At 67.7% G+C, this 114,006-nt stretch carries 100 protein-coding genes and 1 pseudogene (2 of these 101 running past the window's edge); 45 read left to right on the forward strand and 56 right to left on the reverse strand.

Features of this window, described 5'->3' with window-relative positions; genetic code table 11:
• From kynA to GV832_RS02135, 8 genes are all read right to left on the reverse strand, one after another.
• A protein-coding gene (gene kynA / locus GV832_RS02100; RefSeq protein WP_168773172.1) for a tryptophan 2,3-dioxygenase crosses the window boundary here: on the reverse strand, positions 1–811 show its 5' portion. Its footprint begins 62 nt before the window's first position; only the first 811 of its 873 coding nucleotides appear in the window; it begins with the start codon at positions 809–811; its stop codon lies off the left edge, out of view.
• 180 nt (positions 812–991) lie between these two features.
• On the reverse strand, positions 992–1,405 hold the full coding sequence (locus tag GV832_RS02105; RefSeq protein ID WP_168773173.1) for a RidA family protein: 414 nt from the start codon (positions 1,403–1,405) through the stop codon (positions 992–994).
• Entirely contained in the window at positions 1,395–1,796 is a 402-nt protein-coding gene (locus tag GV832_RS02110) for an acyl-CoA thioesterase (protein WP_168773174.1), read from the reverse strand. Before GV832_RS02110 ends, GV832_RS02105 begins: the two co-directional genes overlap by 11 nt.
• Complete coding sequence (locus tag GV832_RS02115) at positions 1,793–2,911, reverse strand: acyl-CoA dehydrogenase family protein (RefSeq protein WP_168773175.1); 1,119 nt, start codon at positions 2,909–2,911, stop codon at positions 1,793–1,795. Before GV832_RS02115 ends, GV832_RS02110 begins: the two co-directional genes overlap by 4 nt.
• Before the next feature lie 59 nt (positions 2,912–2,970).
• Positions 2,971–3,768, reverse strand: coding sequence for an enoyl-CoA hydratase family protein (locus tag GV832_RS02120; RefSeq protein WP_227754201.1), 798 nt, complete (start codon positions 3,766–3,768; stop codon positions 2,971–2,973).
• Positions 3,769–3,773: 5 nt separating this feature from the next.
• A complete protein-coding gene (locus GV832_RS02125; protein ID WP_168773177.1) occupies positions 3,774–4,205 on the reverse strand; it encodes a MarR family winged helix-turn-helix transcriptional regulator in 432 nt (143 codons plus the stop codon).
• Positions 4,202–4,930, reverse strand: coding sequence for an SDR family NAD(P)-dependent oxidoreductase (locus tag GV832_RS02130; protein ID WP_168773178.1), 729 nt, complete (start codon positions 4,928–4,930; stop codon positions 4,202–4,204). Before GV832_RS02130 ends, GV832_RS02125 begins: the two co-directional genes overlap by 4 nt.
• Positions 4,927–7,206 (reverse strand): bifunctional salicylyl-CoA 5-hydroxylase/oxidoreductase, encoded by a 2,280-nt coding sequence (locus tag GV832_RS02135; protein WP_168773179.1) that lies wholly within the window; start codon positions 7,204–7,206, stop codon positions 4,927–4,929. Before GV832_RS02135 ends, GV832_RS02130 begins: the two co-directional genes overlap by 4 nt.
• 104 nt (positions 7,207–7,310) lie before the next feature.
• Here GV832_RS02135 and GV832_RS02140 point away from each other — a divergent pair, with 104 nt between their 5' ends.
• Positions 7,311–8,057 (forward strand): enoyl-CoA hydratase-related protein, encoded by a 747-nt coding sequence (locus tag GV832_RS02140; RefSeq protein ID WP_168773180.1) that lies wholly within the window; start codon positions 7,311–7,313, stop codon positions 8,055–8,057.
• A complete protein-coding gene (locus tag GV832_RS02145) occupies positions 8,054–9,154 on the forward strand; it encodes a 3-hydroxyacyl-CoA dehydrogenase (RefSeq protein WP_168773181.1) in 1,101 nt (366 codons plus the stop codon). The genes GV832_RS02140 and GV832_RS02145 overlap by 4 nt, the downstream gene beginning before the upstream one ends.
• Here GV832_RS02145 and GV832_RS02150 read toward each other — a convergent pair.
• Positions 9,127–10,095: an AraC family transcriptional regulator gene (locus GV832_RS02150; RefSeq protein WP_168773182.1), complete on the reverse strand. Its 969-nt coding sequence runs from the start codon at positions 10,093–10,095 to the stop codon at positions 9,127–9,129. The two genes, GV832_RS02145 and GV832_RS02150, sit on opposite strands and share 28 nt — an antisense overlap.
• Before the next feature lie 156 nt (positions 10,096–10,251).
• Between GV832_RS02150 and GV832_RS02155 the strand changes: the two genes are divergently transcribed.
• Positions 10,252–11,010 (forward strand): SDR family oxidoreductase, encoded by a 759-nt coding sequence (locus GV832_RS02155; RefSeq protein WP_168773183.1) that lies wholly within the window; start codon positions 10,252–10,254, stop codon positions 11,008–11,010.
• Between the two features lie 7 nt (positions 11,011–11,017).
• Positions 11,018–12,508 carry a flavin-containing monooxygenase gene (locus GV832_RS02160; protein ID WP_168773184.1) on the forward strand — a complete coding sequence of 497 codons (1,491 nt, stop codon included), beginning with the start codon at positions 11,018–11,020 and terminating at the stop codon, positions 12,506–12,508.
• A 28-nt stretch (positions 12,509–12,536) separates the two neighbouring features.
• Here the strand turns inward: GV832_RS02160 and GV832_RS02165 are convergent, their stop codons facing one another.
• Genes GV832_RS02165 through GV832_RS02185 form a run of 5 tightly spaced genes read right to left on the reverse strand, consistent with a single transcriptional unit; the run spans position 12,537 to position 19,031 of the window.
• Entirely contained in the window at positions 12,537–14,024 is a 1,488-nt protein-coding gene (locus GV832_RS02165) for an indolepyruvate oxidoreductase subunit beta family protein (RefSeq protein ID WP_168773185.1), read from the reverse strand.
• Positions 14,021–16,168: a thiamine pyrophosphate-dependent enzyme gene (locus GV832_RS02170; RefSeq protein ID WP_168773186.1), complete on the reverse strand. Its 2,148-nt coding sequence runs from the start codon at positions 16,166–16,168 to the stop codon at positions 14,021–14,023. Before GV832_RS02170 ends, GV832_RS02165 begins: the two co-directional genes overlap by 4 nt.
• 1 nt (position 16,169) lies before the next feature.
• On the reverse strand, positions 16,170–16,649 hold the full coding sequence (locus tag GV832_RS02175) for a MarR family winged helix-turn-helix transcriptional regulator (protein ID WP_168773187.1): 480 nt from the start codon (positions 16,647–16,649) through the stop codon (positions 16,170–16,172).
• Entirely contained in the window at positions 16,646–18,199 is a 1,554-nt protein-coding gene (locus tag GV832_RS02180; protein ID WP_168773188.1) for a phytoene desaturase family protein, read from the reverse strand. Before GV832_RS02180 ends, GV832_RS02175 begins: the two co-directional genes overlap by 4 nt.
• Before the next feature lie 43 nt (positions 18,200–18,242).
• Positions 18,243–19,031 (reverse strand): cyclase family protein, encoded by a 789-nt coding sequence (locus GV832_RS02185; protein ID WP_168773189.1) that lies wholly within the window; start codon positions 19,029–19,031, stop codon positions 18,243–18,245.
• A gap of 128 nt (positions 19,032–19,159) precedes the next feature.
• On the opposite strand from GV832_RS02185, the gene GV832_RS02190 reads away from it, so the two are divergent.
• From GV832_RS02190 to GV832_RS02215, 6 genes are all read left to right on the forward strand, one after another.
• Entirely contained in the window at positions 19,160–20,716 is a 1,557-nt protein-coding gene (locus GV832_RS02190) for a phytoene desaturase family protein (RefSeq protein WP_168773190.1), read from the forward strand.
• A gap of 32 nt (positions 20,717–20,748) precedes the next feature.
• Positions 20,749–22,272 carry an ABC transporter substrate-binding protein gene (locus tag GV832_RS02195; protein ID WP_168773191.1) on the forward strand — a complete coding sequence of 508 codons (1,524 nt, stop codon included), beginning with the start codon at positions 20,749–20,751 and terminating at the stop codon, positions 22,270–22,272.
• Positions 22,273–22,392: 120 nt separating this feature from the next.
• A complete protein-coding gene (locus GV832_RS02200) occupies positions 22,393–23,403 on the forward strand; it encodes an ABC transporter permease (RefSeq protein WP_168773192.1) in 1,011 nt (336 codons plus the stop codon).
• On the forward strand, positions 23,396–24,247 hold the full coding sequence (locus GV832_RS02205; RefSeq protein WP_168773193.1) for an ABC transporter permease: 852 nt from the start codon (positions 23,396–23,398) through the stop codon (positions 24,245–24,247). The genes GV832_RS02200 and GV832_RS02205 overlap by 8 nt, the downstream gene beginning before the upstream one ends.
• The gene (locus GV832_RS02210; RefSeq protein ID WP_168773194.1) at positions 24,244–25,110 is read left to right on the forward strand and encodes an ABC transporter ATP-binding protein; all 867 of its coding nucleotides are present in this window, start codon (positions 24,244–24,246) and stop codon (positions 25,108–25,110) included. The genes GV832_RS02205 and GV832_RS02210 overlap by 4 nt, the downstream gene beginning before the upstream one ends.
• Complete coding sequence (locus tag GV832_RS02215) at positions 25,103–25,903, forward strand: ATP-binding cassette domain-containing protein (RefSeq protein ID WP_168773195.1); 801 nt, start codon at positions 25,103–25,105, stop codon at positions 25,901–25,903. The genes GV832_RS02210 and GV832_RS02215 overlap by 8 nt, the downstream gene beginning before the upstream one ends.
• Before the next feature lie 43 nt (positions 25,904–25,946).
• Here GV832_RS02215 and GV832_RS02220 read toward each other — a convergent pair whose 3' ends face one another.
• On the reverse strand, positions 25,947–27,362 hold the full coding sequence (locus GV832_RS02220) for an amidohydrolase (RefSeq protein WP_227754187.1): 1,416 nt from the start codon (positions 27,360–27,362) through the stop codon (positions 25,947–25,949).
• A gap of 193 nt (positions 27,363–27,555) precedes the next feature.
• Between GV832_RS02220 and GV832_RS02225 the strand changes: the two genes are divergently transcribed.
• The 5 genes from GV832_RS02225 to GV832_RS02245 are packed head-to-tail and all read left to right on the forward strand — an operon-like array spanning position 27,556 to position 37,369.
• On the forward strand, positions 27,556–31,149 hold the full coding sequence (locus tag GV832_RS02225) for a DUF4132 domain-containing protein (RefSeq protein ID WP_168773196.1): 3,594 nt from the start codon (positions 27,556–27,558) through the stop codon (positions 31,147–31,149).
• The gene (locus GV832_RS02230; protein ID WP_168773197.1) at positions 31,149–32,231 is read left to right on the forward strand and encodes an ATP-binding protein; all 1,083 of its coding nucleotides are present in this window, start codon (positions 31,149–31,151) and stop codon (positions 32,229–32,231) included. The genes GV832_RS02225 and GV832_RS02230 overlap by 1 nt, the downstream gene beginning before the upstream one ends.
• On the forward strand, positions 32,224–34,515 hold the full coding sequence (locus GV832_RS02235) for a DUF5682 family protein (RefSeq protein ID WP_168773198.1): 2,292 nt from the start codon (positions 32,224–32,226) through the stop codon (positions 34,513–34,515). The genes GV832_RS02230 and GV832_RS02235 overlap by 8 nt, the downstream gene beginning before the upstream one ends.
• Positions 34,515–35,609: a VWA domain-containing protein gene (locus tag GV832_RS02240; protein ID WP_168773199.1), complete on the forward strand. Its 1,095-nt coding sequence runs from the start codon at positions 34,515–34,517 to the stop codon at positions 35,607–35,609. The genes GV832_RS02235 and GV832_RS02240 overlap by 1 nt, the downstream gene beginning before the upstream one ends.
• Entirely contained in the window at positions 35,606–37,369 is a 1,764-nt protein-coding gene (locus GV832_RS02245; protein WP_168773200.1) for an SWIM zinc finger family protein, read from the forward strand. Before GV832_RS02240 ends, GV832_RS02245 begins: the two co-directional genes overlap by 4 nt.
• 222 nt (positions 37,370–37,591) lie before the next feature.
• Here the strand turns inward: GV832_RS02245 and GV832_RS02250 are convergent, their stop codons facing one another.
• The 15 genes from GV832_RS02250 to bchF form a co-directional block, all read right to left on the reverse strand.
• Entirely contained in the window at positions 37,592–38,026 is a 435-nt protein-coding gene (locus GV832_RS02250; protein WP_168773201.1) for a c-type cytochrome, read from the reverse strand.
• An 83-nt stretch (positions 38,027–38,109) separates the two neighbouring features.
• A complete protein-coding gene (gene hemA / locus GV832_RS02255; protein WP_168773202.1) occupies positions 38,110–39,321 on the reverse strand; it encodes a 5-aminolevulinate synthase in 1,212 nt (403 codons plus the stop codon).
• Between the two features lie 3 nt (positions 39,322–39,324).
• Positions 39,325–40,122, reverse strand: a complete 798-nt coding sequence (puhE, locus tag GV832_RS02260; RefSeq protein ID WP_168773203.1) for a putative photosynthetic complex assembly protein PuhE — start codon at positions 40,120–40,122, stop codon at positions 39,325–39,327.
• Between the two features lie 121 nt (positions 40,123–40,243).
• On the reverse strand, positions 40,244–41,296 hold the full coding sequence (gene acsF, locus GV832_RS02265; protein ID WP_168773459.1) for a magnesium-protoporphyrin IX monomethyl ester (oxidative) cyclase: 1,053 nt from the start codon (positions 41,294–41,296) through the stop codon (positions 40,244–40,246).
• Between the two features lie 38 nt (positions 41,297–41,334).
• Positions 41,335–41,631: a hypothetical protein gene (locus GV832_RS02270; protein WP_168773204.1), complete on the reverse strand. Its 297-nt coding sequence runs from the start codon at positions 41,629–41,631 to the stop codon at positions 41,335–41,337.
• An 11-nt stretch (positions 41,632–41,642) separates the two neighbouring features.
• On the reverse strand, positions 41,643–42,101 hold the full coding sequence (puhC, locus tag GV832_RS02275) for a photosynthetic complex assembly protein PuhC (protein WP_168773205.1): 459 nt from the start codon (positions 42,099–42,101) through the stop codon (positions 41,643–41,645).
• 3 nt (positions 42,102–42,104) lie between these two features.
• Positions 42,105–42,719, reverse strand: a complete 615-nt coding sequence (gene puhB, locus GV832_RS02280) for a photosynthetic complex putative assembly protein PuhB (protein WP_168773206.1) — start codon at positions 42,717–42,719, stop codon at positions 42,105–42,107.
• 71 nt (positions 42,720–42,790) lie between these two features.
• Positions 42,791–43,561, reverse strand: a complete 771-nt coding sequence (gene puhA, locus GV832_RS02285; RefSeq protein WP_168773207.1) for a photosynthetic reaction center subunit H — start codon at positions 43,559–43,561, stop codon at positions 42,791–42,793.
• A 15-nt stretch (positions 43,562–43,576) separates the two neighbouring features.
• A complete protein-coding gene (locus GV832_RS02290; protein ID WP_168773208.1) occupies positions 43,577–44,983 on the reverse strand; it encodes a PucC family protein in 1,407 nt (468 codons plus the stop codon).
• Positions 44,980–45,642, reverse strand: coding sequence for a magnesium protoporphyrin IX methyltransferase (gene bchM, locus GV832_RS02295; protein ID WP_168773209.1), 663 nt, complete (start codon positions 45,640–45,642; stop codon positions 44,980–44,982). The genes GV832_RS02290 and bchM overlap by 4 nt, the downstream gene beginning before the upstream one ends.
• A complete protein-coding gene (bchL, locus tag GV832_RS02300; RefSeq protein WP_168773210.1) occupies positions 45,642–46,529 on the reverse strand; it encodes a ferredoxin:protochlorophyllide reductase (ATP-dependent) iron-sulfur ATP-binding protein in 888 nt (295 codons plus the stop codon). Before bchL ends, bchM begins: the two co-directional genes overlap by 1 nt.
• Positions 46,530–46,539: 10 nt before the next feature.
• On the reverse strand, positions 46,540–50,106 hold the full coding sequence (locus GV832_RS02305; RefSeq protein WP_168773211.1) for a magnesium chelatase subunit H: 3,567 nt from the start codon (positions 50,104–50,106) through the stop codon (positions 46,540–46,542).
• The gene (gene bchB, locus GV832_RS02310) at positions 50,096–51,640 is read right to left on the reverse strand and encodes a ferredoxin:protochlorophyllide reductase (ATP-dependent) subunit B (protein ID WP_168773212.1); all 1,545 of its coding nucleotides are present in this window, start codon (positions 51,638–51,640) and stop codon (positions 50,096–50,098) included. The genes GV832_RS02305 and bchB overlap by 11 nt, the downstream gene beginning before the upstream one ends.
• Positions 51,637–52,905 carry a ferredoxin:protochlorophyllide reductase (ATP-dependent) subunit N gene (locus tag GV832_RS02315; protein WP_168773213.1) on the reverse strand — a complete coding sequence of 423 codons (1,269 nt, stop codon included), beginning with the start codon at positions 52,903–52,905 and terminating at the stop codon, positions 51,637–51,639. The genes bchB and GV832_RS02315 overlap by 4 nt, the downstream gene beginning before the upstream one ends.
• Positions 52,902–53,396 carry a 2-vinyl bacteriochlorophyllide hydratase gene (bchF, locus tag GV832_RS02320; protein WP_168773214.1) on the reverse strand — a complete coding sequence of 165 codons (495 nt, stop codon included), beginning with the start codon at positions 53,394–53,396 and terminating at the stop codon, positions 52,902–52,904. The genes GV832_RS02315 and bchF overlap by 4 nt, the downstream gene beginning before the upstream one ends.
• A gap of 445 nt (positions 53,397–53,841) precedes the next feature.
• Here bchF and GV832_RS02325 point away from each other — a divergent pair, with 445 nt between their 5' ends.
• From GV832_RS02325 to bchJ, 8 genes are all read left to right on the forward strand, one after another.
• Complete coding sequence (locus tag GV832_RS02325) at positions 53,842–54,495, forward strand: cobalamin B12-binding domain-containing protein (protein WP_168773215.1); 654 nt, start codon at positions 53,842–53,844, stop codon at positions 54,493–54,495.
• 73 nt (positions 54,496–54,568) lie between these two features.
• Entirely contained in the window at positions 54,569–55,954 is a 1,386-nt protein-coding gene (ppsR, locus tag GV832_RS02330) for a transcriptional regulator PpsR (protein WP_168773216.1), read from the forward strand.
• Positions 55,955–56,061: 107 nt separating this feature from the next.
• Complete coding sequence (chlG, locus tag GV832_RS02335) at positions 56,062–56,946, forward strand: chlorophyll synthase ChlG (protein WP_168773217.1); 885 nt, start codon at positions 56,062–56,064, stop codon at positions 56,944–56,946.
• Complete coding sequence (locus GV832_RS02340; RefSeq protein ID WP_168773218.1) at positions 56,943–58,220, forward strand: BCD family MFS transporter; 1,278 nt, start codon at positions 56,943–56,945, stop codon at positions 58,218–58,220. Before chlG ends, GV832_RS02340 begins: the two co-directional genes overlap by 4 nt.
• A 1-nt stretch (position 58,221) precedes the next feature.
• On the forward strand, positions 58,222–59,406 hold the full coding sequence (locus GV832_RS02345) for a geranylgeranyl diphosphate reductase (protein WP_168773219.1): 1,185 nt from the start codon (positions 58,222–58,224) through the stop codon (positions 59,404–59,406).
• Positions 59,403–59,933 carry an isopentenyl-diphosphate delta-isomerase gene (gene idi, locus GV832_RS02350; protein ID WP_168773220.1) on the forward strand — a complete coding sequence of 177 codons (531 nt, stop codon included), beginning with the start codon at positions 59,403–59,405 and terminating at the stop codon, positions 59,931–59,933. Before GV832_RS02345 ends, idi begins: the two co-directional genes overlap by 4 nt.
• A 100-nt stretch (positions 59,934–60,033) precedes the next feature.
• Positions 60,034–61,656: a magnesium-protoporphyrin IX monomethyl ester anaerobic oxidative cyclase gene (gene bchE / locus GV832_RS02355; protein ID WP_168773221.1), complete on the forward strand. Its 1,623-nt coding sequence runs from the start codon at positions 60,034–60,036 to the stop codon at positions 61,654–61,656.
• Complete coding sequence (gene bchJ / locus GV832_RS02360; RefSeq protein ID WP_168773222.1) at positions 61,657–62,205, forward strand: bacteriochlorophyll 4-vinyl reductase; 549 nt, start codon at positions 61,657–61,659, stop codon at positions 62,203–62,205.
• Here bchJ and GV832_RS02365 read toward each other — a convergent pair.
• The 14 genes and pseudogenes from GV832_RS02365 to GV832_RS02430 all read right to left on the reverse strand — a co-directional run bounded on the left by GV832_RS02365 (position 62,180) and on the right by GV832_RS02430 (position 74,863).
• Positions 62,180–62,758 (reverse strand): hypothetical protein, encoded by a 579-nt coding sequence (locus GV832_RS02365; protein WP_168773223.1) that lies wholly within the window; start codon positions 62,756–62,758, stop codon positions 62,180–62,182. The genes bchJ and GV832_RS02365 overlap by 26 nt on opposite strands.
• Positions 62,759–62,867: 109 nt before the next feature.
• Positions 62,868–64,775 carry a 1-deoxy-D-xylulose-5-phosphate synthase gene (dxs, locus tag GV832_RS02370; protein ID WP_168773224.1) on the reverse strand — a complete coding sequence of 636 codons (1,908 nt, stop codon included), beginning with the start codon at positions 64,773–64,775 and terminating at the stop codon, positions 62,868–62,870.
• A 160-nt stretch (positions 64,776–64,935) separates the two neighbouring features.
• Positions 64,936–65,154 carry an RC-LH1 core complex protein PufX gene (gene pufX / locus GV832_RS02375; RefSeq protein WP_168773225.1) on the reverse strand — a complete coding sequence of 73 codons (219 nt, stop codon included), beginning with the start codon at positions 65,152–65,154 and terminating at the stop codon, positions 64,936–64,938.
• Between the two features lie 10 nt (positions 65,155–65,164).
• Positions 65,165–66,085: a photosynthetic reaction center subunit M gene (gene pufM, locus GV832_RS02380; RefSeq protein WP_168773226.1), complete on the reverse strand. Its 921-nt coding sequence runs from the start codon at positions 66,083–66,085 to the stop codon at positions 65,165–65,167.
• Positions 66,078–66,926 carry a photosynthetic reaction center subunit L gene (pufL, locus tag GV832_RS02385; RefSeq protein WP_168773227.1) on the reverse strand — a complete coding sequence of 283 codons (849 nt, stop codon included), beginning with the start codon at positions 66,924–66,926 and terminating at the stop codon, positions 66,078–66,080. The genes pufM and pufL overlap by 8 nt, the downstream gene beginning before the upstream one ends.
• A gap of 62 nt (positions 66,927–66,988) precedes the next feature.
• The gene (pufA, locus tag GV832_RS02390; RefSeq protein ID WP_168773228.1) at positions 66,989–67,174 is read right to left on the reverse strand and encodes a light-harvesting antenna LH1, alpha subunit; all 186 of its coding nucleotides are present in this window, start codon (positions 67,172–67,174) and stop codon (positions 66,989–66,991) included.
• Positions 67,175–67,187: 13 nt separating this feature from the next.
• Complete coding sequence (gene pufB, locus GV832_RS02395) at positions 67,188–67,337, reverse strand: light-harvesting antenna LH1, beta subunit (RefSeq protein WP_168773229.1); 150 nt, start codon at positions 67,335–67,337, stop codon at positions 67,188–67,190.
• Between the two features lie 172 nt (positions 67,338–67,509).
• Positions 67,510–67,719 (reverse strand): cytochrome PufQ, encoded by a 210-nt coding sequence (gene pufQ / locus GV832_RS02400; RefSeq protein WP_168773230.1) that lies wholly within the window; start codon positions 67,717–67,719, stop codon positions 67,510–67,512.
• Positions 67,720–67,805: 86 nt separating this feature from the next.
• Positions 67,806–69,254, reverse strand: a pseudogene (gene bchZ / locus GV832_RS02405) (chlorophyllide a reductase subunit Z); the annotation flags it as partial.
• A 97-nt stretch (positions 69,255–69,351) separates the two neighbouring features.
• The gene (bchY, locus tag GV832_RS02410; protein ID WP_168773232.1) at positions 69,352–70,821 is read right to left on the reverse strand and encodes a chlorophyllide a reductase subunit Y; all 1,470 of its coding nucleotides are present in this window, start codon (positions 70,819–70,821) and stop codon (positions 69,352–69,354) included.
• Positions 70,822–70,875: 54 nt separating this feature from the next.
• Positions 70,876–71,877, reverse strand: coding sequence for a chlorophyllide a reductase iron protein subunit X (locus tag GV832_RS02415; RefSeq protein WP_168773233.1), 1,002 nt, complete (start codon positions 71,875–71,877; stop codon positions 70,876–70,878).
• Complete coding sequence (bchC, locus tag GV832_RS02420) at positions 71,874–72,812, reverse strand: chlorophyll synthesis pathway protein BchC (RefSeq protein WP_168773234.1); 939 nt, start codon at positions 72,810–72,812, stop codon at positions 71,874–71,876. The genes GV832_RS02415 and bchC overlap by 4 nt, the downstream gene beginning before the upstream one ends.
• A gap of 101 nt (positions 72,813–72,913) precedes the next feature.
• Positions 72,914–74,005, reverse strand: a complete 1,092-nt coding sequence (locus GV832_RS02425) for a methyltransferase (protein ID WP_168773235.1) — start codon at positions 74,003–74,005, stop codon at positions 72,914–72,916.
• Complete coding sequence (locus GV832_RS02430) at positions 74,006–74,863, reverse strand: polyprenyl synthetase family protein (RefSeq protein ID WP_168773236.1); 858 nt, start codon at positions 74,861–74,863, stop codon at positions 74,006–74,008.
• Positions 74,864–74,966: 103 nt separating this feature from the next.
• On the opposite strand from GV832_RS02430, the gene crtD reads away from it, so the two are divergent.
• Together crtD and crtC are read left to right on the forward strand one after the other, a co-directional pair.
• A complete protein-coding gene (crtD, locus tag GV832_RS02435; protein WP_168773237.1) occupies positions 74,967–76,514 on the forward strand; it encodes a 1-hydroxycarotenoid 3,4-desaturase CrtD in 1,548 nt (515 codons plus the stop codon).
• A complete protein-coding gene (gene crtC / locus GV832_RS02440; RefSeq protein WP_168773238.1) occupies positions 76,511–77,338 on the forward strand; it encodes a carotenoid 1,2-hydratase in 828 nt (275 codons plus the stop codon). The genes crtD and crtC overlap by 4 nt, the downstream gene beginning before the upstream one ends.
• On the opposite strand, the gene tspO is transcribed toward crtC, so the two are convergent.
• From tspO to GV832_RS02455, 3 genes are read right to left on the reverse strand one after another with little or no spacing between them, the layout of a single operon-like run.
• Positions 77,339–77,806, reverse strand: a complete 468-nt coding sequence (tspO, locus tag GV832_RS02445) for a tryptophan-rich sensory protein TspO (protein WP_168773239.1) — start codon at positions 77,804–77,806, stop codon at positions 77,339–77,341.
• A gap of 55 nt (positions 77,807–77,861) precedes the next feature.
• Positions 77,862–78,866, reverse strand: coding sequence for a 15-cis-phytoene synthase (gene crtB / locus GV832_RS02450; protein ID WP_168773240.1), 1,005 nt, complete (start codon positions 78,864–78,866; stop codon positions 77,862–77,864).
• A complete protein-coding gene (locus tag GV832_RS02455; protein ID WP_168773241.1) occupies positions 78,863–80,404 on the reverse strand; it encodes a phytoene desaturase in 1,542 nt (513 codons plus the stop codon). The genes crtB and GV832_RS02455 overlap by 4 nt, the downstream gene beginning before the upstream one ends.
• Positions 80,405–80,597: 193 nt before the next feature.
• Between GV832_RS02455 and crtA the strand changes: the two genes are divergently transcribed.
• From crtA to GV832_RS02490, 7 genes are read left to right on the forward strand one after another with little or no spacing between them, the layout of a single operon-like run.
• Entirely contained in the window at positions 80,598–81,290 is a 693-nt protein-coding gene (gene crtA, locus GV832_RS02460) for a spheroidene monooxygenase (protein ID WP_354001917.1), read from the forward strand.
• Positions 81,287–82,327 carry a magnesium chelatase ATPase subunit I gene (gene bchI / locus GV832_RS02465; RefSeq protein ID WP_168773242.1) on the forward strand — a complete coding sequence of 347 codons (1,041 nt, stop codon included), beginning with the start codon at positions 81,287–81,289 and terminating at the stop codon, positions 82,325–82,327. Before crtA ends, bchI begins: the two co-directional genes overlap by 4 nt.
• Positions 82,324–83,961, forward strand: coding sequence for a magnesium chelatase subunit D (locus GV832_RS02470; protein WP_168773243.1), 1,638 nt, complete (start codon positions 82,324–82,326; stop codon positions 83,959–83,961). The genes bchI and GV832_RS02470 overlap by 4 nt, the downstream gene beginning before the upstream one ends.
• The gene (gene bchO, locus GV832_RS02475; RefSeq protein WP_168773244.1) at positions 83,961–84,818 is read left to right on the forward strand and encodes an alpha/beta fold hydrolase BchO; all 858 of its coding nucleotides are present in this window, start codon (positions 83,961–83,963) and stop codon (positions 84,816–84,818) included. The genes GV832_RS02470 and bchO overlap by 1 nt, the downstream gene beginning before the upstream one ends.
• A gap of 43 nt (positions 84,819–84,861) precedes the next feature.
• Positions 84,862–86,022: an FAD-binding domain-containing protein gene (locus GV832_RS02480; RefSeq protein WP_227754190.1), complete on the forward strand. Its 1,161-nt coding sequence runs from the start codon at positions 84,862–84,864 to the stop codon at positions 86,020–86,022.
• Positions 86,015–86,359 (forward strand): thiol-disulfide oxidoreductase DCC family protein, encoded by a 345-nt coding sequence (locus GV832_RS02485; RefSeq protein ID WP_168773245.1) that lies wholly within the window; start codon positions 86,015–86,017, stop codon positions 86,357–86,359. Before GV832_RS02480 ends, GV832_RS02485 begins: the two co-directional genes overlap by 8 nt.
• Positions 86,356–87,660 carry an ABC1 kinase family protein gene (locus tag GV832_RS02490; protein WP_168773246.1) on the forward strand — a complete coding sequence of 435 codons (1,305 nt, stop codon included), beginning with the start codon at positions 86,356–86,358 and terminating at the stop codon, positions 87,658–87,660. The genes GV832_RS02485 and GV832_RS02490 overlap by 4 nt, the downstream gene beginning before the upstream one ends.
• On the opposite strand, the gene GV832_RS02495 is transcribed toward GV832_RS02490, so the two are convergent.
• Positions 87,650–88,471 carry an SDR family NAD(P)-dependent oxidoreductase gene (locus tag GV832_RS02495; RefSeq protein ID WP_168773247.1) on the reverse strand — a complete coding sequence of 274 codons (822 nt, stop codon included), beginning with the start codon at positions 88,469–88,471 and terminating at the stop codon, positions 87,650–87,652. The genes GV832_RS02490 and GV832_RS02495 overlap by 11 nt on opposite strands.
• Positions 88,472–88,482: 11 nt before the next feature.
• Complete coding sequence (locus tag GV832_RS02500) at positions 88,483–89,451, reverse strand: aldo/keto reductase (RefSeq protein WP_168773248.1); 969 nt, start codon at positions 89,449–89,451, stop codon at positions 88,483–88,485.
• Positions 89,452–89,631: 180 nt separating this feature from the next.
• Between GV832_RS02500 and ppk2 the strand changes: the two genes are divergently transcribed.
• From ppk2 to GV832_RS02520, 4 genes are all read left to right on the forward strand, one after another.
• Entirely contained in the window at positions 89,632–90,549 is a 918-nt protein-coding gene (ppk2, locus tag GV832_RS02505; RefSeq protein WP_168773249.1) for a polyphosphate kinase 2, read from the forward strand.
• Between the two features lie 102 nt (positions 90,550–90,651).
• Positions 90,652–91,431, forward strand: a complete 780-nt coding sequence (locus tag GV832_RS02510) for a hypothetical protein (RefSeq protein WP_168773250.1) — start codon at positions 90,652–90,654, stop codon at positions 91,429–91,431.
• 57 nt (positions 91,432–91,488) lie between these two features.
• The gene (locus tag GV832_RS02515) at positions 91,489–92,688 is read left to right on the forward strand and encodes a hypothetical protein (RefSeq protein WP_168773251.1); all 1,200 of its coding nucleotides are present in this window, start codon (positions 91,489–91,491) and stop codon (positions 92,686–92,688) included.
• 90 nt (positions 92,689–92,778) lie between these two features.
• Positions 92,779–93,882, forward strand: coding sequence for an aminomethyl transferase family protein (locus GV832_RS02520; RefSeq protein WP_168773252.1), 1,104 nt, complete (start codon positions 92,779–92,781; stop codon positions 93,880–93,882).
• A gap of 2 nt (positions 93,883–93,884) precedes the next feature.
• Here the strand turns inward: GV832_RS02520 and copM are convergent, their stop codons facing one another.
• Complete coding sequence (copM, locus tag GV832_RS02525) at positions 93,885–94,271, reverse strand: CopM family metallochaperone (RefSeq protein ID WP_168773253.1); 387 nt, start codon at positions 94,269–94,271, stop codon at positions 93,885–93,887.
• Between the two features lie 38 nt (positions 94,272–94,309).
• Entirely contained in the window at positions 94,310–94,498 is a 189-nt protein-coding gene (locus tag GV832_RS02530; protein ID WP_168773254.1) for a heavy-metal-associated domain-containing protein, read from the reverse strand.
• A 159-nt stretch (positions 94,499–94,657) separates the two neighbouring features.
• On the opposite strand from GV832_RS02530, the gene GV832_RS02535 reads away from it, so the two are divergent.
• The 4 genes from GV832_RS02535 (at position 94,658) to GV832_RS02550 (ending at position 101,089) form a co-directional block, all read left to right on the forward strand.
• Positions 94,658–97,102: a heavy metal translocating P-type ATPase gene (locus tag GV832_RS02535; RefSeq protein ID WP_168773255.1), complete on the forward strand. Its 2,445-nt coding sequence runs from the start codon at positions 94,658–94,660 to the stop codon at positions 97,100–97,102.
• Positions 97,099–97,494 carry a Cu(I)-responsive transcriptional regulator gene (gene cueR, locus GV832_RS02540; RefSeq protein ID WP_168773256.1) on the forward strand — a complete coding sequence of 132 codons (396 nt, stop codon included), beginning with the start codon at positions 97,099–97,101 and terminating at the stop codon, positions 97,492–97,494. The genes GV832_RS02535 and cueR overlap by 4 nt, the downstream gene beginning before the upstream one ends.
• A gap of 205 nt (positions 97,495–97,699) precedes the next feature.
• Entirely contained in the window at positions 97,700–100,126 is a 2,427-nt protein-coding gene (locus GV832_RS02545; protein ID WP_168773257.1) for a putative bifunctional diguanylate cyclase/phosphodiesterase, read from the forward strand.
• Between the two features lie 9 nt (positions 100,127–100,135).
• Complete coding sequence (locus tag GV832_RS02550; RefSeq protein WP_168773258.1) at positions 100,136–101,089, forward strand: NAD(P)H-binding protein; 954 nt, start codon at positions 100,136–100,138, stop codon at positions 101,087–101,089.
• Positions 101,090–101,092: 3 nt separating this feature from the next.
• On the opposite strand, the gene GV832_RS02555 is transcribed toward GV832_RS02550, so the two are convergent.
• Positions 101,093–101,968: a TolB family protein gene (locus GV832_RS02555; protein WP_168773259.1), complete on the reverse strand. Its 876-nt coding sequence runs from the start codon at positions 101,966–101,968 to the stop codon at positions 101,093–101,095.
• A gap of 119 nt (positions 101,969–102,087) precedes the next feature.
• Between GV832_RS02555 and GV832_RS02560 the strand changes: the two genes are divergently transcribed.
• The 3 genes from GV832_RS02560 (at position 102,088) to GV832_RS02570 (ending at position 107,366) form a co-directional block, all read left to right on the forward strand.
• On the forward strand, positions 102,088–103,107 hold the full coding sequence (locus GV832_RS02560; protein ID WP_168773260.1) for a zinc-dependent alcohol dehydrogenase: 1,020 nt from the start codon (positions 102,088–102,090) through the stop codon (positions 103,105–103,107).
• Positions 103,104–103,973 (forward strand): sugar phosphate isomerase/epimerase family protein, encoded by an 870-nt coding sequence (locus tag GV832_RS02565; protein WP_168773261.1) that lies wholly within the window; start codon positions 103,104–103,106, stop codon positions 103,971–103,973. Before GV832_RS02560 ends, GV832_RS02565 begins: the two co-directional genes overlap by 4 nt.
• Positions 103,974–104,138: 165 nt before the next feature.
• Positions 104,139–107,366, forward strand: coding sequence for a TM0106 family RecB-like putative nuclease (locus GV832_RS02570; protein WP_168773262.1), 3,228 nt, complete (start codon positions 104,139–104,141; stop codon positions 107,364–107,366).
• Here GV832_RS02570 and GV832_RS22280 read toward each other — a convergent pair.
• The 3 genes from GV832_RS22280 to GV832_RS02585 are packed head-to-tail and all read right to left on the reverse strand — an operon-like array spanning position 107,356 to position 110,981.
• Complete coding sequence (locus GV832_RS22280; protein WP_168773263.1) at positions 107,356–108,804, reverse strand: calcium-binding protein; 1,449 nt, start codon at positions 108,802–108,804, stop codon at positions 107,356–107,358. The genes GV832_RS02570 and GV832_RS22280 overlap by 11 nt on opposite strands.
• 39 nt (positions 108,805–108,843) lie before the next feature.
• The gene (locus tag GV832_RS02580) at positions 108,844–109,536 is read right to left on the reverse strand and encodes a response regulator (RefSeq protein WP_168773264.1); all 693 of its coding nucleotides are present in this window, start codon (positions 109,534–109,536) and stop codon (positions 108,844–108,846) included.
• Positions 109,533–110,981, reverse strand: coding sequence for a DUF4118 domain-containing protein (locus tag GV832_RS02585; RefSeq protein ID WP_168773265.1), 1,449 nt, complete (start codon positions 110,979–110,981; stop codon positions 109,533–109,535). The genes GV832_RS02580 and GV832_RS02585 overlap by 4 nt, the downstream gene beginning before the upstream one ends.
• 146 nt (positions 110,982–111,127) lie before the next feature.
• Between GV832_RS02585 and GV832_RS02590 the strand changes: the two genes are divergently transcribed.
• Positions 111,128–113,005, forward strand: coding sequence for a potassium transporter Kup (locus GV832_RS02590; protein WP_168773266.1), 1,878 nt, complete (start codon positions 111,128–111,130; stop codon positions 113,003–113,005).
• A gap of 9 nt (positions 113,006–113,014) precedes the next feature.
• On the opposite strand, the gene GV832_RS02595 is transcribed toward GV832_RS02590, so the two are convergent.
• On the reverse strand, positions 113,015–113,659 hold the full coding sequence (locus GV832_RS02595) for a GntR family transcriptional regulator (protein ID WP_168773267.1): 645 nt from the start codon (positions 113,657–113,659) through the stop codon (positions 113,015–113,017).
• Between the two features lie 127 nt (positions 113,660–113,786).
• On the opposite strand from GV832_RS02595, the gene GV832_RS02600 reads away from it, so the two are divergent.
• Positions 113,787–114,006 carry the 5' portion of a cupin domain-containing protein gene (locus tag GV832_RS02600; protein ID WP_168773268.1) on the forward strand. It continues 902 nt past the right edge of the window, so 220 of the gene's 1,122 nt are visible here — the first part of the coding sequence; it begins with the start codon at positions 113,787–113,789; its stop codon lies off the right edge, out of view.

The raw sequence follows: 114,006 nt of genomic DNA on the forward strand, positions 1-114,006 counted from the left end.
GATAGCTGATCCCCGCCGTCCCCCCGGTGCCGCGCTTGAAGCCGATGACGCGTTCGACCGTCGTGACGTGGTTGAAGCGCCAGCGGCGGAAATAGTCCTCGAAGTCGACCAGCTTTTCGGCCAGCTCATAGGCCTCCCAATGCGCCGAGGGGTCGCGGTAGACCTGCGCCCAGGCCTCTGTCACCCCCTCGTTCACCGTCCAGGGCTCGGAGACATCGCGGGTCAGGACCTCCGGGGGCACCGGCAATCCGAGCCGGGCCAGGCGCCGCAGCGCCTCGTCGTAAAGCGAGGGTCGCGCCAGTTCCGCCGTGAGCCGTTCCATCAGGTCGGGCCGGTGTTCATGCGGCCGCAGCATGGCCTTGTTGCGGTTGCCGACCGCATATTCGATCAGCCGGTATTGCCAGGACTGAAAGCCGGAACTTTGCCCGAGGTCATCGCGGAAGGCGGTGTATTCCGAGGGCGTCATGGTGCGCAGAACGTCCCAGGCGGAATTGAGCTGTTCGAAGATCCGCGCCACCCGGGCCAGCATTTTGCTGGCCTCGGCCGTATGGTCGCCCGCAATCGCCTGACGCGCCGCCGACAGCTCATAAAGCGCCAGCTTCATCCACAGCTCCGATGTCTGGTGCTGGATGATGAAGAGCATCTCGTCATGGGCCGTGCTCAGCGGGTGCTGGGCCGAGAGGATCGCATCGATGCCCAGGTAATCGCCATAGGACATGCGCGCCTTGAAATCCATCTGCGCGCCCTCTTTCGAAGGGTCATAGGCCTTGCCGGGATCATGGGCCGGGCACCCCGTGGTCTTGTCTGTCATGATCGTGCTTTCTCTGAAAGGGGAAGGGTTTCAGGAAAGCGCGCCCTTTTGACTGAGCACCGAGGCCATGCCGATCTTGCGCCAATCGGCGATCCAGCCCGAGGGGCGGCAGTCACTGGGCAGGGTCGTCAGCGTCATGTGACCTCGCTTTTGCGCAGGATACCCCGTCCGGGGAAGATTTCAAACCGGGATGACGGCAGTGGCCTCGATCTCGACCTTGGCGCGGTCTTCGACCAGCGCCACGACCTGCACCAGGGCCATGGCGGGGAAATGCTTGCCGATGGTGGCACGATAGGCGCGGCCAAGCTCTTTCAGCGACCCAAGGTATTCCTTCTTGTCCGTCACATACCAGGTCAGCCGCACCAGATGTTCCGGCTTGGCCCCCGCACAGGCCAGGACCTCGACGATCGACCGCAGGGCCTGTTCGACCTGGCCGACGAAATCGTCGGTCTCGAAGACCTGGTCCGCGTTCCAGCCGATGATCCCGCCGGTAAAGACCATGCGACCAGAGGCCGCCACGCCGTTCGAATAGCCCAGGGCCGGTTTCCAGTGCGCGGGATGAAGGAACTCCAGTCTTGCGGCGTCAGGTTGCATCGGGGGTCTCCAGGTGGGCGGCCAAGGCGGCGCGCAGGGGGGCGGTCCAGGGCGCGGGTTTCAGGTTGGGCGCGTAGACAAGCGTCAGACGGATGGTCAGCCGACCCGGAACCTCGGCGCGGAAGGTCACCGAGGAGCCGCCGATGCGCTCGACCACCAGAACCCAGGTCAAAAGCTCGCCCAGCCGCGAGGGCGCCTTGAACTCCGCCTCCAGGCGCACGGTCGGCACCCCGGTGTTCTCGGCCATCATCGCCTCGTAAGGCAGGCCCAGCTCGTCGCGGAAGAAGTTCTCGCACAGCGAGTTGGTCATCTCGAAGTAACGCGGGTAAAAGACGATCCCCGCCGGATCGCAGTGGTTGAACTCGACGCGGATCTGACGGCGATAGGTCATAGGCTCCTCGCAATGACGATGCGCTGCACGTCCGAGGCGCCCTCATAGATGCGCAGCGCCCGGATTTCGCGGTAAAGACCCTCGACGACGGAGCCATGGCGCACGCCCTCGCCGCCATGAAGCTGAACGGCCATGTCGATGACCTCCTGGGCCGCTTCGGTGGCGTAAAGCTTGGCCATGGCGGCCTCGCGGGTGACCCGCGCCGCGCCCTGATCCTTGACCCATGCCGCGCGGTAGACGAGCAGGGCCGCGGCATCCACTTTAAGCGCCATATCCGCCATGTGCCCCTGGACCATCTGCATCTCGGCCAAGGCCAGGCCCTGGATCTTCCGCGACCGGACACGGTGCAAGGTCTCGTCCAGCGCCCGCCGCGCCATGCCCAGGGCCGCCGCCCCAACGGTCGACCGGAAGACATCCAGCACCGACATGGCGATCTTGAACCCCGCCCCCGCCTCGCCGATCAGCGCATCTTCTGGAAGCGTCACCCCCTCCAGCGCCAAAGTCGCCAGGGGATGCGGCGCGATGACCTCCTGCCGCTCCACGACCCGCAGTCCCGCCACATCGGCAGGCATCAGAAAGGCCGAGAGCCCACGCGCCCCCGGCGCCTCGCCGGTCCGGGCAAAAATCACATAGACATCGGCGATCCCGCCGTTCGAGATCCAGGTCTTGACCCCATCGAGCCTCCAGCCCCCCGGCACCCGGACCGCCGTGGTCGAGGTCGCGGCCACATCCGACCCCGAGCCCGGCTCGGTCAAAGCAAAGGCCGAGATCGCCTCTCCGGAGGTCGTCTTCCCCAGCCATTCCCGCTGCGACGCCGTCCCGAACAGCGAAACCGCCCCCATCCCAAGCCCCTGCATGGCAAAGGCGAAATCGGCCAGCGCATCGTGCCGCGCCAGGGTCTCGCGGATCAGGCAGAGCGTCCGCACATCCAGGCTCCCGCCCGAATGTCTGAGCCAGCCCCCCGCGCCCAAGGCCGCCACCAGACCCCGGCACGCCGCATCGACATCGCCATGATCCACCGGCAGATGAGCGCCACACCAGTCCTCCAGCGCCGCCGCCATCTCCCGATGCCGCGCCTCGAAGAAGGGCCAATCCAGGTAAGTTCGATCGCTCATCGTTTCATCTTTTCATAAATATCCCACGGGGGTCCGGGGGTGTGAAACCCCCGGGCAGCTCAGTCGCCCGCGAAAACCGGAGTCTCCTTGGCGACAAAGGCGTGATAGGCCCGCTCGAAATCCTTGGTCTGCATGCAGATCGCCTGGGCCTGGGCCTCGGCCTCGATGGCCTGTTCCAGCCCCATGTTCCATTCCTGGTTCAACTGGGTCTTGGTGATGCCATGGGCAAAGACCGGGCCGGAGGCCAGTTGAGCGGCCAGCGCCAAGGCCGCGGCCTCGGCATCCTCGGTGACCGAGTTCCAGAAGCCCCATCTTTCGCCCTCTTCGGCCCGCATCACCCGGCCGGTATACAGAAGCTCCGCCGCCCGCCCCTGGCCCACGATCCTGGGCAGCATGGCGCAGGCCCCCATGTCGCAGCCCGCGAGCCCCACACGGGTAAACAGGAAGGCGCATTTGGCCGAAGGTGCCGCCACCCGCAGGTCCGACGCCATGGCCATGATCGCCCCCGCCCCCACGCAAATCCCCTCGACCGAGGCCACGATGGGCTTGCCACAGCCGATCATCGCCTTGACGAGATCCCCGGTCATCCGGGTAAAGGCCAGAAGCTCCTTCATCTCCATGCCGACCAGCGGCCCGATGATGTCATGCACATCCCCGCCCGAGCAGAAATTCCCGCCGTTCGAGGCCAGGACCACCACATCGACATCCGTCGCATAGACCAGGTTGCGGAAGGTGTCGCGCAACTCGGCGTAGCTTTCGAAGGTCAGGGGGTTCTTGCGTTCCGGCCGGTTCAGGCGGATCACCGCGACCCTTCCCTTCATCTCCCACAGGAAATGCTGCGGTTTCAGTCCTGCCATTTCCATCACGACCCCACCCGTTTCAAGATATCCGTCATCGCGTCCAGATCGGCCTCCGAGAGGCCAGCAAAGACCCGCGCCACTTCCGCCTCATGCTCCGCCGCCAGCCCCTCGAACTGCGCGAAGCCCTCGGGCGTCAGCGCCACGAAGACCGTCCGTCGGTCGGTCTCGGAGGGCGTGCGGCGCACCAGGCCATCAGCCTCCAGCCGGTCCACCACCGTCGTCGCATTGCCGTTGGACACCAAAAGCATGCGGGAAAGCTCCGACATCGTCACCCCCTCGCGCTTGCGGTAAAGCGCGGCCATGACGTCAAAGCGCGGCAGGGTGGTCGCATGTTTCACCCGCAGGAATTCGCGCAGTTCACCCTCCGCTGCCCTTGTCACGCCCAGGAGCCTGATCCACATCTTCAACCGGCGCTTCGAGAGGGGATCGCTCATACTTCGCCCCCCGCGATCGGAAGTCCCACCCCATTCACCCCATCGGCCTGACACAGGTAAAGCGCCGCCGAGGTCACCTCGTCGGGGCGGTAAAGCCGGTTCTGGGGGGAGAGGCCCTCCAGGGCGGCGCGGGCCTCGGCCTCGCTGCGCCCGGTCTTTTCCATGATGACCTTGATCGAATGGGCGGTCATGTCGGTATCCAGGAACCCCGGGCAGATTGCATTGACGGTGACCGGGGTCCTCGCCACCTCCAGCGCGAGCGAGCGCACCAGCCCCATCACCCCGTGCTTCGCCGCCGCATAGGGCGCGACCTTGGCGTAGCCCTTGAGCCCGGCGGTGGAGCAAATCGCGATCAAACGCCCCCAGCCGTCGAATTGCCTGAGGCCCTCGCGAAAGGTCAGGAAGACGCCGGTCAGGTTGACGGAGAGCATGGCGTTCCATTGCTCCAGCGTCGTGCGCGACAGGGGCGCCGAATCCGCCTGGCCCGCATTGGCGATCACCACATCGCAGCGGCCAGCTTGCGCGAACAGCGCCTGGACCGAGGCCTCATCCGTCACATCGCAGGCCAGGGCGCGGATCGCGGGATGCTGCGCAGCAACGCCCTCCAGCGCCGAGAGCCTGCGGCCGCAGATCACGACCTCCGCCCCCTGGGCCGCGAAGCCCAGGGCGAGGTCGGCCCCTGCGCCCGAGCCGCCACCCGTCACAAGAACCCGCTTGCCAATCATACCCTTATCGCCTCGACCTGTTTTTGCATCAGCCGCCGCGCCTGGTCGCGGCCCGCGAGATAGGGCAGCGGCCAACCGGCATCTTGGCCGACCGCAAGGCCCGCGTGAAGGGTCCAATAGGGGTCGGTCAGATGCGGACGGGCGAGGCACACAAGGTCGGCGCGTCCGGCCAGGAGGATCTGGTTCACCTGCTCGGCCTCGGTGATATTGCCGACCGCCATGGTCGCCAGCCCCGCCTCGTTGCGGATGCGATCCGAGAAGGGGGTCTGGAACATCCGGCCATAGATCGGACGCGCCTCTGTCGTGGTCTGGCCCGCCGAGACGTCGATGATATCGGCGCCAGCGGCGGCGAAGAGACGGGCGATCTCCACCGCCTCGGAAGGGGTCACGCCACCCTCGACCCAGTCATGGGCGCTGATGCGCACCGACATGGGCTTGGCCCCCGGCCATTCGGCGCGCATGGCCGCAAAGACCTCCAAGGGGAAGCGCATGCGGTTTTCCAGGGACCCGCCGTATTCGTCCGTCCGCTGGTTCGAGACCGGCGAGATGAAGCTGCTGATCAGGTAGCCATGGGCGGCATGCAGCTCGATCATGTCAAAGCCGCAGGTCCGCGCCATCTCGGTGGCCTTGGTGAACTGGATCACCACTTTGTCCATATCGGCGCGGTCCATCTCTTTCGGGACCTGGTTCGCAGGCCCCCAGGGGATCGCCGAGGCGGAGATCAGCGGCCAGTTGCCCCGCGGCAAAGGCGCGTCGCCCTCCTCCCAGCCCACCTGGGTCGAGCCCTTGCGGCCCGCATGCCCGATCTGGCAGCAGATCTTGGCATCGGTCTCGGCATGGATGAAATCGACGATGCGCTTCCAACCGGCCTCGTGCTTGGGGGTATAGAGCCCCGGGCAGCCGGGGGTGATGCGGCCCTGGGCCGACACACAGGTCATCTCGGTATAGACGAGCCCGGCGCCGCCCTTGGCGCGCTCGGCATAGTGGACCAGGTGCCAGTCGCCCGGCGTGCCATCCACCGCCATGTACTGCGCCATGGGCGAGACCACGATGCGGTTCTTCAAGGCCATGTCCCGCAGGCGGAAGGGGGCGAACATGGGCTTTTGCCCGGGCTGGCCGCCCGCCTGTTCCTGGAACCAATCCTCCGTCTGGGCGAGCCATTTCGGATCGCGCAGGCGCAGGTTCTCATGCCCGATGCGCTGGCTGCGCGTCAGCAGGGAATAGGCGAATTGCTGGGGGGGGAGGTCGAGGTAACGCTCGACCTCCTCGAACCACTCCAGCGAATTGCGGGCGGCGCTCTGCAGGCGCAGAACCTCGACCCGGCGCTCGGCCTGGTAGCGCTCGAAGGCCGCCTGCATATTGGGTTCGGAATGCAGGTATTCGGCCAGGGCAATCGCGGAGTCGAAGGCCAGCCTGGACCCCGAGCCGATCGAGAAATGACCGGTCGCCGCCGCATCCCCCATCAGGACGACGTTCTCGTGATACCACTGGCCGCAGATCACGCGGGGGAACTGCATCCAGACCGCCGATCCGCGCAGATGGGCCGCGTTGGACATCAGCTCATGCCCGCCGAGATGCGCGGCGAAGATCTTGCGGCAGGTCTCGACGGTTTCCTCCTTGGACATGGCCTCGAAGCCCCAGGCGTCCCAAGTGTCGGGCAGGCATTCGACGATGAAAGTCGCGGTATTGGCGTCGAACTGGTAGACATGGGCCCAGACCCAGCCATGTTCGGTCTTCTCGAAGATGAAGGTGAAGGCGTCGTCGAACTTGGCATGCGTCCCCAGCCAGACGAACTTGCACTTGCGCAGGTCGATATCGGGCTGGAAGACGTCCGCATATTCGCGGCGCACGGCGGAGTTGATGCCGTCGGTCGCCACCACAAGATCATAGTCGCGGCGATAGTCCTCGGCCGATTTGAACTCGGTCTCGAAGCGCATATCGACGCCGAGTTCCCGCGCGCGGGCCTGCAACAGGATCAGCATCTGCTTGCGCCCGATCCCGGCAAAGCCATGCCCGCCCGAGACCGTGCGCACCCCGTCATGCACCACCGCGATATCGTCCCAATAGGCGAAGTGGTCGCGGATCGCCTGGGCCGAGACCGGGTCGTTTTTCGTCATCCGGCTCAGCGCGTCATCGGACAGCACCACGCCCCAGCCGAAAGTGTCATTGGCCCGGTTGCGCTCCAGCACCGTCACCTCATGCGCCGGATCGCGCAGCTTCATCGAGATGGCAAAGTAAAGTCCGGCAGGACCGCCGCCGAGGCAAAGAATCTTCATGAGCCGCTCTCCTTCGATTGGGGTCAGGCTCTCACCCCCGCAAAACAATTTCAAGCTTGAAATTTCAGACTTGAAAAATTTTGCGGATGGGGGATGATCGGACCATGGACCTGATCATCACAAAACATGACGGCTGGACGGCGCTGACCTTGAACCGCCCGGCGCAGAAAAACGCCCTGAACACCGCGCTCTTGGCGGCGGTGGCGGGGGAGTTGGGGCGGCTGGCCATGGACCCGGCCTGCCGGGCGGTGGTGCTGGCGGGCGCGGAGGGGAACTTCGCGGCCGGGGCGGATATCGGGGAGATCGCGGACAAGGGCTCGGCCGAGGGCGCCACGGACCCCCGAAAGGCGCATTGGGCGGCGATCAGGGCCTTTCCGAAACCGCTGATCGCGGCGGTCGAGGGCTTTGCCCTGGGGGGCGGCTTCGAGCTGGCCTTGATGGCAGATCTGATGGTCCTGGGGCCTTCCGCGCGGCTGGGGTTGCCCGAGACCAACCTGGGGCTGATCCCCGGGGCGGGGGGCGGGCAGCGGTTGATGGCTCTGGCCGGGCGGGCGCGGGCGACGCGGATGGTCCTGACCGGAGAGATCATCGATGCCGAGACCGCCTTGGCCTGGGGCATCGCGGCTTACCGCGCCGAGGACGCCCTGGCCTTTGCGGGCGACCTCGCGGCGCGGCTCGCACGGCGCGCCCCCCTGGCGCTGATGGCGGCCAAGCGGGCCCTGGTGGCGGAACGGGGCCTCGCGCTGGACCTCGAGCGCGAGGGATTCGAGGCTCTTTTGGACAGCGAAGACAAGGCCGAGGGGATCGTGGCCTTCCGCGAGAAACGCAAACCGGAGTTCAAAGGGCAATGATCGCAGTCATCGGACTTGGCGCCATGGGGCTGGGGATCGCCCAGGTCTTCGCGCAAAGCGGCGCGAGTGTGCGCGCCACCGATCAAAGCCCCGAGGCCCGGGCCTCGGCCCCCTCTCGCCTGCGGGCGGCGCTGGAGCCTCGTGTGGCCAAGGGCGCGATGACTGCCGAGGCCATGGAGGCCACGCTTTCCCGCCTGACCGTGGTGGACAGCCTGGAAGACCTCGCCCCTGCCGACCTGGTGATCGAGGCGGTGGCCGAAAGGCTGGCCGTCAAACAGGCGGTCTTTGCGACTTTGGAGCCCTTGCTTGCGGCTAACGCGGTTCTGGCGACCAACACTTCCTCTCTGTCGGTCGGCGCGATTGCGCAGGGGCTGACGCGGCCCGGGCAGGTCCTGGGCCTGCACTTCTTCAACCCCGCGCCGGTGATGAAGCTGGTGGAGCTGATCGCCCATCCAGGCACCTCTCCCGAAGCCTTGGCCCAGGCCCGCGCCCTGACCGAGGCTGCGGGCAAGGTGGTCATCTCCTGCGCCGACCGTCCGGGCTTCATCGTCAACCGCTGCGCCCGGCCCTATTACGGCGAGGCCCTGGCCCTGGTCGAAGAGGGCCGCTCTGCGCCCGAGATCGACGCTGCCATGATGGCCCATGGCTACAAGCTTGGCCCCTTTGCCCTGATCGACCTGATCGGCGCGGATATCAACCTCGCCGCCACCGAGGGGCTTTCGGCGGCCATGGGCCAGCACCCGCGTTATCACGTCTTCCAGGCCCTGCGCGCCCAGGTCGCCAGCGGCAAGCTTGGCCGCAAGACCGGGAGCGGTTTCATCTCGTCGCCTGCCGCCGCCCCCCCGGATGCCGATGCCATCGCCCTGCGGATCGAGGCGACGCTGGTCAACGAGGCCGCTTGGGTGCTGTCCGAGGGCGGGGTGACGGCGGGGGATATCGACACGGCGATGACCCTGGGCCTGAACTTCCCGCGAGGCCCCTTTGCCGCGCTGGAACGTCATGGCCGCGACGCCATCCGCGCCACCTTGGCCGCGCTGGAGGCCCGCGCTCCGCTTCACCTGAAGACCCGCTACATGCCCGCGCCGATCCTTGCCTGAAGCGTGTCGCGCGGGCTCAGGCCATAGCGCGCGCGGTAGACTTCGGAGAACCGCCCGAAATGGGTGAAGCCCCAGCGCAGGGCCACATCGGTAACCCTTGTTCCGGGCGGCGCCTGCAAAAGGTCGGCATGGGCCCGCGCCAGCCTCTGGTCGCGCCAAAAGCCCAAGGGCGTCGTCCCACGGTGCTGGCGGAAGACCATCTGCAACCCGCGCGGAGATATTCCCGCCGCCTGGGCGACCTCTTCCAGCGTGATCGGCTGATCCAGATGCGCCTCGATGAAGCCCTCGGCCAGGCGCAGATGGCGCGGGCGGGGGGCGGCGCGTTGGCGGGAAAGGGCGGATTGGCGGTCATGCGGCGCCTCCAAGAGCCCCGCGAGGATCGTGCTTTCGATCTGCCGCGCCATCAGCCCGCGCCCGATCGGCGGGCTTCCCGCATCGGTCTCGGCCACCAGCCACAGGATCAGCCGCCGCAGGGCCGCCCCCGGCCCCTTTGTCAGGTCCAAGGGCCCGTCAAAGGTCAGGGGCCGCTCTGACGGCCCCAAAAGCGCCGCCAACTGCGCCTCCATCGCCGCGCGCGAGACCTGGACCAGCACTTGCCGCGTGCCCGCCTCCCAGGTCATGCGGGTCGGCAGATGCGGGTTCAGGATGGCGGCCTGGCCAGGCGTCGAGACATAGCGGGCTGCGCCGTTCACGATCTCGGCCCCGCCCGAAAGCGGCACTTGCAAGAGGTAGAACCGCCCCAACTCTCCGGGTGCGATCAGCGTGCGGGCGCCGTATTCGATGTAGTTCAAGGACAGGTCATGGCCCGGCAGGTGGTGGTGGCAGGCATCCAGCGCGCCATCGGCCTCCAGCCGATGCGGGCAGAAGACGGCCGCAACCCGCTCACGCGCCTCGTCGAGGTCGCGGGTCTGGAACAGCGCGTGATCCTGCAAGAGACGCATGACGGCTCCTTTCGCCGTCAGAGTAACACGGCCTGCGACCAATCGACCCAGGCCCCGGCGGTTTTTTTCGTTTTTCGGATAGGGCGCGCGCCTCCCGGATAGCTCGCGCACAAGACGGCGTCACAGTTCCTTCAAACTCAAAAGAAGGAGACAGGGATGCGTGGGATAGAGGGAAAGGTGGCCATCGTGCCGGGGGGCTCGACCAAGATCGGGCGGGCGGTGGTCGAGGCCTTTGTCGCGGCGGGGGCCAAGGTCATGGTGGCCGATATCGTGGAAAGCGCGGTCGAGGGGGCAGCGTTCATGGCCTGCGACCTGCGCGACGACGCCCAGATCGCGGCCCTGGTGAAGGCGACGAAGGAGCGTTTCGGCCGGATCGACTTCCTGGTCAACGTGGCGTGCTCTTACCTCGACAACGGCGCGGGTTCGACCCGGGCCGAGTGGCTGGAGAGCCTGAACGTCAACCTCGTGGGCAGCGTCATGCTGATGCAGGCGGCGGAGGAGGAGCTGGCGCGGAATAAGGGCGCCATCGTGAATTTCGGTTCGATTTCGGCCAAGGTCGCGCAAACCGGGCGCTGGCTTTACCCCGTGTCGAAGGCGGCCATCCTGCAGCTGACGCGCAACCAGGCGATGGACCTCGCGCCCAAGGGCATCCGGGTGAATGCCGTAAGCCCAGGCTGGACCTGGAGCAATATCATGGACCAGCTGACGGGCGGCAACCGTGCCAAGACCGATGCCGTGGCCGCGCCCTTCCACATGCTGGGCCGTGTCGCCAACCCCGAGGAGGTCGCCGCCGCCGTCCTCTTCCTCTGCTCAGACGAGGCCAGCTTCATCACCGGCGCCGATCTGCCCGTCGATGGCGGTTATGCCGCCATGGGGCCCGAGCAAGCCAAACCCGCCATCCCCCTGCTGATGTGAGGTCCACATGAAAATCGCCATCATCGGAGCGGGCTTCGCCGGCCTCACCTCCGCCCGCCATTTCCGCGACTTCGGCCACCAGGTGACGGTCTTCGAGAAGGCCCCCGACGTGGGCGGGGTCTGGTCGAAGACAAGGCTTTACCCCGGCGTGTCGACGCAGAACGGCAAGGACACCTATCACCTGTCGGACTTCCCGATGCCGAAGGACTACCCGGAATGGCCGAGCGGCCAGCAGGTTCAGGCCTATCTGGAAAGCTATGCCAAGACCTTCAACCTGATGCCGCTTCTGCGCCTGAACACCAAGGTGGAGGCGGCCACCCAGGGCGAGGATGGGCGCTGGACGGTGACGACGGCCCAAGGGTCGGAGACCTTTGACTTCCTGACCATCTGCAACGGCATCTTCTCGGCCCCCGCCGTCCCCGATTTCCCCGGCGCAGAGGCCTTCAAGGCGGCGGGCGGCACGATCTGCCATTCGTCGGAGTTCCTGAACCTGAACGACGCCAAGGGCAAGCATGTGGTCGTCATCGGCTATGGCAAGTCGTCTTGCGACGTGGCGGTGGGGCTGGAAGGGACGGCGGCCTCCATGACCGTGGTGGCGCGCGAGCTGATCTGGAAGATGCCCAAGAAGCTGGCCGGGGTCTTGAACTACAAATACCTCTTCCTCACGCGGATGGGCGAGGCTCTGTTCCCCTATATCACGCTGAAGGGCACCGAGAAATTCCTGCATGGCGCGGGGCGGCCGGTCAGGAACTCCATGCTGGGTTCGGTGCAGGGCGTCATCACCAAGCAGTTGAAGCTGAAGAAGCTGGGTGCCTTGCCGAGGGGGTCGTTCGAGCGGATTGCGCGGTCCACGGTCTCGCTGGTGACGGATGGCTTCTTTGGGCTGGTGGAAAAGGGCCGCATCGCCATCAAGCGCGACACCGCGATCGACCAGCTTCTGGTCGAGGGCGGGCGGCGGTTCGCGATCCTGAAGACCGGCGAGAAGATCCCCGCCGATATCGTCATCTGTGGCACGGGCTGGCGGCAGGAGGTGCCCTTCCTCGACCAAGACACCCAAGACCGGATCATGGATGCCAAGGGCAATTTCCGGCTTTACCGCTGCATCCTGCCGACCGGGGTCAGGAACCTGGCCTTCAACGGCTATAACTCGTCGTTCTTCTCGCCGCTTTCGGCCGAGATGGGGGCCCTGTGGATCGTGGCCCACATGGCGGGGGCGCTGAACCTGCCCTCCGAGGCTGCGCAGCTGGCCGCCACCGACAAGCGCCTGGCCTGGATGGCGGAGCGGACCGAGGGCAAGCATGCGCGGGGGACGAACATCATCCCCTTCTCCATGCACCAGGTCGATGAGCTTCTGGAGGATATGGGGCTGGGGATCGGCGGGTTTCAGCGCTTCATGGAGTGGCAGATGCCGGTGAAGCCCGGCAGCTATGCCCGCGTGGCCAAGGACCTGCAGCGAAGGCTGGAACCTCAGGCGCGGCTGCGCCCAGCGACGGTATAAGGAAAGGGGGCCCAAGCGGCCCCCTTTCTCATGCGAAGCTCTCGATGGTCTGGATGGCGCCGGCCAGGGCCTTGCCCTCTTCGTCCTTCAGCGCCGCTTCGCGCAGACGGCGGCACCAGTCGGCGGCGTCGTCCCGGGTGGCGATCTTCAGGCTCGCGGCGACCACGCGGTCGAACTTGGAATGGCCGCGCGCATGGGTGTCGGAATAGCCCTTTATGAGCCTCCGGCACTTGATGAGCTCCACGGCCAGGTCATAGGGCTGGGCCAGAGCGGTCGCGAGCCAAGCCTCCAGATGCGCCTGTTCCTGTTGGTGCCGCAGGGTGCGGCGACGCCAGGACTTGGCGCCTCCGAGCGTGTGCAGCACCAGGAAGGCAGGGAGGCTGTCGGTGCGCAGGCGGCGGCCCTTGTTGAACCAGCGGTTGAGGCGGTCGTGCCATTTCGGCACATCCATCCGGGCACCAAGGCCCGCGGGCATCAGGCCGATGATCTCTTCGGCGCGGGGGTGGAAGAACTCGGTCAGTTGCAGGACCTGGGTCTCTTTCAGCCGCATCTCTTTCTGGATGCGGGCGAAACGCTGGGCGCGGGTCTTGAGGTCAGCCACGCGGATGATGTCGTCATAGGCCATGGCATTGGCGATATACTTGGCCGCCTCGCGAGACAGAGCAAAGGGCGCGCGGTCCTGGGCCAGGACCTTTCCCAGCCGGTCGAGATATTCCGCGCCGTATTTCAGGTCCTGGAAATCGACCACCTTGCGCAAGCCGGGCAGCGCCAGTTCGGCGACCGGCTCAGGCAGGGCGGCGACGCGCGCCGTCAGCGCCTGCCACTCGGCCAAAAGCCTTGCGGGGCCGGAGACTTTCAGCCGCTTGACGGGCTTCTCGACCATTGGGGCGCTTTGCCCCGCCGCATCGAAAGCCGCGCCAAAGGCCCGCAGCGAGCCCTCGACCCCCTTGCCGCCAGCCTTGATCGCGGCCTCGAAGGCCTCACGGGGGAAGGGCAGCGCGCCGGAGCCTGCCAGCGCGCCGAACAAGGCCGCCGAAATCACCGAGCCATTCTTGATCGCCAAGGCGTCGAAATCGGCGGCGATGAAGCGGCGGGCGGCGATTTCGGCGGCGGTCATGACCTCTTCGGAACTGGCGATCCCGTCGCCCGGGGTCATCTTTTCCGACACCGCCAGGGCGCGGTGGGTCGAGGTGATCAGGGTCGTGCGGTCCGGCGTGACGAAGCCGCGGAGGATGGAACGGCCCGCCTCCATCATCTCGGCGGTGATCATGATATCGACATCGCCCGCCCCGGGGGCCAGCGAGAAGACCGGGGGGAAGCCGGTGGCCGGGGCCATCTCGATGTAATAGACCGTGGCTCCGGTGCGTTGGGCCACGCCTGCCACCGAGGTCGCCTGGGCGTAATAGCCATTGGCGCGGGCGAGGTCCTCGATCCAGGAGGTCAGGACGCCGCCGCCTTGCCCGCCAACGGCGAGGATCGCCAGCTTGATGATCTGCGGCGGATTGTGGATCGTCATGCGATGCCCTCGAAGGTCAGGCTTTTCGCCGCGCGGCGGGATTGCAGCCAGGAGATGACGCGGGCGCGGAAAGCGGCCCAGCGGGATTCGGTGGCGGTTGGGTTGTGGACCACATCGGCGCGGTAGAACGAGGGGCAGAGGACGGCGGCATCCGCGACCTCTCCGCAATTGCCGCAGCCGACGCAGCTTTGGTCGATGGAGGCGACGGGGTCGTCGCGCAGCGGGTCGTCCAGCCGTTTCACCGAGAGGGAGGGGCAGCCGGAAAGCCGGATACAGGCGTGGTCGCCGGTGCAGATATCCTCATCGACGCCGAAGCGCGGGGCCTCGATGCGGCGGCCCTCTTTGATCGCTGCGGCTTGCAGCGGCTTTTCGCGGCGCTGCTTGTTCAGCATGCATTCGGATGAGGCGACGATGACCTTGGGGCCCTTCACATCGGTGGTCAGCGCCTCGCGGATCGTGTCGCGCATCTTGGCCACGTCATAGGTGCGGTCGATCTGGCGGACCCAGTCGATGCCGATGCCTTTCAGCGCTTTCGATATCGGGTTCTTGGTGGCTTTGGAGGGGTTGCTTGCGCGCGAGGACATGATGTCCTGTCCCCCCGTCGCCGCCGAATAGTAGTTGTCGACGATGATGGCGACGCCATCCGATTTGTTGAAGGCCATGTTGGTGAAGGAGGAACTCAAGCCGTTGTGCCAGAACCCCCCGTCCCCGATGATCGCCACGGGCCGCTTCTTGCCGCCGCCGTCGAAGGCGCCGTTCGCGGCGGGGCCGAGACCATAGCCCATGGTCGCGCCCCCGATCTCGAAGGGCGGAAGGGCGGCAAAGAGGTGGCAGCCGATGTCGGCGGCGATCTGGTGCTTGCCGAGCTCTTTTTCGACCAGCTTCATGGCGGCGAAGATCGGGCGCTCCGGGCAGCCGGTGCAGAAACCCGGCGGACGGATCGGGACGGTTTTCGACAGGTCGGGGATCTGCACCCGGTCCTGGTTCGGCGCGCGGATGGCGGCGGGCAGCATCCCCGGGGCGGCCTGGCGGATGAAGCCCTCGACCGCGTCCAGCATGACGCCGCCGGTATATTCGCCGGCCATGGGGAAGAGGCCCTTGCCGTGGAGCTTCACGCTGCTCCCGGCCCGGTAGAGGTAGCTCCCAAGCTGGGTCTCGATGAACTCGGGCTGGCCTTCTTCGACGACCAGGACGTTCTCCTTGCCCTCGCAGAAGCTAAGGAACTCCGACGAGATCAGGGGGTAAGTGACGTTCAGGACATAGATCGGGATATCGGTCTGCCCGTGGATATCGGCCAGCCCCAAGCGCTGCAAAGCCCGGATCAGGCCGTTATACATGCCGCCCTGGACGACGATGCCCAGGGGCGCATCCTTCGGCCCGAAGTGCTCGTTCAACCCCCGCGAAAGGATGAAGCGTTCAGCGGCGGGCCAGCGGTTCTTCACCTTGTCCTGCTCATGGGCAAAGGACATCGGCGGCAGGACCACGCGGGAGAAATCGCTGCGGGGATTGGCCACGGCCTCGGCCACGGTCAAGGTGGGCCTGCGGTTGTCGCGGGTCTGGAAGCTGCCGGTCACATGGCAGGACCGGATGCGGACCATCAGCATCACCGGGGTGTTGCTGGCCTCCGACAGGTCGAAGCCGTCAGACACCATCTTCACGATCGAGGGCAGGTTGGGGCGCGGGTCCAGAAGCCACATCTGCGCCTTCATCGCGAAGGGATGGGTGCGTTCCTGCATGATCGAGGCGCCCTCGCCGTAGTCCTCGCCCACGATGACCATGGCCCCGCCGGTCACGCCCGAGGAGGAGAGGTTCGCCAGGGCATCCGAGGCGACGTTGACCCCCACCGGGCCCTTGAAGGTCACCGCCCCCCGGATCGGGTAATGGACCGAGGCCGCCAGCATGGCCGCCGCCGCTGCCTCATTCGCATTGGCCTCGTAGCGGATGCCAAGCTCGCCCAGCAGGTCCTCGGCATCGGCCAGAACGTCCATCAGGTGGGAAATCGGCGCGCCCTGATAACCGCCGACATAGCCCACGCCCGATTCCAGAAGCGCCTTGGTGATGGCGAGGATCCCCTCTCCGGTGAAGGTCTGGCCCTCCCCCAGGCGCAGGTGTTCGACTTCGGCTTTGAAACTGCGTTCGGCCATGTCAGATCTCGTGCTTTCGAACGTTGGAGAGCATCTTTTGCAGCGTGCCCACAAAGGCGCGGCGCTCGTCTTCGTCGATGCCCTTGAACATGCGGCCATGGGCTTCGGCCATGCGGGGCCAGAGGGTGGCAAAGGTCTCCCGCCCGGCTTCGGTGATATAGACGCGGGTGGCGCGGCTGTCGGCGGCATCGGATTCGCGCCGGACCATGCCGCCTTCGGACAACTGGTCCAGGGCGCGGGACAGGGTCGAGGGGTCGACAATGGCATAGATCGCCAGCTCGCGGATCAAGAGCCCGTCGTTGACCGACAGAACCGCCAGGGCCCGCATCTTGGGCGTGGTCAGGCCAAGGCTCGCCATCTCGTCGCGCAGGGCCGAGTTATAGCGCCCCATGATGCGGTTCATCAGGTAGGGCGCGTAGTTCATCAGGCCGATTTCGCCGAGGGTCTGGGGAAGATCGGGAAGGGGGCTTTGATCCGTCATGCGCCCAGCCTCTTCGCCGCAAGGAAGCCCGAGCCGCCGCCAAGTCCCGGTCCCGGATGGGTCGAGGCGCCGATATGGGTGAAGCCGCGCAGGGCGTTGGTGCCATTGGTGGAATGGGCAAAGGGGCGGAAGATGAAGAACTGGTCGATCGAGCAAAGCCCGCCATAGGGGTCGCCGCCCACCAGGTTGATATTCCGCCGCTCAAGGTCCCTGGGCGACAAAGCGGTCCGCGCGAGCTTGATCGCGTCCCAGTTGGCGATGTGCGGCTTCAGGATCGCCTCCAGCCGGTCCGCGAAACCCTCTTTCGCCTGGTCCCAATCGGCGGGCAGGTCTCCGCCCGCGTCGCCCTTGATGACACGCGGAGCATCGGGGATTTGCAGCCAGAGGATATGTTGGCCTTCGGGCGCCCGCGTCGGGTCCAAGGCGGTCGGTTGGCCGACACAGATCGTGGGGGTCGCGGGGAAAAGCCCGCGCTCGGCCTCGTTGGCGGATTTGCTGACGGCGTCGATCCCGTCCGAAAGGTGGATCAGGGCGACCTTGTCCAGGCCCGGCGTCCGCCACTGGGGAGCGCCCGACAGCGCGTAATGCAGTTGGAAATTGCCGCGCCCGTGGCGGAAATGCTGCGCAGCATTTCGGTCCTCGGGCAGGTTCACGTCGAGCAGAAGCCGGGTCATCAACTGGCCCGGCGCGACCGAGGCAAGCACCGACTTCGCGGCGATCTGCGTGCCATCGGTCAGCTGCACGCCGGTCACGCGGCCATCTTTCACCGTGATACGGTCGACATCCGCCTTGCAGCGGATCTCTCCGCCATGGGCCTCGATCAGGGCGCGGAAGGCGGCCACGCCGGCACCCGAGCCGCCCTTCAGGATCGGCGCGCCTGCGGCCTCCAGGGCAAAGGCGATGACCTTTCCCATCTGGCCGGAATATGTGCTTTCAGGCGTCAAGCCGCAATGCAGGACCCAAGGGGCGTAAAGCGCCTGGGTCAGGGGGTTTTGGTAGCCCGTCTCAAGCCAGCCGCGCGCGGGCGTCAGCGCCTGGCCGAACCAGGTGGCAAGGCCGCGCAAACCGCGACGGCGGACCTGTCCCCAGAGCAGTTTCGCCGTGGGCCAGGACCAGAGCGAGCCTCCGAGAAGGCCGAAAAGGAAGGGCGCATCGGCCTCGATGCCGCCCACATCGGCGGCATGTTGCTGGCCGTCGCCCTTGGCCAAGGCGTCGAAGGCCGCGATATTCGCCGCCCGGTCGGTGGTCAGCACCAAGGCCGTCCCATCCGGCCGCAGGACTGCCGTCGGATGCGGCGTGTGGCAGTATTCGAAGCCATGCCTGGCCAGGTGGGGGCCAAGCGCTGCCCCCGCCGGAGAGGTCATGAACAGCACCCAGGTCGCCGCCATCACGTCATGGCGGAACCCCGGCAGGGTGATTTCCTCGGTGGCAAGGCAGCCGCCCGCGACCGCCTCGCGCTCGAGGATCAGCACGCGTTCGCCCTTCAGCGCCAAGAGCGCTCCCGCGACCAGGCCGTTGATGCCGCTTCCAATGATGACGTGATCGACCATGGGACCTCCGAAGGGTTTGGGCGGCCCGAAGGCCGCCCGTCAGTCAGCGCGCGACGAGGGCCAGCGCCCGGATCGGCGAGCCGGTGCCGTTCTTGATCTTCAAGGGCGCGGCGATCAGGATGGCGCCCTTGGGGGGCAGGCGGTCGAGGTTGGCAAGGCTTGCCAGCCCGTAGCAGTTGTTCTTGTGCAGAAGGTTATGCGCCGGGAAGGGAGGCGTCATCCCGCCCGCCTGGCCCGCATCGGTGCCGATGCACTGCGAGCCCCAACCCACGATGCCCTTCGACAGCAGGTATTCGATCACCTCCGCCGTCGGCCCCGGGGTATGCGGGCCCGTCGCGTCGGCGTTCAGGAACAGGGCCTCGTCATGGCTCCGCTTGTCCCAGTCGCTGCGCAGCACGACCCACTCGCCCGCATTGATCGCGCCATGCTTGGCCTCCCAGGCCTTGACGTGGTCGATGGTCAAAAGGAAGTCCGGGTTCGCCGCACATTCCGCCGCGAAATCCAGCACATTGACCGGGGCGACCAGCCGCTGCACCGGCAGCGTGTCGGTATAGCCATCGGCATAATCCTTGCCGGTGATCCAGTGGTGCGGCGCGTCGAAGTGCGTGCCCGAATGCTCACCGACCTTCAGCCAGTTCCAGGCCCAGAACGGCCCGTCCTGGTCATATTCGCTGATCCGGTGGATCTCGATGGCCGGGGTGTCCTTGGCGAAATCGGGGGGCAGCTTCAGAAGCGGCGTCTCCGGCCCCAGAACCCCGGTGCAATCCACCACCTCGACCCCGCCCGAGGCCAGCATCCCCGCAAGCGAGGCCAGAACATTGGCTGACGTCATGATACTCTCCCAGTTGGCCGGTTTGCCCGGCGGTCATGATCTTCCGCCCCGAAGCGGCGGCGATAGAATCATGCTAGACAGATTTAAATGCATTTGCAAATATCCTTGAAGCAAGAGACGAGGGCATTATGGCGAACCAGTTCGATGCGGTTCTGATCGGGGCAGGGGTGAACAGCCTTGCCTGTGCCTTGCACCTGTCAGCCAAGGGCTGGAAGGTCGCCGTCTATGAGGGGGCCGCCGTTCCCGGAGGGGCCGTGAAGACCGGGGAATACACGCGTCCCGGCTTCCGCCATGATTGGGCGGCGATGAACCTGTCACTTTTCGCCGGGAGCCCATTTTTCAAGGAATATGGCGAGGAATTGGGCAAACACGGCTGCGGTTTCGTGCCGGTGAACCGGCCCTTTGCCTCGTCTTTCCCGGATGGCTCCTGGGTCGGGGTCTCCACCGACATGACCGAGACCCTGGAGGCGATTCGCGCCCTGAGCGCGGAAGATGCCGCGACCTGGGAGCGGCTCGTGGGCGGATTCGGGGCCGAGGCGCCGCATCTCTTCGGTCTTTTGGGCGCGAAGATGAAATTCCGTGCGATTGCATCTTTCATGTTCAAAACACTTCGCGCGAAAGGCGTGGCCGGAAGCCTTGATTTCGCCCGCTTCCTGGCGATGTCGCCCCGCCAATGGCTGACCCTGACCTTCCGCGAACCGAAAGTGCGGGCCCTGCTCGCCGCCTGGGGGATGCATCTGGATTTCGCCCCCGATGTGGCGGGCGGGGCGATGTTTCCTTACCTGGAGGGTATGGCCGGGCAGGCTTTCGGGATGGCCTTGGGCGCAGGCGGTGCCGATACCGTGACGCGCGCCCTGGTGGAAGCGATCCGGGCGCGGGGTGGCCTGGTGGAAACCGGCATTCGGGTGACAGAGGTGACCAAGGCCGGAGGTCGCGCCTCTGGCGTGGTGCTGGCCGATGGGCGCCGGGTCGCGGCGAAAGAGGTCATCGCGGGGGTGGCGCCCTCGGCCTTGCCTCGTCTGGTCGCGACGACGCCCGATTTCGACGCCAAGATGAAGGGCTTCGCCCATGCGCCGGGGACCCTGATGATCCACCTTGCGCTGAGCGGCTTGCCCGACTGGTGGGCCGAGGCCTTGAAGCGTTTCGCCTATGTCCATCTGGCGCCCTCCCTCGACCAGATGGCCGCGACCTATGCGCAGGCCATGGCGGGACTTCTGCCATCGGAACCCGTGCTGGTGGTGGGCCAGCCGACGGTCTTTGACCCTTCCCGCGCGCCGGAGGGGGCGGCGACCTTGTGGGTCCAGGTGCGTATGGCGCCCGGAGAGATCAAGGGCGACGCCAAGGGAGAGATCGCGGCCAGGGATTGGGCCCAGGCGGCGGAACCCTTTGCCGCCCGCGCCCTGGATATCCTGGAGGCCCATGCCCCTGGCACCCGCGCCAAGATCCTCGGCCAACGCATCGTCACGCCCTTGGAGCTGGAGGCCGACAACCCCAACCTCATTGGCGGAGACCAGGTCTGCGGCAGCCATCACCTGGCGCAGAACTTCCTTTTCCGACCCGCGCGCGGCCATGCGGACGGGTCAACGCCTCTGCCCGGCCTTCATCTGACCGGGGCCGCCGTCTGGCCCGGTGCCGGGACCGGGGCAGGGGCCGGATACCTCTTGGCGCAGAAACTGAGCCGATAACGAACGACCAACAACAAACGACAGGGATAATCATGAACCTCAACCGCCGGAGCCTTTTGCAGCTCTCCACCGCCGCCGTGGCGATGGGGGCTTTCACCCTGCCCGCCCGCGCGCAGGCCATCGAAGAGCTGGTCATCGCCTACAACGTCTCGTTGCCGTCATGGGACCCGACGACCGGGCCAAGCGCGGTGAACCCGACGATCCAAGGCCTGTATCAGTCGGTATTTGACCAGTACATCCTGCAACAGCCCGACCTGAAGCCCGCGCCCGGCCTTCTGACCGAATGGGGCTGGAACGAGGACAAGACCCAGGTCTGGATGACCGTGCGTGAGGGCGTCACCTGGCACGACGGCTCGCCCTTTACGGCGGAAGACGTGGCCTGGTCGCTTGCCCGCGTCGCCAAGCCCGAGACCGGCAGCCCGATCCAGTTCGTCTGGGGGACGCTGGCCAATCACCGCGTCGAGGGCAACAAGGTCATCGCCGATGTCGCGCAGTTCGATCCCACGATCTTCAAGTGGATGTATTTCCTGACCGGTTACGTCCTGCCGAAAGCCTATTACGAGAAGGTCGGCGCCGAGGGCTTTGAGGCCGCCCCCATCGGTACCGGCCCCTATATGGTCGAGAAGTTCGAGCGCAATGCCTTCGTGCGGCTGAAGGCCAATGCGAATTACTGGGGCGGCAAGCCCGATTTCGACACGGTGACGATCAAATTCGTCCCCGATGCGGCGGCGCGCGTGGCGGAAGTCGAATCCGGCAACTCTCATGTGACGCTGGAAATGCCCTACGAGGAATTCAACCGGCTGAAGGGCGGGCCGCTGGCGGGAGTCTCGGCGCCGATTTCCGATATCGGGATGATTTTCCTCAACGATATCGACGCGATGCTGGACCCCAATGTCCGCAAGGCGGCGCTGATCTCGATCGACAAGCAGGCGATCATCGACCGGCTTCTGGGCGGCTATGGCGTCAAGATCGACACGCTGGAAACGCCGCAATACGACGCCTATGACCCCTCGATCACCACGGAATACAACCCCGAGAAGGCGGTCGAACTGCTCGCGGCCTCGGGCTTCTCGGTCGACAATCCGGTCAAGTTCAAGATCCAGACCACCAAGGGCTTCAAGCCCAAGGATTACGAGATGATCCAGGCCATCGTGGGCCTGTGGCGCAAGGTGGGGATCGAGGCGGAAATCGAGGTCTATGAGATCGCGAAACATTACGAGCTGCGGGCGGCGGATCAGCTGGCTCCGGCGGCCTTCTACAACTGGGGGAACTCGGTGGGCGATCCGACGACCTCCACGGGCTTTGCGATGTTCGGGCCGAGCCCGCATTCGGTCTGGGACGGCAAGGATCTGATCGACATGATCGGGCCGCTCTGGGGCGAGAAGGACGAGGCCAAGCGGATCGAGGGCTGGAAGGCCGTGGACCGCTATATCGCCGAAAACGCCCTGGTGATCCCGCTGCTGCAATATGTCCAGCCGATCCTGCATGCGCCGGGCGTCGTGGTGACGCCCCATGCCTCGGGGGCGCTGTTGCCGCATCTGATGAAGCGGGCGTAATCGGGAAACCCGGGGAGGCTTTGCGCCTCCCCGGACCCCTCCGCAGGATATTTGGATCAGTATGAAAGAGGGGGCGGCGGGCCGGGGTAACCTTTGGCGCGCGCCCTCATATGAGGCCTCATGCGGGTTTTGCAGGCGATCTTGGTGCGGCTTTTCACGACGGCGGTGACGCTGGCGGGGGTCGCGGTGGTGGTCTTTGTCGTCATACGGGTGGTGCCGGGCAATCCGATTGCCATGATGCTGCCTCCGGGGGCGACGGAGGAGGATGTGGCGCGGTTGACGGCCCTTTATGGGCTGGACAAGGGGCTTTGGGCGCAGTTCGGGATCTGGGTTGCGGGGGTGGTTCAAGGCGACTTCGGGACCTCGATCACCACGAAGGCCCCGGTCCTGGAGCTGGTGCTGGGGCGGCTGCCTGCGACTTTGGAACTGTCGATCATGGCCCTGGTCATGGCGGTGGTCCTGGGCGGGGCGGCGGCGCTGGTGGGGACGCGCTGGCGGGGCGGCAGGGTCGAGGCCTCGGTCGATGTGGCCAATGGCATGGCGCTTTCGGTGCCGGATTTCCTGTGGGGGCTGGTGTTGATCCTGCTTTTCGGCGTGCTGGTGCCGGTCTTCCATATCTCGGGCCGCGTCACGCCCTCGCTGGATTTGCCCTTCACCACGGGGTTTTACCTGTTCGAGAGCCTGTTCCGGCTGCGCTTCGACCTCTGGGCGGACCTGGTGGCGCATATGTTCATGCCGGCCCTGGCCCTGGCGATCCCATTGGCCGCGATCATCGGGCAGCTGTTGAAGCAAAGCCTGAAGGAGACGATGAACCTGGATTACGTGACGCTCGCCCGCACCAAGGGCTATGGCGAGTTCCGGGTGATCCTGCGCGAGGCCCTGCGCAATGCGGCCCTGCCCACGCTGACCCTGGTCGGCGTGCAGTTCACCTTCCTCATCGGCGGCACGGTGATCATCGAGCGGCTGTTTTCCTATGAGGGGCTGGGGAACATGGCCATCGACGCGGTGATCAACCGGGATTTGCCGTTGATTCAAGGGATTGTCGTGCTTTTTGCCGTGATCTTCACCGCGGTCAACCTGGTGGTCGACCTGCTTTACGCCGTTCTGAACCCGAGGTTGCGTCATGGTTGATGGCCGTTCCCTGACACGCCGCCGGGCGGGCGCGCGGCTTTGGCTGTCGCTGACCTGGCTGGGGCTTCTCTGCCTCGCCGCGCTTTTCGCGCCTTGGGTCGCGCCCAAGGATCCCCTGGCGCAGGACCTCTTCCTCGGCCGCCTGCCGCCCTTTTGGGTGACGGGGGCCGAGCCCGGCTATTACCTCGGCACCGACAGCCTCGGCCGCGATGTGCTGAGCCGGATCATCCATGGCGGCCGTGTCGCGCTGATGGTGGCGCTGATCGCGGGGGTGGCCACCTGCCTCCTGGGGGCCACGCTGGGGCTTCTGGCGGGGTTCCTGAGGGGCTGGGTAGACATGCTGGTCTCGCGCTTCATCGACATCTGGATGGCCTTTCCGCCGGTGCTGTTCTCGATCCTTCTGATCGCCGTCATGGGGCCGGGGCTTTGGTCGATCATCCTGGCCATCGTGGTTATCGACTGGACGCGGTTCGCGCGGGTGATAAGGGCCGAGGCCATGGCGCAGGGGGCGATGGACTATGTCGCCTCCGCCCGGGTGGCGGGGCGGGGGAGGCTCGGGACCATGGTCCGCGAGATCCTGCCCAATGTGCTGCCCACCGTCGTCGTGCTTCTGACGCTGGAGATGGGGATCGCGGTCATCGTCGAGGCGATCTTGTCCTTCGTGAACCTCTCGATCTCCACCGATGACCCGACCTGGGGGGGGATGATCGCGGAAGGCAGGACCTCGATCCACCAGGCCTGGTGGGTGCTGGTCTTCCCGCTGATCACCCTCTTCCTTACCGTCCTGGCCTTTTCGCAATTGGGCGAAGGGCTGAAGGACCGCTTCGACCCGGTGCTGAGATGAGCTTCCTGGATATCCGCGGGCTTTCGGTCCGGTTGAAGAAGGGACCTGCCCTCTTGCGGCGTGTCTCCTTGCAGGTTCAGGCCGCAGAGGTGCGCGGGCTGGTGGGGGAATCCGGCGCGGGCAAGTCGATGATCGGCAAGGCGGTTCTGGGCATCCTGCCGCCCTCGGTCGAGGTGTCGGAGGGGGAGATTTTCCTGGATGGCGTGGACCTCTTGCGGATGGCTCCCTCGGAGCGGCGGCGCAAGATCGGCGCCGTGGCGGCCCTGATCCCGCAAGACCCCTTGACCGCGCTGAACCCCTCGCACCGGATCGGGCCGCAGATTACCGACCGTTTGGTTGACATCCTTGGCTGGACGCGGGCAAGGGCCGAGGCGCGGGCCCTGGAACTCTTGGCCGAGGTGCAAATCCCCGACCCCGCCCGTGTCATGCGGTCTTACCCGCATGAGCTTTCGGGCGGCATGCGGCAGCGCATCCTGATCGCTTCGGCCTTCGCCGCAGAGCCCAAGCTGATCGTGGCGGATGAGCCGACGACGGCCCTGGATGTGACGGTGCAGAAACAGATCCTGCGGCTGATCGCGGGGATGCAGGCGCGGCATGGGACGGCTTTGCTCTTCGTGACGCATGACCTGGGGGTGGTCTCCAAGGTCTGCCAGAAGCTTTCGGTGCTTTATTCCGGGCTTGTGGTCGAGGATACCTCTGTGGCGGAGTTCTTCACGGCCCCGCGCCATCCCTATTCGGCGGCCCTCTTGGCGGCGACGCCGAAATACACCGACCCCTTGGCCGGGCTGAACCCGGTGCCCGATGCGGTCATCGACGCGGTGCGGGCCGAGGTAGCGGCTTTTGATCGGATGCGGCATGGCTGACATTTATACCATTGAAAACCTTCGGCTTTCCCTGGCCAACATGACGGAAAGGCGCTTTTTCGGCGCCACGCCGCAGCTGGAGATCCTGAAGGGTCTGGACTTCTCCATCCCCAGGGGCGCCGTGGTGGGGATCGTCGGAGGCTCGGGCTCGGGCAAGTCGACGCTGGGGCGGGCCCTGGTGCGGCTGTTGGAGCCTTCGGGCGGGGCGATCCGCTTCGATGGGGTCGATATCACCCATCTGTCCGAGGCGGAGCTGCGCCCCCTGCGGCGGAGGTTCCAGATGATCTTCCAGGACCCGATGTCCAGCTTGAACCCGCGCCACCGCGTCGGCACGATCATTGCCGAGCCCCTGCGGCTGCACGGCTTCGACGCCATCCCGGCGCGGGTGGCGCGGGCCTTGGACAACGTGGGCCTGCCCCAGGCCTTCGCGAGCCGCTATCCGCATGAGCTTTCGGGCGGGCAAAGGCAGCGTGTGGGCATCGCCCGCGCCATCGCCCTGGAGCCCGATTTCATCCTGGCCGACGAGATCGTCTCGGGCCTGGATGTGTCCTCCCAGGCGCAGGTCCTGAACCTCTTGGAGCGGCTGGTGGCCGATCTGGGTCTGACCCTGGCCTTCATCAGCCATGACCTCTCGGTGATCCGGCGCCTGTGCAGCCGGGTGATCGTGCTGCACCATGGCCGCATCGTCGAGAACCGCGAGACCGGGGCGCTTTTCGCCGCGCCCGAGGCCGCCTATACGCGCGAGCTTCTGGACGCGATTCCCCTCCCCGACCCCGCCCAGGCCTGGGCCTGAGGCGCTCTGGCCCGGCTGCGTAGCCCGGGGTATACCCCGGGCCTTAGCGCGCCACCAAGGGCGGCTTCAGATCGGCAGGCAGGGGCGAGGTATAGGGCGTCCGCGCCAGCCTGCGCGCATGCTCCGCCTTGGCCTCCGCCAAGAGCGCGGCATCGGCACAAAGCCTTTGGCCCAGCATCGCCATGGCCTTGGCCGCATGGGTCATGCCCTTGTGCGCGGCAGGCGCCTTGCCCTGAGCCGTGATCTGCCAGGAATGCCCCGGCGTGCCGATGGCATGGCAGGCCACCAGGACCTCGGTCGTGGGCACGGCCCAGGTGACGTCGGACACATCGGTGGAGCCGATCATGACCTCTCCACCCGGGCGCAGGGGGGTGATGGTGGTGGAAAGCGCCTCGTCGCGCGGCTCGGTGCCGATGCCGCGCCAGGGGGCTTCGAGGTCGGTGGGCGACAGCGTGGCACGGATGGCGCGGGCAAAGGCCCGGTCCTCGTCGTCGAAAGGCACGCCGCCGAGATCCTCCAGCACCGCATGCATGGCGCGGTCCATGGTCTCGTTCACCAGGTTGTTCGAGACGGCGGAGAAGACCTGGGCCTGAACCTGCGTGCCCGTCATCAGCGCCGCTCCCCGGGCCACGTCCTTGACCCTTTCGACCAGGGCCAGCATGTCGGCCAGCTGCAATGCGCGGATCGAATAGCGGACCTTCGCGCTGGCCTGGACGACATTGGGCGCCGTGCCCCCGGCATCGAGATAGGCGTAATGGATCCGCGCCCCGTTCACCATGTGCTCGCGCAGGTAGTTCACGCCGACCGAGGTGAGCTCCACCGCATCCAGCGCCGAGCGGCCAAGGTGCGGCGAGACGGCGGCATGCGAGGCGCGGCCTGTGAAGGTGAAATCCATCCGTGTGTTGGCCAGGCTTTCGGGGTCATCGACGCGGGTAAAGCAATCCGGATGCCAGGTGATCGCCGCATCGACATCGGCAAAGGCCCCGTCGCGGACCATGAAGGCCTTGGCCGCGCCGCCTTCCTCCGCCGGGCAGCCGTAATAGCGCACGCGGCCCGGCGTGCCGGTCTGCGCCAGCCAGTCCTTCAGCGCGCAGGCCGCCAGCAGGGAGGCCGCGCCGAGGAGGTTATGCCCGCAGCCATGGCCATTCGCCCCCGGCGCCAGTGGGCGCGGTTCGGCGATACCGGCTTCCTGCGACAGCCCCGGCAGGGCGTCATATTCCCCCAGGATGGCGATGACGGGCCCGCCTTCGCCCGCCTCTCCCATCACCGCCGTCGGAATGCCGGTGACGCTTTCGGTGACGCGGAAGCCCTTGGCACGCAAGACCTCCGTATGGGCCGCACAAGAGGCGAACTCGCCATACAAGAGCTCTGGCGTGGCCCAGACGCGGTCAGCCAGTTCGGTCAGGTCGGCACGGTGGGTCTCGACGGCATCGAGGATCGGATGGGTGTTCTTCATCATGGCTCTCCTTGCCCCATGCTGGCCCCTTGCCGCGCCCAAGTCCAGAGCAGGCCTCGCTTGCAAGCCGGTGCCGAAATCGGCACTCTGACCGGGCAGGGCAAGGGCAGGGTTTATGATAAAGGGATTTCTCGATCGGATCTTGGGCAAGGCCCCGGATGCACCCGAGGGGGCGGCAGCGGTTCTGAAGGACTATATGAGCTTCCTTTCCGCGATCGACTACGGGCTTGCGGGCAAGGCGGTTTCTTATATCCAGACCGGAGAGGGGCGGACGGTGCTGGCCGCGCTTGGGGCGCATCAGGCCAAGATCGACGCGGCCGTCCAGGACCTGCGCTATGGCAGGCGCAACAATCAAAGGCTGCCCACGGAGAAGCTGGTTGCCCTGATGGGCCAGGCCGTGGCGCATCCCGATTGGCTGGTGCGGCTCTGCGAGGTCCTGGTGCCGATCACCCAGTCCGACACGATTCATAGCCTGCGCAGTGCCGAAAAGCTGACACCGACCGTCAAGGCACTGTGGCTGCACCTGCCCAGCCAATTCGTTCTGCTCCCGGAAGCGGCCAACTGGCTTTCCCTGCCCATGGTGGCCGCTTTGGTCGACCGAATGGGGCGCCGCGCCGATCTTTTGCAGCTGGTCTTCTCGCATCCCCTGCATGTGACCCTGAACCGCTTCCCGGAGCCGGGGGTGATGAAGTTCCTGCTGACGACCTCTTTGGAGGAGCTGAAAGAGGCCGAGGCGCGGCTGGATGCCTCGAGCCGGGCCGAGATGTGGCAGACCCTGGGGCGGGTGCAGCTTGCGCTGGAGGAGGCGGTGCTGGACCATCTCTTCACCCGGCTGGCGGATGGCTCGGCCAAGGTCGCGGCTGCCGCGCGGGGGGCGCTCAGGGGCCAGGATGCGTCACGGATCCTGCCCAAGGCCCTGGCGCAGCTTGCGGCCCCCAGTGCGGCGCAGCGCAAGGCCGCCGTGCAGCTTCTGGGCGACATGAAGACGCCCGAGGCGCTGGAGGCCCTGCGTCAGCGCCAGCCGGAAGAGGGCGTCGAGAGCCTCCGCGCCCTGATCGCGCAGTTCCTGGGCACCGCGCCCGGGCTGGCAGAAGTGCAGGCCGCAGCGCCCGGGCCCTGGGCCGGACCCGTCTCTGAACAGGCGGAAGAGGGGTTCTATCTTTCGGTCAAGGGCGAAAGGGTCGCCCTGCCGCCCGATGTCGTGCTGGTGGATGACGGAAGCAGCCCCTTTGGCAGGGCGGATGTGGCCGAACTCCGCCGCGCCGAGGACGACTACAACGCCAAGCGCGAGGCAGAGTCCAAGGCCAAGGGCTGGCGGGTCCATACGCTCAAAACCTCGGCCGAGGTCATCGTCTCGGCCTTCAACGGCGAAAGGCTTGCGCGCGGTGTCCAGGTGCCCACGCGGCATCCGGTCTATCATCCCTGGATGACCCGCGCCATGGCGCAGATCACCCCGGCCCGGCGGCTGGCCCTGGTGATGCAGGGGCAGATGGCCGTGACCCATGTCGTCATGCCCTGGAGCGATTATCCGCTGAAGACCTGGCTGCATGAGGCCATGGAGGCGGGCGAGTTCGACCTGCGCACCCTTTTGCGGGCGGCGGCGGCCGCAGGCTTGACGCCCGCCTATTCCGGGCCCTATGCCCGCAAGCCCGTGCCCTCCTCGGGCAGCTACGAGGCGCGCTTTCTGCAAGGCGTGATCGAGGGGGCGGATTACACGGCCCCGCTGCGCGAGCTCGCGCCCCATGTCGTCTGGCCCCTGCTGGCCCAGAACCTGACCCTGCTGGTGCGCTACCTGCCGCCGCAGGCCGATGCCGTGGGCCCGATGATCGAGGTCCTGGCGCTTTTGGCGACCCTCCCGGCGCTGCCGCAATCCATGGTCAACCCGGTGCTTTACGCGGCCTTCTCAGAGAGCGCCCAGGTTCGCAAGGCGGCCGCAGCGCTGTTGCGCGATGTCCCGGGGCTGGAGGCCGCCCTGACCGCGGCCCTCGCCGACAAGCGCCAGACCGTGCGGGCCTCTGCCGCGCAGATGATGGCGGCGCAGAGGCTGACCGCAGGGCTGCCCGCCCTGACCAAGGCGCTGAAGGCGGAAAAGTCGGAGACCGCCCGCGCCGCGCTGATCGGCGCGGTGAAGGCCTTGGGGGGCGACGTCAGCCCCTGGATCGGCCCCGAAGCCCTGACCGCCGAGGCCAAGGCCCTGATTACCAAGCTGAAACCCCTGCCCGAGGGGATCTTGCACTTTTCCACCCTGGCCGGCCTCTGCTGGGCCGATGGCTCCCCCATAGCGCCCGAGGTCCCCGAGGCCTGGGCGCGGCTGGCCGTCAAGCTGAAGACCCCCGGCGAAGGCGCGCTTTTCGGCCTTTACCTCGACCAGCTCCGCCCCTCTGACGCCGCCGCCTTCTCGCTTTGGGTGCTGCAAAGCTGGATCAGCTTCGACACGGCCAAGGGGTCGCAGGCTGACCATGTGGCGAAGATGATGGTGCAGGCCAAGCAGATGCAGGGCCATAGCTATTATGCCAAGTATTCCCTGGAAGAGCTTCTGGCCATGGTCCTGGCCTATAGCCCCAACCCCTATTTGAACTCGGGCGCGGACACCAAGGGGCTCCTGGCCCTCGCGATCCGCGCCACCCAGGGCGTTCAGGTCGCCACCGCCTATCTGAAGGACCACGGCAAGCGCGTCTCGCAGGCCAAGGCGCTGGTGGATATGCTGGCCGCCATGGGCACGCCCGAGGCCGTGCAGCGCCTCGTCGCCACTTCCACCCGCTTCAAGCAGAAGTCGGTCCGCGAACATGCCGAGGCGCAGGTGACCGCGCTGGCCGAGGCGCGGGGCTGGACGGGCGACACCCTGGCCGACCGCTCCGTCCCCTCGGGCGGGCTGGAGGAGGGCGGCCAGACCGTGCTGGAGGTGGGCGAGGCCGCCAAGCCCTATGCCCTGCGCCTGGGCTCCGACCTGAAACTGCGGCTTTTCAACCCCGAGGGGCGCGAGGTCCAGTCGCTCCCCCCCGGCACGGATGAGACCACCAAGGAGGCCAAGGCCCAGCTTTCCGCCGCCAAGGCCGCCGTGAAGGCCGCCGTCACCCAGCAAAGCGCCAGGCTCTACGAGGCGATGCTGGCCGGGCGGCGCTGGCGGCTGGAGGATTGGCAGGCCGACCTCCTGGGCCATCCGATCCTGTCGCGGCTGGTGGAAAGCGTGATCTGGCGGCTGTTGGACGAAGAGGGCGCGGTCGTGGCCTCTTTCCGCCCCACGGCGGAGGGCGATTTCCTCGACGCCCAGGGCGATGATGTGGCACTAACGGGCGCTTTCGTCGACCTCCTCCACGGCTCGCATCTTCAGGACACCGGCCCCTGGCTCCAGCACCTGAAGGACTTCGAGATCACCCCGCTCTTCGCCCAGCTGTCCCGCCCCGTCATGCGCCCGACGACCGAGACCGACCGGATCGAGACCCGCCACGGCTGGGTCATCGACGGCCTGCGCCTGCGGTCAGAGGCCGCGAAATACGGCTATGACAAGGGCGCAACCGAGGACGGCGGGGTCTTCATGACCTATATCAAGCGCTTCCCCTCGGTCGGCATCGACGCGGTGATCGAGTTCTCGGGCTCCGAGGCTTCGGTGACGGCGGACCCGGTCGCCCTTCAGGCGCTCTATTTCGTGGGCAATTCCAAGAACCGCTATCGGCCCCTGACCCTGGCCAAGGTGCCGCCGCTCTTGCTCTCGGAATGCTGGTGCGACCTGCATGACATCGCGCTGAAAGGGGCCCATGACCCGGATTGGCAAAAGAGGATGAAGTTCTGATGTCCGACGCCCTGCGCCTGCCTGCCGAAGTCATCCATGCGGCGGAACTCTCCGCCCTGGCCGCCGAGCCCGGACCGCGCCCCCCGGGTTGGCGCCTGACGCCCCAAGCGGTGCGGCGCTTCATCTGCGGCGGCTCTGCGCCGAAATTCGTGGGCGATCCGGGGCTGGTGGACCGCTCCATCGTCAGCCTGATGGGCCGTCAGGGGCTGATGCTGGTGGGCGAGCCCGGGACGGCGAAGTCGCTTCTGTCGGAACTTCTCGCCGCCGCGATCTCGGGCCGGTCCACGGCCGTAGTCCAGGGCTCTGCCGGGATCATCGAGGATCACCTGCGCTATGGCTGGAACTATGCGCTGCTTCTGGCGCAGGGGCCGACACCGCAGGCGCTCGTGCCCTCCCCGGTCCTTTCCGCCATGAAGGCGGGCCAGATCGTGCGGATCGAAGAGCTCTCCCGCTGCGCCCCCGAGGTGCAGGATGTGCTGATCTCGGTCCTATCGGAAAAGGTGCTGACCGTCCCGGAACTGGGCGAGGATCACGAGATCCGCGCGCGGCCCGGCTTCAACGTGATCGCCACGGCGAACCTGCGGGACCGGGGGGTGCATGAGATGTCCTCGGCCCTGAAACGCCGCTTCAACTTCGAGACCGTAACTGCGATTTCCGACCCCGTGGCGGAGGCCGCGCTGGTCGCCCGGCAACTGGCCGAGCGGATGGCTGACCACCCCGGCGCGGCCCCGGCGCCCTTGGATGTCATCGAGCTTCTGGTCACCGTCTTCCGCGACCTGCGGACCGGGCGGCTGGCCGATGGCACGGCGGTGGCCAGCCCCAAGGCGGTGATGTCCACCGCCGAAAGCGTCAACGTCGCCCATGCCGCGCTGTTGGATGCCACCTATCTGAACCCCGGCCCTTTGGGCGGCCAGCATATCGCGGCCCAGGTCCAGGGCGTGGTCTTCAAGGACGACCCCGAAGACGCCCGCAAGTTCCGCGCCTATGTCGATGTGGTGGCCCGCGATCGTGGCGGCCGATCGGCGCTCTGGCGCGACTTCCACCGCGCGGCGGCGGCGGCCCTGGCGAAATCCGGTGTCTGACTTCCTGACCCGCGACCAGGCGCTTGCCGCGCTCTTTGGCGGGCCCGTGGCCTTTGCGCCGATCCGCCACCACTCCCCCGCCTGCGCCCATGCTTTGCGGTCGCTGATCCGCGCGCATCGGCCAGAGGTCATCTGCATCGAGGCCCCAACGCCCCTCTCCCCGCACATCCCCCACCTGACCGAACCCGACCTGGTCTTTCCCGTGGCCCTCTTGACCCTGCACCAGGGTCGGCAAAGCTATTACCCCCTCTCCGCCCATTCCCCCGAGACCATCGCCCTGCAAGAGGCCAAGGCTCTGGGTGCCGAGGTCTGGTTCATCGACCTCCCCTCCCGGCTTGACGAGGCCCCCCGTGGCCCCGACGAGACGCCCTTCTCCGCTTCGGCCTTCGTGGCCGAGACCTGCGCGCGGCTGGGACTGCGCGACGGGGCCGAGCTTTGGGATCACCTCTTCGAGGCGCGGATGGGAACCCAGGACTGGCAGGGCTTCTTCGCCGATGTCCTGACCTATTGCGCGGCCCTGCGGCATGGAACCGATCTGACGGCCGATGACACTCTCCCGCGTGAGGCCGAGATGCGCCGCCACATCGCCCGGCTGAATGGGCGCCGCGCCGTGGTGGTGACCGGGGGCTTTCACACCCCCGCGCTGTTTCAGGGCGACCCGGGCAAGCCGCCGCCCGCTGACCCTTCCGAAAGCTACCTCATCGCCTATGGCGAAGAGGCGCTGGACGCGCTCTCCGGCTATGGTGCGGGCCTGCGCCATCCCGCCTGGTATGCGCGGCTGTGGCAGGCCGCCCAAGACGGCCCCCCCGACTGGCTGGCCCTTGCCCGCGACCTGATCACCGATTTCACGGCCGCCCAGGCCGCCCAGGGCCACCGCATCGCCGTCCCCCAACAGGTCGAGACCCTGACGCTCGCCGCAGGCCTCGCCAGCCTGCGGGGCAGGGGGGCGGTGCTCCTCCCCGACCTCTCGGATGCGCTCCGCTCTGCCCTCGTCAAGGGCGAGACCGGCCCCGCCGAGCCCTGGACCCGCGCCTTCCTGCGCTTTCTGAACGGAACCGCCTTTGGCCGGGCGCCTGCCTCGGCGGGCCAGCCGCCGCTTCTGCGCGATGCCCGCGCCCGCGCCCAGGCCGCGCGCTTCGACCTGTCCACCTCGGTCCGCCGCCCGCGCAAGCTGGACTTCCGCCGCAAGCCTTCCCATGCGACCGCCTCGCAATTCTGCCACCAGATGGCGATCCTCGACGCCGGTTTCGCCCAACTGACCGCCGGGCCGGACCTGGTCGGCGGCGTGAACCTGGGTCTCCTCTTCGAGGACTGGGACTGCGCCTGGACCCCCTTCGTCGAGGGCCGCCTGATCGAGGCCGCCCGCCTTGGCGCCGACCTGCCCTCGGCGGCACTGGCGCGGCTTTTGCGGGATGCCCAGGCGCTGGGGACCTCGGGGCAGGGCCAGGACCTCGGCGCCCTCGTGACCCTGATGCTGCGCGGCTGGCGGGCGGGGCTGGGCCCGCGCTTGGGCCCCCTGGTCGCCGAGGTGACAGGGCTTGCCGCCCGCAGCCCCGACCTTGGCGCCCTGGCCCGGACGCTCCGCCGCCTGACCGCCGTGGCCGCGCCCACCGACCCGCTGCATGACCCCCAGGCCCCCGACCTCGGCCCGCTTTTGGCCGTGGTCTTCGACCGCATGATCCTCTTGACCGAAGACCTGCCCCAAAGCCCCGACGAGGCCTTGCCCGAGGCCATCGCGGGCCTGAGCCTTCTTTTCGCGGCCACCCTGACCGATCCCCGCTTTGACCGCCCCCGCCTGCAAGGCGCCCTTCACCGGGTGGCCGCCGATCCGCGCGCCTCGGGCCTCCTCCTCGGCGCCGTGGCGGGGCTTCTGACCCGGTCGGGCCAGATGGAGCCCGCGGCCTGCGCCCTCCTCCTGCAAGGCCAGATCGGTGCCCGAACGCTAAAGCCCCAGGACCGCGCCGCGCTGTTGGACGGCTTCCTGCGCACGGCCCCCATGCTCTTGTGGCAGGACCAGGCCATCCTGGCCGCCTGCCACGCCGCGCTTTCCGCCCTTTCGGACGAGGACTTCACCACGCTCCTCCCCGCCCTGCGGCTCAGCCTCTCGCAGCTGAACCCGCATGAGACCGACCGCCTGGCCGCCGAGGTCACGCGGCTGACCGGTCAGGCCGCCGCCCCGCGCACCAGCCTGACCGAGGCCGACCTGGCGCGCGGCCTGGCCTTGGACCGCGCCTTGGCCGCGCAACTCGCGGCCGATGGGCTCGCCCATTGGGGAGAGGCCTGATGCGCAGCCCTGCCGAGAAATGGCGGCTGATCCTGGGTCGCTATGCCGATCGCCAGATGGGCCAGGTCCTTTCAGGCCAGGACGCCCGCCGCGATGCCGCCCTGGATTTCCTTTACGGCCGGGAATATGGCGCCAGGGGGATCGAGGGCCATCCCGACCAGATGCGCGCCATCGACTGGCTCTCCGAGGCGGAGACGCTGTTCCCGGCGCCCGTCTTCGAGCACCTGCGCGCCGAGGGGCTGTCGCGCTATAACCTGACCGAGCTTCTGTCCGACGCCACGCCCTGGGAGAGCCTTCCCGCGAGCCCCGGCCTGCTGCGGGCGCTGCTTTCGGCGCAGGGCAGGGCGAACCCGGCGCTTCGCGCGCAGCTGCGCCGGATCGCGGAATGGGTCGTTGCCGAGTTGACCGCCAAGCTGCGGGCGGTTCTCTTGCAAAGCCTCTCGGGCCGCAGGAACCGCCGCGCCCGCAGCCCCATGGCCGCCTCGGCCAATTTCGACGCGGCCCGGACGATCCGGGCCAACCTGTCGCATTGGGACCCCGAGCGCGCCGCCCTGGTGATCGAGCGCCTGCGCTTCTTTGCCCGGCAGAAGCGGCACCTCGATTGGACGGTGGTGCTTTGCGTCGACCAATCGGGCTCGATGACCGACAGCCTGATCTTTTCGGCGCTGATGGCGGCAGTTCTGGCCGGGCTGCCGGGAGTGCGGGTCAAGATGGTGCTGTTTGACACCCGCGTCGTCGATGTCACCGATCAGCTTGACGACCCGCTGGAGCTGCTTCTCTCCGTCCAGCTGGGCGGCGGCACCGATATCGCCAAGGCCATGACCTATTGCGAGGGGCTGGTGCAGAGCCCCAGCCGCACGGTCCTGGCCCTGGTCTCGGACTTTTGCGAGGGCGGCAGTCCGCGCGCCATGCTGGCCTCGGTGGCGCGGATGGCCGAGGCGCGGGTGCGGCTGATCGGGATTGCGGCGCTGGATGACACGGGCAAGGCGGCCTATGACCGCGACATGGGCGCAAGCCTGGCCGAGATGGGGATGGAGGTCGCCGCCCTGACCCCCGCCCTGTTCGCCGATTGGCTGGCGGGGGTGGTCGGATGAGCTGGATTGCTGCTTGCAGCGACGAGGTCCTGGCCGCCGCCGCCTCGAAGGGGCTGGTCCTTCGGGCGGCCAAGGACGTCGAGGCGGGGCGGGTCGAAGGCTCGCAGGTCGAGGGCCAGACCGTGACGCTGGGCGCCAGCCTTGCCGCCAGTCGCTGCACCTGTCCGGCGGTGGGGCTCTGCCGCCATATCCTGGCGGTGGTGATCCAGGAACGGGGGCGGGCCGGGCAAGAGGCGCAGGAAGCCGGGGAGCCAGAGGCTCTGCCGGATCTTGAAGAGCTTCGGGCCTTTGCCGGGGCCGATTGGGCCGAGGCGGTGGAGCTGGCCCGCAAGGGGGGCGTCCTTGCGGGTCAGACCGTGATGCTTGCACCGGGCGACAGCGTGACCTTTCCCCGGGGCAGGCCCCTGAAAGAGGCGGTCCACAAGGGCCCGCGCCGCGCCAGGCTGGCGATCGTGGCGGCGGGGCTGGTCCGGGCGGGCCATCCCCTGCCCGAGGCGGCGGAGGTCGCTCCCGAGCCCCTGGTCACCCTTTCGATGCTGGACGCGGTGCAAGAGGCCCTGGCCGCCGCCACCCTGGCCCTGGCCGCCGGGAACCTTGCCCTGGCGCGGGACAGGCTTTTCACCATGGCGCTTGCGGCAAGGATCGAGGCCACGCCGCGCCTCGCTTCGGACCTGCGCAGCCTTGCGGCCCGGCTGGACCCCGATGCCATGCGCCAGGCGGGCTTCACGCCGACCGAGGCCCTGGCCGCGTTGGCCCGCGCCCATGCCCTGGCCGAGGCGCTGCGGCGCTTTCCCGATGACCCCGCCCTGACCGGGACGCTCTCGCGCCGGTTCACGGGGCAGGGCCCGCGCGAGATGGGGTTTGTGGGGGTCGAGACCTGGCGCAATGCCTCGGGCGCGCGGGGGGTCAGCTTCTACCTGGTCGACCTTGGCAGCGGGCAGGTCCACCAGGCCACCGATGCGCGCGGGGCCGGGGGGGAGCCCGGCTTCTCGCCCGAGACGGCCTTGCGGCAGACGCTGTGGGGCTTGGGCGACGGCCTGGGGCTGATGGGCAAGCGCCTGCATTTTCCCGATGCGGCCCTGGCGCCGGACGGGGGTCTGGCCCTGTCGCAGAGGGCCGAGTTGCGGGGTGGGCTGGCGCCGGAAGCGCTGTCTCCGCTGTCGGACTGGTCGGGGTTGGGCGCGCTGTTGCGCGCGGGGCGCGGGGCGGGGTTGCGGCGGCGGGCGGGGCCGATTGCGGTCCTCCTGGCGCCGAAGCACTGCGAGACCCCGGCTTTCGACCCTTTCTCCCAAGAGACCCATATGGCGGTCAGCGACGGGGCGCATGGGTTGGACCTGACCTTGCCGCAGGGGCTGAACGGGCAGGAGAGCCGGATCGCCGCGGTCCTGGTGGCGCTGGAGAGCGCGACGCGGGGTCGGCTTCTGTCGGTCTGGATCAAGGGCCATGCTGCGCCTTTTGCCATGGGTCACCAGCCCTTGCCGATCCTGGCCGGTTGGCGGGCGCTTTTGACGCGGGTGCTGCGGCCGGTCGTGGCGCCGCCCGAAGCGGATCGCGGCATCGCGCTCTTGGCGGGGCGGGCGACGGAGCGGGCCCTCGTCCAGCTCTCGGCGCCCGGGACGGAGTTTTCCCCCGACCTGGTCGCCGAGGCGGAGGCAAGGGGCCTCGCGCTGGCGGCGCGGCTGATGCGGGCCTGCGATGGCGGGACGGGTCCTGCCCTGCGACTGGTTGCGGCGCTTGAGACCCTGGGCGAGCTGGACTGAGGGGGACGGGGGTTCTGCCGACTGGGCCCTGGGCGCTGCCGCTTTGACTTGGGCCCTGCCGACTGGGGGGGCCGGGCGGGTGACGGGACCGAAGCGGTGACGGGTCACGAAAAGGCGAAGGGCGGGGTCTCCCCGCCCTGTCGTGTCTTTTCCGTTCGGGGGCCTCCGGAGGTCCGGGGGAACAGGGCGCAGTTCGGCCCGGATCGGCCCCTTGACCGGGGCTCAGGGCGCGGCGGGCGCGGGCGAGAGCGAGGCGATATAGGCCCAGACATTGGCCGCATCATCGGCCTTGGGCAGCTTGAACATCATCTTGCCGCGCGCCTTGCTGTCGCTGAGCTTCTCTTGCAGGAACTTGGAGGGGTCCGCGACATAGGCCACGAAATCGGCCTCGCCCCACTGGAAGCCCGTGGCGCCAAGCGCCAGCATGTCGTCGCCATATTTGAAGCCCTCGACCGAACCGGCCACGCGGCCCGGCAGGCCGTAAAGGTTCGGGCCGGTCTTGGCGCCCTTGCCCGCGACGACCTCGCCGGCCTCGTTCACCATGGCATGGCAGGTCTGGCACTTCTGGAACACCTTTGCCCCGGCCGCCGCATCGCCTTCGGCGAAAGCGGGCAGGGTCATCAGCGAGAGGGCAAGCGCCCCGATCAAGGTCTTCATCCTATCCTCCGTTTGGATTTGGAACACAACAGGCGGCAGCTAGGGCGCCCGAGGCCCAAGGCAACGGGCGCCGTGCAAAATGGTCAGGCCACGGCCCGCGAGAGCGCACAATGCGCCCAAAGCTGCGAGAGGGCGCCGACGAGGTGGTCGATCTCGGCCGTCCCATGCAGCGGGCCGGGGGTGATGCGCAGGCGCTCGGTGCCCTTGGGCACGGTGGGGTAGTTGATCGGCTGCACATAGATCCCGTGGTCGCGCATCAGGATATCGCTGATCATCTTGCACTTGACCGGGTCGCCGATCATCACCGGGATGATATGGCTGTCATTGGCCATGTGCGGGATCCCCGCGCGGTCGAGCTTCGCGCGCAGCTCCGCCACCCGGGCGCGCTGCTGCTGGCGCTCTTGGCCCGATCCCTTCAGATGGGCGATCGAGGCCCTGGCGGCTGCGGCCACGGCCGGGGGCAGGGCGGTGGTGAAGATGAAACCGCTGGCGAAGGAGCGGATGAAGTCGCAAAGCGCGGTCGAGCCGGTGACATAGCCGCCCACGACGCCGTAAGCCTTGCCCAAGGTGCCCTCGATCAGGTCGATGCGATGGGCGAGGCCGCGCTCCTCGGAGACACCGCCGCCACGGGGGCCATACATGCCGACCGCATGGACCTCGTCGATATAGGACAGCGCGCCATGGGCCTCGCAGACCTCGACGATCTCGCGGATGGGGGCGATGTCGCCGTCCATGGAATAGACGGATTCGAAGGCCACGAGTTTCGGGCGGTCTCCGGCGGCGTGCAGCTTGCGGTCCAGGTCGCGCCAGTCGTTGTGACGCCAGAGCACCTTGTCGGCGCGGGAATGGCGGATGCCTTCGATCATCGAGGCGTGGTTCTTTTCATCCGAGAAGATCGCCACATTGGGGATCTGCGACCCAAGCGTCGACAGCGAGGCCCAGTTCGACACGTAACCGCTGGTGAACAAGAGCGCCGCCTCTTTCCCGTGCAGGTCGGCCAATTCGCGTTCCAGCGCCAGGTGATGCACCGTGTTGCCCGAGATGTTGCGCGTGCCCCCCGCCCCCGTGCCGCAGGACTGCACGGTTTCCACCATGGCGCCCACCACATCGGGGTGCTGGCTCATCCCAAGGTAGTCGTTCGAACACCAGACGGTGACGTCCTGGACCTCTCCATCCCGGTGGCGGCCTGCGGTCGGAAAGGCGCCGCGACGCCGTTCGATATCGGCAAAGACGCGGTAGTTGCCTTCCTCTTTCAGGGCCGCAAGACGGGTGGAGAAATGGGTTTCGAAATCCATGGGTCAGGTCCTTTGGTCCAGGGATGCAGGGTGGGGACGCTTGGGCAGCATCCAGCGGTAAAGTTTCTGGTCGGGCAGGGGCAGGACCATGAACCAGTGTTCCAAGAGCGCAAGCGCGGTCAGGACGGTCAGAAGGACATGGCCGGTCAGGCTGGCCTCGGTCGTGGCCCCTGCTGCCCGCTCCATCCAGCAGGCGGTGGCAAAGGTCAGAAGCGTGATCGAGACCGGGAAGAAGCCGTTCATCGCAGCACGGCGGAAATGGCTTTCCAGGTGGCTCAGCGCCTGGGGCAGGAACTCGGTATGGATGCGGGGCACGCCGAGGAAGAGGTTCAGCTTGGCCGAGATGCGGGCGAAATACAGGACCGCATAGGTCCAGAGGCCGAACTGGTTCGGCGCTTCCCAGGTGAGCTTGGCGATGACGAGAAGGCCAAGGGTCAGGAGGATCTCGTTATACAGCACCGTGCCCGTGGCGCGCAGGAAGCGTTGCCCGAAGGAGAGCCCCGGCGGGCAGGGCTTCTGGTTCGGCCCGGTGATGACGCCCGAGAGGAAGGCCAGCTCGATCCAGCCCCAGACCGCGATGGCGGCGAGAAAGGCGCAGACGGCGCCAAGCTCGGTGGCCTGGTCGGCGGTGGCGTCCAGCGCCAGGCCTCCGCCGATCAGCAGGGGCAGGCCCAAGAGCACCGACCAAAGGTGGTCATCGGGCCCGCCCATGTCGGCGCGGCGGACGCGCAGCATGATCAGCCCGGTCGAGAACCACCAGAGGAAGACGGCGAAAAGGGCGACGGTCCAGGGGTTGGTCATTTGCGCCCCCGGGAATGGGTCAGCTGCGGCCCCCTTGTGACAGGGGACCGCAGAGGGGCCTCGGGACGCGCCCATCCCGGGGCCCGAACCGCTGCCGGAACAGCGGTATGGGGGATCTCGGTCAATACGAGGGCTCCAGCCGCACCGAGGCGGGCGGGGTGTTGCGCTTGACCGGAATGAGGTAGAGGCCCGCGAAGGCCAGCATGGCGCGGGTGGCCGCGATCTTGTGGCCAAGCCAGCCCGTGACGCCGCCCTTCTTCGTGCAGGTTTCCATGTCGATCATCGCGGCATTCATCGCCCTCAGGCCGGGGATCCAGCGGGGATGGTCGATGTCCAGCTCCACCGGGAAGACCTGCCGCGCGATGGTCGAGGTCTTGCGGAAGACCTCCTGGTCATAGTCGTCAATGTTGACGCCAAGCGCCTTGTGGAAGTCGTGGCGGGCATGGTCGCGGACCCACATGGTGGAATAGACCGCCGTCAGGAAAAACCGGATCCACATGCGCGCGGCCCAGGTGCCGGTGATCTTGGGGTCGGTGCGCATCAGAAGCGCAAAGGCCTCGCCGTGGCTGAACTCGTCGTTGCACCACTCCTTGAACCACTTGAAGATCGGGTGGAAGCGCTGCTCGGGATGGGCCTCGAGATGGCGGAAGATCGTGATGTAGCGGGCGTAGCCGATCTTTTCGGACAGGTAAGTCGCGTAGTAGATGAACTTCGGCCGGAAGTAGGTGTATTTCTTGGCCTTGGTCAGGAAGCCCAGGTTCACCGCCACGCCCGCTTCGCGCAGCGCGTCGTTGATGAAGCCCGCATGGCGCGCCTCGTCGCGGGACATGTAAGAGAACAGCTCGCAGATATCGGGGTTCGATCCCCGGCGCTTCATTTCCTTATACAGCACGCAGCCCGAGAATTCGGCGGTGCAGCTGCTCACCAGGAAGTCGATGAACTCCACACGCAGCGCGGGATCCATGCCCGCCCAATCGACCTTGTCCCAATCGGCATTCTTCTTGAAATGCCCCTTGTTCGGGTCGGATTTCATCTGGGCCAGAAGCTTGTCCCAATCCTCGCGCACCGGGGAGACGTCGATGCGGTCCATCTCGTCGAAATCGGTGGTGTAGAAGCGCGGGTTCAGGAGCGTGGTCTGCGTGGCCATCGCGGTGGTGTCGAAATCTGCGGCCATTTCGGCATGCAGCTCGTCATGGGTGGTGGCATGGTCCTTCACAGCTTGATCTCCTCGGAAAAGGAGAACTCGCACAGTTCCATGAAGTCGAAATCGCCGGTCAGGCGCGTCCAGAGACGCTCCACGGCGGAGGCGCGGGTGATCGTCGCCTGGCGCTTTTCGACGATCAGCTCGCCAAAGGCCGCCAGGATCGGCGCGCCATGGACGAGGACCTCGTCGCCGGGATGGATGATCGCCCCGTTGTCAAAGCGGACATGGGCGTGGAGGGCTTCGAACCGGTGGCTGACCTCGACGGTGCAGGGGACCTGTTCAGTCTCGCGTGTGAAAAGTGGCATCTCTGTTTTCCCTATTTTTGTGAGGCAAGCAGCCGTTCAAACGCGGCTTTGTTGTCGTTGCCAAAAGCGTAGAGTTCCGCGCTCCAGCCGGAGGCGGGGTCGTAGGCTGTCAGACGGCCGTTGGCATAGCGCACCACTTTCATGGGCGGGTTGCCGGTGACGCCCGCGACGGTGCGGGCGCGGGTCATGGCGTTCTGGATGACGGTGATGAAGCCGCCATGGGGCAGGTCGGCGATCAGCTTGCCGTCCTTGTCGCGGACGGTCACGGCCTGGGCCGATTGGCCTTCGAGGATCAGCCAGGTCTCTTCCAGGACCGTGCTGGTGGGGGGCGTCCCCGCATGCTCGCGGTCCGTCAGGACCGAGAAGCTGACAAGGGCAAGGCTGGCCAGCACAAGCGCCAGCATGGCCCAGAGCAGCCCCTTGGGGATCATGTCGCGGTCGTCGCGGCGCGGGGAGGAGAGGGTTGCCATCGCTTACTCCGCCGCCACTGCGAGGGAAATCTCGGGGGTCGAAAGGCTGGTCTGGGCGGCATCCGACAAAAGCCGGCCAACAGCGGTGGCATCCGGGATGCAGCGCAGCGCCGGCTGGGTCTTTTTCACGAAGCCGGGGCGCAGATGGGGCCACAGCACCAGGGCCGACATCTGGACATCGCCGGTCAGCTCCAGCGCGATCGTGCCCGTGCCATGGACCGGGTGGACGGTCATGGCGGCGGTGCCGATGCGGCGGAAGGGGATGGTGAAGGTGATGGGCAGGGCCGCACCGATGCGCAGGATGACGCGCTCGGTGGTGATGGTGTAAATGGAGGCGCGGGCTTGCAGGGCGGCCAGGCCCTGGACGATGCCCCAGGCGGCCAAGGCCAGCACCAGGTAGGGCAGGGCCACGGCGATGGGGTTCACGCCACCCGACCAGGCGCTGGCACCTTTCCACAGGACCAGGACCATCATGTAGCCCAGGACCCAATTGGCCTTGTAGGCCTCGCGGGCCAGCGCCTTGCGGTCGGGTTTGCCTTGCCAGAGAACATGCTCTCCTTTGGGCAGGGGGGCCGGCAGTCCGGGTGCCGGTTCGAAGTCGAAATCCCTGTCGTTCATTCGGTCCGCCATTGCGAACCCTCCCTTTTGGGTTGAGCCTCGTCCGGCGTGGGCGCACGCCGGGTGAGGTGTCAGAAGCCGCGCTTCAGCTGATCGGCGGCGAAAAGCTCGGCCCCGGCCACGAAGCCCGAGATCTTGTCTTCTTCCAGCTTGGTCACGAAGGTCTGGCTTTGCTGGCCGGGGATGTCCTCGAAGCGGGTCGAGGGCAGCGACATGACGCGGACCCGGTCGGCCCAGATCTTGGCCATGGGCATCGGCACCAGGCGGCGCGAGCCCGAGTTCAGCGTGATCTCCAGGTAGCGCACCAGCTGTTCCGGCACGTCGACCCAAAGGTCAGAGACGCGGCCCACGACCTCGAGGTCACCGGCCTGCACCGGCAGCCCGCGCGGATCGCGCCCGGCCGAGACGATGAAGCCTTCGACCCGGCTCATCGGCTGGATCTTGACGTTGCCATGGGCGTCGATTTCCGGCTCATCGCGGCGCGGGGTCCAGGAGGCGGGGCCGACGCCGTCGCGCAGCCCGTCTCCGGTCGGCGCATGGGGGAAGCCTTCCGAGACGGCGGTGCGCTCCAGCGCGAGGTCCATGCGGCGATGGGCGGCCTCGTTCTCGGCCGAGGGCACCGTGACCGTGCCCTTGCCATGGGGCAGGGTGAAGGTCTTGGGCTTGGGCACCGGGAAGGGGCCCTGGTTCGGAGCGGCGCGGCCGTCCTCGGTCTCCAGCGGATAGCCTTCGCGCATGTTTTCGGTCTGCACGTAATAGATCAGCACCGCGAGGAAGGCCCAGAAGGCCCAGATCGCAAGACTGGCGAGGTCGAAGTTTCCAAAGAAAGTCACACCGAGCATAGGGTCCTCCCGGGTTCAGGTGGGGAATTCAGTCAGGTTGAGGGGTTGCGCCTTGGGCGATTGCGTCAGGCGGGTGAGGCGGACGAGCGGTCCGATGGCGATGAGCGTCGCAAACATCAGGCCGATTTCGATATGGTAGACAAAGGTATAGCCAAGCGATGGCGTGCCGATCGGGCCGAACCAGGAGGCGGCATGCTGGATCCCGTCGCGCAAAGCGCCGCCCGCAAGGACCGAAAGGCCCGCAGCCGTCGCCTGGGCCGCGCCAAAGGCTCCCAGCGCCAGGCCAGCCGCTCCGGGCAGGGTCATGGCGGCGGTCAGCATCGAGACGCCGAAGACGCCCGCGCCGAAGCCTATGGCCCAGGTGCCCGCGAAGAAGAGCGGCGTCCACTCCAGCGCTCCGGCAAAGATCACCGCCGAGAAGGCCGCGATCCCGGCCACGAGGCCAAGGCCCGCCTGGCGGTAGGGGTCGGCCCCCCGCGTCCTTGCGGCGTACAGAAAGCCGCAAAGCGCGCCGAAGGACCACATCGCGGTCAAAAGCGTGGTCTGGGCGACCGAAAGGCCAAGGATCTGGCCGCCATAGGGCTCCAGGAGCACGTCCTGCATGTTGAAGGCCAGGGTGCCGAGGACGACCGAAACCAAAAGCCGCATGACGCCGGGCTCTGCGGCCAGTTGCGCCCAGGCGGCGCGGAAGGACGGCATCGGCGCCTCGCGCTCGGTGCGGGTCATGGGGCGGACCTTTTCCTGCTTCCACAGCGCGATGACGTTCAGGACCAGGGTGGCCAGGCCGCAGCCCTGGACGACACGGACCAGGGTCAGGGGCTCGAAGTTGCGCAGGAGGAAGCCCACGACCAGGGCCGAAATCCCCATGCCCAGCAGGTACATGACGTAAAGCACGGAGACGACGCGGGGCCGGGTCTCGTCCGAGGCGCGGTCGGCGGCCAGGGCCAGGCCTGCGGTCTGGGTCATGTGCATGCCGACGCCGGTCATCAGGAAGGCCACTCCGGCCAGCGCGGGGCCAGCCCAGTCCGGGCCGCGGATCTGGTCGCCCGACAGCACGATCAGCGCAAAGGGCATGACGGCGAGGCCGCCCATCTGCCAGAGCGAGCCGAACCACAGGTAAGGCACGCGCTTCCAGCCGATGGCGGAGCGGTGGTTGTCTGAGCGATGCCCGATGGCGGCGCGGAAGGGGGCCACCAGCACGGGAATGGCGATCATCAGGGCGACCAGGGTTGCGGGGACCTGCAGCTCGACGATCATCACCCGGTTCAGCGTCCCCAGCATCAGGACCTGGGCCATGCCGACCGACAGCTGGAACAGCGCCAGCCGCATCAGCTGCGACAGCGGCAGCCCCTCCGAGGCCGCATCGGCAAAGGGCATCCAGGCGGCGTCAAGCTTGGCGACATGATGGGGCCTCAGGATCATCTGGCGACCTCCAGGCATTCCGAGATGTAGAAGCCCGAGGTCACGCGCTCGATCCGGGTCAGGCCCGGGATGTCGCGCGACAGGGCGGCGTGGTCATGGGGCACCATGCGGGGCGAGCGGTCGCCACCCGGGACCAGCTTGCCGACATTCCACATGACCATCAGCAGAGGCGTCTTGGGCGCCACGGTGAAGGTGATCTTGGGCGCCCGCAGGGCCAGCCTTTCAAGCGCGGCGGCAAGGTCCAGAGGGCGGTAATAGATCAGGCTGTCCATCGCCATGACATGGTCGAAAGAGCCCAGCTTGGCGTCGGTCATGTCGCCCGCATGGAAGCGGACCTTGGCCTTCAGCGAAGGGTCCAGCCGCTCGGTCGCGATGGCGATGAGCTTGGGCGAGATATCGGCGGCCACGACCTTGGCGCCGCGTGCGGCAAGCTCCGCCGTCATCAGCCCCGTGCCGCAGCCCGCATCCAGCACCCGCATGCCGCGCAGGTCGGCAGGCAGCCGCGAGAGCATGAGCGCCCGCATCCGGTCACGCCCCTCGCGCACCGTCTGGCGGATGCGCGAGACCTTGGCCTCGGAGGTCAGGCGGTCCCAGGTCGTGGTGGCCTTGCGGTCGAAATAGTCTTCGACCCGGGCGCGGGTGGTGGCGTAGGTATCCATCAATCGAACCCCAGCAATTCAAAGATCTCGCGGTCGGGGAGCGGGGCGGGGGCGAGGGGCTCGGTGCCGGCCCAAAGCGTCTGGGCCATGGCCATGTAGCCATCGCGGGCGGCGTTGATGTCGGGCGCATCCGGCATTTCAAACAGCGTCTTCTTCTTCAGGCGCGAGCGGCGGATCGCATCCACGTCGGGCATATGGGCCAGGCGGCGGAAGCCCACCTTCTCGCAATAGCGGTCGACCTCGTTGGTCTCGTGGCTGCGGTTGGCGATGCAGCCCGCCAGCCGCACCTTGTAGTTGGCCGACTTGGCCTGGACGGCGGCAATGATGCGGTTCATCGCATAGATACTGTCGAAGTCATTGGCGGTGACGATCACCGCCCGGTCGGCATGCTGCAGGGGCGCCGCAAAGCCGCCGCAGACCACGTCGCCCAAAACGTCGAAGATCACGACGTCGGTGTCTTCCAGCAGGTGATGCTGCTTGAGCAGTTTCACCGTCTGCCCCACGACATAGCCGCCGCAGCCGGTGCCCGCAGGCGGCCCGCCCGCCTCGACGCATTTCACCCCCGCGAAGCCTACCGAGACATAATCCTCGGGCCGCAGCTCCTCGGCGTGGAAATCCACGTCCTTCAGGATGTCGATGACGGTCGGTTGCAGGCGGCCCGTCAGGGTGAAGGTGCTGTCATGCTTGGGATCGCAGCCGATCTGCAAGACGCGCTTGCCCATCATGGCGAAGGCCGCCGACAGGTTCGAGGAGGTCGTCGATTTGCCGATCCCGCCCTTGCCATAGACCGAAAAGACCTGGGCCCCGCCGATCTTGATGTCGTCGTCCTGGTGGACCTGGACGGAGCCTTCTCCGTCAAGTCCCCGCAGGTTTGGAATATCTTTCATCGCGCGTCCCTCATTCTGCGGCCACCCCTTCGAGGCGGTCTTCCAATTCGTCGGCGGCCCGTTGCAGGGCGGCAAGCGTCGCCGCATCGGGCTGCCAGTAGTTGCGGTCCGAGGCCTCCAGGAGCTTTTGCGCCATGCGGTTCGAGGCTTCGGGGTTCAGCTCCGACAGGCGACGGCGCATGGCCTCATCGGCCACGAATGTCTCGGTCAGGCGCTGATAGACCCAAGGGTCGACCTGGGAGGTCGTGGCCGACCAGCCGAGCGTATTGGTCACATGGGCCTCGATCTGGCGGACACCCTCGGCGCCGTGACGCAGAAGCCCCTCGAAGAAACGCGGGTTCAGGCTGCGCGAGCGGGTCTCCAAGGCGACCTGGTCGCGGAGCGTGCGGACGACGCCCGCGCCACGGGTCTGGTCGCCGATATAGACCGGGGTCTCGGTGCCGCCCCGGGCGCGGCGGACCGCGCGGGCGATGCCGCCGAGCGTGTCGAAGTAATGGTCCACGGTGGTGACGCCAAGCTCGACCGATTCCAGGTTCTGATAGGCCAGGTCCACCCGCGACAGAGCCGCCCCAAGGACCGCGCGCTGCGCCTGGGGCTTGCCGGTCACGCCATAGGCAAAGCCCTTGCGGCTTTCATAGGCATCGGCGAGTTCGTCCTCTTGGCCAAAGGCCGAAGAGCCCACCAGCACGTTGACATTGGACCCATAGGCGCCCTCGGCATTGGAAAACACCCTCAGCGCCGCGGTTTGCAGGTCGCAGCCAAGCTCGGCCATCTGCTCCAGCGCATGGGCGCGGATGAAGTTCTGGGACAGGGGCTCATCGGCCTCGGCCGCCTTCAGGGCCGCTTCGGCCAGCATCCGGGTTTGCAGGGGCAGAAGGTCGCGGAAAATGCCGGACAGAGTGATCACCACGTCGATCCTTGGGCGGCCAAGTTCCGCCAGCGGGATCAGGTCGGCACCCGAGAGGCGCCCGAAGCTGTCAAACCGGGGCTTTGCCCCCATCAGCGCCAGGGCCTGGGCAATCGGCCCGCCATCCGACTTGATCGAGTCCGAGCCCCAAAGGACCAGCGCCACGGCATGGGGCAGCGACCTATGCGCCGCGATCAGCCGTTCGGCCTGGGCCGCGCCATCGCGCAGCGCATGGGCGGTGGGCATGCGGAACGGGTCGAAGGCGTGGATATTGCGCCCCGTCGGCAGGATCTGGGGCGAGCGGATCAGGTCTCCGCCCGGCACCGGGGCCACGAAATGGCCGCCCAGGGCGCGCAGGATCGCGGGGATCTCGGTCTCGTCCTGCAAGAGCGCATCTGCGCGGTCGCGGGTCTCGGGCGGCATGAGCTCGATCATCTGCGCCCGAGCCTCGGGGGTCATCTTGCGGCCGACGACATGCAGCCCGTCCGTGATCAGCGCGCCCTCGGTCTCCAGGAGCTTGGCCCAAAGGCTTTCGGGGTCGCTGGCATCGAGGTCCACCGACCGCGCCTGTTCCAGCATCAGTTCCGCCAGCTCGGCCCGGGCCGCATCTTCGGGCGGCAGGGCGCGGTAGCGTTGCAGACTGTCCTTCAGCTCCGCCAGGCCCTTGTAGAGCCCAGACTGCGCCAGGGGCGGCGTCAGATGCGTGATCGTCACGGCATTGGAGCGCCGCTTGGCGAGCGTCGCCTCGGAGGGGTTGTTGGCGGCGTAGAGGTAGATATTGGGCATGTTGCCGATCAGCCGGTCGGGCCAGCAGGTCTCGCCCAGGCCGGACTGGCGGCCGGGCATGAACTCCAAGGCGCCATGCATGCCGAAATGCAAAAGCGCATCGGCGCGGAAATCGTCCTTCAGCCAGGCATAGAAGGCGGCAAAGGCATGGGTCGGCGCGAAGCCCTTCTCGAACAGAAGCCGCATCGGGTCGCCCTCATAGCCGAAAAGCGGCTGGAGCCCCACGAAGACATTGCCGAACCGCGCGCCGAGGATATGGACGCCGCGCCCATCGGTCTGCGCCTTGCCCGGCGCCGGGCCCCAGGTGGCTTCGATATCCGAGAGCCAGCGGCCCTTGGCCACCAGCTCGGCGGCGGGGATGGTGACGGCGACATTGGCGGGCTGGCCATGGCGCTTGGCATTGCCGCCAAGCACCGCCTCGCGCAGGGCTTCGACACTGGCGGGGGGCACCAGGTCGTAACCCTCGGAGGCCATGGCGTGCAGCGTGTTGAAAAGGCTCTCGAAGACGCCGAGGTAAGCCGCCGTTCCAGCCGCCCCGGCATTGGGCGGGAAGCCGTAAAGCACGATGCCCACGCGGCGCGCGGCGACTTTGCTGCGGCGCAGCATGGCCAGGCGCAGGGTCTTGTCGGCCAGGGTGGCGATGCGCTCGGGGCAGGGCGCCATGGACCGGGTCGACAGCGCCTCGGCCTCGGGGCGGCAGCGCCGCTGGCAGCCATTGCAGCCGTCGAGGTCATGGCGACCGGCAAAGACGGTCGGATTGGTCGCGCCGTCGATCTCGGGGAGCGCGATCAGCATGGTCGTCTCGATGGGAGAAAGACCCCCGCTGCTGCGACCCCATTGGCCGAGCGTCTGGAACTCCAGCGGATGGGCCGCGACATAGGGCACATCGAGCCCCGCCAGGACCTGCACGGCGGCGTCACTGTCGTTATAGGCCGGGCCACCCACCAGCGAGAAGCCGGTCAAGGAGACCAGCGCATCGACCTTGCCCTGAAGGTAGGCCGAGATCGCAGGCCGCCCGTCCAGCCCCGCCGCAAAGACCGGCAGGCAGGCGATGCCCCGCGCCTCGAAAGCCGCGATGACCGCGTCGTAATGCGCCGTGTCGCCCGAGAGGATATAGGACCGCAGCATCAAAAGCCCGACGGTCGCCACAGGCACATTCGGGCGGTGCAGGACAGAAGGGTCGGTCGTGACCCGTCCCACGATATCGGGGTGATAAAGCCCCACATCCGGGTAATCGACCGGCGCCAGGGCCTTGACCTTGGCCCAATCCCGGTTGCCGGAATAGCGCCCGACCAGGAAGCGGATCATCTGCTCGATGTTCTCGTCCGAGCCGCCCAGCCAGTATTGCATGGTCAGAAACCAGGCGCGCAGGTCCTGCGCCTTGCCCGGCAGAAACCGCAGGATCTTGGGCAGGCGCTTCAGCATCGCCATCTGCTTCTCGCCCGATTCCGCCGAATTGCCCTTGGCGGGCTTCAGCTTCTTCAGGACCGACATGAGCGCCGAGTCGGGCTTCCCCATCTCCAGATCGCCCATCTTGGTCAGCTTGACGACCTGCGGATCGGCGATCACCCCCACCATGGCATCGACCCGGGGCCGCGCCGCCTGCAGATCGGCCAGGATCGGCTGGATATGGTCTTCCAGAAAGAGGAGGTTGGTCATCAGGATATCGGCCCGCGCGATATCCTCGCGCGCCCGCTCCAGCGCACAGGGGTTCTCGGCCCATTCGGCCGCCGCATGGACCCTCACCACCAGCCCCGGGAAATCCGCCCTCAGCCGCGCCTCGGCCCGGACCGCAGGGCCCGCCGCATGGGCATCCAGCGTGACGATGACGAAGCGGTAAACCGCCTGGCCCTCTCCCCGGTCGTGGCTGAGATCATCGCGCATAATGGGCCTTGGCCTCATAGAGCGTTTCGACGGTGATGGCGGTCACACCCTTGGTCGCCGCATAGGCCTCGGTGTTGCGGCGCGCCTTGGGGCGGACGAAGAAGGGGATCTTCTTCAGCTCGCGCTCGGCCTCGGGGGTCCAGTGCTGGACTTCGTCTTTCACACTGGCGGAAATATCCCGGGGGTTCGGGGGCAGCGCCCCCGAGGCTTCCACCGGCGCCACGGCCTTGGCGCCGTGATGGCTGGCCCCTGCGGCGTCATGAAACTCCGGATCCTCGCGGAACATGGTCAGAAGGTGCTCTTCCAGCCCCATGACCAGGGGATGGACCCAGGTGTCGAAGATGACATTCGCGCCCTCGAAGCCCATTTGGGGTGCATAGCGGGCGGGGAAGTCCTGCACATGGACCGGCGAGGAGATCACCGCGCAGGGGATGCCCAGGCGCTTTCCGATATGCCGCTCCATCTGGGTGCCGAGGATCATCTCGGGGCCTGCGGCGGCGATGGCGGCCTCGACCTCCAGGTAATCGTCGGTGATCAGGGCGGTGAGGCCCATGCGGGCGGCCAGGGCACGCATCGGCCGGGCGAATTCGCGGTTGAAGCAGCCCAGGCCCACGACCTCGAAGCCAATCTCCTCGGCGGCGATGCGGGCGGCTGCCATGGCATGGGTCGCATCGGCGAAGATGAAGACGCGTTTGCCGGTCAGATAGGTGCTGTCGACCGAGGCCGACCACCAGGGCGCCCGCAGCCCATCCTCGGGGATGCGGGGCGAGAGGCCGGTGAGCGCGGCGACTTCGACCAGGAAATCGCGCGTGGCGCCGACGCCGATCGGGATGGTTTTCGTCCAGGGCTGGGCATGGGTCTTTTCCAGCCAGCGGGCGGCGCTCTCCCCGGTCTCGGGGTAGAGAAGCACGTTGAAATGCGCGGCGGGCATGCGGGCGATGTCGGCGGGCGTCGCGTTCAGGGGGGCGCAGACATTGACCTTGATCCCCATGGCGGCCAGAGCCCGGGTCACTTCCGTCACGTCGTCGCGGTGGCGGAAGCCAAGCGCCGTGGCACCCAGGAGGTTGCAGGTCACCTGTTCCGTGCGCGCCTGGGGCCGCGCCAAGTGGCGGACGATCTGCAGGAAGGTCTCATCCGCGCCGAAGTTTTCTTTGCGCGAGTAAGAGGGCAGGTCCAGCGGGATCACCGGGCAATCGAGGCCCAGTGTCTCGGCCAGGCCCCCCGGGTCGTCCTGGATCAGCTCGGCCGTGCAAGAGGCGCCGACGATCATGGCTTGCGGCTGGAAGCGGTCATGCGCCGCGCGGACCGTGTCCTTGAAGAGGCCGGCCGTATCGGCGCCGAGGTCGCGGGCCTGGAAGGTCGTGTAGGTGACGGGGGGGCGCGCACCGCGCCGCTCGATCATCGTGAAGAGCAGGTCGGCATAGGTGTCGCCCTGGGGCGCATGGAGGACGTAATGCAGCCCCTCCATCGCGGTGGCCACACGCATGGCGCCGACATGGGGCGGGCCTTCATAGGTCCAAAGCGTCAGCTTCATCTCTGGCCCTCCAGCAGGGTTTTCCGCCGCAGGGGCCGGGCGAAGAGCCCCGCCAGATCGCCCGCCTGTTCGTAGAAATGCACGGGCGAGAAGACCAGCTCGATGGCCCATTTCGTCGTGAAGCCCTGGGATTCCAGCGGGTTGGCCAGGCCCAATCCGCAGACGGTCAGGTCAGGGGCCGCCAAGGCAAGGCGGTCGAGCTGCAGGTCGACGTCCTGACCCTCCGACAGGACGGTTTGCGGCAGGAGGTCCAGCTCCGGGGCCATCAGCTCGCGGTGGAGATAGGGGGTGCCGACCTCCAGGGGCCGCATCCCGCATTCGCGGGCGAGGAAGCGGGCGAGGGGAATTTCAAGCTGGCTGTCGGGGAAGAAGAAGATCGACTTGCCCGTCAGGGTGGCGGTCTGCGAGGCCACGGCCTTGCGGGCCCGGGCGCGGGGGGCGGCGGTGACCGCCTCGAAAAGCTCGTCGCTGACGCCGAATGAGGTGGCGATGGCTTTCAGCCAGGCGGTCGTGCCCTCTTCGCCGAAGGGGAAGGGGGCTTGGATATGGCTGGCGCCGCGACGCTGCAAGGCGGAGTGCGTGGCGCCGAGGAAGGGCTGGATCAGCGCGTAACGCGTGTTGGGCCCGATGGCGGCGGTGTCGCCAATCCGGCGGGCGGGCAGAAGACGCAGGGGCCCCACGCCCATCGCGGTCAAGAGGGCGACCATCTGGTCCTCGACCACATCGGGCAGGGCACCGACCAGCAGGAGCTCGGCGGCCTCGGTCGAGGGCAGGGCCGGGACCATGGCGGCGAGCGCGGCATCCTCACCCTCGGTGAAGGTCGTCTCGATGCCCGAGCCCGAATAGTTCAAGACCTGCACCCGCCCCGCATGCTGGGCGTTCAGACGCTCGGCGGCGCGGGCGAGGTCCAGCTTGATGACCTCCGACGGGCAGGAGCCCACGAGGAAGAGCCTGCGGATATCCGGGCGGCGCTCGATCAGGCGGGCGACTTCGCGGTCAAGCTCGACATTGGCATCTGCAAGGCCCGCGAGGTCTTTCTCTTCGAGAATCGCCGTGCCGAAGCGCGGCTCGGCGAAGATCATCACTCCGGCAGCGGCTTGCAAGAGATGGGCGCAGGTCCGCGACCCCACGACCAGGAAAAAGGAATCGGGCATCTTGCGGTGCAGCCAGATGATCCCAGTCAGCCCGCAAAAGACCTCGCGCTGGCCGCGCTCTTTCAGGACGGGGACATCGCGGCAACCGGTGGTGGGAAGGTCGAGGCTCATGCCATGACCCCCTGCGGCTGGGTGTCGAGGCGCGCTTTCCGCAGCTTCAAGAGGAACTGCGTCGCGTTCACCAGATAGGTGCCATAGGCGGCCAGCGTCACCAGCATCTGCCCCTGCGGCCCCAGGCTTCCGGTCATCAGCCCGATCACATACCAGGTGTGGAAGCCTATGACAGCGAAGGAAAAAACATCCTCCCAGAAGAAGGCGGGGGCAAAGAGATACTGGCCGAAGACCACCTTCTCCCAGATCGCCCCGGTGACCATGATCGCGGCCAGAAGCGCGGTCTTGACCAGGATCGAGACAGTGGCGGCCTGATAATGGTCACCCGTGGCCAGGAACAACAAGACCAGCACCAGCGAGACGGCAAAGGCCAGGAACTGCACGGGTGCCAGAATCCCCTGGACCAGGGTCCATTTCGTCGCATCGCGCCGCGCACGCTGGGCCGAGGTGTAAAGCGGCCGGCTTGGGGATTTCGTCCGATTGGCTGACATGGATGGCCCTCTCCCCCTGACAGTGCCGAGGTCTTCAGGTTAACCTCAGGTGAAGAACTGTCAATCAAAACTTACACAACCTGCGACTCGGCCTGGGGCTGGGTCCCGGACGTCAAGAGCGCGGTTGTCGAGGGGGTGGGGTAAAAGCAGTTGAAATGAATAGGATTTTTTTAAACCCTCCACCCCGGGTGTCGCGAATGTCTATTTTAGTGGACATTTTGCAAGAACTCAGGTGTCATGTTTGCGAAGAGCACGCATTCCCTTTCACCGCTCCCGTATGCTAGTCATGACTGGCCTGCGGGGCATTTTCCGCAGGGTCGTCATGCGCGACGTCGGCAGCAGTCAAGAAGAAAGCGCCGCCCTGCGTCCCGTTGGATGCAGCGAAGGGCTCGCATTCGAGGCCATTTGCCTGCTCGTCGCCAGTCGCAAGATGGGAGCCGCCTGCGTGTTGGATCATCTCGTCGCACATCTGGCGAGCGCCGCTTGCGAGACCGATTCCGCCGCGCTGACGCGCGCGCTGGATGAGTTGCGTCGCGCGCATGTGACCGACATGGCCCTGGTCAGCGACTATATCCCCGAAGCCGCCAGGCGTCTGGGCGAGGGATGGCAGAACGACACGCTGTCCTTCCTCGATGTCACCCTGGGCACCTCACGGCTGAGCGAGCTGCTGCACGAGGTGGGTGGCGACTGGAAGGGCGACGACGCGGGGGGCGCGGGTCGGCCGACCGTGCTTTTGGTCGTGCCGCCTGGGGAGCAGCATACCCTGGGCGCGGCGGTCCTGGCCTGCCGGATGCGGCAGCAGGGGGTTTCGGTCTGCCTGCGCATCGCGCCGGGCCTGACCGAGCTTGCGGCGCTGATCGCGACGCGGGGGTTCGACGGCGCCATGGTGACCTTGGCGAACGTGGAAAAGGTCGAAAGCTGCGCGGTTCTTGTGCGGGCTTTGCGCACCTTGGGCAAGGGCGGGCTTCCGGTCGTGGTCGGGGGGGCTGCCTTGCAGGCCGAGCCCGGGTTGCAGGGCCTGACGGGGGCCGATCTGGCCACGAACTCATTGGAAGCGGCTCTTGCGCTTTTCGGGGTGGATGCGACACAAAAGACTTGACGCGGGGGGAGAGACGGCGACTAGCAAGTGGTGCGATTGACAGAAAGGCACGAATGTGACCTCGGATGACGCTATGACCAAAGACGCCGGGCTATATGAGGGCCTCGCGCCCGATCTGCTCTTGCAGGCGGTGACGTCAGCCTTTGACATCGCCCTGACTGTCGCCCCGGACCTGATCGTCCGCGAGGCCACGGGCATGCCCCATGTCGCCGCCGCCGTCTCGGGCTGGAAGGGGCGGCCCTTGTTGGAGCTTTTCGCCCGCGACAGCCGCCGCAAGCTGGAGAGCCGGCTGGCCGATGGCACGGCGGGGCCCTTTCACCTGGAGCTGAACCACGAACCCTCTTCGGGGGTCGATCTGCCGGTGCGCTATACCCTCGCGCGGATGGGAGGGCCCGGGCCGATGATCCTTCTGGGCCGCGACCTGCGCCCCATGGCCGAGGTGCAGCAGCGCCTGGTCGAGGCGCAGCTGGCCCTGCAGCGCGACCACGAGGCGCAGCGCGAGATCGAGACCCGCTACCGCGTGCTGATGGAGGCCAATGGCGCCCCCATCGTCATCATCTCGACCACGACGGGCCGGATCATCGACGCCAACAAGGCCGCGCTGGAGATGATCGGGGCGAGCCGGGGCGACCTTTTGGACTCCCCCGCCGCGCAGGAATTCGAAGGCCGTCGCCGGGGGGAGTTCCTCGACGCGCTCTCGCGGATCGCGCTGGCCGATACGCCCTCGACGCTGGAGCTGACGGTGCGCCGGACGCGCAAGCGCATCCAGGTCTCGCCCACCCTGTTCCGGGCGGCGGGCGACAAGCTTCTTCTGTGCCGCATCGACCTGACGGATGATGCAAGGGCGCAGAACGACGAATTGGGCCATGCCCTGGGGCGGCTCTATCAGACCGGGGTCGATGGGCTGGTCTTCCTCGATGGCGACGGCATCATCAAGGCCGCGAACGAGGCTTTCCTGAACCTGACCGATGTGCCGAGCCCGGCCTCGATGATCGGGCGCTCTTTGGGAGAGTTCCTGTCGCGCGGCGATGTCGACCTCAAGGTCCTGTTGGAGAACGTCAAGCGGGTGGGTCGCCTGCGGCATTATGCAACCCGGCTGAACACCGATTTCGGTGGCCAGATCGCGGTCGAGATGTCGGCCACCTATCTCCAGGATCGCGGCCAGTCGGTCGTGGGCCTGGTGATCCGCGATGCCTCGGCGGCCGAGGGGATGCGCTTGCCCGTGGGGCCTGCGGGCAACGAGGGGCTGCGCAATGTCATGCAGCTGGTGGGCTATTCCGCGCTGAAAGAGATCGTCGCCGAGACGACCGAGATCATCGAGAAGATGTGCATCGAAGCCGCTCTGGAGTTGACAGGCAACAACCGGGCAGCGGCGGCAGAGCTTCTGAGCCTCTCGCGCCAGTCGCTTTACGTAAAGCTGCGAAAGTTCGGGCTTTTGGCGAAAAACGGCGCCGAATAGACCCTGACGCGGCCCCTTCGGGGGCCGTTTTCATTGGGGCGGGGGCTGTCTTCGTTTCGGGCCGGAATTCAGTTGCACGACTCCGATGTGTCATGTTTAATTGACAGATGGACACATTCAGCGCCTCTCCCCGCCTGACACCAGAGCCGCGCGCGGTTCTGACGCTGTTGAAACCCATCACCTGGTTCCCGCCGATCTGGGCCTATCTGTGCGGTTCGGTCTCGGCTGGGGTGCCCTTGGGCTGGCAGGTGCTCTTGGGCATGGTCCTTGCGGGCCCGGTGGTCTGCGGCATGAGCCAGGCGGCCAACGACTGGTGCGACCGCCATGTCGATGCCGTGAATGAGCCGCATCGGCCGATCCCCTCGGGGCGGATCCCGGGGCTTTGGGGCCTGTGGATCGCGCTGGCGATGAGCGCCCTGGCGCTGGGGGTCGGTGCTTTGCTGGGCGTCTGGGGTTTTTGGGCGACGCTGGTGGGGGTCATCGCGGCCTGGGCCTATTCGGCCGAGCCCGTCCGGCTGAAGCGCTCCGGCTGGCTGGGACCGGGGCTGGTGGGGCTTTCCTATGAGGGGCTCCCCTGGTTCACCGGGGCCGCCGTCCTCTTGAACGCGGCGCCGAGGTTCGAGACCTGCGTGATCGCGCTGATCTATGCACTTGGCGCCCATGGCATCATGACGCTGAATGATTTCAAGGCTTTGGAGGGCGACCGGCAGCACGGCGTGCGCTCGCTTCCGGTGACCCTGGGGCCAGAGGTCGCGGCAAAGGTCGCCTGCACGGTCATGGGCCTGGCACAGCTTCTGGTGGTCGCTCTCCTGGTGATCTGGGGCAAGCCCTGGCATGGGCTGGCGGTCGCGGCTCTCTTGGCCGCGCAGGTCCTGGCCATGCGGGTCCTGCTGCGCGATCCCAAGGGCAAGGCGCCCTGGTACAACGGCACGGGGATCGTCTTCTACGTCTCCGGCATGATGATTTCCGCTTTCGCGCTAAGGGGGCTTTGATGCTGAGCTGGGTGCAAATCCTGCGGTTGGGCCTCGTGCAGGCCGCGCTTGGGTCGGTGATCGTGCTGACGACCTCGACCCTGAACCGGCTGATGGTGGTGGAGCTTGGGGTGGCCGCCGCCCTGCCGGGGCTTCTGGTCGCGCTGCATTACGTCGTGCAGATGAACCGGCCGAACTGGGGCTTCCGGTCCGACACGACGGGGCAGAGGACGCGTTACATCCTGGGCGGCATGACGGCCCTGGCTCTCGGAGCCTTCACGGCGGCGCTGGGTCTTGTCGTCATGGCGCAGGCCTTCTGGCCGGGGCTGGCGCTGTCAATCCTGGCTTACATCCTGATCGGCAGCGGGGTCGGCGCCTGTGGCACGGCGCTTCTGGCGCTCTTGGCCGCCGGGGCGGCGCCCGCGCGCAGACCTGCGGCGGCGATGTCGACCTGGCTTCTGATGATCTTCGGCATCGCGGTCACGGCGGGTGTCGTGGGCAGCCTCATCGACCCCTATACGCCCGGCAAGCTCCTGCGCATCGTGGCCACCGTGGGGGCGCTGGCCGTCGCGGTCTCGACCCTCGCCGTCTGGGGGATCGAGCGGCGCGTGACCTTCCGCGCCCCCGAAGCCGCGCCCGAGCCCTTCTTCAAGGCGCTGCGCGAGGTCTGGGCCGACCCAAGGGCGCGCGGCTTCACCGCCTTTGTCTTCCTGTCGATGACCGCCTATTTCATGCAAGAGCTGATCCTGGAGCCCTATGCGGGCCTGGTCTTCGGCTTCTCCCCGGGCGAATCCACCGGGCTTTCGGGCGCCCAGCATGGTGGGGTCTTTGCGGGGATGCTGACCGTCGGCATCGTCGCCTCCGGGCTGAAGATCGGAGGCCTGCGCGCCTGGGTCATCACCGGCTGCCTGGGGTCCGCCATCGCGGTGGCCTCGGTCGCGGCGCTGGGGCAGGTCGGGCTGAACCTGACGCCTGCCGTCGTCGCCATGGGTTTCTTCAACGGCATGTTCTCGGTCGCGGCGATTGCCTCGATGATGCAGCTGGCGGGCGAAGGCCGTCCGGGGCGCGAGGGCACGCGGATGGGGCTTTGGGGCGCGGCCCAGGCCATCGCGGCGGGCTTTGGCGGCCTGGCGGGGGCTGCGGCGGCCGATCTCTTGCGGCTGATCCTGCCCGCGCCCCAGGCCTTTGGCCTGGTCTTCCTGGTCGAGGCCGGGCTCTTCTTGGCTGCGGCGGCCCTCGCCGTGCAGGTGATCACAGCGCCCTCGCGGCTGCCGGTCGCCGTTCCGGGAGAATGACATGTTCGACGCTTTCGTGATCGGTGGCGGGCCCTCGGGCGCCACGGCGGCCGAAGACCTTGCGCGCGGCGGCAAGCGCGTGGCGCTCTTGGACCGCGCGGGCCGGATCAAGCCCTGTGGCGGCGCCATCCCGCCCCGCGCCATCGCCGATTTCGCCATCCCCGATCACCTGATCGTGGCCAAGGTGAACACCGCCCGCATGGTCTCTCCCAGTGGACGCGCCGTCGATATCGCCATCGAGGGCGGCTTCGTCGGCATGGTCGACCGCGACACCTTCGACGAGTTCCTGCGCGAACGCGCTGCCATGCAGGGCGCGGTGCGTCTGACCGGGACCTTCCTGCGGATCGAGCGGGGCGAGGAAACCCGCGTCATCTGGCGCGACAAGACCGGGGTCGAGCGGGGCACGCCGACCCGCGTGGTGATCGGCGCCGATGGGGCGCGGTCCGACGTGGCGCGGGCCGAGGTGCCGGGGGGGAAAGAGATCCCCTATGTCATCGCCTATCACGAGATCATCGCGGCGCCGAATGGCGTGGCCTCCTATGACCCCACCCGCTGCGACGTGATCTATGACGGTCGCATCTCGCCGGATTTCTACGGCTGGGTCTTTCCGCATGGGGTCACGGCCTCGGTCGGCATGGGCACGGGGATCGACGGGGTGAACCTGAAGCAGGCCACCGCCGATCTGCGCCGCGCCTCGGGGCTGGCGGATTGCGCCACGCTGCGGCGCGAGGGCGCGCCCATTCCGCTGCGCCCGCTCGACCGCTGGGACAATGGCCGCGACCTGGTGCTGGCGGGCGATGCGGCGGGGGTCGTGGCGCCCTCCTCGGGTGAGGGGATCTTCTACGCCATGGCCGGGGGCAGGGCTGCCGCCACCGCCGCCATGGCCTTTTTGCGCACCGGGCGCGCCCGCGATTTGCGGCTCGCGCGGTCGATGTTCATGACCGAACACGGCATGGTCTTCAAGGTCCTGCGGTCGATGCAGGACGCCTATTACAAATCCGATGAGCGCCGCGAGCGCTTCGTCAGTCTCTGCCATGACCTCGATGTCCAGAAGCTGACCTTCGAGGCCTATATGAACAAGCGGCTTGTCAAAGCCCGGCCCATGGCGCATCTGAAGATCGGCGTCAAAAACCTGATGCATCTGATGGGCGTGGTGCGGCCGGAATGGTCTGGGATGGGGTCATGAATATCGCGGTCAAGGATCTGATCCCGGCCTGGGTCGAGGGGCGCTTGCAGCCCCTGGACAAGCTGGCCGTGCATCGCCAGGGCCTGCGGCATCCGGCGGTTTCGGTCTTTGTCCTGTCGGGGTCTCGCGTGCTGATCCAGCAGCGCGCGGCGGACAAGTATCACTCGGGCGGCCTATGGGCCAATACTTGCTGCACCCATCCCTACTGGGGAGAGGCGCCCCTGGCCTGCGCCATCCGCCGCCTGACCGAAGAGCTCGGCATCACCGGCCTGACGCTGCAGCCCGTGGGCCAGGTCGAATACCGTGCCGAGGTGCCGCCCGATCTGATCGAACACGAGTTGGTCGATGTCTTCGTGGCCGAGGCGCCGCTGGACCTGACCCTGGACCTCAACCCCGAGGAGGTTCAGGCCGTGGCCTGGGTCGATCTCGACGCGCTGGATGCCCAGATCGCCGCCCAACCCGCCCGCTTTACCCCCTGGCTGCGGATCTACCTGTCCGAGCATCGCGCGCAGATCCTCGGCCGCTGACTGTCAACTTTAGTTGACGCATTTTCGCCAGATTTGATCTGGATCAAACCCCCGAACCCCCTGGCTGTTACGCTTTCCTGACCAAGGTCAGGAGGCTTTCATGCGCGTTCTCTTCGTCCATCCCAACTACCGGTCGGGCGGCGCCGAGATCGCCGGAACCTGGCCGCCCGCCTGGGTGCCCTATCTGACCGGCGCGCTGCGCAAGGTCGGGCTCAACGACATCCACTTCATCGACGCGATGACCGAAAACCTCTCCGAGCCGGAGCTGATCGCCCGGATGAGGGCGATCCAGCCCGACCTGGTGGGGGTGACCGCGATCACGCCCTCGATCTATGCGGCCGAGGCCGTCCTGGCCCTGGCCCGCGACCATATCCCCGGCGCCCTGCGCGTCCTGGGCGGCATCCATGCGACCTTCATGTTCCAACAGGTCCTGACCGAGGCGCCTTGGGTCGATGTCATCGTCCGGGGCGAGGGCGAGGAGATCCTGCAAGCCCTGGCCCTGGCCGTGGCCGAAAAGCGCTGGCCCGAGGCGCGGGCGGGGATCAAGGGGCTCGCGTGGAGAGAGGGCGACCGCGTCGTCTCCTCCGCCGCTGCGCCCACGATCAAGGATATCGACGGGCTGGACCCGGATTGGTCGATCCTGGACTGGAAGCGGTATATCTATATCCCGCTGAACACCCGGGTCGCGATCCCCAACATGGCGCGGGGCTGCCCCTTCACCTGTTCCTTCTGCTCGCAATGGAAGTTCTGGCGCGATTACCGCGTGCGCGACCCCAAGAAGGTGGTCGATGAGATCGAACGCCTGGTGCGCGACCACCAGGTCGGCTTCTTCATCCTCGCCGACGAGGAACCCACCATCAACCGCAAGAAATTCATCGCCTTTTGCCAGGAGCTGATCGACCGCGGCCTGCCCGACAAGATCAAATGGGGCATCAACACCCGCGTCACCGACATCTACCGCGACCGGGAGCTTTTGTCCTTCTACCGCCGCGCGGGGTTGGTCCATGTCTCGCTTGGCACCGAGGCGGCGGCGCAGCTGAAGCTGGACCTTTTCAACAAGGAAACCACCGTCGCGCAGAACAAGGAGGCAGTGCGGCTCTTGCGCGAGGCCGATATCCTCGTCGAGGCGCAGTTCATCGTGGGGCTGGATAACGAGACGCCGCAGACGCTGGAGGAGACCTTCCAGATGGCCTGGGACTGGCAGCCCGATCTGGCCAATTGGGCCATGTACACGCCCTGGCCCTATACGCCGCTGTTTCAAGAGCTGAAGGACCAGGTCGAGATCCACGACTTCAGCAAATACAACTTCGTCACGCCGATCATGAAGCCCGCCGCCATGACGAGGGGGGAATTGCTGGACGGGGTGATGAACAACTACCGGCGGTTTTACTCCCGCAAGGCGCTGTTCAACTACCCGTGGAAGGGCTCGGGCTTCCGGCGGCGCTATCTTCTGGGCTGCCTCTGGGCCTTTATGCGGGCGGGGTTCAAGCGCAGTTTCTATGACCTCGGCAAGAACAACTACTGGGGGCCGCAGTCGAAGGACAAGGTCGATTTCCACTTCGACACGACGCGCGGGGCGCTTCCGGCGGCCGATTGGGAGACGGCGGCCAGCCGGGCCGCCCGCGCCGCCGAACGCCGCGCTGCGGTGAAAGAGCAGGCCAAGGCCCGCCATCGCGAGCCGGTCCTGGCCTGTGGTGGCGGCGACCAGCAGATGGAGGACTAGGTGTCGGCCCTCATCGGCCCCAATGCCGTTCTGCAGCTTCTCCCCCTGATCGAGCCGGGATTCCTCGCCCGGCTGGGGATGGAGCCTCCGTCAGACCATGGGTTGATGCCCGAAGAGCCCGCCCACCGTCTTCATGCCGCAGTCAGGGATCTGCCGCAGGCCCCGGCGATCCTGGCCGAGGCCGGGCGGCGGACCGGGGAGTATATCCTCGCCCACCGGATCCCCCGCCCGGCGCAGAGGCTGTTGCGGGTCCTGCCACGGGGCATGGGAGTTCGCATTCTGAGCCAAGCCATCGCCCGCAACGCCTGGACCTTTGCGGGCTCGGGCGCCTTTGCGGTCGAGGCGCCGGGACGGTTCCGGCTGGAGCGCAACCCGCTGATCAAGGGCGAGACCTCGGCCCGACCGCTGTGCCATTGGCATGTCGCGGTCTTCGATCGGCTGTTTCAAAGCCTCGTTTCGCCCGATCTGCGCTTCCATGAGACCGCCTGCGCGGCCTGTGGCGATCCGGCCTGCCGATTCGAGCTCAGCCCGGCGGGCCAAAGCCGTTGACCAGCACCCGCAAGGGCTTGCGGTTCTCGCGCACCGCCGCAATGGCCTCGTCGATATGGGCCTGGCAGGCCTCGCAGACGACATAGCGCACGGCGGTCGGGTGGTTCTCCAGCGCCTCGGGGGCGATCCATTGGCCGCCATCATGGCGCACCGAATTGCAGAAGGAGCACTTGGCCGAGGTCGCGTCGTGGCGGTAATGCCAGTTGCCAAAGGGTTTGACGAAGCTTTGCACGTCGCGCAGGTCATGGACCATCAGGACGCGGTCTTCCTTCATCGGGCGGACGGTCAACTGCACGCGCCGCAGCTTGTTGGGCGAGTCGCAGCGATAATCGAGTTTCACTTCCTTCTGCGTCTCGAAGACCGTCTCCAAAAGCGCCAGGACTGCGGTCCTTGTGTCGTCGCCGACGATGTGATCGTCCAGCCGGGTCGAAAGCACCCGGTTGGCGACCGCAGCAGGCCCCTGATTTTCAAGCGCAAACTCGTCCCAATCCCCGCCGACCCACAGGATGCGGAGGCTTCGGTCGATCACGCTGTAGGTCTGCAAGAATTTCAAGCCGTCGTGCCCACTGGATGCCGATTTCCGCAGCATAGCAGGTCTGCATGAATTTTGGCCAGAACTTTACACTTTCGCCTGCAGACTTGACGCCATAGGGTTGCAAATGTCAGGCCAGCCTTACAATTGCGCCTGTCTTGCGCCGAGACAGCGTCAACTTCACGGTATTGGCAATGTCGGCAGCGGTCAGTCCGGCCTCGGCATACATTTCCGCCGGGCTGGCCTGGTCGATGAAGCGGTCGGGCAGGGTCAAGGTGCGGATCGCGCGGCCTTTTTCCAGCTGACCCGTTGCGGCGAGGTGATGCAGCACAAGCGCTCCGAAGCCGCCGGTCGAGCCCTGTTCGACGGTCACGAGGCTTGGGTGGTCGTCGATCAGCCGGTCGATCAGCGCGGTATCAAGGGGCTTGGCGAAACGGGCATCGGCCACGGAGACCTCGATGCCCTCGAGGGCCAGGAGGTCGGCGGCCTTCAAGACCTCGCCCAGATGCGCGCCGAAAGAGAGGAGCGCGGCGTCCTTGCCCTGGCGCAACACGCGGCCCCGGCCGATCTCCAGTACCTGGCCCTCTTGCGGCATCTCGACGCCCAGGCCCTCGCCGCGCGGATAGCGGAAGGCGATGGGGCCAGAGTCATGGGCGGCGGCGGTGGCGATCATGTGGCAAAGCTCAGCCTCGTCGCCTGCGGCCATCACGGTCATATTGGGCAGGTTGGCGAGGAAGCCCACGTCGAAAGCGCCGGCATGGGTCGCCCCGTCCTGGCCCACGAGGCCCGCGCGGTCGATGGCGAACCTGACGGGCAGGTTTTGCAGGGCGACGTCATGGACGATCTGGTCATAGCCGCGCTGAAGAAAACTGGAATAGATGGCGCAGAAGGGCCGCATGCCCGCAGCGGCCAGCCCTGCGGCGAAGGTCACGCCATGTTGCTCGGCGATGCCCACGTCATAGACTCGCTTGGGGAAGCGGCTTGCCATGACATCCAGCCCCGTGCCGCCCGGCATGGCGGCGGTGATGGCGACGATGCGGGGGTCTTTGGCGGCGGTCGTGGCCAGGCGCTCGGCGAAGACCGAAGTGTAAGAGGGCGCGTTGGATTTGGATTTGGCCTGCTGGCCGGTCGCCACGTCGAACTTGGCGACGCCGTGGTATTTGTCATCCGCCCGCTCGGCCGGGGCATAGCCCTTGCCCTTGACGGTGACGCAATGGATCAGGACGGGACCGCGCGCCCGGGCGCGGACGGCCCGCAGGGTCGTCATCAGCTGGCCCATGTCATGGCCGTCGATCGGGCCCACGTAGTCGAAGCCCAGCTCCTCGAACAAAGTCCCCCCGCCCGGCAGCCCCGAGACCAGGGCGCGGGCGCGGCGGGCGCCTTCGCGCATCGGGCCGGGCAGGGCGCTTTCCATGCCCTCGGCCAGCGACCGAAAGGCCGCGAGGGGCCCGGTCAGGGTGTTCAACGAAGCCTGAAGCGCGCCGACAGCGGGCGCAATCGACATGTCGTTGTCGTTCAGGATGACGAACATCCGCGTCTTCAGATGGCCCGCGTGGTTCATCGCCTCATAGGCCATGCCGGCGGTGATGGCGCCATCGCCGATCACGGCGACCGTATCGCCCACCGGCATGCCCAGCTCGCGGCCCTGCGCAAAGCCCAAGGCGGCGGAGATGGAGGTGGAACTATGCGCGGCGCCAAAAGGGTCGAAGTCGCTTTCCGCCCGCTTGGTAAAGCCCGAAAGCCCGTCCTTTTGCCGCAGGGTCAGCATGCGGTCGCGCCGCCCGGTCAGGATCTTGTGCGGATAGCACTGGTGACCGACGTCCCAGATGATCTTGTCGCGCGGCGCGTCAAATAGCGCATGCAGCGCCACGGTCAGCTCGACCACGCCCAGCGACGAGCCCAGGTGTCCGCCGGTCTTCGAGACGCTCTCGATCAGCTCTTCGCGGAGCTCGTCGGCAAGCCGCCGAAGGTCCCCAAGGGAAAGGCCCTTCATGTCCGAAGGCCCAGAGATGCGGTCCAGGGTTGGAAAGCGCGTCATCGTCACCTCCTGAGGAAAAAGGGTGCCGCGACGGACGCGGCACCAAGTGCCTGAAGCCATCAGGGAAGGGAACCGGGCGTGAGATGCGCCACGGAACCGGGCTGGCTAAAGCCCGGATGAGACGGACCGGGGCCGTACTGCTGCGGCCCCGGTCCAAAGATCAGACCAGGAAGGGAAGGGGACTCTCGATCTGACCATAGGGAGAAGGCATGGTCTTGGAGGCATCGGGCAGGAGCTGCCCCACCCCCCAGATCACCGCATAGATCAGGCCCAGGGCCAGGCAGAAGGCCAGGGCAAGCCCCATGCCCTTGGCCATGTGACCCAGCGCCCAGAAGGTGATCGAGGTCGTCTTGCCTTCGTTGAAGTAGTTGTCGCTCATGACCTTTTCCTCATTGCGGCGCATAGCCATGGACCTGCGCCCAGACATACCAGTTGTCGACGACCGTGCCCGTCAGCAGGATGCCGATGCCGCCCGTAAGCGTCACCAGGACCGCGCACCACCAGGCCCAGCGGTGGATGCCCTCCATCGTGGCATTGAACCCCATGGTCCAGCGCCAGAAGAGCGCCGCCCGTTCGGATGCCGTGCCCCGGTCGACGATCTGCTCCAGCTCACGGTCGCCGCCAAAGCGGGAGACCGCAAGGATGGTCGCCCCATGCATCGCGAAGAGAAGGGCCGACCCGTAAAGGAAGGCGATCGAGAGCGCGTGGAAGGGGTTGTAGAACAGGTTGCCATAGGTCAGCGAGAAGTTGTTCGTCCAGTCGAGGTGGCTGAAGATGCCGTAGGGCACGGCCTCGGACCAGGAGCCCATCAGGACCGGGCGGATGAGGCCCAGGACCAAAAAGAGCCAGATGGCCGAAGCGAAGGCCCAGGAGACATGCTTGCCCATGCCGAGCGCCTGCGCCCGAAGCCAGGTGCGCACCCACCACGAACAGACCGACACCAGAAGGAAGAAGGACGCGATCAGCCAGAGCCCGCCCTGGCCCAGGGGGGCGAAGCCCAGGCCATATTCCGGGCCCGGGGGCTCGAGCGAGAACCAGAAGAGATCCCGCGCAAAGACCGCCGGGTTGAAGCCCGCCTGGTACCAGTACCAGGCGCCGACCAGGAAGAACCAGACCGCGCCGGAGAAGAGCGAGATGACGCCCATCGTGCCCAGGTAGACGGGGCCCAGCTGCGCATTGCCGAACCAGCCCGCCAGCGTCGAAAAGCCCGTGGTCTGGGTTCGGTTGTGCAGGTCGACCTCTTCGGTCAGGCCCATTTCGGCATGGCCCCGGACCTGGACCTGGGTGAAGATGTTGGAATACTCAGCCATTCACGCCTCCCTCGATACCGGCCCACCACGGCAGTTGCAGCCACCAGTCCCACCAGACGACCCATTGGTCGAACCAGATCGTCCCCGAGATGACGATGCAGATCGCCGACCAGAAGGCCGCGTTGACGGCCAGGAGAAGCCCCAGGCGGTGGATGCCCAGCGTGCCGACGGAATAGCCGATCAGGTCGCGGAAATAGGTGTCCTCGTGATCGGGCGTCCGCATGGTCTTGCCCTTTTCAGGGTTGGCCGCCGACAGGATCAGGCCACCATGCAAAGCCAGGGCCAGGGCGTTGGTGAAGAAGAAGCTCACCGCCAGCATATGGACCGGGTTGTAGTGGAAATTCCCGAAGGTATAGCCCGTGTTCGACACCCAGTCCAAATGGCTGAAGATGCCGTAAGGGAAGGCATAGCCCCAAGCGCCCATCAGGATCGGCCGGATCACCACCAGGGTGACATAGGCAAAGATCGCGATGCCGAAGGCGGCCGGAACATGCAGCCCCATGCCAAGCTTGCGCGCGATTTCAACCTCGCGCAGGCCCCAGGAGATGAAAGCCCCCGTGGCGCAGATCGTGATGACCTGCCACAGGCCGCCGTCACGCAGCGGCGCGAAGGACAGGCCCATTTCCACGGGCGGCGGGTTGATCGAAATCAGCCAGGGGTTCCAGACGCCTTGCAGCGTCGCCCCGTAAAAGATCAGGATGGTCCCCAGCATCGCGAAGAAGATCGTCGTGACGCCGAAGAAGCCGACGTAGAAGGGCCCGACCCAGAAGTCGAACAGGTTCCCGCCGACCAGCGTGCCACCCGGCACGCGGTATTTTCTCTCGAAGCTCAGCAGTGCCATGGCTCCCTCCTCGTTTGGTGGAATGCGCGGGCGACCGGCTTAGCTGCCGCCCGCAGCAGAGCCTAGTTCGCGGGAACCGCGGCCGGGGCGTAGTTGTACTTCGCCGAGGCGATGTCGAACCAGTTGTAGGCGGGGTTCGACAGCAGCACGAGGTGGATCATCGCCGCGAGCAGGAACAGGAACACGCCCTGTGCCACGAACACGCGACGGGGATCGAAGATGAGCCAGATCTTGTAGAACTTGGACATGGTGTGATCCTCCTCAGAACCAGGGGCGCCAGATGTAGACCGCGATATGCGCGACGACGGCGATGGCGGTGAAAAGCCAAAGCCCGCTCATATAGACGGAGTGCAACTCTTGCGCCTGCTCGTCATTGAGACCCGTGAAACTCAGGTCAGATTTATCAGCCATTCTATCCTCCGGATGGGCAGACTGAACCGCAAACCCTGCGGCTGGGTCCTGGCCGGCGGAATGCCGGACCAAGGGTTTCCCCCTTTGGTGGGGGGGAGGCAGTGACCTGACGGGCGGGCGCACCACGGCAGGGAAGGGCTTCCGGTCCTTGCGGCCGGAAGATGTCGGGGCCTTACGGCCTGAAGATCATCGGCGTGATCTCGGTCGCCGTGCGGCGGGCGCGGGCGATCGGACCCGCGCAGGGCAGGCGGCGGTGCCACAGGGCCGAAAGGCCCCAGGCCAGCGTCTCCACCGGAATGGCAAAGGTCAGGATCAGCGCGTAATAGCTGTTGAACTCCGAGCGCGGGGTCCGCGCGTGGTGGTCGGCGCTTTGGTCGCTCATTTTGGTCCTCCCATGGGCCCAGGGGCTTCGGCCCCGACCGTTTCCTTGACCGCGCCAGGCGCCTGGGGCGCTGCGGTTTTTGCCGTTCCGGGCCCGTTCAGGCCGCAGACGAATTCCATGACGACCCGCTCGGCCCCGGCATCGAGAGCCGCCTTCTCGGCCGCATCGCGAAGGCTGCGCGCGGCAGAGATGCGGGTCAGGACGGGATGCGTGGCCACGATCCGCTCCAGCTCCATCTGGGCATCGACATCCCAGGGGAAGTCGCGCTTCAGCGTGGCGGGGGTGGCGGCGGCGGAGTCCATCTCCGACCCAAGCGGCAGGATGTGGAACAGAGCGTCGAAAAGCGCGTTGCAGATCTCCTGCACCAGGTAGACCGCGCCTTGATAGCCCATGAAGGGCGTGCCGGTGTGGCGGCGGATGGCCGCGCCGGGGAAGGAGGCCGGGATGAAGGAGGGTTGCGGCCCGAAGCCGCCGCGCGACTCCGCCATGTAGATCTTCTCGTTGATCGAGCCCAAAACGACGAGCGGCTTCAGCGCCTTCAGGCTGGCGCGAACCTGTTCGTTGTTGGTCTTCTCCCCGGGTTTCCTGGCCGTGGCAAAGGCGCAAGGCAGGCCCATGTCGTCTTCCAGAAAGGCGCGGATGCCGCGGGTATAGGTCTCGTTCGCGACAATGGCGAAAGAGGCCGTGGCGAAGAAATCCTGCGTGACGGACCGCCACAGGTCCCACAGAGGCTTCAGCGTCGAATGCTTTTCCTGCGCAATGAAGGGCTCCGGGTCCAGCCCCAAAAGCTCCCCCAACTTGCGCAGGAATGAGGTCGTGGAACTCATGCCCATCGGCGCTTGCAGATAGGGCTTGCCCAGGACCTCGGCCAAACCCCGGCCAAACTCGCGATACATCACGATATTCACATCGGCATTCACCAGATGGCGCATCTCGGCCAGGTGCGCGCCCAAGGGCAGCACCATGTTGACCTCGGCGCCGATGCCTTCGATCAGCCTGCGGATCTCGTGGAGGTCCGAGGCCATGTTGAAGACGCCGTACATCGGCCCGAGGATATTCACCCGGGGCTTGGAGCCCGGCGCCCGCGGCGCCTCGGGCGGCATGCGGCCCTTGGTCTGGCCGAATTCGGTGAACAGCCAGGTCATGGCGCGGTCAGCGGCCTGCCACTGGTCCTCGTCGATGGTGCGCGGCAGGAACCGTTGAATATTGGTGCCCATCGGCGTCACGCCGCCGCCGATCATCTCGGCGATGGAGCCCGTGACCACGACCGCAGGCAGCGCCGGGTCCAGTGTCTTCCAGGCCCGGCGCATGGCGCCCTCGGTCCCCTCGCGCCCCAGTTCCTCTTCACCGAGGCCCGTCACCACGATGGGCAACTCATGCGGCGGCAAAGCGTCGGTGTAATGCAAGACCGAGGTCACCGGCAGGTTCTCACACCCCACCGGCCCGTCGATCACCACCTGCAGCCCCTTGCAGGCGCAAAAGGCATAGACCGCGCCCCAATAGCCCCCGGCCCGATCATGATCCTGGATCAGCATGGAAAACCCTCCATGCTTTCACATTTGCCCAAATATCCCACGGGGGGTCTGGGGGGTGTGAAACCCCCCAGTTGCGACGGCAGCCAGCAAGGAGACATCATATCATCTCCTCCGCCTTGGCCGCGCGGGCCTGCTTGTCCAGCTTCTTCTGATGCGCGGCGCGGAAGTCGGGGCGCAGGTTCGGCGCGCCCTCCCAGATGCCGGCGGTATCGCCGGTGCCCACGCCTTCGAAGAAGTCCTGCATGGCCTCCATCCGGCCCTTGCCCGCCATGGCCGCATTGACCACCTGCGCCAAGGACCCCGCCCCCGCCGGACCCATCAAGGGCCGCGCCGAAATCAGGTTGGTGAAATAGAGCGACGGAAGCGCCATCTCCTTGGCCTTCTGCACCAGGGGGGTCGTCCCGATGGCGAGGTCGGGGGCAAAGGCCTCCATCGCGCCGAGGTCATCCTCCAGGCTCGCGCGGTATTTCACCACCACGCCCCGGGCCTCCAGCCAGTCGCGGTCGACCGCTGACCATTCGTTCCGCGCACAGGCCGTGCCGACGTAAGGCACCTCGGCGCCGCTTTCGATCAAGAGCCGCGCGACCAGAAGCTCGCTGCCCTCATAGCCCGAAACCGTGATCCGCCCCTTGATGGGATTGGCGGCAAGCGCGCCCTTGATCGCAGGCCCAAAGGCATTCTGCGCGGCGGCCGGGCTCACGCCATAGGCCTCGCCCACAGCCGCCAGCCAGGCCATCGTGCCCTCGTATCCCACGGGCGCCGAGCCCAGGACCTTGCGCCCCGCCGCCTGGAACTCGCGGATGGACGCCGTATAGAAGGGATGGATCGCCGCCACGACACCGCAATCCAGCGCGGCATAAAGCTCGCGCCATTCGCGGCAGGGGACGACCGGGCCGACCGCCAGCCCCATGGGGGCCAGCATCGCCCCGATCATCATCGGATCGGCCGGGAACATCTCGCCCAGAAGCGCCACCTGCGGGCGATCCGAGCGGCCAGCGGCCGGGGCCGGCACCGGGCCCGCCTCGATCTCGGAGCGCGCATAGGCCAGCATGGCGCCGGCCAGCACGTCCTTGGCCTCGGCATGGGTCGGCACGCCAAAGCCCGGAACGTCGATGCCCACGATCCGCACGCCATTGATCTCGTTGGGCAAAAGCCGCAAGGGCACGCCCGAGGCAGAGGGCACGCAAAGGTTCGTCACCACCACCGCGTCATAACGCGCCGGATCGGCCAGTTCATGGACCGCATCGCGGATGTCTTCAAACAGCTTGCCCGTCACCAGGCTTTCCGAGTTGAAGGGCACATAGCCCACCGACCGCCGGGCGCCGTAGAAATGGCTCACGAAGGTCAGGCCATAGACGCAGCAGGCAGACCCGGACAGGACCGTCGCCACCCGCCGCATCCGCAGCCCCACGCGCAGGGAGCCAAAGGCCGGGCACATGCTTTGCGGCTTGTCATGCGGCCCCTTCGGGTAATCCGCTTTGAAACGGTCCAGCACCTCGGCATTGCCATTGGCGCGGGCCTCGGCCTCCATGCGGTCTGCGCCGGAGTGGCATCCCATATCGGTCATGAGCGCCTCCCCAGTCGGCGCAGCGCCTCTTCGAAGCGGGCAAGGGCTTCGAGGTCACACATGGTCGTAGATGACCTCCAGCGAGGGGCGGTCCACGGCATTCTTGCCGCGCATGTCGGCGTCATTCGCAGGCTCCAGCACGAAATCCGCGCCGGTGGTTTCGGCGTCGAAAAGCGCCAGAAGCCCGTCCTGGGTCAGGGGTTTGGGGCGCAGCGGCGGGGCCTCGGCCACGTTGATCGAGAGCTCGGTGAAGAGCGCGCCCCATTGCGTCGCGTTCGACCCAACGATCTGATAGTTCGCGGATTTCCGGCGCAGGTCGTCATCGGCGGGGATCGCCGCCAGCACGGGAATGTTCACAGCCTTGGCGAAGGCCGCAGCCTCGCCCGTGCCGTCGTCCTTGTTGATCACCATGCCCGCCACGCCGACATTGCCGCCGAGCTTGCGGAAGTAATCGACCGCCGAGCAGACATTGTTCGCCACATAGAGGCTTTGCAGGTCGTTCGAGGCCACCACGATGACCTTCTGCGCCATGTCCCGCGCAATCGGCAGGCCAAAGCCGCCGCAGACCACGTCGCCCAGGAAGTCCAGGAGGACATAGTCGAAATCCCAGTCGTGAAAGCCCAGCTTCTCCAGGAGCTCGAAGCCATGGATGATGCCGCGCCCGCCGCAGCCGCGACCGACTTCGGGGCCGCCCAGCTCCATCGCGAAGACGCCGTTGCGCTTGAAGCAGACATCGCCGATCTTGACCTCTTCACCCGCCAGCTTCTTGCGGGTCGAGGTCTCGATGATCGTGGGGCAGGCCTTGCCGCCAAAGAGCAGCGAAGTGGTGTCCGACTTCGGGTCGCAGCCGATCAGCAGGACGCGCTTGCCCAGCTCCGCCATCATGCAAGAGAGGTTCGCCAGCGTGAAAGACTTCCCGATCCCGCCCTTGCCATAGATCGCGATGATCTGGGTCTTCTTGGTGACCTCGTGGGGCACCTCCAGCGTCGGTTCCTCGGCGGCCTCGTCGCGCAGCCTTGCGTCGAAATCCTTCAGGTTCGGAATGTCCAAGGTCATGTCGCGCTCCAATCCAGGATCATTTTCAGGCAGGCGGGGTCGTTGAAGGCGGTGTCATAGGCGGCTGGGGCTTCAGCCGCTTTCGACCGGTGGGTGATGAGACCCGCAAGCGACAGGGCGCCGCTTTCGATCAGGGCGCGGGTCGCCACCAGGTCATCGGCCTGCCATTCGGCGGCGATGCGGATGCGGGCTTCCTTCATGAAGGCGGGCGGGAAGGCGAAGCTCAGCGGCTGGGTGTAAAAGCCCGCGAGCACGATCTCGCCGCCCTTTTGCAGGCGGGGAATCAGGGTGTCCAAGAGGTCGACGCCCGAGGCGTCATAGATCGACCTGTAGTCGCGGCGGGGGTCGGTCTCGGGGTCGATGACCTCGTAGCCAAGGGCGCCGTCGCGGCGGGTCGGGTTGGTTTCCCAGACGGTCGGCGCAGCGCCTCCGGCCGCCAGGGTCAGGCGGGCGAGCAGGCGACCCAGCACGCCATGGCCCACGATGAGCTCGGGAAGCGCGGTGCCGAAGCCCGCCAGCGCATGGCGCGCGGTCGCGGCCAGGGCGAGTAGCGCGCCCTCGGGGCCTACGCCACGGTCAAGGCGGCTGACGCGCGAAGCGGGCGTCACCAGCGTCGCCGAAGCCCCGCCAAAGAGCCCGCGCAGCCCGTTTTCATAGCAATTTGCGCCGGGGACGAAGACCCATTCGCCGGGGCGGAAGCCGGTCTCGACCCCGGCCTCGACGACCTCGCCGAAGCTTTCGTAACCGGGGACCAGCGGATAGCCCATGCCCGGGAAGGGCGGCATCGTGCCTTGCCAGAAGAGCCTCTCGGTGCCCGTCGAGATGCCCGAATGCCGCACGGCCACCACCAGGTCTGCGGCCCCGGGGGCCTTCAGACCGGCCTCGGCCAGTCCGATGGACCGGGGGGCCGAGAGGATGATCGCCTGGGTCTGCATTGCACCTCGCTGAGTGGGGCAGACTCTGCTGCTCCCTTCATGTCATCTTAACCAGACAGTCATACATGTCAATTTAAAGTGACACTTCTTGTGAAGCCGCTTCAGATCTTCCGTGCCGTGAGCACGCGGGTCACATAGGGCCGCGCGGGAGCCGGGCTGGTGATCTGGACGAATCCGGCGGCTTGCAGCAGGGTCGAGATCTCTGCAACCGAGCGTGTGCGGCCGGTTTGCATGGCCATGGTATAGATGGCGAAGTAGATGTCGGTGGCGGGGTCGGGCTGGTCTCCGCCCGACATGGGTTCCGAGATCACCAGGAGCCCGCCCTTGGGCAGGGCCTCGAAGGCGCGGGCCAAAAGCCCTGCGACCGTCGCGTCGGAATGGTCGTAAAGCACCCGAATCAGCGAGAGGGAATCGGCGCCCAGGGGGAGCGAGTCGTCGCGGAATGACCCCGCGACCTTGGTGATCTGGGCGGGCAGGGGCGGGGCGCTGTCCACGACCTGGCCCAGGTCGAAGAGCGTCAGCCGCAGCCCCGGGTGCCTGGCCGCGACCGCCGAGAGGAAGGCGCCATGCCCTCCGCCCACGTCCAGAAGGTGGCTTTGGCCGCTGAAATCCACCTGGGCCAGGGTGTCGCGGGCGACGAGGGTTTGGCTTTCGGCCATCAAACGACTGAACCTATGCGCCTCGGGGTCGCCGATGCCCGCGCCGAAGACATAGGGCCAGAAGCCCGCCAGTTGCGTCGTCTCGGGGCCGCGGAAAAAGCCCACCGGATCGGCCAGGTCGGCATAAAGCGCGCGGTGATGCGAGACCATTTCCGCCAGCCCCGGCACCACGGTAAAGGCCGCGCCGCGCGGGGTCAGGTGCCAGAGCGTGCCCCTCTTGCGGACCAGCTTGAGGGCGGTGGCGGCCTTCAGAAGGATCTCCATCCGGTTCAGGGGGACGCGGGTCAGAAGCGCCAGATCCTCGGTCGTCTCGGGGCCTCGCGCCAGGCGGGCCAGCAGTCCAAGGTTGACCAAGGCCATCAGAACCTGGGACCGGACAAAGCCCTGGACCAGGTCGAAAAGCGCCTCTCCTTCCGCCCGCGCAAAGCGGCGGACCAGGGGCAGACGCTCGGCAAGCCTATGGAAACGTGGAGAAAGCGCCAGGCGCACCAGCCAGCCTTGCGGGCGGGGCGGGGTCGTGAAAGGCCCGTCCATTCAGGCCGGCCGCGTGGCGGGCTGTCCGGTCAGGCGGCGGGCATAGGCGGTGACGAGCTGCGCCAGATGCGCCTCGCCGGGGCAGGAGGGGATCGAGGAAATCGCCCCCGCCAGGATGTTCTGCATATGCGCCATGGCCCCCGCCACCCCCAGCCGCGCGACCGCATTGGGCCGCATATGCGCCGCGTCCTGACCCACGGGCTTCCCGGTCTCGGCCTCGGTCTGCAGCGCGTCCTTCAGGTCATCGGCCACCTGGAAAGCCTCGCCGATCCGGGCGCCCAGTTCCTCCCAGGGCTCGGGGTCGTGACCTGCCGAAATCGCCCCCATCCGCGTCGCCGCGATGAACAGGGCACCCGTCTTGGCGCGGTGATAATCCGACAGGTTGATGGACTGCTCGCTCTCCCAGGCCTGACCGGCGCAGATGCCCAGGGGCGCCCCGGTGCGGGTGGCCAGAGTCGAGACCAGGGCCAGGCCGCGGTCCGGCGCAAGACCCGCCGCGCGGGAGATCGTGTCGAAGGCCAGGACGATCAGGCTGTCACCGGCCAGCACGGCCAGGGGCTCGGAATAGGCGCGGTGGACGGTGGCCTTGCCGCGCCGTGTATCGGCGTCGTCGAAGGCGGGCAGGTCGTCATGGACAAGGCTCGCGCAGTGGATCAGTTCCAGGCTCGCGGCGGCGGCATCCGACAGGTCGGGGCGGTCGTCGCCACAGGCGAGCGCCACCGAGAGAAGGATCGTGGGCCGCACCCGCGCGCCGCCCGGAAAGACCGCATAGGGCAGGGCGGCGGCCAGTTTCGGAGGGCTGACCACGGGGGCGAGCGCCGCCTTCAAAGCCTGCTCGATCCTTGCTTCGACGGACATCGGCGCCTCCTGAGGTTTCCCGGACTGTGACTCAGCGCCAAGCTTGTGTAAACCTAAATTTACACTAATCTGCCAGGTGGGAGCATCTCCCAAGGGGAAGCCGATGCGTGAGGCGGGCGACAGTGCCGTGGTGATCGGCGCCGGGATGGGAGGCCTTGCCGCCGCCATCCGGCTGGCCGCGCTTGGCCTCGCTGTCACCGTGGTTGAGGCCGAAGCCGCTCCGGGTGGCAAGGCCCGCGCTGTCCCCACGGCGGCGGGTCCGGCGCAGACCGGCCCCACCGTCCTCACCTGGCCCGACCTGGCCGAAGAGCTCTTTGCCCTGGCAGGCCAGCGCATGGACGATCAGCTGACCCTGACTGCCCTGCCCGAACTCGCCCGACACTTCTGGACCGATGGCAGCCGCCTGGACCTGTATCCCTCCCGCGAGGCCAACAGCGCCGCGATCGAGGCCTTTGCCGGGCCGAAAGAGGCCGCAGCCTTCCGCCGGTTCGACCAGCTCGCCTCGGACCTCGCGGAGGCGCTGACTCCGCCGATCCTCTCGCGCCCCCGGCCCTCGATGCTGGGGGTCCTCAGGGCGGTCATGACGCGGCCCGCGATCTGGCCGGCCCTGGCCCCGGGGCAGAGCCTGCAAGGCCTGTTGCAACGCCACTTCGCCGACCCGCGCCTCGTGCAGCTATTCGGCCGCTATGCCACCTATGTCGGCGGCCGTCCGCATCTGTCGCCCGCCGTGCTGGCGCTGATCTGGCGGGTGGAATCCGAGGGCGTCTTCGCCGTCCAGGGCGGGATCTCGGCGCTGGCCGCAGCGCTGGCCCGGATGGCCGAGGCCCTGGGAGTCCGCTTCCTTTACGCCACCCGCGCGCGGCGCATCAGGCTCCAGGACGGCGCGGTCTGCGGGGTCGAGACCGAGGGCGGGCAGTTCCTGTCTTGCGCCACCTGCGTCTTTGCGGGCGACCCGGAGGCCTTGCGGCAGGGCTTCCTTGGCTCGGCCGCCAAGGCCGCCTTGCCGGGCACGGGGCCGAAGCGCAGCCTTTCGGCCTGGGTCTGGGCCTTTGCCGCCAAGCCGCAGGGCGTAGACCTCCTGCACCACAACCTCTTCTTCACCCCCGATCCCTCGGGCGAGTGGGGCCCCATCGCCAAGGGCGAGATGCCGACCCAGCCCACGCTTTACCTCTGCGCGCAGGACCGGCTCCCGGGCCGCACACCCCCCGCGCGTGAGCGGTTCGAGATCATCATGAACGGCCCCGCAGGCCAACCCGCCTCCGCGGCAGAGGAGCAGACATGCCACCAAAGGACCTTTCCGCCCCTGACGCGTTTCGGCCTGACCCTGGCGCCCGAGACGCCGCATCTTCTGACGCCCCAGGCGCTGGCGCGGGCCTATCCGGGCTCGGGCGGGGCGATCTATGGCGGCAGTCCGGAGGCGAGCCTCGCGGCCTTTCAGCGGCCCACAGCGCGGACCCGGGTGCCGGGGCTTTACCTCGCGGGGGGCGGGGCGCATCCGGGGGCGGGGGTGCCGATGGCTCTGCTCTCCGGGCGGCATGCGGTCGAGACGATCTGGAAGGACCGGATTTCCGGGTCTCTCCGCCGGCCGGGGGCTATGCCTGGTGGTATGTCGACGGCGTCTCGGACGACGGGACGCGCGCCGTCTCGGTGATCGGCTTCATCGGGACGGTGTTTTCGCCCTGGTATCACTGGTCGGGACGGCGCAGGCCGCAGAACCATGTCTGCCTGAACGTGGTGACCTGGGGGGGCAGCCCGCGGTTCACCATGACCGACCGGGGCGAAAGCGCGCTGCGGCAATCGCGCGAAAGCCTTCAGATCGGGCCCAGCCGGATGACCTGGGCGAATGGCGCGCTGGTGATCGAGATCGACGAAAAGGGCGCCGCCCCCCGCTTTGGCCGGGTGCGGGGCAAGATCACCCTGACGCCTGAGGCCGTGACAAGGGTGGAGGCCGTGCTTGACCCCGGGGCCCGCCACATCTGGCGCCCCTTCGCCCCCCTCTCGCGCATCAAGGTCGAGCTCGACGGCCAACCCGCCTGGAAGGGTCACGGCTATTTCGACGCCAATTTCGGCGCGCGGCCCTTGGAGACCGATTTCCGCCGCTGGACCTGGGGGCGCTATGCGGCTTCGGGGCGGGGGGTGGTGTTTTATGATGGGCTGCGACGGGATGGCTCGACCTTGGGGCTTTCCCTCGGCTTTGACGCCTTGGGCCAGGTGACCGAGACCGAGGCGCCTCCGCTGGTGGCGATGAAGCCGACCGCCTGGCGCCTCCCGCGTGAGACGCGGGCCGATGCGGGGACCACGCCGCGCCAGACCGCCATGCTTCTGGACGCGCCGTTTTACTCCCGCGCGGCGGTGGATGTGACGCTCGGCGGCGAGCAGTTCACCGGGGTCCATGAGGCCCTGGACCTCGACCGCTATGCCTGGCCCTGGCTGAAGCCGATGATTGCGCTAAGGGTTCCCCGAAGCCGCGCCTAGTCAGCGGGCGTAATCGGGGTTCAGCCGCAGGACCGACAGGTTCAGCGCGCCTGCCACGGTGACCCAGGCGAGGTAGGGTACGAACATCAGCCCCGCCCAAAGGTCCATCGACAGGAAGCTGACCGTGGTCAGCGCCACCGAGGTCCAAAGCGCGGCCATGACGAAGAGCGCCGCCCGCATCCGCTTCAGGCCGAAGAAGACCGGGGTCCAGAGCGTGTTGAAGGCGATTTGCAGCGACCAGAGGCCCATGGCCTGGCCGACGCCGGGGCCCTCCAGCGCGCCTACGCGGGCGGCGGCGGCGCTCATCAGGATGTAGAAGGTGGTCCAGGCCACGGGAAAGGCCCAACGCGGCGGGGTCCAGGTCGGTTTCTTGAGGCCGTTGTACCACTCGCCCGGCTGGAACATCGCGCCCGTCGTGGCGGGGGCGGCACAGGCGGCCAGGTGAATGAAGAACAGGGTCAGGTCCATGGGTGCCTCGCTTTTGCTTGCAGATAGGCGCTGCGACGCTCAAACCCAAGGGCTTTCACGCGGTGTTGCGGTCCTGTTGCTCCAATTGGCTGAGAACCCGGATCAGGGCCTCGGACCGCGAGGCGCGGCGGAGGGGCTTGGCTGCGGCCTCGACGAGGAAGGCCACTTCCGGCGCGGGGCGGGCATGCAGCCGGGCCGAGATCGGCAGGATGGGAGAAAGCGCGGCCTCGGCCCCCGCGAGCGCCAGGAGCGCCAGCTTGCGGCGGCCCGAGGTCCGGGCGCGGCGCGTGATGCTGTCATGGCCTGCGCGGGCGACCTCATGGCCTATGGCGCCATAGATCCGCCCCGCCGCAAAGATCCCGGCGCGGCAATCCAGCGGCAGGCGCGCCACCCCGGCGGCGGCGCGGATGTAATGCGTCTCGGCCACCGCCAGAAGCCGCGCCACGACGCGCGACAGGGCCTCCGAGGGGCGGGGGTCGGCCATGAAGGCCTCGGGCGAGATGCCCGCCTCCTCCAGCCAGTCCAGCGGCAGGAAGAGCCGCCCGGCGCGGGCATCCTCGCCCACGTCGCGGGCGATGTTGGTCAGCTGCATGGCCAGCCCCAGGTCGCAGGCGCGGGCCAGGGCATCCGCCTCGCGCACCCGCATCAACACGCACATCATCGCCCCGACCGAGGAGGCAACCCGGGCCGAATAGTCCAGAACGCCCGAAAGCGTCTGATAGCGGCGGCCGAGCGCGTCCCAGGCCAGGCCCTCCAACAGAGCCTCGGGCAGGGCGCGGGGCAGGTCGAAATCCTGCACCACGGCGGCAAAGGCGCGGTCCGAGGCATGGTCGCGCGGGCGGCCCTGGTAGATCAGGTCCAGCCGGTCCGAGAGGCGCAGGACGGCCGCATCCTTGTCGTGGCCCTCGTCGACCTCGTCATCGGCGACGCGGCAGAAGGCGTAAAGCGCCAGCGCCGGGTCGCGGACGCGGGCGGGGAGAAGCTTGGAGGCCGCGTGGAAGGACAGGGACCCGGTGCGGATCATCGCGCGGCAGGTCGCCATATCCGCAGGCGCGATCATTCGGCGGCCATCCGGAAGGGGAGGGCATGCGGTGCCTCGGGGATCAGACCCGCCGTCACCTCGGCGGCCCCGATCACCCCCGGCACGCCCGCGCCGGGATGGGTGCCCGCGCCGACGAGGTAAAGCCCCGGGATCTCCTCGGACAGGTTATGCGGGCGGAACCAGGCCGATTGCAGGATCCGCGGCTCGATCGAGAACCCCGCGCCGAGGGGCGAGAGATAGCGCGACTGAAAGGTCTCGGGCGTGAAGCAGAGGCTTTCGGTGATATGGTCGCCAAGGCCCGGCAAAAGCCGCTCCTCCAGCACCTTCTGCACGCTTTGGCGATAGGGTTCGGCCTCTTCGGCCCAATCGGTCGTCCCATGGCCCAGGTGCGGCACGGGAGACAGCGCATAGAAGGTGTCATCCCCGGCAGGGGCGCAGCTGGGGTCGGTGACGGAGGGGCGGTGGACATAGAGGCTCATGTCCGGGGCAAGCCGCCCGGTCTGGAAGATGTCGCGGATATGGGACTTGTAGCGCGGACCCACGAGGATCGTGTGATGGGTCACGTCGCGCCATGTCTCCCGCGTGCCCTTGGTCCCGAAATACCAGACGAAAAGCCCCATCGACCAGCGTTGGCGTTTCAGCTTGGCATCGGTCCAGCGCTGGCGCGCATGGTTGCGCAACAGGCGGCTGTAGGTGTGGCCCGCATCGGCATTCGACACCACGACGGGCGCCTGCATCACCGACCCATCCGCCATCCTGACGCCCGAGGCGCGGCCCTCGGTCAACACGATCTCATCGACCTCGGCGCCCTGGATCACCTGGCCGCCCTGGGCCGTGATCACCTTGGCCATCGCCGTCGCAATCGCCTGCACCCCGCCCATGGCGTAATGCACGCCGAAAGCGCGCTCCAGGTGGCTGACGAGGGCATACATCGAGGTCACATGGAACGGGTCTCCGCCGATGAAAAGCGGATGGAAGGACAAGGCAAAGCGCAGGTGGTCGTCCTTCACCCGCCCCGCCGCATGGGCATAGACCGAACGGTCGGCGCGGAGCATCGCAAAGCGCGGCAGGGCCTTTAGCAGGTCGACCAGCCGGTGCATCGGCTTGCGGCCCAGGTCGAGGTAGCCGAAGCGGTAACGCGCCTCGGCATCGGCGAGAAAGCGGTCATAGCCCGCGAGGTCCTTTGGCGCGATCCGCGCGACCTCGGCCCGGCTGGCGGCGTCGTCGATGCGGGGCGCATAGGTCGTGCCATCTTGCCAGCGGATCTCGTAGAACGGGTCCATCGGCACCAGCGTCACATCGCGGTCGAAGTCGCGCCCGCAGGCCGTCCAGAGGTCGCGCAGCCCCTGGGGTACGGTCACGATGGTCGGCCCAAGGTCGAATCGGTGGCCGCCTTTCGTGATCGACGACCCCCGGCCCCCGGGGCGGTCCAGCTTGTCCAGGACCGTGACGCGATACCCCTTCGCCCCCAGCCGCATGGCGGTCGCAAGGCCTCCAAGCCCCGCCCCGATGACGATGGCAGAGGAAGGATCGGCTCTTTGGGTGAGTGAGTTCATGCGCATGAAGGCGATGATAGACTGTCCAGTTTAATTTACAACGTCTTTGCGGCGCCCGGGTTTATCGCGCAGAAACCGGGGGCTGAGGACGGGATTCCGCCAAGCGCTTCGGGATTTTCCTTTCCAAGCCCTGCGGAAAGTGTAAAGTCAAAGTGACATATGATGAAGGGGAAGCGCCATTCCCACCGCAAGCCTGACCCTGTTCCGCCATGACGGCGCGGGCTCCCGTCTTTGGGGGCTTTCACGCATGGCGCTGGCCCGCCCGGGCCTGGCGCGGCTGCCGGGCCTGCGGTTCTGGAAGCTCTGCGGCGCGGGATCGGGGCATGGATTCTCCTTCCGGCCCGATGGGCGGGTCTGGGCGATCCTGGCGGTCTGGGAGGACCTGAAGGCCGCCGAACAGGGCCTGCAAAGCCCCATCTGGACCCGCTGGCGCGCCCGCGCCGCCGAGAGCCTCTCCATCCTGATGCGCCCCCTGACCGCACGCGGCTCCTGGTCGGGCGCGCAACCCTTCCCGCCCGAGCCCGGACCCTCCCACGGCCCCTTCGCCGTCCTGACCCGCGCCACCGTCAAACCCCGGGCGCTGACCGCCTTCTGGGCCCGCGTGCCCGAGGTCAACGACCGCATCGGCGCCAACCCCGACGTGCTCTTCAAGATCGGCATCGGCGAGGTTCCGCTTCTGCACCAGGTCACCTTCTCGGTCTGGCCCGACATGGCCGCCATGGCCCGCTTCGCCCATGCCCCCGGACCCCATGCCGAGGCGGTGACCCAGGTCCGCCAGGGCGACTGGTTCTCCGAAGAGCTTTACGCCCGCTTCCAGGTGCTGGGCACGCAGGGCCAATGGTCCGGCATGCCGCCCCTGACCCAACCCGAAAGGATCGTCGCATGAGAGAACCCGCCCTCGCCCCCCGCCCCCAGGCGCGGCCCGCGGCCTATCCTTTCTCGGCCATCGTCGGCCAGGAGGAGATGAAGCTGGCCCTGGTCCTGACCGCCGTCGATCCGACGCTGGGGGGGGTGCTAATCTTTGGCGACCGGGGGACCGGGAAATCCACCGCTGTCCGGGCTCTGGCCGCGCTTCTGCCGCCGATCGAGGCCGTGGCGGGTTGCCCGGTGAACTCTCCGCGCCCCGAGATGGTGCCGGATTGGGCGCGGGTTGCCGACCTCTCGCTGGTAATGAAGCCGACCCCGGTGGTGGACCTGCCGCTTGGGGTCTCGGAGGACCGGGTGGTCGGCGCCCTGGACATCGAACGCGCCATCTCGCGCGGGGAGAAGGCCTATGAGCCGGGGCTCCTGGCGCGGGCCAACCGGGGCTATCTTTACATCGACGAGGTGAACCTCCTGGAGGATCACATCGTCGATCTGCTTCTCGACGTGGCCCAGTCGGGCGAGAACGTGGTCGAACGCGACGGCCTGTCGATCCGCCACCCGGCGCGGTTTGTGCTGGTGGGCTCGGGCAACCCCGAGGAGGGCGAACTGCGCCCGCAACTCCTTGACCGTTTCGGCCTGTCGGTCGATGTGGCCACGCCGAAGGACCCCGCCACGCGGGTGGAGGTCGTTCTGCGCCGCGATGCCTATGACCGCGATCCCCTGGGCTTCATGGGGCAATGGGCGGCGCAGGACCAGGCGCTTTGCGCCGCGATCCTGATGGCGCGGGGGGCGCTCCCCCGCACCGAGGCGCCCAATACGCTGATCTATGACTGCGCGACCCTGTGCCTGGCAGTGGGCTCCGACGGGCTGCGCGGCGAACTGACGCTCCTCAAGGCCTCCCGCGCGCTGGCGGCCTACCAGGGGGCCTCCAAGGTCACCCGCGATCACCTGCGGCAGGTGGCGCCCATGGTGCTGGCCCATCGCCTGCGCCGCGACCCCTTGGACGAGGCGGGGCAGGGCGTCCGCATCGCCCGCATCCTGGCCGAGCATCTGCCATGACAGACCTGGCCCGCGCGCTGGCGGCCTTTGCGCTGGACCCGCTGGCGGTGGGAGGGCTCTGGCTTTACGGCCGCGCCTCCCCCGCGCGGGACCTGGTGCTGGCCGCCCTGCGCCCGGCCCTTGCCCTGCCGCAGCGGCGGCTTCACCCTTCGATCTCCGACGAGGCGCTGTTTGGCGGCCTCGACCTGGCGCTGACCTTGCAGGCCGGGCGGGCGATCCGGCGGCCGGGGATCCTGGACCAGCCCTGCGTGATGATCCTGCCCATGGCCGAGCGCACGGGGCCCGGCCTCGGCGCGCGCCTGGCGCAGGCGCTGGACGGTGGCCAGCACGCGCTGATCGCTATGGACGAAAGCGCGGCGGAGGACGAGGCGCTGCCCCCCGCCCTGACCGACCGGCTGGGGATTTTCCTCGACCTGTCGGAAGCGCGGCTCGAGCCCTTCGATCTGCCAGACCTGACGGCGGCCCGCGCCCTGCGGCCCCAGGTGACCCTCCCCGAAGGCGCGCTTCTGCAGATGGCCCAGGCGGCGGAGTCCCTCGGTGTCCGCCCGATCCGCGCCCTCCTGGTCCTGGTGGCGCTGACCCGCTCGCTGGCCGCGCTGTCGGGACGGACCACGGCCGCCCCCGAGGATATCGAAGAGGCCGCTGCCCTGACGCTTTCCCACCGCGCCCTCCCGCCGATGGAGCAAGCGCCGGAAGAGGCACCTCCCCCGCCTGAACCAGAGCAGGGAGAGGCGCCGGAGGAGGACCAACCCCTCCGCGACCCCTCATTGGCCGAGATCATCCTGGCCGCCGCGCGCGTCGCCCTTCCTCCCGCGCTTCTAGAGCAGCTGGCAAACGCCAAGGCCCGCCAAGCCCCCGGCGGCAAAGGCGCGGGGCAAGAGCGGCAAGGGAGCCGCCACGGCCACCCGCTTTCCGCCCGCCCCGGCAAGCCCGCGACCCCGTCCCAGCTGGACCTCCTGGCCTCGCTGAGGGCCGCCGCCCCCTGGCAGCCATCGCGCCGCAAGGAGCGCCCCGATGGCCCCGCTCTGATCCTGCGCCCCTCTGACCTGCGGCTGAAGCGGCGCGCCGAACATTCCGACCGGCTTCTGATCTTTGCCGTCGATGCCTCGGGATCTTCGGCGGTGGCGCGGCTGGCCGAGGCCAAGGGCGCGGTCGAGCTTTTCCTGGCCGAGGCCTATGTGAAGCGCGATCACGTCGCGCTTCTCTCCTTCCGCAACCAGGGGGCCGAGCTGATCCTGCCGCCGACGCGCAGCTTGGCGCGCACCAAGTCGCGGCTGGCGGGGATGCCGGGGGGCGGGGGCACGCCGCTCGCTTCCGGCCTGGACCTGGCCCTGGCCACGGCGCTGGCCGCCCGACGCAAGGGGATGACGCCGACGCTCGCCATCCTGACCGATGGGCGCGGCAACATCGCCCGCAACGGCGCGCCGGGCCGCCTGGGGGCCGAGGCCGATGCGCTGGCGGCCGCCAGGGCGATCCGCGCCGCCGGGCTGGGGGCCCTGGTTCTGGATGTCTCGAACCGGCCGCAGCCGGGGCTTGCCCTCCTGGCCGCTGCGATGGGGGCACGCTATATGGCGCTGCCCCGTGCCCAGGCCGGAGCCATGGCGCGGACCCTCTCGGCCGCCCTGCCGGACTGATGGAGCCCGCGCGCCTCCCCCCCGACTGGCCCTTCCGGGGCCTGGGTCAAAGGGTGGCCCTGGCCCCGCATCGCTGGTGGGTGGTGACGATGGGAGAGGGGCCGGACCTGCTGCTGCTGCATGGCACCGGCGCCTCTGGCCATTCTTTCCGCCGCCTGGCGCCCCTTTTGGCCCAGCATTACCGCGTCATCATCCCCGACCTGCCGGGCCAGGGGGCCAGCCAAAGCCGTGCCATGGGCCGGATGGGGCTGGACGGGATGGCCGAGGATCTTTGGACCCTGATGGATCACCTTGGCGTGACGCCCAAGGCCGTCATTGGCCACTCCGCCGGGGCCGCCATCGGGTTGCGCATGGCGGAACTCCGTCCCATCCAAGCCGTGATCGGGCTGAACGCAGCGCTTGGCGGTTTCGACGGGCTGGCGGCGCTCTTGTTCCCCGCCATCGCCCGGACGCTGGCGGCGGCTCCCTTCCTCGCCCGTGCGGCGGCGCGGCTCTCGGGCACGCCCGCCTCGGTCGCCCGGCTTCTGGCTGGAACGGGGTCACCGCTCGATGCCGAGGGGCGAGGTCAGTATCTCCGCCTCGTGCAGGACCCCGACCATATCTCGGGCGCGCTTGCCATGATGGCGGGGTGGCGGCTCGAGGGGCTCTTGCAGCGCCTGCCCCAGACGCGGACGCGGGTTTGGCTCATCGCCTCGGAGGGTGACCGCGCCGTGCCGCCCCGGGTCTCGGACCAGGCCGCCGCCCGCATCCCGGGGGCCGAGGTCACCCATCTGGCGAAACTTGGCCACCTGGCGCATGAAGAGGCAACCGATGGGCTGGCCAGCCTGATCCTGCCGTGGTTAAGCACCTTGCCCTGAGGCCCCGGCGCTTTACCTAAGCCCTGCAATAACCCGCAGGCCCATGATGACCCCCTTCCCCCTGACCCGTGCCACGGCCCTCGCCCGGCTGGAGGCCTTTTTGCCCGACGCAGGCGCGGCCTATGCAAGGCTGCGCAACCATGACCGCGGGCTGGGGGGCCATGTCCATGTCTCGGGCCTCTCGGCGGCGCTGAGGCGGCGGCTGATCAGCGAAGAGGAGGTCACCCGCGCCGTCCTGGACCGCCACGGCATGAAGGCCGAGAAATTCCTGTCCGAGGTCCTGTGGCGGACCTATTGGAAGGGCTGGCTGGAGGCCCGCCCGGCGGTCTGGGCGGGCTACCGCGCCAGCCTCGCCCATTGGCAAGAGCGGCTGACGCAGGACCGCACCCTCGCCCGCCGCCATGCCGAAGCGGTGGAGGCCCGCACCGGCATCGACGCTTTCGACGGCTGGATGACCGAATTGGAAGAGACCGGCTACCTGCACAACTGGGCGCGGATGCAATTCGCCTCGATCTGGATTTTCACCCTGGGCCTGCCCTGGGAGCTGGGGGCCGATCTGACGCTGGGGCGCTTTGCCGATGGCGACCCGGCGTCGAACACGCTCTCCTGGCGCTGGGTCGCGGGGCTGCATACGCCGGGCAAGTTCTACCTCGCCGATGCGGTGCGGATCCAGGACATGACGGGCGGGCGCTTTCGCCCCAAGGGGCTTGCGACCAAGGCGACCCTGCCGCGCGACGGCTTCATGACGCCCGATCCGCAAGCTCCGCGAAGCCCCCTCCGCCCCGACCCCAAGGCACCGAGCCTCTTGCTGCTGACCGTCGAGGACCTCTCGCTGGAGACGTTTCCCCTGCCGCCCATCACCGCCATCGCCCATCTGCCCGGCGAGACCGAGGCCGACCGCATCGCGCTGGACGACGCGCTGACCCGTGCGCGCCAGGCCTTCCCCCTGGCCCAGGTCCTTGGCCCCCTGACCCGCGCCACGCTGAAAGACGCGCCTGCGCAGATCGTCACCGGTTTCGCCCCCCTCGGCCCCACCGCCGACCGGCTGGAGCCCCTGCGCGCCGAGGCCCAGGTGACCGAGGTCCTGCGCGACTGGGACGCCCGCACCTGGCCCCTTTGCCGCAAGGGCTTCTTCGCGCTGAAGGAAAAGATGCCCGCGCTCTTCAAGGCGCTGGAGCCTGATCTTCTGGCCCATCATGGCTAAGGTCACCGTCTGGTTCGACTCCGGCTGCCCGCTTTGCCGGCGCGAGATCGCCTTGATGCGCCGCCTTGACCGCAGGGGCGCCATCGCCTTCGTCGATGCCTGCGACCCCGATGCCATCTGCCCCTTGGACCGCGCCGAGATCCTCGCCCGGTTCCATGCGCAGGAAGGCGACAGGCTCTACGACGGCGCGGCCGCCTTTGCCGCCATGTGGCGCGCCATCCCGATCCTGCGGCCCCTGGGGATCGTTGCGGGCTGGCCGCCCCTGACCCCGGCCTTTGAGGTCGCCTACCGCGTCTTTTTGCGCCTCCGCCCCCACCTGCAAAGGCTGTTCCGATGAGTGACCGTTTCCGCCCCGTCCCCCAGGCCCGCCTGGCCCGGCTTGCCGCCTTTGGCCAGATCGCCACCGGGGTCGCGGGTGGCGTCCTGGGCGAGGGCCTGCGCCGCCTGGCCAAGGGGGAGCGTCCGCAGCTGTCGGACCTGCTGCTGACCCCTGCCAATGCGATGCGGGTGACCGAACAGCTCTCGCGGCTGCGGGGGGCGGCGATGAAGCTGGGGCAGATGCTGTCTTTGGATGCGGGCGACTTCCTGCCGCCAGAGCTGACCGCGATCCTGTCGCAGCTGCGCGAAAACGCCCATGTCATGCCGGTGCATCAGCTGAACCGGGTCTTGATCTCGGCCTGGGGGCCCGATTGGCGGAGCCGGTTTGCGAGCTTTGACATGGCGCCCATCGCCTCGGCCTCGATCGGGCAGGTGCATCGCGCGACCCTGGCCTCGGGGCGGGTCTTGGCGGTCAAGGTGCAGTATCCGGGCGTCGCCAAAAGCATCGACGCCGATATCGACAACGTGGCGACGCTTCTGCGGATGTCGGGGCTCCTGCCCACGGGTCTGGATATCGCGCCGCTTCTGGCCGAGGCCAAGCGCCAGCTGCACGAAGAGGCCGAATACCTGCGCGAGGCCCATATGATGCGCCGTTTCGCCTCGGTGCTGCAGGGCGACGACCGTTTCATCGTGCCCGCCCCGGTCGATGACCTGTTGCGCCCCAATATCCTGCCCATGGATTTCGTCGCGGGCAGCCCCATCGAGACGCTGGAGCGCTCACCACAGAAGAACGCGGCGCTGGGGGCGCTGCTGGAGCTGGTCCTGCGCGAGCTTTTCGACTTTGGCCTGATGCAGACCGACCCGAATTTCGCCAATTACCGCTGGCAGGAGGACACCGGGCGCATCGTGCTTCTGGACTTCGGCGCCGCGCGGCCCGTGGCGCGCGAGACGGCAGAGGCCTACCGGGCGCTGTTGCGGGCGGGGCTCGCGCGGGATGTGCCCGCGATCCGGCAGGCGCTGGTTTCGGGCGGGTTCCTTTCGGCGGGGCTCATCGCGCGGCATGGGGCGGCGGTCGACCAGATGGCGCAGATCCTTCTGGACCATGTCGCGGCACGGCCGGTCTTCGCCTTTGCCGACCGCAGCTTCGTCGCCCGGCTGCGCGCCCTCGCCCAGCCCATCGGAGCCGACCGCGCCGCCTGGAGCCTGCCCCCCGCCGCCACGCTTTTCGTGCAGCGCAAGATCAGCGGCACGGCGCTTTTGGCGGTGCGCATGGGGGCAGAGCTGCCGCTTCTGGACCTGCTGGACCCCTTCAGGACTTGAGGCTGGCTTTGAAGCTCTCGGCCCAGTCGGGATGCCAGCGCGACAGCGCCGGGCGGTTCTGGATGATATCGCCCATGGCCCAGGCCATGCGCTGTTCGTCCAAGGAGCGCGGCGTGTCGTTGTCGGGGCAGAGGATGTAGAAATCCCCCCGATCCAGGCTTTGCAGCAGGAAATCCACCGTCTGTTCCGGCGTCCAGGCGCCTGCAGGCTTGGGCGCGCCAGAGGCCGCCGTCATGCCGGTATGGACCCAACCCGGGATCAAGAGATGGGCGCTGACCTCGGGCCTTGTGGTCCGCAGCTCATGCGCCAGGGCCTCGGTAAAGGCCTTCACGGCGGCTTTCGAGACGTTATAGGCGGGGTTGCCGGGCGGGGTGGTGATGCCCTGCTTGGAGCCCGTGTTGATGATCGCCCCCCGGCTCACCAGCGCGCCAAAGACCTGGGTGCCATGGATCACCCCCCAGAGATTGGCGGCGAAGGTGCGCTCGAAGGCGCCGGGATCGCCGAGGCAAGAGGAGCTCTCACCCCGTCCGGCGTTGTTCATCACCAGGCTGACCGGGGCGAGCTCGGTCGCGATGCGACTGGCCGCCGCTTGCAGGGCCGCGCGGTCGCCCACATCGGCGGGCAGCGCCAGGGCCTTGACCCCCAAGGCCGCCACGGCCTCCCGCGCTTCGCCGAGCATCGGGCCGGGCAGGTCGATCAGGGCGACCTCCATCCCCAGGCGGGCAAAGGCCAGGGCCGCCGCCCGCCCGATGCCCGAGGCAGCCCCGGTAACGATGGCAGTATGGCCGGAACGCAGGGCGGGATGGGTCATGATGGGCTCCTTCAGTGGAGGGGAAGATGGGGGATATAGGGCGCCTCGAGCCGGGCGACATGGTCTGGCGAAAGGGTCAGGTCCAGGCCCTTGAGCGTCTCGGCGAATTGTTCGGGGCGCGAGAAGCCGATGATCGGCGCCGCGACCCCGGGCTTTTGCCGCACCCAGGCCAGGGCCACCTGGGCCATGGTCCGGCCGGTCTCGGCGGCCACGGCCTCGACGGCGCGGATCACCTCGGCATCGGCGGCCTCGGTCTTGGCGTAAAGATAGCGCGCATAGGCGTCGCCCTCGGTGCGGGGGGTCACGGTGCTCGCAGGGCGCGCGAGGTGGCCGCGCGCGATGGGCGACCAGGGGATCAGGCCCACGCCTTGATCGAGGCACAGGGGGATCATCTCGCGCTCTTCCTCGCGGTAGATCAGGTTGACCTGGTTCTGCATCGAGACAAAGCGGGTCCAGCCGTTGGCCTTCGCCACGCCTTGGGCCTTGGCGAATTGCCAGGCATACATGGTGGACGCCCCGATATACCGCGCCTTGCCCGCCTTCACGACATCATGGAGCGCCTCCATGGTTTCCTCGATGGGGGTGTTGGGGTCCCAGCGGTGGATTTGATACAGGTCGACATGGTCGGTTTTCAGCCTGCGCAGGCTCGCGTCGATCTGCTGGAAGATCAGGCGGCGCGACAGGCCCTGGCGTTCGGGGCGGGCGTCGCCAAAGACCTTGGTGGCCAGGATGATCTCGTCACGGGGCGCCAGGGTCCAGAGATAGTCGCCCAGGATCTCCTCCGACGAGCCATCCGAATAGACATTGGCCGTGTCAAAGAAGTTGATGCCCGCCTCGAAGGCCTGGCGGATCAGCGGTTCGGATTGGTCGCGCGGGAGCGTCCAGGGATGGCCGCCACGCAGGGGCTCTCCGAAGGTCATGCAGCCGAGGCAAAGCTCGGAAACCTGAAGGCCGGACCGGCCAAGGCGATTGCGTTTCATGGGATGCTCCTTTGGCAAGAGGCTAGCGCGCGCGCGTCGAAAGGGAAATCCAGTTGCAACCGGGCCAGGGTTCGGGGCGCCGAAATCCGCCCGGGCCTTGACCCGGATCAACGACAGGCCCCGGCGCCTTGGGTTTTCTGCCGCTATCCGGCCCTTTGGGCCCAAGCCGAGGGAGAGACCATGGACGACCAAGCCCCCGCTACCCCTGACGAGGCCCAGCTGCACGGCCCGACCCAGTTCCCGGTGACCGAAGCCGACCGCCTGCGCCATGCCTTCGAAACCGGCCATTACCCCTATGCCCGCGCCTTGGGCCGTGCGGCCTATGAGGCCGAGCTGGTCAAGCTTCAGGCCGAGTTGCTCAAGGTCCAGATCTGGACGCAGGAGACCGGGCAGAAGTTCGTCATCCTGATGGAGGGCCGCGATGCGGCGGGCAAGGGCGGCACGATCAAGCGCTTCATGGAGCATCTGAACCCGCGCTATGCCCGGGTCTGCGCCCTGACCAAGCCCTCGGATGTGGAAAAGGGCCAGTGGTTCTTCCAGCGCTACCTGGCGCATCTGCCGACCTCGGGGGAAATGGTCTTCTACGACCGCTCCTGGTACAACCGCGCCGGGGTCGAAAGGGTCATGGGCTTTTGCAGCCCGGTCGAATACCTGGAGTTCATGCGCGAGGCGCCCGAGCTTGAACGCATGCTGGTCCGCTCTGGCATAAGGCTTTACAAATACTGGTTCTCGGTCACCCGCGACGAGCAACGCGCCCGCTTCATCGCCCGCGAGACCGATCCCTTGAAGCGCTGGAAGCTCTCGCCCATCGACAAGGCGAGCCTCGACAAGTGGGAGGATTACACCGAGGCCAAGGAGGCGATGTTCTTCTACACCGACACCGCCGATGCGCCCTGGGTCATCGTGAAATCCGATGACAAAAAGCGCGCCAGGCTGAACGCGATGCGGCATTTCCTGTCGACCATCGACTATCCCGGCAAGGACCTCGAGGTGATCGGCCAGATCGACCCGCGCATCGTGTCCCATGCGGCGCAGGTGATGGATTCCTCGGGTCATATCCTGGAGAGCGCCAAGCATCCGGGCATGCGGCGGCGCTGAGGCCCCAGGGGCGGTGATTGACGGGGCCTTTGGTCGTGGACTAGCCTGGGGGGGGGGGGGGCAATTCCACGCCAGGCGCTTTTCAATCACCGAGGTTCCCAAATGACGATTCCGGCTTCAGATGTTGTCTTTGACACGACCACCAATCCCAACGCCGGTGCGCTGCCCGATTATGTCGGCTTCCCCTCCCACGCTGCCTTTGTGGCCTGGGCCCTTGGCAAGAAACCCGCATTAGGCGTCGTGATCCATGCCGGCGGGCTGGCCTATCGCTTCACCGACAGCGGCACCTACCTTGTGGGCCTGCCCGGCTGGGTGCCCGAGGGGATCATCAGCCCGTCGCATTTTGCCACCAACACCACCCCCGGAGCGACCGACATGACCTCGGCCGTCCGCAGGGCCTTTGACTATCTGATAGACCATGGCGGTGTCATCGACGGGCGCTGCGAGGAATTCGGCGTCTGGGGCCAGGTGAACCTGCCCGGCCGGTCCAATGTCCGCTGCCTGCGCTGCACCTTCATCGCCATCAACAATTGGGACCCAGAGCTTCCGGTCTTCAAGATCGCCGCGACCTCACGGGACATGACCTTCGAGGATTGCGTGATCGAGGGCTCCCACAAGGCCAATGGCTGGCTGATCGACAATGCCGCCACGGTCCATATCCTGCGCTGCCGGGTCCATGGCGTGCCGGATTACGCGGTGCGCAGCCAGACCAAGGCGACCGAACTGCGGATCGAGGGTTGCGACTTTCGGCAGTGGAATTGGAATGAGGGCGAATGGAACGTCGCGGCCAGGCGCACGGCCAAGCTGATCGACCTTGCCACGGTCGATTACATGGTCATGCGCAATGTCTGCGCCTATGCGAAGGAGTGCATCAGCACTTAGACAGAAGGTCCCGGCCAGATCCACGGCAACCATTTCTACAATGGTTCGAATACGGGCTTGTCGACCGTGAACGGGACGATTGCCGGGCCGAATGTCTCTTTCGTCGGGAACTATATCGACAACGGCCTCTTGCGCATCGACGCCAAGGTGATTTCGGGGGACCCGGCATTCCCCGGGGCGAACCCGGCGGCGATCTTCGTGGCGAACCATTTCCACAAGAACGGCAACGGGGGGAACCCCTGGCTGATCGAGTTCTTCAACGGGAACGCCTCGAACCTCAGCGGCGCGGTCATCGCCAACAACACCTTTACCACCGTCAACGAGGCCGTCCATTTCACCGGAACCTATGTGCCCGATGACCAGAAACGCTGGGTGGTCAGCGGGAATATCTCCGGCGATGGCTCGCAGGTCGTTGGCCTGCCGGATGTGTCGATCCGCGGCGCGATCATCGCCGATGGCCATGTGTCGATCCGCGCCGACAAGAGCGTCTCGATCATGGCGGACTGGACCAACGACGGCCCGGCCTCGGACAGCATCATCAGCCTGGGCACCAATGGCACCGAATATCACCGGGTCTTGGATATCGGCTGGTGGGGGTTCGGCGTGGGCCAGGCCAGCGGCGGCGGCAATATCGCCGCGCTGGGCTGGAACGGCAGCAACTTCCTCATCAATCCCTCGAACGGGGCGGGCGGCGTCGACAACACCCGGCAGTTCACCTACGACCTGTCCAAGACGGCCTGGCAGTTCAAGGCGCCCCTGATCTTGGCCGCGCTGGCCGATGTTTCGGATGCGACCAAAAGGGCCAGCTTTGCCCTGGGCGGCATCGCCAGCGGCACCCAGGTGACGATCTCCTTGCCCGATGCCAGCGGAACCATGCTGCTGGAGGGCCAGCCGATCGGCGCCACCACGCCCGCCAGCGTCAAGGGCTCGAGCCTGACCTCGACCGGCCTTGTGACCTCGGGCACCAGCTTTCTGGGGGCCCTGGCGCCGGGAGACCTGGGCTTCGGCGCCAAGGAGTTCGTCTTCGTCACGCCCACGGCCTCGGGCACCTTCACGACCACGGTTCCGCCGGCGGGCACGCGCTGCACCCTGGTGATCACGGCCCAGGGCACCACGAGCCGCAACCTGAGCTTTGGGGCTGGCTTCGTGGGGGCCGGGGTGCTGGCGACCGGAACCACGCCGGGCAAGAAATTCATCCTGAATTTCGTGAGCGATGGCCAGGCGCTGTATGAGAGCAACCGCACGGCGGCGCTTTAGGGGCGAAGCTCCACTTGCGACGCCCTTACGTCGGCGGCATGGCTGAAAACCCCGGCCATCATGGCAGGCTCCGCGCAAAAGGAGCCCGCCATGACCCTGCGCCGCACGCCGTTCCACGCCCTCGCCTCTGCCATGGGAGCCCAGATGGGACCCGTGGGCGGCGGGTTTCTCAACGTCCACAGCTATGGCGATGCGGTGGCCGAGCATCTGAACACCCGCGCCCGGGTCGGGGTTCAGGACCTCTCGACCATGGGCAAGATCGACGTCAAGGGACCGGAGGCCGAGGCCCTGGTCAACCACCTGATCGTCAACGATGCCGCGCGGATGGCGCCGGGGCAGGCACGCTATGCCAGCGTCTGCGCCCATGACGGCGGGATCATGGATGACCTGACCGTCTTCCGCCTTGGGTCTGAACATTTCCTGATCGTCACCGGCTCGCGCAATCGGCTGAAGATCCGCGACTGGGTGGCGGCCCATGCGACGGGCCGCCGGGCCTATGTCACCGACATCACCGCCGCCGTGGCCTTCCCGACCGTGCAGGGGCCGAACTCGCGCGCGCTGTTGCAGGGCCTGATCCCGGATGCCGACCTGACCGCCCTGAAGCGCTGGACCTTCACCTTCGGGCATCTGGACGGCACGCGGGTCATGATCTCGCGCACGGGGGTCACGGGGGAACTGGGCTTCGAGCTTTTCGTGCCCTCCGACGAGGCGGCGGGGGTCTGGATGGCGCTGTTCCGTGCGGGCGGCGCCCTGGGCCTGCGGCCCTATGGGGTGAACGCGATGTTCACCCTGGGGCTGGAAAAGCTGTACCCCGCCCATGGCATCGACATGGACGAGAGCCTCACCCCCTTCCACGTCGGCACCGACGCTTTCATCAAGTTCGACAAGGGCGATTTCATCGGCCGCGAGGCCCTGTTGCGGGTGCGCGACGCGGGGGTGGCCACGACCTGGGTCGGCCTGGTGCTGGGCAACGACAGCCCCGTCCCGGCCATGACGCCCGTGATGGCCGGGGGCCGCGCGGTCGGCCATGTCACCTATTCCGACCATGGGCCCTCGGTCGGCGCCGTCCTGGCCAGCGCCCATCTTGCGACCGATGTCGCCACCGAGGCGGCCCCGGTCACGGTCCTCGGGCGTCCCGCAACCGTGACCCGCCGGGCCTTCTTCGACCCCGAGGGGCTGCGCTTGCGGTCCTGAGCCTATTGCCCCTTGGCCGCAAGCCAGGCCTTCATCATCGCGATCTCGGCCTCTTGCGCCTTGATCACCGCTTCGGACAGCGCGCGGATCTCGGGGTCCTTGCCATATTCCAACTGGATCCGCGCCATGGCGACAGCGGCCTCGTGATGCGGGATCATGCCCCGGACGAAGTCGATATCCGCGTCGCCGCTATACTGGATCGCCATATCGGTCATCATGACCTCCATCGCGGCCAGATAGGCCTGGACGGAGGGGCTGTCCGCCATCTCCGCCGCGCCGTGGGTCATCGTGGAATGGTCCATCGTCGAATGGTCCGTGGTCTGGGCAAGCGCCAGCCCTCCGGCAATTGCAACTGCTCCGGCGATCAGCGCGAGGTTCCGCTTCCGCATCTTCTTTCCCTTCGTTGAAGTCAGGTCGATCCTGGGACTCAGGCGGGCGCAAAGCCCGCATCGGTCAGCACGGCGCTCAGCCTTTCGCGCGGGGCGGTGGTGACGACCTCGACCAGGTGGGTTGCCGGGTCGGCCTTGACCTCGGCCCCGGGGTCCACCGACTGGATCACCTTGGTGACGCTGCGGACACAGCCGCCGCAGGTCATGGTTTCGATGTGGAACTGCATGAAGCGCCTCCATTGGGTTGCAGCCTGCCCGTCAGATAGGGCTTCCCACGGTGGCAAGGTCAAGAGCCCGTGGCAGACTTCTTTTCCAGCGGCCCTTGACCTTGCCATGATGGGAAGCCCTATGTGACGCATGGAACCGGATCGAAAAGGTCATCCGCCATGAACACCTCCCGCCTTGTCCTTCAGGTCGAAGGCATGACCTGTGCCTCTTGCGTCGCCCGGGTCGAGCGCGCGCTTCGGGCCGTGCCGGGGGTCAGTGCCGCCAGCGTCAACCTGGCGACCGAGCGGGCCGAGGTCACGGGCCAGGGCCTGAACCGCGCCGACCTGGTGCGGGCGGTCGCGACCCTCGGCTATGACGTGGTCTCCGAGCCCATCGACCTGGTCCTCGAGGGCATGACCTGTGCCTCCTGCGTGGCCCGGGTCGAGCGCGCGCTGAAATCCGTTCCGGGGGTCAGTGAGGCCCAGGTCAACCTGGCCACCGAGCGGGCCCATGTGACGGGCCAAGCCGAGGGTGCCGCGCTGATCGCCGCGGTCGAGGCGGCGGGCTATGACGCCAGGCTGGCGGTCTCGGGCCTGGCCGAGGGGGTCGCGGCCCGCAGGCAGGCCGAGGACAGCGCGCTGCGGCGCGACCTTTGGGCGGCGGCGGCGCTGTCCTTGCCGGTCTTCGTGCTGGAGATGGGGGGGCATCTTCTGCCCTGGGTCCATGCGCTGGTCATGTCCACCATCGGGATGCAGACGAGCTGGCTCTTGCAATGCGCCCTGACGACGGCGGTGCTGATCGGTCCGGGGCGGCGGTTCTACCTGAAGGGCCTGCCCGCGCTGATCCGCCTGGCGCCCGACATGAACAGCCTTGTCGCGGTGGGCACTCTGGCGGCCTATCTCTACTCGCTCACGGCCACCTTTGCCCCGGGTCTCCTGCCCCAAGGCACGGTGCATGTCTATTACGAGGCGGCGGCGGTGATCGTGACGCTGATCCTTCTGGGCCGCTTTCTGGAGGCCCGCGCCAAGGGTCGCACGTCCCAGGCGATCCAGCGGCTGGTGGGTCTGCAACCCCGGACCGCGCGGGTCCGGCGCGACGGCCCTGCGCAGGACCTGGCCCTGGCCGACCTCCGCCGGGGCGACCTGATCGAGATGCGCCCGGGCGAAAGGCTGCCCGTCGATGGCCTGGTGACCGAGGGCGCAAGCTGGGTGGATGAAAGCATGATCACGGGCGAGCCCCTGCCGGTGGAAAAGACCGCGGGCAGCCGGGTGACCGGGGGGACGGTGAACCAGACCGGCGCCTTCACCTTCCGCGCCGAGGCCGTGGGGCAGGACACGATGCTGGCGCAGATCATCCGCCTGGTCGAGGCCGCGCAGGGCGGCAAGCTGCCGATCCAGGCCCTGGTCGACCGGGTGACGCTGTGGTTCGTGCCCGTCGTCATGGGTCTGGCACTGGTGACCTTTGCGGCTTGGGCGGCCCTGGGGCCTAAGCCCGCGCTGGGCCTGGCGCTGGTCAATGCGGTGGCCGTGCTGGTCATCGCCTGCCCCTGCGCCATGGGACTGGCCACGCCGACCTCGATCATGGTGGGGACGGGGCGGGGGGCCGAGATGGGCGTCCTCTTCCGCCGGGGCGAGTCCTTGCAGGCCCTGCGCGATGTGCGTGTCGTGGCGCTGGACAAGACCGGCACCCTGACCGAGGGCCGCCCAAGCCTGACCGACCTGCACCTGGCGCCGGGTTTCGAAAGGTCCGGGGTTCTGGCCGCCGTGGCCGCGGTCGAGGCGCAGTCCGAGCACCCCATCGCCCGCGCCATCACCCAGGCCGCCCTGGCCGAGGGCCTGACCCTGCCGCCCGTCACCGCCTTTGCCTCGCGCACGGGGCTGGGGGTCGAGGCCATGGCGGGGGTCATGCGGGTGCAGATCGGCGCCGACCGCTTCATGGTGGCCCTGGGCCTTGACGTCGGCCCCTTTGCCGAACTGGCCCAGGCTCTGGCCGACAAGGGCAAGACCCCGCTTTACGCCGCGCTGGATGGACGGCTTGCGGCGATCCTGGCCGTGTCGGACCCGATCAAGCCCTCGACCCCCCAGGCCATCCGCGCCCTGCATGGCATGGGGCTGCGGGTCGCCATGGTCACCGGCGACAATGCCCGCACCGCCCGGGCCATCGCGGCCGAACTGGGCATCGACGAGGTCGTGGCCGAGGTCCTGCCCGAGGGCAAGGTTCAGGCCATCCGGCGGCTGAAGGCGCTTGGCCCCCTGGCCTATGTCGGTGACGGGATCAACGACGCCCCCGCCCTGGCCGAGGCCGATGTGGGCCTGGCCGTCGGCACCGGCACCGATGTCGCCATCGAGGCGGCCGATGTCGTCCTGATGACCGGCCGCCTGACCGCCGTGCCCGATGCCATCGCCCTGTCGCAGGCCACGATGCGCAACATCGGGCAGAACCTGTTCTGGGCCTTTGCCTACAATGCCGCGCTGATCCCGGTGGCGGCGGGCCTCCTGTGGCCGGGCTTCGGCATCCTCCTGTCGCCGGTCTTCGCTGCCGGAGCCATGGCCCTGTCCTCGGTCTTTGTCCTGGGCAATGCGCTGCGGCTGAGGCGCTTTGCCCCACAGGGGGTGCAGCCATGAACATCGGGGAAGCCGCCAGGGCCTCGGGCGTCTCGGCCAAGATGATCCGCTACTACGAATCCATAGGCCTCGTCCCCGCCGCCCCGCGCACGGGCGCGGGCTACCGGGTTTATTCGGCCTCGGAAATCCAGGTCCTGCGCTTTATCCGGCGGGCGCGCGATCTTGGCTTTCCGGTCGAGCGGATCGAGACGCTTCTGGCCCTGTGGCGCGACCGCTCGCGCCACAGTTCCGATGTCAAGCGGCTGGCAAGGGACCAGATCGACGCGCTGGAAAGCAAGATCGCCGCGATGCAGGCCATGAAAGAGGCGCTGGAGCATCTGGCACAGGCCTGTTGTGGCGATGACCGGCCGGACTGCCCGATCCTGTCGGACCTGGTGCAGGGGCCGGTCTGATTTCATCTCTGGGTTGTGTCTTTGAAGCCAGATTCGCGGAAAGCTTTCATTAGTCCTATGAAATCGGCCTGTTCTCCCGTAATCAGACCTTGGAAGACCGTGCTCATCCCAAGATGGAGGGCCTGTGACCGGACCGCGATCCCCATGGCTTGGCAAGGCGAAAGGGTCTTTGCCCCTGGCCGTCTATCGCCTGTGGGACGGTGTCATGGCCTGGCGCTCCGGGGGGCGGGTCGGGGCGCAGATCGCCCTTGGCCTTGGGGTCATCCTCATGGGCATGGGCCTGCGCTCGATCCTGCACCTGATGGGGGCAGAGCTGAACTACCTGCCCATGCTGCCCACCGTCGTCCTGGCCTCGGTCTTCCTGCGGGTCGAGATCGGGCTGGCCGTCGTCGGGCTTTCGACCTTGATCATCCATTTCGTCTTCCTCCCCGGGGCAGGGCCGGGCCATGACCTGGCCCAGGTCATCTATGTCCTGACCTCGGCCTTTCCGGTTGTGGCGGCCGAGCTGTTCCTGCAGGCCCAGGCCGTGGCTCTTGCCGAAGCACAGCGCGCCAACCGGATCGAGAGGCTGAACGCCGCCGTGGTCGAGTTCTCGGACGACGCCATCATCTCGCAGTCGACCTCCGATGTGGTGACCTCGTGGAACCCGGCGGCGACGCGGATGCTGGGCTACACGGCCTCCGAGATGCTGGGTCGGGGCGCGGCCTTTCTCTGGGAGGACAGCGACCTGCGGATGGCCGATGTCCTGCTGCGTCTGAAGGGGGGCGCGCGGTCCGAGCATATCCAGACCCGGCTGCGCACCAAGGCCGGGGGCCTGGTCGATGTGGCGATGACCCTGTCGCTGATCCGCGACCCTGCGGGCCAGGTCGCCGGCATCTCGATCTTTCTGCGCGATGTCACCGAGGCCAAGCGGATCTTCGATGTTCTGAAAGACGGCGAGGAGCGGCTGCGTTTCGCGATCGATGCCGCCCGGGCCGCGCCCTGGCAATGGGACTGCCAGACCGACCTCCTGACGGTCTCCGAGCTTTACCTGGCCCAGCACGGGCTTGCGCCCCTGCCGCAGCTGACCCGGGCCGCGTGGTGGGACATCCTGCACCCGGCCGACCGGGTCCTGGTGCGCGCTGCCGCCGAAGCGGCCATGGCACCGGGCGGAGAGGATTTCCACGTCCAGTATCGCGCGCTTCCCCCCGGTGGCGGGATGCGCTGGATCGAGGTCTTCGGCAAGGTCGAACGCGATGCCTCGGGCCGCGCGCAGCGCATCGACGGCCTGTCCTTTGACGTGACCGAGCGCTTCCAGGCGCTGGAGCGAGTCGCCTATCTTGCCCATCACGACGGGTTGACCGGCCTGCCCAACCGCGCGCTCTTCCTGGACCGGCTGGAACGGACGCTTGCCCGGGTGCGGCGCGGGCCGGGATGTGCCGTGCTTCTTGTCGACCTCGACCACTTCAAGGAGGTCAACGACCGCCTGGGCCATGCGGTCGGCGATGCGCTTCTGTGCGCCGTGGCCGCGCGTCTGCGGGCCGAGATCAGCGATGCCGACACGCTGGCCCGTCTGGGCGGCGACGTCTTCGCCATCCTCTTGACCGAGACCCAGGCGCCGCAGGACGTGGTGACCCTGGCCGAGCGGCTGATCGCCGTCATCGACCGGGGTTTCGAGCTGGAGGGCCAGCCGATCAGCGTCGGCACCAGCATCGGCATCGCGCTTGCACCCCTGGACGGGATGACGACCAAGGCCCTGCTCAAGGCCGCCGATGTGGCGCTTTACCGGGCCAAGGCCGATGGCTCGGGCTGCCTGCGTTTCTTCGAGCCTGCCAATGACACGCGGATGCACGAGCGCCGGGTGCAAGAGATCGACCTGCGCCGGGCCTGGGCCGCGCGCGAGTTCGAGCTGTTCTTCCAGCCCATCATGCAGGTGACGACCCGCAGGCTCGTGGCCTTCGAGGCGCTGTTGCGCTGGCGCCACCCCGAGCGCGGCCTGATCCAGCCCGACGCCTTCATCCCCCTGCTGGAGGAGATCGGCCTGATCCTTCCGGTCGGCAACTGGGTCCTGTCCGAAGCCTGCCGCGCTGCCATGCTCTGGCCCGGCGCGCCGCGCGTCGCGGTCAATCTCTCGCCCGTGCAACTGGCCCATGGCGGGCTCGTGGCCTCGGTTGCGGCGGCGCTGGAGGAAAGCGGCCTCGCTGCCGCGCGGCTGGAGCTTGAGATCACCGAGACCGTGATGATGAAAGAGAACCCCGCGACGGTCGTGACGCTGGAACGGTTGAAAGCGCTGGGCGTGCGGATCGCGATGGATGACTTCGGCGCGGGCTATTCCTCGTTGCGCAGCCTGCAACGTTTTCCCTTCGACAAGGTCAAGATCGACCGCAGCTTCGTCGCCGGGCTGGGCCAATCGCAGCAAAGCGAGGCCATCGTGCGGGCGGTGACGGGGATGTGCGTGAGCCTGGGCATCACCTCGACGGCCGAAGGGGTCGAGACGCCCGAGCAGCTCCTGGCGGTTGAGAAAGAGGGCTGCACCGAGGTCCAGGGCTTTCTCTTCAGCCGCCCGATCCCCGAGGGGCAGGTCCCGAGCCTGATCGGGGCCCTTGCCGCTGGGGACGACAAAGCGCTGTTGCGGGGGCGCGGGCTGCTGTAGCCTGATCCCATGACACAACCTGCGAAGACCGTGCTCTTGCTTGGGGCCAGCGGCACCATCGGCCAGGCCACCGCCCGCGCTCTTCGGGCAGAGGGGCACCGCGTCCTGGCCCCCCTGCGCCCGGGCGCCGAGGTGCCGGGTGTCGAGGCCTTGCCCTTCGACCTCTCGCCCGAGGTCCTGACCCCGATCCTGACCGCGCGGGGCTGCCAAGCCGTCATCTCTTGCCTCGCCTCGCGCAGCGGCAGCCCCGCAGAGGCCCGCGCCATCGACCACGGGTTGAACAGCGCGGCCCTGGCCTCGGCCCTTGGCGCGGGGGTCGGCCAGTTCGTCCTGTTGTCCGCCATCTGCGTGCAAAGGCCGCGCCTGGCCTTTCAGCATGCCAAACTTGCCTTCGAGGCCGAGCTTTGCGCCGCGCCCCTCGCCTGGTCCATCGTCCGCCCCACGGCCTATTTCAAGTCGCTCTCGGGTCAGGTCCAGCGGCTGCGGGCCGGCAAGCCCTTTCTGCTCTTCGGCAACGGAGAGCTGACCGCCTGCAAGCCGATCAGCAACGATGACCTGGGGCGCTTCCTGGTCCTGTGCCTGTCAGACCCGGCCTTGCAGAACCGCATCCTGCCCGTCGGAGGGCCGGGGCCCGCCATCACGCCGCGCCGCCAGGGCGAGATGCTGTTTGCGGCCCTGGGCCTGCCGCCCCGGTTCAAACATGTGCCCCTGGGGATGATGACGGCCATCGTGGCAGGGCTTTCGGTGCTGGGCCTTGTCTCGCCCCGGCTGCGCGACAAGGCCGAACTGGCGCGGATCGGCCGCTATTACGCGACCGAGTCCATGCTGGTCTGGGACCCGGTCGCCGGGCGCCATGACGCCGAGGCCACGCCGGAATTCGGCACCGAGACCCTGGCCGACCACTATCAGAAGCTTGCCCGGAACGAGGTCGGGGACGACCGGGGCGCCCATGCGGTCTTTTAGCCCTCAGCGCAGCGGATAGCGGACATAGGCAAAGGCGCTGCCGTCCGGCGCCCATGAGGGCACGTTGATCGAGCCCTGGCCGCCGTTGAACCGGTCGATATCGCGGATCTCCGAGCCGTCGGGCCTCATGGTGCGGATGATCACATCCTTGTCGGCCGGATGACCCTGCGTCCCCGGCGGGAAGGAGATATAGGCCACCAGCCCGCCATCGGGCGCGACATGGGGAAACCAGTTCACCCTTTCGTCCCGGGTGATCTGGGTCAGGCTGCCCTGAAGGCGGAATATCTGTGCATGGCCCGGGCTTGCGGCCTCGGAATTGAACCAGATCGCGCCGTCGGGGGCATAGTCCGGCCCATCGACCGGCCAGGCGCCATCGGTCAGGACGCGGTCGGGGCCTCCGGTCGCGGGCAGGGTGCAGATGCGGGTGACGATGCGCCCGCCTTCGGTTTCCAGCCCGACATAGGCCAGTTCGGACCCGTCCGGCGAAATCCCGTGCAGGTAATGCCGGAACCCCCGCGCGGGGTCCTGGTCGTTCGACACCCTGACGGGCCGGCCCCCGGTCGCCGCCACGCGGTAAAGATGCCCGTCATTGGCCGAAAGATAGGCCCATTTGCCATCGGGCGAGAGAACATGGTCGTTGTTCAGATCCTCGATCGGCGCGGTATCGATCCGCGCCGGGCCCTGCCGGCCATCGACCGAGATGCGCCAGAGCCGCCCATCGCCGTTGTAGATCAGCGCCGTGCCGTCGGGCGTCCAGTTCGGCGCCTCGATCAGCTCGGTGGTCTCGTAGATCACCGTCAGGCTTTGGCCATCGCGAGAGGCCAGGACCAGCTCGCTGACCTGGCCCGGTTGCAGGCGGCGTGGGTGCTTCGGGCGCATGGGATCCTCCGGATATGGCCGCGATCATAGGGGGGAAGGCGGCTTTGTCCACCGGGCGCCAAATGGCGTGACAGGCCGGGCAGGGCCGTGGCATGGTTGGTGCAACGACGGGGGGCAAAATGCAGGTCATCGAAATCACCGGGCCGCGCAGGGCCCAGGTCAGTGAAAAGCCAGAGCCAAGAGCTGGGGGCGATGTCGTCAAGGTGCAGGTCCTGGTGGCGCCGATGTGCACCGAATGGCAATCCTGGCGCGCGGGCAAGGCCGGGCACGAGCTGGGACACGAGGCCGTTGGCTTGGTCGTCGATGCCGCGCAGTCCAAGCGGCTGAAGGTCGGAGACCGCGTCATCGCCATGCCGCATTGGGGCTGCGGAACCTGCCCCTCCTGCCGCGCGGGGGAGCATATCCACTGCACCCGGCAGCGCGATATCCTGGCCGAGACCGGGTCCTCCTGCGGCCTGGGCGGCTATGCGCAATACCTGATCAAGCCGGACTACCTGCTTTACCCGGTGCCCGAGGATATCTCGACCGACCATGCCGCCATGGCGCTCTGTGCCCTGGGGCCCAGCTTTACCGCCATGCAGCGGATGGGCGTCTCGGAGCGCGACACGGTGCTGGTCTCGGGCTGTGGCGCGGTGGGGCTGGGCGCCGTGATCAATGCCCGCACCCTGGGCGCCCGGGTCATCGCGCTGGAGCCGAACCCCACGCGCGCCGACCTGGCCCGCGCCCTTGGGGCCGAGACGGTCCTTGACCCCCGCAGCCCCGACCTGGAGGCGCAGGTCCAGACCCTGACCGGTGGTTTCGGCGCCGATGCCGCCATCGAGACCTCGAATGTCGAGACCGTGCCACCCCTGGTCATCGAGCTGGTCCGGGCCCGGGGGCGGCTTGCCTTCGTGACCTGGAGCGGCGCCCTGCCGGTGGCGCGGATCACCGGCAAGGGCATCGACATCTTCGGCTGCTGGCACTGGAACCACGACGCCCAGGGCCCGCAGATGATGCAGCGCATCCGCGATGCAAGGCCGCTTCTGGACCGGCTCACCACCCACCGCTTCGCCCTGTCGCAGATCTCCGAGGCCTTTGCCCTGCAAGAGACCGGCGCTTGCGGCAAGGTCCTGCTTTACCCGCAAAGAGATGCGCCATGACCCTGCGCCTCGGAGGCCAGAACATCGCCTATGCGGGCGACCCCGAGGCCTGGGTCCAGGCCCTTGTCGCCTTCGGCTACAACGCCGCCTACATGCCCGATATCTCGATCGACAGCCGGGACGAGATCTCGGCCCTGACCCGGGCGCTGGCCCGGGCCGATATGATCCTGGCCGAGGGGGGCGCCTGGCGGAACCTGATCGCCCATGACCCCGCGCAGCGCCAGGCGAACCTGGACTATGCCTGCCACCAACTGGCCCTGGCCGATGAGCTGGGCGCAAGGACGGTCGTGGCCTTTCACGGCACGGCGGGGCATCCGGGCGATGCCTGGCAGCTCAGCGACAACTACGACTATGGCCCCCATCCCGAAAACCAGACCGAGGCGGGCTTTCAGCGCGCGGTCGACACGGCCCGCGCCATCATCGACGCCGTGCGCCCGAAGCGCTGCAAGTTCTCGCTGGAGATGGTGCCCTGGATGGTGACCGACACGCCCGCGAATTACCTGCGGCTCTTGAAGGCCATCGACCGCCCCGCCTTTGCCGCCCATGTCGATGCCGTCAACATGGTGATCTCGCCCCGGCACTATTTCAACACCGGTGCCATGATCCGCGAGGCCTTTGCCCTTCTTGGCCCCTGGATCGTCTCGTGTCATGCCAAGGACGTGGTGCTGAAGGGCGGCCCGGGACGGATCTCTTTCCACATCGACGAAGTGCCCCCGGGCGAGGGCAACCTGGATTACGCGGCCTATCTGACCGAGATCGCCAAGCTCAGCGGCGAGGTGCCGCTGATGCTGGAACATTTCGACGCCGAGGGCCACCGCCGGGGTCTTGCCCATATCAAGGAGGTCGCCCGCGGTCTGGGTCTTTGACAGGCGGCCCAAGTCGCAGGGCTGGTCGGTGTCGGCAGCAGAACCCCATCGCATGGCCCCTTGCCTGCAAGAGGACCTCGCCGCGCCGATCCTGGTTGCGGACCGGGGGCAAGGGATTGATCTGCCTTGGTTTCCTGATAGTCTTCCCCCATCTGAGAGGGATTGATGCGCGATATTGACGGGCGGCTTTTGTTTTCGGCCAGCGACCTGATGCGGTTCATGGGCTGCGCTCATGCCACCACGCTGGATCTTGCCCGACTGCGCGGCCAGGGGCCCGAACCGCGCGCCGACAGTGCCGATGCTGCGCTTTTGCAGGCCCATGGCGATGCGCATGAACAGGCCCACCTTGGTCGCCTCAAGGCGCAGGGGGCCCAGGTGGTCGAGATGCCTCGGGGCGAGCTCTTCCACGACGCCGAAGCGACGCGGGCCGTGCTGGCCCGGGGCCCCGAGGTGGTCTTTCAGGGCGCGCTTCAGTCCGGCAACTGGGGCGGCTGGTCGGATTTCCTGGTCCGCGTGCCCCGCCCCTCGGCCCTGGGCGATTTCAGCTACGAGGTCACCGACACCAAGCTGAAACGCCGCCCGCATCCGTCGCATGTCCTGCAACTGGTGCTCTATTCCGACCTTTTGGCCCAGGTCCAGGGCCTCATGCCCGCGCAGGCCCATGTCGAGTTGGGCGACGGCTCCCGCGCGACCCTGCGGCTTGCCGATTACGCCGCCTATGCCCGCGCCGCCCGCACCCGGCTTGAAGCTTTTGCGGCGGCGCCGCCCCGGACACGACCGCTCCCCTGTGCCGCCTGCGCCCTGTGCCGCTGGGCTGACCATTGCGCGGACCGCTGGCGGCAAGAGGACAGCCTCTTCACCCTCGCGGGCATCTCCCGCACCCAGGTCAAGCGGCTGGAGGCCAAGGGCATCGCCACCGTCGAGGCCCTGGCCTGCGCGCCCGACCGGGGCGACCGGCTGCAAGCCCAGGCGCGGTTGCAGCACGCCCGCAAGACCGGGGCGCCCGCCTTCCAGCTTCGTCCGCCCGAACCGGGGCGCGGCTTTGCCCTTTTGCCCGCGCCGCAAGAAGGCGACCTGTTCTACGACATCGAGGGCGATCCCCATGTCGAGGGCGGGCTTGAATACCTGCACGGGGTCTGGACCGAGGGCCGGTTCCACGCCTTCTGGGCCCATGACCACGCGGCCGAAGCCCGGGCGCTGACCGACCTTCTGGCCTTTTTCCGCGCCTGGCTGACCCGCTTCCCCAAGGCCCGGATCTATCACTATGCGCCCTATGAAATCACGGCGCTGCGCCGCCTGACCACGAAATACGGACAGGGCGAAGCCTTCCTGGACCGGCTCTTGCGCGAGGGCCGCTTCGTCGACCTTTACGCCGTGGTGCGCGGCGGGATCGTGACCTCGGAGCCCAGCTATTCGATCAAGTCTCTGGAGGTCTTCTATGGCCTCAAGCGGTCCGGAGAGGTCAAGACGGCGGGCGGCTCTGTCGTCGCCTATGAAGCCTGGCGCGAGAGCGGCGACGATGCGATCCTGGCCGAGATTCTGGATTACAACCGGGTCGATTGCGTCTCGACCGAAGGGTTGCGCGACTGGCTGGTGACGATCCGCCCCGAGGCGCCCTGGCCCAGCCCGGGCGAGGATCGCGACACCGACGAGGCGCAGGAGGATGCCGAGGCCAGCGCCCTTCGTGCCCAGCTTGCCCATCTGCCCGAGGACCGGGCGCGGATGCTTTTCGACCTGGGGATGTTCCATCGCCGCGAGGCCAAGCCCGCCTGGTGGGCGATCTTCGACAGCCTGACCCGCGACGACGAGGCCCTGATCGAGGATCTCGACGCCCTGGGCGGCCTGCGCGCGGTGGGGCCGCTCGAGCCGGTCAAGCGCTCTTTCGCCCGGACCTATGACTATCCCCCGCAAGAGACCAAGCTGCGTCCCGGCAAGTCGCCGGTGATCCCCGCGCCCGAGGGTTTCTCGACCGCCACGGTCGAGGCGCTGGACCGCGCCGCCCGTCGCATCACGCTCAAGGTGGGGGCGGCGAAGAAGGAGCTCCTGGCCGATACCCTGACGCTGCATCCCGAAAAGCCCATCGGCGCCGAGGTCATCGCCGAAGCCCTGCGCGACGTGGTCGCCGACCAATGCGGGCCAAGGGCCTATCGCGCCGTCGATGACCTGCTGTCGGCCCGGGCGCCCAGGCTCTCTGTCCCGATGCCAGGGGGCGAGCCCGTCGCCGCCACCATTGCCGCCGTTCAGGCGATGGAGGAGACGGTGCTGCCCATCCAGGGGCCGCCGGGCACCGGCAAGACCCATGTGACGGCACGGGCGATCCTGGCCCTGGTGCGCCAGGGGGCGCGGGTGGGCGTGGCCTCGAGCAGCCACGAGGCGATCACCAATGTCCTCACGGGCTGCCTGAAGGCGCTTTCCGCCTCTGACCCCGACATCACCCTGGCCCACAAGATCGGCACCGAGGACGGCTATCCCGAGGGCTCACCCATCCACCGGGCGACCGCCAATGACGATGCCGTGCTGGGCCGGGCCCAGGTCGTCGGCGGCACGGCCTGGTTCTTTTGCCGGCCCGAGAATGTCCAGGCCTTCGACTGGCTCTTCGTCGACGAGGCGGGCCAGGTCGGGCTGGCCAACATGGCGGCCATGGGGCGGGCGGCGCGCAATCTCGTCCTGGTCGGCGATCCGCAGCAACTGCCCCAGGTGATCCAGGGCGCGCATCCCGATCCGGTCGGGCAATCCTGCCTGGAATGGCTGGCGCAGGGGGCGGCGACGCTGGACCCCTCACGCGGGATCTTCCTTGGCACCTCGCGGCGGATGCATCCCGCGGTCTGCGGGTTCATCTCGGAGCAGGTCTATGACGGGCGGTTGACCAGCCATCCCGATACCGCCCTGCAAGCCGTCGAGGGCTGGAGCCCGGGCGCCTTCTGGGTGCCCGTGGCCCATGAGGGCAACGCGCAGGTGGCACCCGAGGAGGTCGCGGCCATCAAGGCCACCGTGGCGCGCCTGACCGGGGCCCCCTGGACCGACGCCCAGGGCACCCGCCCCCTGCGCGAGGCCGACATCATCGTCGTCGCCCCCTACAACGCCCAGGTCAACGCCCTGCGCGCCGCCCTGCCCGATACGATCCGGGTCGGCACGGTGGACAAGTTCCAGGGCCAGGAGGCGCCGGTCTGCCTGGTCTCGATGACCGCCTCATCGGTCGAAGAAACCCCAAGGGGCATGGAGTTCCTGTTCTCGCTCAACCGGATGAACGTGGCGATCTCGCGCGCCAAGGCGCTGGCCCTGGTCTTTGGCGCGCCCGCGCTGCGGGCCGCCAAATGCGAGACCATCGACCAGATGCGCCTGGTCAACACGCTTTGCGCCTTGCCCGATGGCCCGGGCGAGGTCAGGCGATGATCACGAAGTCATCCGAGGTCAAGGCCAGCCCCGTCGCAAGCTGCGCGAACTGGACGATGCCGCCCGCGCTTCTGCCGTTGGCGTCATAAGAGAGGGCCCCGGTCGCGCTGTCGTAAAGGATGAAGTCGTCGCGGTCGAGCGCCGTGCTGCCCAGGACGAAATTGGCCGCGGCCAGCGGGCCTCCTGCCGGGGCAAGCCTGCGGAAGGTCGCGGCCGAGAGCCAGATTTCGTCGAACCCGACCTGGAAGTCGGTGATCGTGTCGATGGACAGGAAGATCCCGCCCGCGCCGAAGACGAAGGCATCCTCGGTGTCGCCCCCCGTCAGCACATCGGCACCGCCTCCGCCGTCCAGCGTGTCGCGCCCCTCGGCGCCGATCAGCGTGTCGTCGCCCAAGAGCCCGGAAAGAGAGTCCTGGCCATTCATCCCCCGGATCTCGTTTGCCCCGTTGTTGCCGCCCAAAGTGTCGTTGGACTTCGACCCCTGGACATTCTCGACCCCGACATAGACATCGCCCGAAGCATGGCCGACCGTCCCGCCCGTGGCCAGGCTCATGGCCACCGTGGCCCATTCGGGCGAGGAGAGATAGGTCACCCAGTCGGTGCCGGCGCCGCCGTTCAAGAGGTCTGCGCCATCGCCTCCCGCCAGCACGTCATTGCCGTTGCCGCCGTAAAGCGTGTCGTTCAGCGCGCCGCCATCCTCGGCATAGGCGCCGCCGAAAGCCGCGTTCAGCGCGTTGAAAGCATCGGCGGGCGAGAAGTTGACGTTCAGCCCCAGCCAGGCGGAGACGAAGCTGTCCCCCCGTCCTTCGCCGATCAGGAAGTCGTCGCCGCCAAGACCCGAGATACGGTCGGCCCCCTGGCCGCCCACCATCAGGTTGTTGGCGCCGCTGCCGGTCATCGTGTCGGCGCCCTGTCCGCCGATGACGCCCTCGATCGCCCGATAGGTTTTCAGCGCGGCGCCCTGCTGGCCGCTGCCGCCAAGGGTCAGGCTGATCGCGGTGGTTCCCGTATGGGTGACCACGTCGAAGTCCGAACCTCCGTCGAAGGTCATCGAGGTCGCCTCGCTGGCCGTGCTGCCGTCGCGGAACTGGTCACGCCCCGCACCGCCCGAGCCGAAATAGGTCGCCCCGGTGCCGCCAAAGAAGACAGAAAGCCGGTCGTCGCCCGTTCCGCCGTAATGGGCATGGTCGCCCTGCCAGAACGAGACGTCCATCCGGTCATTGCCCGCCTCGCCAAAGGCCACGCCGCCGATCCCGCCCGAGACGCTGTCGTTCCCCTCGCCGAGGTGGATGTCGTAATGCGGGCTGAAGATGCTGACATAGTCATCGCCGCTGAAGGTTGAAGAGAAAAGCGTGTCCCAGGATTGCATGCCGCCGGACGAGATGTTGTCGTCCACGCCAGCCGAGCCGTTGATCGTCCCCATGGTCAAATCCCCCAATCAAATCTCTTGACCAAGAAGCACCCGGGGGCCTTCGAGTCAACGATCTCGTGGGTCTTGAGCCGCGCCGCGATAGCCCACCCCGGGCTCTGTCAGGATCAGCGCGGGGGCCGCCGGATCGGTCTCGACCTTGGCGCGCAACTGGCCGATGAAGACGCGCAGATAGGGCACGTCCTCGACATGGGCGGGGCCCCAGACGCGGGCCAGAAGCTGGCGATGGGTCAGGACACGGCCCGGGGTCTCGGCCAGGGCCAGCAGCAGGTCGAACTCCTTGGGCGTCAGGTGCAGCTCGACCCCGTCGCGGGTGACGCGATGGGCGGCGGGGTCGATGACCAGGGGGCCGAGCCTCAGCCTCGGCTCGCGCCGCAGGGGACGCAGGCAGACGCGCAGCCGCGCCAGAAGCTCGCCGATGGCGAAGGGCTTGGCCACGAAGTCATCGGCGCCCAGGTCCAGCGCCATGATCTTCTCCATCTCCTGATCCCGCGCAGAAAGGACGATCACCGGCAGGTCCGAGGTCTTGCGCAGCGTCTCGATCACCGTCTTGCCGTCGGTGTCCGGCAGGCCCAGGTCCAGGATCACCAGGTCGGGCTTTTGCCGGGTCACCAGGGTCAGGGCCTCGGCCCCCGAGGCGGCGGTGCAGGTGTCATAGCCCGCAGCGGTCAGGGCATGGCCAAGGAACCGCAGGATCTGCGCCTCGTCGTCGACGATCAGGATCAGGGGGCGGGGTGTCATGGGGTCTCGGGCAGGTGAAGGAGGGGCATCCCGTCCGGGGCCGTCAGGCGCCCGCCGAGGTGGCGTGCGATGCCCTTGGCCACGGCAAGACCGAGGCCGCCTTGACCGGGCGCGGGGTGCAGGTCGGGGCCGTCGAGCCAGGCGCGCAACAGGGGCGGCACTCCCTCGCCCGCATCGCTTACTTTCAGCCAAAGGCTGCCGCGGTCGCATTTCCCGCCGATCCGCACCGGGGCCGCGCCATGGGCCAGGCCATTGTCGATCAGGTTGAACAGCGCCTGTTCCAGAAGCCCGCCATCGCTGCGGATCATCGGCAGGGGCGGCAGGGTGATCTCGATCCTGGCGCCGGGAAAGGCCCGCCGGGCACGGGTCGCGGCGGCGAGCGCGATGTCGCCGGGGTCGACCCAATCGCTGCGGGGCGGGGCGCCCAGGTCCAGCCGCGAGAGCTGCAAGAGATTGGCAAGGTGGCGGTTCAGCCGCCCGGCCTCTTCCTCGATCGCGGTCAGAAGATCGGTGCGGGCGGCGGCCGTCAGGGTTGCGTCCAGGTCCCGCAGCGCGCTGGCCGCGCCGAGGATCGTGGCCAGCGGCGTGCGCAGGTCATGGCCGACCGAAGACAGGACGGCCGAACGCGTGGCGAAGGCCTCGGCCCGCAGGCGTTCGGCCCGGGCGTTTTCGGCGAAGTCCAGCCGCTGCAGCGCGGTGCGGGTCTGGTCGGCCAGGGCCGCGATGGCGCGGGCCCGGTGCGGAGCCTCGCGCCCCGAAGGCGCACCATGGCCCAGGGCCAGGTCAGGGGCCAGGGACAGGAAACCCAGGTCCGACCCCGGCCAGCCCGGGGCGGCCGCCGGCTGCGGCTGGCCCGTTCGCAAGCAGCGCTCGGCCCCTGCCAGCGCCGAAGCCGGAAGGCTGGCCAGGCTCTGCGGTGTGACGATCATCGCCGCGCCCGACAGCCGCGCCAGATGCCGCTCGGCCGCCGTCAGCACCTCTGTCGCCGTCTCGGCCCCCATCAGGTCATGGCTCAGTTCCCCCAGCACGACCAGCGCCTCGGCCCGGGTCCGTGCGGCCTCGGCCCGGTCATGCAGCCGCCCCGCCAGCCAGCCCGAAAGCCCCGCCACCAGGAGAAAGACCCATAGCGCGACCAGGTCCTGGACCCGGTCGATGTGAAAGGTGAAGAGCGGCTCGGTGAAGAGGAAGTTCAGCGCGCCAAAGGCCAGGAGCGCGGCGAAAAGCCCGGTCCAGAAGCCGAAGGCCACGGCCGAGACGAGGACTCCGGTCAAGAGGATCAGCGGCACGGTCGCCTCGGTGGCGGGAAGGGCCCAGAGCTCGAGCTGCGCCAGGCCGGCCGTCACCGCGACCAGACCCAGGGCTGCGGCAAGGCCCGCTGGCCTGGGGGCCGGGGGCCATCCGGGCAGGTCTGCGCTCAGGGCGCCGGGGGCGGCTTGCGGGTCCATGGCCCCTGCATGGCCCGCCCGCCCCGGTCCTGTCCATCGTCTTTATGCAATCCTTATGCCGCCCCCCGCCTTCCGCCTCGCATCCTTATGCGGGCTCGGCCCAAAAGAAGGCGTCACCGCAAGCGTGGCGCTGATCCGGACCCGACATGACCCCCTCCACCACTCACAAACCCGGGCTTCTGGCCCTTTCCCTTGCCGCCATCGGCGTCGTCTATGGCGACATCGGCACCTCTCCGCTTTACGCCTTCCGCGAGGCGATGCATGCGGCGGGCGCCAGCCATGGCGGGGTCAGGGTCGAGGATGTGCTGGGCGTCCTGTCGCTGATCACCTGGTCCCTGATGATCATCGTGACTTTCAAATATGTGGCGCTCTTGATGCGGGCCGACAACCAGGGTGAGGGCGGGACCCTGTCTCTCCTCGCCCTGGCCGAGCGCAGCCTGGGCGGGCGGCGGCCGCTGGTCCTGGCGATGGGCCTGTTCGGCGCGGCGCTGTTTTACGGCGATGCGGCCCTGACCCCCGCCGTCTCGGTCCTGTCTGCGGTCGAGGGCCTGAGCCTCGTGACCACGGCCTTCGACCCCTATATCCTGCCGATCTCGATGGCGATCATCGTCGGGCTCTTCCTGGTGCAGGCCCGGGGGACAGAGGCCGTGGCGCGGTTCTTCGGCCCCATCACCCTGGTCTGGTTCCTGGTGATCGGGCTTGGCGGAACCATGCAGATCGTGGCCGAGCCCCGGGTGCTGGAGGCGCTGAACCCCTGGGCCGCGGTGCAGTTCCTTGCGGGCAATGGCAAGTTGGGCCTGATCGTGCTGGGCGCGGTCTTTCTGGCCGTCACCGGGGCCGAGGCGCTTTATGCCGACATGGGCCACTTTGGCCGCAAGCCCATCCAGCTTGCCTGGATCTTCGTGGCCCTGCCCGCGCTGCTTTTGAACTATTACGGCCAGGGCGCGCTGGTCCTGGCCGACCCTGCGGCGATGGAGAACCCCTTCTTCCGGGTTTTCCCCGAGACCCTGCTTCTGCCGGTGGTCATCCTGGCCACCGCCGCCACGATCATCGCCAGCCAGGCCGTGATCTCGGGCGCCTTTTCCTTGACCCGGCAGGCGATCCAGTTGCGGCTTCTGCCCCGGATGCGCATCCGCCACACCTCGGACGCGCAGGAGGGTCAAATCTTCATGCCCGCCGTCAACCAGATGCTGCTGGTCGCTGTCCTCGTCCTGGTCGTGACCTTCGGCAGCTCTTCGGCCCTGGCCTCGGCCTATGGCATCGCCGTCACCGGAACGATGGTGGTCACCGCCACGCTGGCGATGATCGTGGCGCACAAGCACTGGGGCCTGTCCAAGACCCTGGCCGTGGCGCTTTTCGCACCGCTTCTGGCGCTGGACCTGGTGTTCTTCGGCGCCAACCTGTTGAAACTCTTCGAAGGCGGCTGGCTGCCCCTGGGGCTGGCCATGCTGGTGGTGATCGTGATGACCTCCTGGATCAAGGGCACGGGCGTGGTGCTGGGCAAAGAGGCCCAGGGCGAGATGAGCCTTGAGAAGCTGATCCGCCACCTGGGCGCCAAGCCCCTGCCGCAGGTGCCAGGGACGGCGGTCTTCCTGACCTCGGACCCGGACTATGCCCCTGCTGCCCTCTTGCACTCGCTCAAGCACTTCAAGGTCCTGCACGAGCAGAACGTGATCCTGACCATCCGCACCGCCGATATCCCCCGGGTGGCCGCCGAGGACCGGGTGCAGATGGTGGACCTGGCGCCGGGCTTCCGCCAGGTGACCCTGACCTGGGGCTATGCCGAGGAACCCGACGTCCCCGAGGGCCTGGCGCTCTGCCGCAAGCTGGGGTGGAAGTTCGACATCATGTCGACCTCCTTCATCCTGTCGCGGCGGTCCCTGCGCCTGTCGTCGCGGCGCGAGATCCCGGCCTGGATGGCGCGGCTCTTCATCCTGATGGCGCGCAACTCGGCCCCGGCTTCGGACTACTTCCGCATCCCGGCGGGGCGGGTGGTGGAATTGGGGACCCAGGTCAATGTCTGACCTCCCCTGTCAAGCGCCGTGCCGGGCGCGGATCGTCGCCGCCGTCGCCTCGTAATGCTGCACCAGAAGGCGGTTGGCCAGGGTCTCGTCCCTGGCCAAAGCCGCATCGGCCAGGGCCGCATGTTCGGCCACCAGGTCGCGCCCGCCACCCCCCGCGCCGCCCACCAGCACGGGCAGGCGGTAGCGGTCGGTCGCCATGTAAAGCTGCTCGAAGAAATCCAGCATCCAGCGCGACCCGCAGGCCGACAGCAGCGCGCGGTGAAAGGCGTGGTGGCGGGTTTCAAGCTCCCAGATGTCGCCGCCCGACCGCTCGGCCTGAAGTTTCAGCGCATAGGTCGCCGCCACGAGCTGTGCCGCCCAGTCATCCCCCCCCAGCCGCAACGATAGCCGCAGCGCCTCGGTCTCGATCACCAGCCGCGTGCGCAGGGCATCCTCGAACTCGGCCAATGACAGCTCGGACACCCGGAACCCCCGCAGCGATTCCGAGATCACCAGCCTTTCGCCCTGCAACCGGCTCAGCGCCTCGCGCAGCGGCGAAAAGCCCATGTCATAGCGCGCCGAGAGATCGGCCATCTTCAGCGCCCCGCCGGGCTTCAGATCGCCGCGCACGATGTCGTTGCGCAGCGACAGATAGGCCTTTTCCGCAAGTGTCATCGGTCACCTTCCCCTTGCCCGCAGGATAGGGAGCTTCCGCCGCCAATGCAAACCCGAGATTTTCGAAAATCCTTGTTGCAATCGAAAATGCATTCAGGCAGCATCGATGAAACTCAAGGAGGGCAGGATGGCCGTTCAACGCGAGAACCACCGGGAAGACGTCGCCGGTCGTGCCAATGTCGAGGACACGCCCGAGCTTCTGGCCTATTACGACGCGCTTGACCGTCACCACGCGGGCGCGCTCTGGACCGTGGCCAACAAGATCGAACCCTGGGAGCCGAAGTCGCAATCGGTCCCCGTGGTCTGGCGCTATCGCGATCTGCGCGACCATGTCCTGCGCTCCATCG

It is taken from the genome of Stagnihabitans tardus, assembly GCF_009925085.1.
Taxonomy (GTDB): Bacteria; Pseudomonadota; Alphaproteobacteria; order Rhodobacterales; family Rhodobacteraceae; genus Stagnihabitans; species Stagnihabitans tardus.

Coding starts and splice junctions, on each gene's coding strand:
- GV832_RS02105 (WP_168773173.1), bottom strand. CDS start 1,405: ATGCAACCTGACGCCGCAAGACTGGAGTTCCTTCATCCCGCGCACTGG.
- GV832_RS02110 (WP_168773174.1), bottom strand. CDS start 1,796: ATGACCTATCGCCGTCAGATCCGCGTCGAGTTCAACCACTGCGATCCG.
- GV832_RS02115 (WP_168773175.1), bottom strand. CDS start 2,911: ATGAGCGATCGAACTTACCTGGATTGGCCCTTCTTCGAGGCGCGGCAT.
- GV832_RS02120 (WP_227754201.1), bottom strand. CDS start 3,768: ATGGCAGGACTGAAACCGCAGCATTTCCTGTGGGAGATGAAGGGAAGG.
- GV832_RS02125 (WP_168773177.1), bottom strand. CDS start 4,205: ATGAGCGATCCCCTCTCGAAGCGCCGGTTGAAGATGTGGATCAGGCTC.
- GV832_RS02130 (WP_168773178.1), bottom strand. CDS start 4,930: ATGATTGGCAAGCGGGTTCTTGTGACGGGTGGCGGCTCGGGCGCAGGG.
- GV832_RS02135 (WP_168773179.1), bottom strand. CDS start 7,206: ATGAAGATTCTTTGCCTCGGCGGCGGTCCTGCCGGACTTTACTTTGCC.
- GV832_RS02140 (WP_168773180.1), top strand. CDS start 7,311: ATGGACCTGATCATCACAAAACATGACGGCTGGACGGCGCTGACCTTG.
- GV832_RS02145 (WP_168773181.1), top strand. CDS start 8,054: ATGATCGCAGTCATCGGACTTGGCGCCATGGGGCTGGGGATCGCCCAG.
- GV832_RS02150 (WP_168773182.1), bottom strand. CDS start 10,095: ATGCGTCTCTTGCAGGATCACGCGCTGTTCCAGACCCGCGACCTCGAC.
- GV832_RS02155 (WP_168773183.1), top strand. CDS start 10,252: ATGCGTGGGATAGAGGGAAAGGTGGCCATCGTGCCGGGGGGCTCGACC.
- GV832_RS02160 (WP_168773184.1), top strand. CDS start 11,018: ATGAAAATCGCCATCATCGGAGCGGGCTTCGCCGGCCTCACCTCCGCC.
- GV832_RS02165 (WP_168773185.1), bottom strand. CDS start 14,024: ATGACGATCCACAATCCGCCGCAGATCATCAAGCTGGCGATCCTCGCC.
- GV832_RS02170 (WP_168773186.1), bottom strand. CDS start 16,168: ATGGCCGAACGCAGTTTCAAAGCCGAAGTCGAACACCTGCGCCTGGGG.
- GV832_RS02175 (WP_168773187.1), bottom strand. CDS start 16,649: ATGACGGATCAAAGCCCCCTTCCCGATCTTCCCCAGACCCTCGGCGAA.
- GV832_RS02180 (WP_168773188.1), bottom strand. CDS start 18,199: ATGGTCGATCACGTCATCATTGGAAGCGGCATCAACGGCCTGGTCGCG.
- GV832_RS02185 (WP_168773189.1), bottom strand. CDS start 19,031: ATGACGTCAGCCAATGTTCTGGCCTCGCTTGCGGGGATGCTGGCCTCG.
- GV832_RS02190 (WP_168773190.1), top strand. CDS start 19,160: ATGGCGAACCAGTTCGATGCGGTTCTGATCGGGGCAGGGGTGAACAGC.
- GV832_RS02195 (WP_168773191.1), top strand. CDS start 20,749: ATGAACCTCAACCGCCGGAGCCTTTTGCAGCTCTCCACCGCCGCCGTG.
- GV832_RS02200 (WP_168773192.1), top strand. CDS start 22,393: ATGCGGGTTTTGCAGGCGATCTTGGTGCGGCTTTTCACGACGGCGGTG.
- GV832_RS02205 (WP_168773193.1), top strand. CDS start 23,396: ATGGTTGATGGCCGTTCCCTGACACGCCGCCGGGCGGGCGCGCGGCTT.
- GV832_RS02210 (WP_168773194.1), top strand. CDS start 24,244: ATGAGCTTCCTGGATATCCGCGGGCTTTCGGTCCGGTTGAAGAAGGGA.
- GV832_RS02215 (WP_168773195.1), top strand. CDS start 25,103: ATGGCTGACATTTATACCATTGAAAACCTTCGGCTTTCCCTGGCCAAC.
- GV832_RS02220 (WP_227754187.1), bottom strand. CDS start 27,362: ATGATGAAGAACACCCATCCGATCCTCGATGCCGTCGAGACCCACCGT.
- GV832_RS02225 (WP_168773196.1), top strand. CDS start 27,556: ATGAGCTTCCTTTCCGCGATCGACTACGGGCTTGCGGGCAAGGCGGTT.
- GV832_RS02230 (WP_168773197.1), top strand. CDS start 31,149: ATGTCCGACGCCCTGCGCCTGCCTGCCGAAGTCATCCATGCGGCGGAA.
- GV832_RS02240 (WP_168773199.1), top strand. CDS start 34,515: ATGCGCAGCCCTGCCGAGAAATGGCGGCTGATCCTGGGTCGCTATGCC.
- GV832_RS02245 (WP_168773200.1), top strand. CDS start 35,606: ATGAGCTGGATTGCTGCTTGCAGCGACGAGGTCCTGGCCGCCGCCGCC.
- GV832_RS02250 (WP_168773201.1), bottom strand. CDS start 38,026: ATGAAGACCTTGATCGGGGCGCTTGCCCTCTCGCTGATGACCCTGCCC.
- hemA (WP_168773202.1), bottom strand. CDS start 39,321: ATGGATTTCGAAACCCATTTCTCCACCCGTCTTGCGGCCCTGAAAGAG.
- puhE (WP_168773203.1), bottom strand. CDS start 40,122: ATGACCAACCCCTGGACCGTCGCCCTTTTCGCCGTCTTCCTCTGGTGG.
- acsF (WP_168773459.1), bottom strand. CDS start 41,296: ATGGCCGCAGATTTCGACACCACCGCGATGGCCACGCAGACCACGCTC.
- GV832_RS02270 (WP_168773204.1), bottom strand. CDS start 41,631: ATGCCACTTTTCACACGCGAGACTGAACAGGTCCCCTGCACCGTCGAG.
- puhC (WP_168773205.1), bottom strand. CDS start 42,101: ATGGCAACCCTCTCCTCCCCGCGCCGCGACGACCGCGACATGATCCCC.
- puhB (WP_168773206.1), bottom strand. CDS start 42,719: ATGAACGACAGGGATTTCGACTTCGAACCGGCACCCGGACTGCCGGCC.
- puhA (WP_168773207.1), bottom strand. CDS start 43,561: ATGCTCGGTGTGACTTTCTTTGGAAACTTCGACCTCGCCAGTCTTGCG.
- GV832_RS02290 (WP_168773208.1), bottom strand. CDS start 44,983: ATGATCCTGAGGCCCCATCATGTCGCCAAGCTTGACGCCGCCTGGATG.
- bchM (WP_168773209.1), bottom strand. CDS start 45,642: ATGGATACCTACGCCACCACCCGCGCCCGGGTCGAAGACTATTTCGAC.
- bchL (WP_168773210.1), bottom strand. CDS start 46,529: ATGAAAGATATTCCAAACCTGCGGGGACTTGACGGAGAAGGCTCCGTC.
- GV832_RS02305 (WP_168773211.1), bottom strand. CDS start 50,106: ATGCGCGATGATCTCAGCCACGACCGGGGAGAGGGCCAGGCGGTTTAC.
- bchB (WP_168773212.1), bottom strand. CDS start 51,640: ATGAAGCTGACGCTTTGGACCTATGAAGGCCCGCCCCATGTCGGCGCC.
- GV832_RS02315 (WP_168773213.1), bottom strand. CDS start 52,905: ATGAGCCTCGACCTTCCCACCACCGGTTGCCGCGATGTCCCCGTCCTG.
- bchF (WP_168773214.1), bottom strand. CDS start 53,396: ATGTCAGCCAATCGGACGAAATCCCCAAGCCGGCCGCTTTACACCTCG.
- ppsR (WP_168773216.1), top strand. CDS start 54,569: ATGACCAAAGACGCCGGGCTATATGAGGGCCTCGCGCCCGATCTGCTC.
- chlG (WP_168773217.1), top strand. CDS start 56,062: ATGGACACATTCAGCGCCTCTCCCCGCCTGACACCAGAGCCGCGCGCG.
- GV832_RS02345 (WP_168773219.1), top strand. CDS start 58,222: ATGTTCGACGCTTTCGTGATCGGTGGCGGGCCCTCGGGCGCCACGGCG.
- idi (WP_168773220.1), top strand. CDS start 59,403: ATGAATATCGCGGTCAAGGATCTGATCCCGGCCTGGGTCGAGGGGCGC.
- bchE (WP_168773221.1), top strand. CDS start 60,034: ATGCGCGTTCTCTTCGTCCATCCCAACTACCGGTCGGGCGGCGCCGAG.
- dxs (WP_168773224.1), bottom strand. CDS start 64,775: ATGACGCGCTTTCCAACCCTGGACCGCATCTCTGGGCCTTCGGACATG.
- pufX (WP_168773225.1), bottom strand. CDS start 65,154: ATGAGCGACAACTACTTCAACGAAGGCAAGACGACCTCGATCACCTTC.
- pufM (WP_168773226.1), bottom strand. CDS start 66,085: ATGGCTGAGTATTCCAACATCTTCACCCAGGTCCAGGTCCGGGGCCAT.
- pufL (WP_168773227.1), bottom strand. CDS start 66,926: ATGGCACTGCTGAGCTTCGAGAGAAAATACCGCGTGCCGGGTGGCACG.
- pufA (WP_168773228.1), bottom strand. CDS start 67,174: ATGTCCAAGTTCTACAAGATCTGGCTCATCTTCGATCCCCGTCGCGTG.
- pufB (WP_168773229.1), bottom strand. CDS start 67,337: ATGGCTGATAAATCTGACCTGAGTTTCACGGGTCTCAATGACGAGCAG.
- pufQ (WP_168773230.1), bottom strand. CDS start 67,719: ATGAGCGACCAAAGCGCCGACCACCACGCGCGGACCCCGCGCTCGGAG.
- bchY (WP_168773232.1), bottom strand. CDS start 70,821: ATGACCGATATGGGATGCCACTCCGGCGCAGACCGCATGGAGGCCGAG.
- GV832_RS02415 (WP_168773233.1), bottom strand. CDS start 71,877: ATGACCTTGGACATTCCGAACCTGAAGGATTTCGACGCAAGGCTGCGC.
- bchC (WP_168773234.1), bottom strand. CDS start 72,812: ATGCAGACCCAGGCGATCATCCTCTCGGCCCCCCGGTCCATCGGACTG.
- GV832_RS02425 (WP_168773235.1), bottom strand. CDS start 74,005: ATGGACGGGCCTTTCACGACCCCGCCCCGCCCGCAAGGCTGGCTGGTG.
- GV832_RS02430 (WP_168773236.1), bottom strand. CDS start 74,863: ATGTCCGTCGAAGCAAGGATCGAGCAGGCTTTGAAGGCGGCGCTCGCC.
- crtD (WP_168773237.1), top strand. CDS start 74,967: ATGCGTGAGGCGGGCGACAGTGCCGTGGTGATCGGCGCCGGGATGGGA.
- tspO (WP_168773239.1), bottom strand. CDS start 77,806: ATGGACCTGACCCTGTTCTTCATTCACCTGGCCGCCTGTGCCGCCCCC.
- crtB (WP_168773240.1), bottom strand. CDS start 78,866: ATGATCGCGCCTGCGGATATGGCGACCTGCCGCGCGATGATCCGCACC.
- GV832_RS02455 (WP_168773241.1), bottom strand. CDS start 80,404: ATGAACTCACTCACCCAAAGAGCCGATCCTTCCTCTGCCATCGTCATC.
- bchI (WP_168773242.1), top strand. CDS start 81,287: ATGAGAGAACCCGCCCTCGCCCCCCGCCCCCAGGCGCGGCCCGCGGCC.
- GV832_RS02470 (WP_168773243.1), top strand. CDS start 82,324: ATGACAGACCTGGCCCGCGCGCTGGCGGCCTTTGCGCTGGACCCGCTG.
- bchO (WP_168773244.1), top strand. CDS start 83,961: ATGGAGCCCGCGCGCCTCCCCCCCGACTGGCCCTTCCGGGGCCTGGGT.
- GV832_RS02480 (WP_227754190.1), top strand. CDS start 84,862: ATGATGACCCCCTTCCCCCTGACCCGTGCCACGGCCCTCGCCCGGCTG.
- GV832_RS02485 (WP_168773245.1), top strand. CDS start 86,015: ATGGCTAAGGTCACCGTCTGGTTCGACTCCGGCTGCCCGCTTTGCCGG.
- GV832_RS02490 (WP_168773246.1), top strand. CDS start 86,356: ATGAGTGACCGTTTCCGCCCCGTCCCCCAGGCCCGCCTGGCCCGGCTT.
- GV832_RS02495 (WP_168773247.1), bottom strand. CDS start 88,471: ATGACCCATCCCGCCCTGCGTTCCGGCCATACTGCCATCGTTACCGGG.
- GV832_RS02500 (WP_168773248.1), bottom strand. CDS start 89,451: ATGAAACGCAATCGCCTTGGCCGGTCCGGCCTTCAGGTTTCCGAGCTT.
- ppk2 (WP_168773249.1), top strand. CDS start 89,632: ATGGACGACCAAGCCCCCGCTACCCCTGACGAGGCCCAGCTGCACGGC.
- GV832_RS02510 (WP_168773250.1), top strand. CDS start 90,652: ATGACGATTCCGGCTTCAGATGTTGTCTTTGACACGACCACCAATCCC.
- GV832_RS02520 (WP_168773252.1), top strand. CDS start 92,779: ATGACCCTGCGCCGCACGCCGTTCCACGCCCTCGCCTCTGCCATGGGA.
- copM (WP_168773253.1), bottom strand. CDS start 94,271: ATGCGGAAGCGGAACCTCGCGCTGATCGCCGGAGCAGTTGCAATTGCC.
- GV832_RS02530 (WP_168773254.1), bottom strand. CDS start 94,498: ATGCAGTTCCACATCGAAACCATGACCTGCGGCGGCTGTGTCCGCAGC.
- GV832_RS02535 (WP_168773255.1), top strand. CDS start 94,658: ATGAACACCTCCCGCCTTGTCCTTCAGGTCGAAGGCATGACCTGTGCC.
- cueR (WP_168773256.1), top strand. CDS start 97,099: ATGAACATCGGGGAAGCCGCCAGGGCCTCGGGCGTCTCGGCCAAGATG.
- GV832_RS02545 (WP_168773257.1), top strand. CDS start 97,700: ATGGCCTGGCGCTCCGGGGGGCGGGTCGGGGCGCAGATCGCCCTTGGC.
- GV832_RS02550 (WP_168773258.1), top strand. CDS start 100,136: ATGACACAACCTGCGAAGACCGTGCTCTTGCTTGGGGCCAGCGGCACC.
- GV832_RS02555 (WP_168773259.1), bottom strand. CDS start 101,968: ATGCGCCCGAAGCACCCACGCCGCCTGCAACCGGGCCAGGTCAGCGAG.
- GV832_RS02560 (WP_168773260.1), top strand. CDS start 102,088: ATGCAGGTCATCGAAATCACCGGGCCGCGCAGGGCCCAGGTCAGTGAA.
- GV832_RS02565 (WP_168773261.1), top strand. CDS start 103,104: ATGACCCTGCGCCTCGGAGGCCAGAACATCGCCTATGCGGGCGACCCC.
- GV832_RS02570 (WP_168773262.1), top strand. CDS start 104,139: ATGCGCGATATTGACGGGCGGCTTTTGTTTTCGGCCAGCGACCTGATG.
- GV832_RS02580 (WP_168773264.1), bottom strand. CDS start 109,536: ATGACACCCCGCCCCCTGATCCTGATCGTCGACGACGAGGCGCAGATC.
- GV832_RS02585 (WP_168773265.1), bottom strand. CDS start 110,981: ATGGACCCGCAAGCCGCCCCCGGCGCCCTGAGCGCAGACCTGCCCGGA.
- GV832_RS02590 (WP_168773266.1), top strand. CDS start 111,128: ATGACCCCCTCCACCACTCACAAACCCGGGCTTCTGGCCCTTTCCCTT.
- GV832_RS02595 (WP_168773267.1), bottom strand. CDS start 113,659: ATGACACTTGCGGAAAAGGCCTATCTGTCGCTGCGCAACGACATCGTG.